Origin of the sequence: Hymenobacter telluris, from assembly GCF_017313265.1 — a bacterium.
Classification (GTDB): Bacteria; Bacteroidota; Bacteroidia; order Cytophagales; family Hymenobacteraceae; genus Hymenobacter; species Hymenobacter telluris.
Genome location: NZ_JAFLQZ010000021.1, coordinates 1 through 84,640, shown reverse-complemented (window position 1 = coordinate 84,640; position 84,640 = coordinate 1). Strand labels below are relative to the sequence as shown.

Sequence of the window (84,640 nt, the reverse complement as noted above, 5' to 3'; positions counted from 1 at the left end):
TTGCTGTTGTCGGCGTCGACGCGGCTAATCATGAGCTCGATGCCGTCGCCAGTCAGGCGCAGGCCCAACTCGGGCACCGCCCTGGCCAGCGTGCTGCTGGCCAGGGCCGGCCGGATGAACAGGGCGAGCAACTCCTCGTTCTCGGCCGTCACGGTGCGGGTGCGCACCTGCTCGCGCAACTCCTGCAGGAAGTCGTAGCCCAGCTGCGGCTCCAGCACGAACAACTCCTGCCGGCTGATCAGCGGCTTGAGGGCCTCAAATACCGGCCACGAGGCGCCGATGTTCTCGAACCGGCTGAACTCGTCGGCTGAGGTGAGCAGCTGGCGGCGGTGGTGCTGGCCGGCGCCGGTGGCCCACTGCTGCAGGGGCCCGGCCTCGGCATCCGGGTGGTGCTCCTCAAGCCAGCGCAGCAGCACGACCATATCCGAATAACCCTTGCGTAGCAGCGTCTTGCTCAGGCTGCTAATCTGCCACTGGAACGCCGTTTTGTGCGAGGTGGTACCGGCCATGATGTGGATGCCAGTGTTGCTGATGCTGATCTGCAACTCGTCCAGGCAGCCGCCCACGCTCAGCCGGGCCAGCGGCGCCTGCACCCGGCGTAGCAGCTCACCGGCCGGCGTGTCGTCGGCGGCCGTCAGCCCCCCGGCGTACTGCTCGTCCAGCCAGTGCAGCAGTTCGGCCCCGAGCACGGGCAGCAGCAGCGCGCCGCGCAGGCGCTCTTCTTCCCGGTACACGGCCTCGGGCACGTCGTTGACGTCGATAGTCACGTAGCGGCGCAGTTCGTCGGGGGTTCTAAGCAGGGTCTGCAGCATCGTTCTGACCGCCCGCGGCGGTGTTTTTGTTGGCGTTGGACAAGTCGGCCGTTTGCGACAACGGGTTGAGGAAGCGGAATTCGAGGTCGGCCGGCCAGCCGTTGTAGTCGCGCACCAGATACAGGGGCTCGAGAATCAAATCCTGGTGGAAGCGGTGGGTGCTGATGAAGTTGTTGAAGGCCACGCGCTTGTCGGAGCCGCTGCCGGCGCCCATGCCCTTGCCGGGGCTGATGCCCACCAGCGTCGGGTCCACCGAGAGGGCGGTGTAGATGTGGCTGCTGGCTTCCTGTGAGTCCTCGATGTGCAGGCCCGACTTAAGTTTGTCGTCGATGGCCGTCACGTTGAAGGCCTTGATTTGCTCGCCGGTGCGCGGGTCGGTAATGGTCAGCGACATGATGGACTTGCCGGCGCCCTGGGTGCCGGTCATCGTGGCCTCGAAGGCGGCCAGCTCGTCGGCAATAAGCTGCCGGCGCACCTCGGTGAGCTTGGTATCCCAGTCCGGATACTTCCACTTCCAGTAGCCCTCGTGCGTCTCAATCAGGTACTTGACGCTGATTTGATTTTTGAACAGGGCGGCCTTGAACTCGGGAATGGCTTGCGCCACCTCCAGCCAGCCCGAGCGGCGGATGCTGTTCCACGAGGCTAGCTGGTAGAGCGACTTGCCGGGCGAGGGCAAGGCCAGCGGGTAGATGTGCTTGAAGCCCCGCGTATCGGCCCGGAGCGCCTCCACCGGGTCGTAGTAGGGGTCGAGCACCGGCACGCTGGTCGTGTACTCGTCGCCGGGCTTGGCGTCGGGCCAGTTCGCGGAAATGTGGCACCAGTCCGGTACCGGCTGGCTGGCCCTAGGCACCGAATAGCGGCAGAAGGCCGTGTCCTGGGTGGTGAGGGTGGTAATCTTGCTCTTGTTGAGGCTCTGAATCAGTTCCGGGTAGCTCTGCGCAAACCAGAACAGGTTTTGCAGGCCCTCAAACGCGTACCGCTTGATGTTGCTGCGCCGGAAAAAGGCCTCCACGTCGGGCAATCTTTCGCGCTGAAACTGCTCGTTGCCGTCTTGGTCGTAGCCCGTGACGCGCCCGTACACCGGCCCGCCGCCGTACACGGCGCGGGTTTTCCAGTCCAGCACCGAAGGGATGATGGTGCTCTTTTCGGCCTGGGCAATGACCTGCTGCGGGAAGTCGTTGTTGGGCCCCCACAGGGCCACGTCGCCGGTTTCGCCCTTGAGTACCGGCGAGCTGGGCGCGGCGCCATCTTTAGTGGCTGCGCTGCCGCCACTGGCGCCCGCGGCCGCCATGGCGCCGCCGAGGCTGAACACCGAGCCATTCAGATAGGCCACGTTGCCGGCCGAGTTGAATAGAATCTTTTTCATTAGATGATGACTTTGCGGCCGGCCACGGCCACGAGCAGGTAGATGTGCACCTTGACCAGGTTGCCGGTGGTGGTGTCCACCAGGTTGCGGGTAGCGTTGGCGAAATGAGCGGGCGACTTGGTCAGGCGGGCGGGCGTTTTCTCCCCGGTCGGCAGCGGCGCTAACTTCTCAGCGGCCTGGCGCTTGCCTGAGCCGAGCCGGGCGGCCTTCAGTTCGCGGAACTCGCCGCCCGTGTGGCGGCGCCGGTCGCAGGTGACGAAGCGCACCGACACCGGGGCGCCGCCTTCCAGCAGAGCCAGCGCATCTTTTAAGCGAATAGGGGCGGGGGTTTCCATGCCGCAAAACTGCCGCGCATAGCTACCCGCAAAAAGGACACAAAACTGCCCGCACGGCCCCCAAATGGCACAAAAAGCCAATCTCACTGCGTTTTGCCCTCCCGCGCTGCAAACCGCGTTTTTTGGCTGTCTGAGGGTTTCACAGTCTCACCCGTCTAGCTGTGTGCCCCGGCTTGCACTGTCGCCGGCCGGCAGCTGCCGGGGGCTGCCTCGGTGATATCTGTGGGGCGGGTGGGCGGGGGACGTGTCGATAAAAGGACTCGGAATCAACACGTCGACGCGACGTGTCGACGACGTGTACACTTGAAACTACCGCGGGCTGCCTCGGTGGTCTTATGTAATCGTTATGTGATTGAATGCAATAAAAAGCCCCAATGCATGCTGCATTGGGGCTTTGCTTATGTAATCGTTATGTAACCGACATCAATGTCGGTCAGTGGGTCAGTATGGTGACAGCGTCATGTCACTACAATGTCACTACACGACAATTAGTTGACTGAAGTCGGGCTGGGTCATCACCACGTCGGTACCCATGTAGAGCATGTGCAGGTCCACGGTATCGGTGAAGTGGGTGGCGTGCTCCTGGGGGAAGCTCTCGTTGTGCTCACTATTCTTGATCTTACTGATGTTGCCCTTGGTGTCCTGTCCCACCGGGGCCAGCAGCATGGCCTGCACCACATCCTTGGTGTTGACCTTGTTGAAGCGCATCTTCCACTGCCGCGGGTCCTTCTCGGCCAGGATCTCCTGCCCTACAACGTAACGGGTCGGGTGCCCTGGTACACGCCCCAGGTTGGCCTTGGTCACGCGCCAGCCCCGACTCTGGAGCACCTTGATGAAGGTCTCATTTAGGGTCCAGGGGCTGTTGGGGTTGCGGTTGTTGCCCCACTCGGCATCCTCCAGGAAGATGAGTTCCTTGCGCAGATGGTGCTGATAGTAATCACAGAACGCGTTAGCCAGGTCACTGACCAGCTTGGGATGCTTGACGTACATGCCCTTCAGCATCCGATACTCGCGCACGTCGGCGTGCTTCTGGCCCAGCGTGAGCACCGATATCTTGCCGCCCCAGTCCACGGCCCCGACCAGGGGCAAGTGGCTACGGCAGTCGCTATCCATGCGGCTGTCGGGGTTATCGTGTAGGGCCGTCAGCTTCTTGACGTTATACTCCAGCCCCAGCACAAAATCGTCATTATCGGCCGCGACGACGTGGCGGGCCTGATTGAGCTGCGGGTAAAACCCGCCCTCTACCGTCGTGGGCCGCCGATTCATCATCTCCACCATAAAGGTGAAGTCGGTCATGAAGCGGCGCTGGTCAATCAGGTACTGCAGGCCCAGGTTCTGGATATTGTCAAACGCGTTAGCCTCCGAGTAGAACGTGCCCTTATTAGCCGAGGATGGATAATAGCGAATCTCCAGCATCAGCTTGACCACTTCCTCCCGCCAGATGTGCAGGCGCTCCTCGTCGGTTTCGGCGTCGATGAAGCGCACCTGGGCCGCAATCAGCGCGTTTTGCCGCTCGGTGAGGTCAATCCCACTGTTTTCGTAGTATTTCGACTTCTCCAGCAGCCAGCGGCCCTGGTCGCCCCAGGGCATACTGGAAAACAGGAACACGCCGTGGTGCTTGGGGTTTTTGCCGAAATACTGGCCGTTGCCGCGGTTGGTGGCCGATAAGTCGGCATCGAGCTTCTCCTTGTTGAAGAGCAAGGCCTCGTCGCCGATAAAGCCGTCCACGTTCAGGCCACGGCTTGCCGAACCACCCGCATCGAGCGACACCAGGTGAAACCCGGTGCCGTTCTTGAAAATGATGAAGTGGTCATACTTGAGCGGGCCCTGGATGGGGCGCTCGAACAGTTTAGACGGTGGCGGGGTGCGGCCGACGTAGAAGTCGCGGTTCAACTTGTAGCCCAGCGCCTCCAGGCCCGCAATCGTCGAGGGCAGCGTGCGGGTGAGCACCTGCTTATAGGTCGAGCCGACAATGACCCAGCAGCTGCGGGGCATCGTCTTCACGATTTCGTGAATATCCCAGGAGATGACCGTGGACTTGCCCGTGCCGCGGCCCCAGATGCTGACGCCCTCCTTCTTGCCCTTGGCCGTGATGTAGCGCAGCTGCGGCTGGTTGAACTTGAGCTTGATCTGATCAACTATTACCACTGCCCGCGCCCTCCTCGCGCCGCTCCAGCAGCATGGCCTGCATCTGGTCACCGCCAAACACGCTCTGCTGCACGGCCTCCTGGATTAACTCGTAATCGGCGTCCTGCACGTCGTTGAGGTTGCTCAAATCAATGGTGCGCGGCTTGCGGCCCTCCACCGTCAGGTTGATGACGTAGGAGGTGTTGCCCGAGCCGACGCCCGCTTCTTCCTCGCCCGAATCGGCCCGCATGAGGCCGGCGATGTTGGCCTCGAACTTCATCGCGGCCAGCGCCTTGCCCAGGTCCGGTGGGCGCTGGGTGAGGGCCAGTTGCAGAATCTTGCGGGCAAACTCCAGCAGGATGGCTTTGCGGCCTTCCTTGCGCACTTTTTTCAAGTCGCCCATCAGGTTCTGGGCATCGGCCAGGCGTCGGTAGCACGTCGCGCGACTGATACCAAACTGCTTGGCCAGCAACGGCCAGGCCTGGTCGAAGGTGTGGTAGTTGCTCAGCAGGGCGTAGGCCGACTCCAGCTGCTGGTTGAACAGCTGGTCGGCGTCCGATAGCCCCTTCACGCCTGGGCCTTCGCCGTTGGCCTCCGCGATGCTGGCCGCGTAGATGCGCTCGACGGCCGTGGACTTGTGCAGCACCACGTCCGAGGCGCCGGGCAGGTCTTTAGGCTGCAGCTGCGTGGACATACGCGTCGAGTTGCGCTTCGGTAAGTTCCTCGCCGTTGCGGGTGATGGTGAAGCGGCGCTGGTTGTCGCGCATGAACTTGATGTAGCGCCGCACGTCCACATCGACATAAGCTGGATCCAGCTCTACCACATGCGCCTCCCGATCCAGCTTCTCGCAGGCAATGAGCAGCGACCCAGAGCCGCTGAAGCCATCGAACACCACGTCGCCGGGCTTGCTGGAGCACTCCAATTGGTATTCGAGAATATCCAGCGGCTTCATGGTCGGGTGCTCGGCATTGCGCTGGGGGCGGTCAAATTTGAGCACGGTGCTTTGGCTGCGGTCGGAATACCACTTGTGGGCCGCACCTTCCTTCCAGCCGTACAAAATGGGCTCATGCTGCCAGTGAAAGTCCTGGCGGCCCATCACGAACTGCTGCTTCACCCACACCAAACATTGGGAAAGTTTAAGTCCAGCATCCTGAAGTGCTACGCGAAAATTGGCACCCTCACTATCAGCATGGAACACGTAGATGGGCGCGCCCGGCTTCATGAAGGTGAAGCAGTTAGTGTAGTAGTCGTAGAGAAACTGCCGAAACGAAGCATCGTCCATGCTGTCGTTTTGGATCTTGAGGGCATCCTTGGTTTTGCCCTGGTAGTTGACGTTGTAGGGCGGGTCGGTATTCACCAGGTCGATGAGCTTGCCGGCCAGGGCGGTGGCCACGACGTCGGAATCCGTGGACGAGCCGCACACGAGCACGTGCTGCAGGCCGCGGGCATCGCTGCTCAACTCGTACACGTCGCCCAGCACCGAAATGGGCGTGGCAGGCGGCGCCGGGTCGAATTCCTCTTCTTCAGCCGGCTGTAACGGCAGGGCCGACAACTCGGCCAGCGTATCGAGCATGGGCGCGTCCAGGATGCTGCCCAGATCGAGGTGGGCGAAGTTTTCGAGCAGGCTCTCATAGTCCCAGGTGCCGGCACCGACGTTGCTGGTGACGTTGTATTCGTCGAGTTCATCCTTGGTGAGCTGCCGGTTGGGCACGCGCACGTCGATGAGTTCCTCGCCGCGGCCCAGATCCACGAGCACAGCCAGGCGCTGGTGGCCGGCCAGCACGACGTTATCGAGGTTGATGGCCGGAATTTCGGCCAAGTTGAACTTCTGGATACTACGCGTCAGGCGGGCCCGGCCCTCCTCGGTCAGCGTGCGGGGGTTGTAGCTCAGGGGCACCAGTTCGCGCACTTGGCGCTGTTGGGTGGTCCAGGATAAGGGCAGTAATTTTTCAGACACGGGGTACAGGCGTTAATTTTTCTCGGATTAAATGGATATCGGCCTCCAGGCCCGGTAGCTCCGCAGCCCGCTCCGGGCGACGGCGCACCTTGGCGCGCAGGCTGATGAGGTTGTCGAGGCGGCGGCGCAACTCGCCGGCCTCCTCCACGTCGGCCAGGGCCAGTGGGCCGGGCAGGCGGCCGTGCGTGAGCACGTGGGCCTCGGCCGAGAGCAGCTGCACCACCTGGTCGGTGAGCAGGCAGATGCGCAGGGCCATCTTGCCCCGGTCTTTCTGGCTGAGGCGTGGGGCCGACAACTGCGCATGCAGCAAGCTCCGCTCGTCACGGCAGGCCTTCAGCTGCTCACGCAGGGGCAGCAGCAAGGGCGAGGCCGTGTGGGTTGGCACCAGAGCAGCGGGAGGGGTTGGCACTGTTTCCTGCACAATAGCCGTTTCCAAGGCTATAGCCGGCATTGCGGTTGGTACTATGGTTAGCGCCTTCAGCTCACGCGCCAGCACTTGGCGGCTGTAGCTGGTCTCACCCAGGGCAAACAACTGCTGGTACACGTCGCTGCCCCCTAACTGCTTGTGCAGGGCCACGCCAGCCGCGAAAGAAGTCGGCAGGCTCATGCGGGCTTGATTAGGGTTTTCATGCCCCAAAACTGCCAAGGCCTACCTCGGTGAAAAAGGACGCAAAAAAGGCCCGAACCACTCGGGTTCGGGCCTTTTTCTCCTGGTTCACCAGTTCTACTCTTCGGTTGTTTTCTGCGCGGCTGGGGCCCAGCGCTTGCGCTTGGCCACCAGGTAGGTGAACTTCGGATCCTGCACCAGCACATCGGCCTCCTCAAGCGTAAGCGTGCGAAGGTCAATGGTGCGGCCCAGGCGCTGGATCTCGATACGCGTGGGGGTTATAGTGGCCCGGTATTTCTCTGCCACTTCGGGCCGCAGCCGGTGCATTTCCTGCTTGGCCATGGTTAGGCGGCAGGTTTTTCTAGCACGTCGCCCTCGTAGAGCTTGATGCCGATGGCGTAGCACTCGCCCTTGAGGGTGATGCCGCGGCGGCCACCCGAGAGCTTGCCCGAGCCGTACGACACGGCCAGCTCTACCGGCAGGCCCTGTGCGCCCACCTGGATGTATTTGCCATCGGCATCGGGCACGAGCATGATGCCGTCCACGTTCTTGACGATGTTGGCCATCTCCAGAGCCTCGGCCTTGTTGCCGGGGTGAAAGCCGTCGAACGTGAGTTTCTGGCCGCGGCCGTCCCGCTCGCCTACCACTTCGCCCTTCAGCTCATTCGAGTCGAGGGTGATATAGAAGCGCAGGAAGCCTTTGCCGGGCTTGAACGCGTGATTATCAGCAATAACAGCTGAAGCACCCGCAGCACCCGTACCGTCGTACTTGGGGGCCTTGGCAATGGTGGTGAACCAGGATGTTGGCGCCCACAGGATGTAGCCAAGCAGGCCGGGCGTATTGTCGGCACCTTCCAGGCCACCGAGGTGAGTTAAACTCGACAAATCCATTGGATAGGGTCGTTATAGAGTGACTAGATTGATTGACTACTGGAGGCTTAAGCCTGCGCTTCGGCGGAGGCTTCTTCCTTGGTGATGAGTTGCAGCACGCCGCTTTCCGACTCCACCAAATACTTGATGACGTCCGCTTGCTCCTTCAACTCGGTGCCCTTAATGGTCACCCCTTTGTAGTCGAACTGCTTGGCCAGCACGCGGTAGTGCTTACTGTCGTGGGTCACCACCGGGCGGCCTTCCGCGGCGCCGGCTTCAGCGGCCTGCAGCTGCTCGGCCTGGCCGACGATGATGGTGTCTTTGGCAGCAATTTCAGCCTCCAGACGGGCTATTTTCTGCTCGGGGGTTTCGTTTGCTGGCGCCGCAGTGGCGGCAGGCGTGGGGGTAGTGGCGGGCGTGGTAGCCGCGTTTTGCTTAGCCATGGCTAGTAAATCTTGCTATTGAAATGGAGGAGGTAAGCGAAACCCGCTCCGGTCTTCGGAGCGGGTTGGCTTGTTACAGGCTAGACTAGACCAAGTCTTTGTCGTTGGTAAACACGGCCTCGGGCAGCAGGAAGCCCACGCCTTTCCAGAAGTCGGTGTAGAGCTTCACCTTGCGGTCCACGTTCTCGATCTGGAACTGGGTCATGTTCTGGCTCTTCTTGGCCAGGCGCTTGGCGTTGGCTGGGGGAGTCATCCAGATCTTCTCCGAGTTGCCCATCGACGGCAGGCCCACCACTTGCTGCTTGGCGTGCTGGATCGGAATAGCCGTCAGCGTGCCCCCCGTCAGGTCGGGCGTAATCGGGGCCTCAATGGCCTGCGTGTGCAACGAGTACTTCTTGGCGCGGCCGATGGCATAGCGCAGGGCGAAGTCCTCGTTCATGGCTAGGTTCATGAACACACTGCGATAACGCTTGTTGGTGGCGTACACGAAAGCCTCCACGTACTCGCAGAAGGCCACCGGGTCGGTCGGGATGGCGCCCAACACTTGCGGGGTGATGCGGCCGGCCGAGGTGTGGTCGTTCAGGATCTTGCGGATACCATCCATGGCGGTACCAGCAGGACCAGCCACGTCTTTCGTTGGCTCTACACGCACGCCCATGTAGATTTCGTTCAGTTCGTAATCCTCCTCCACTTGCGGGATGAGGTGCACTTCCATGAACCAACGCACGAAGGGCCACTCAGTGCGCTTGAGGCTGGCGTCGGCCAGGAAGCCCAACCAGGTGGCTTCCAGGTCGTCGGGAGTTTCCTCCACGTCGGCCTTCATTTTGAACTGCTTGATGGTGATGGGCGTGGCCGTGAAGGCGCCCTTCGGGGTCCAGCCTTTCTGGAAGGGCTGCAAAATGGTGCCCAGCACCGTCTTAGCGGCTTGGTACACGGTGTCGTCCGTCACCAGGGACGAGAACAACTGCTCGGTTACGCCGCGGCGGAACAACAACTGCACCAGGCGCGTGGCGTTCTGGCCGTTGTTGAGGTAATAGGCACCGAACTCAGCAATGATGGCTGCGATAGTCATCGGATGGGGATATAAAAAAATGGAAAAATGAAGGCTATAGAGGCGCCGGGCGCCGCGGCGGCCTAGTTGAAAAGCGGGTTGTTGTCGAGGGCCTTGTTGTGCGGCAAGTCGGCCAGGATCTGGGCCGTCGACTTAGTGTCGCCCTCTTCCTCCACGTCGTTTTTCTCGGCCGACTTGCGGGCGAACGTGGGGGTGGCACCGGAGAGGTTGCCCAGGCGCGTGGCTTCCGCCTCCGCGTCCTCTGCGCGCTTAGTGGCGGCCTCTAAGTCCTTGGTGAGCTGCTCGTTGCTGGCTTTAGAGTCCGAGGCCTCCTGGCGTACCGTGGCCAACTCGTCGGTGGCGGTTTTGGTGGCCGCCTTGGCGTCGGTGGCTTCTTTTTCGGCGGCATCAACGCGGGCTCCCTTGGCCTCCAGATCGGTGAAGGCGGCCTCGGTGATGAGTTTGGCGCCGGTGATGTTGGCAGCCTCCAGCTCGGTGTTAGCGGCGGCGGCTTCCTCAGCCGACACGGTTTGTTTGGCAACGAGGGCCACCATGGCGGCGCCCAGCGTCAGCGTTTTCTTGTTGAAAAGCGACATGGTATTGGTAGAATTAGAGGATGTGGTGGCGTTTTTAGCAGCACTGCCGCCAGAAGTGGCAGCTTCTTCGGCCAGCTGCTGGGCCAGGGCCACGGCGTCCTCGAAGGAGCCCATCTGGTCGGCCAGGCCGTTGCTCACGTTGGCCTCCCCGATGTAGACCATGCCCGAGAGTAGCTCTTTCTCCTGCTGGGCATCGAGCTTGCCGGCGCGGTTTTCGCGCACCGTGCTCAGGAATACCTCGTTCAGCGGGTCGAGCAGCTGCGCCCGGATCGGCTTGTAGTTGCCCTTCTGGGCCTCGGAGAAGGCCGCATTCTTGTTGGTGGAGGCCGTGGCGTTGATGACGTGGTCCTCGATGCCGAGCCGGGCGTTGGCCTTGCTGTAGTCGCGGAAGCTGACCATGGTACCGATGCTGCCAATCATGGCTGTGCGGCCGTTCACAACGATGGCATTGGCGCCCGAGCCGGCCCAATAGCCGGCCGAGCACATCTGCGTGGCGTGGCTCACAAACGGCTTCTGAGTACCGGCGATGATGCCGGCGAAGCTCTCCAGGCCCATGGTTGAGCCACCGGGCGTGTTAAATCGGCCCACGTGGGCGATAATGTTCTCGTGGGCGTCGGCCTCCCGGATGAGCTGGCCGAGCGAGGCCGTGCCCAAACTCCAGCACGTGTCGGCCTCCATCATCACGCCCTCGATGGTGTACACGGCAATGGAGCCCGCCGGCACCTCGTCCAGGCCCTCGTAGCTGAGCACGCCGGATTCGGCGAACGGCGTGATGGCCAGGAACGACTTGGTCGGTGGGGCCACCTCTAGTTCCACGCCAGCGGCCATCCAGTCGGCGGCCCGGAACTTGCCCTCGCGCATCTGCTCGGCCAGGGGCAGGTAGTTTTGAATGGCACTGGCTTCCAGCAGGAAGTAGCCATTGAGCACCGCAAAGAGTAAGGCGTTGACGCGCATCAGTTCTGGTAAGAAGTGATGCAAAGCTGCCGGCGCCGCGGCCCGGCAAAAAGGACAAAAAAAACCCCCTCCTTGGGTAAGGAGGGGGGGGCTGCTTGCTTCAGTGCTAGTAGTTACAGGGTGTTCCAAATAGCATCTGCTATAGCCTGCATATCTACGTCATTCGGATGCGAGGCCACCGCGCTGCTCTGGAATTGACCGACCGCAGTATTCTGAACCCTATCGGTTTAGGCATTGCGGAAGGCAAAACTATCCATGACCACATATTCTGGCGTGTCGTCTCGTTTCTGAATAATCAGGTCATAATCCCCGACGGCTAAGACATCTGTGATGAACGTCGGGCGGTCCAATGAGGCGGCTAACATCGGGCCATTCTGCGAAAACTCGAATAGGTACTTGACGACTCCCGATTGCAGAAAATCTATCCGCGTCCACCCCAAGCCGGTGTTTTGGTTGGCGAAGACATGCAGCCGCTGGGGGCTGGTAATGCGCACCTTTTTCGTTGCCCACTGCCCAAACAGGTTAGAGAAGTGCACATATCCGTTGAGGGCATCCGGGTCGGCGGTACGCGACCAGGCCGGGGCGTTGCCGTTGGCCAGATGGTCGAGGCTATCGTGGTTGAATTCCAGCGGCGCGACAAACCCGGCAAAGGAAGTGAGGGTGAAGCCCGCTTTGCTGGCCGTACCGTTGTCAGTGGTGACATACACTGTGGCAGTGGCCGGCGTTCCGACGGGCACCTTTACCCGTATTTCAATATCCGATAGCACGGACACTTCAGGGGCCGCTACGCTGTTGAAGCGCACGGTCGAATTGGCCTTGAAGTTGGTGCCGAGCAAGGTAATGTAGGAACCGATGCCACCACTACCAGGGCTAAGCGTGGTCAGCGTGGGCGCTAGTCCTGCCTTCAGGGCGTTATAGATGCGCGGGCCGCGTAGCAGCGTTTCATCCTGGGTGAAGTGCGTGCCATCGAAAATGAAGTCTGGGTTAGGACGCACCAGGATAGCCCGGTTATCACCCAGCACGTACTTGATCTGCTCCCCGGCTATGACAGTATCCTGGGGCCGCACTTTCAGTTCGACTACTTTGATCGGTGTCTGCGGCGCGAAAAGCTGCTGCTCCGCCTTGCCCCAACTCGTGCGGTAATCAGCAAGGAAATTCAGGTTGCCATCGTTGGAGTCCTGCTCACCAATCTCTGAGAAAGCGACTCGGATGGTGTACGTGCAGTCATTGGCCGCTGCCCAGGTCTTATAGCCGTTCCACTGCTCCAGCAGCTGGTCGAACAGGCCCCCCGCTTTGTTCCAGTTGAACAGGTTAGCGCCGTCGGAGTTGGCAACGCCCTCCACAAAAATCTTGATGATGTGTAGTTCCTTGCCTTCATTGGCTGGGTCCGCCAGCCAGGCAGGCACAAACGACATATCGGGGCCGAACGCAACCAAGGGGTAGCGCGCATCCCCGCCCATCAGCGCCCGCGTCAGTGCCTGATTGTGCCCACTGTTGTAGGGCACCAGGGCACCGCTGGGGTGGTAGTAAATGCCGACCCGCTCGTTCTGTGCCGTCAGATTAGCCGGCAATCCCACCGACTCGGAAGCCCCGCTGCCGTTGCTTTGGTTGAACACCAGCGCGTACACATCCGCGACGCGTGCGCCACCCGACGCAACAGGGGTTACCGTCACCGGATTCGAGGGCGCCCCCGTACCCGCACTGTTAGTAGCCGCCACCGTCAGTTCGTAGGCGGTATTGTTGGCCAGCCCGGATACAATAGCCGTCAGGTTGCCCGTGGTGCCAAACACCGAGTACGTGGTGGCACCAACGGGCCGGTAGCGCACCGTATAGCTGGTAATGGCCGCGCCATTGCTGGCTGGCACCACCCAGGTAAGCGTAACTGCGCCCGACCCTGCTTGCCCGGTAGGGGTGGCCACTTGCGCCGGGGCCGTGACCGGGCTGCCCGCCGTGGCCACGACGTGGCGCGAGGTGGAAATCTTGACGGTGCCCGCAGCATCCGTCACCGTATCGACCAGGTCGTACTCGCCGGCCGGCACGCTCTGCCACACGCCGCTGTACTGCGCCCCTACGGCCGCGCCGATGCCTACTACCACGCCGGTGCCACCGTTGGTGGCACTCACCTCGTGCGAGTAGGGCGCCACGCCGCCACTGGCCGCGGCCGAGAAGCTCAGGTTCTGGCCAGCCGTGACGGTGTTGCCACCAGGCAGCGTAAAAGCCACGGCCAACGGCGTGGGGGTGGGCGGCGTCACCACCGAGCCCATGGTGAAGGGCTGCGAGTACGCCGGCAGACTCTGCACCCGGTTCTGCTCCGGATTCGCTACCACGTACACCTCCACCTGGCCGGCCACGTTGCCCACGCTGATCAGCCCATCCGAGGAGACCAGCAGGCCGGTCTGTCCGTTGAAGTTGTAGCGCAGGTCGACGTAGGAGTAGTTGGGGTGGTAGACGCCCACGGTGTTGGCTACGTCGTCGAAGTTGGTCAGGCGCGGCGCGCTGGGCTGCACCTGGGGCGTGAGGGTAACGCTGGTAAAGACCGGCGAATAGGCCTTGTCGCTCTGCAAGCGGCCACCCGCGGCGCGCACGTAGCCCACGAGCTGGCCGGCAATATTGCCGGGCCGGATGACGCCGTCCGCCGGCACCTTCAGGCCCGTGCCGGCGCCGTTGGGCAAATCGTAGCGCAGGTCGACGGAGGAGTACTGCGGGTGCGAGAGCACGACCGTGTTGGCCGCATCGTCGAACAGACTGAACTCCGGCGCCTCCGGGGCGGCCACCACTTGCTTGGCCGTGAGCAGCTGCAGCACGAAGGCGTTCAGGGGCGCCTGGGCGCTGAACTCGGGATGCTTGCCGTACTGGTTTTCGAAGATGTGCTCGAACACCGCCCGCGGATCATCCGCGCCGAAGGTGTCGGCAATATCCTGGGCAAACTCGCGCAGGGCCGCCTCGTCAATAAGGAATAAATCGTTGTCTCGGAAGCGCAGGCGCCACTTCTCAACGAAGGCACTGTCAGTCATGGGATTGAACTTTTCACCGTGAAAAGCCCAAAGCTGACCTGCCCGTCTCCCTGCTAAAAGGACGAAAAAGGCCCACTCCAAGGGAGCAGGCCTGTTCGTCCACCGGTTTTCTTACCTCAGGAAATATAGTAGTTGAGCTTGAAGCCGGCGCGCAGCACCACGCTCTTGCCGGCCGGCACGATGGCCAGCAGGCGCCCGTCGTGGGTGCGCAGCTCCACGGTGCCCCCGGCGCCGGGCGTCAGGTCCAGGGCGCCTTCCAGCCCGCGGCCACTCACCGACCAGGTGCCAAGGTAGGGCCGGGCGCGGCGCACGGTCTCGCCCAGCAGCTGCCAGTCGTAGTTGTTGCGGGCGGTTTGGCTGCCGGCCGAGTAGGTGTCGGTCCAGGTCAGCGGCTCGGTGGGCGTGCCCACCAGCTGCACCTGCCCGTTCAGGTCGCGGTACAACGCCACGAAGCGCCCGCCCGCCATCGTCTCGATGCCGGCGGCCAGCGCCGCGGTGTGGCGGGCCAGTACGCCCTTGAGCTTCTGGGCAAACAAGTCGCCGTGGCGGCCCATCGGCTTGGGGGGCTGGTCGTAGCTCAAGGTGCCGCGGGTGCTCACCAGCTGGTACCACACCGCGCCCGGTGCCAGGTCGAGTTTACTGATGGTGAGCTCGCCCACGTGGGGCCAGGAGTTGAAGTTGCTTACGGGGGTGTACCACACCGCCTCCAGACCACCCAGGTTGTCGAGGGCTTCTTCGCGCTGCAGGTTGCGCAACCCGTACGGGTCGTAGCCGGCGACTGCTACTTGCTCGTTTCCAGTGGCCATTGCTTATACCTCTTCTTTCTTAAGTTGCTGACGCAGAGCGCGTATCTCGCTGTAGCGGGACAAATCAGCCGTTTTTTGGGACAAATCAGCTGATTTACGAGACAAATCAGCCGTTTTTTGGGACATTTTACCTACCGATTTAGGACCCTTTTTTTTCAGCACTGCTAGGTCCACATTGCGCTGGACGGCCTTGCGCAAGGTCTCGTACTGGATGTCTTCCTCGCGCAAATCGTAGCCGGCCATAAAATCGGTGATGACCTGCTTGATGGTGGTGCGTCGGTTCACAAATTGCCGCACCCAGGTGTACAGCTCTTCCTTGAGCCACTCGTCGCAGTAGTCGTTGAACTGGAAGATGGTGTAGTCGGTGAGTTCGGTCAACCCGTACTGGTGCACCGGGAAGTTGCGCAGGTCCAGCGCCAGCGCGCTGGTGCAGTCCTCACGGGAGCCGGCGTGGTGCAATTTGCCTTTCACCTGCCGGCGCATCAAATGAAACAGCATGCGGCCGAAGCGGCCACTGTTGCTGAGCACGTAGGCCTCAGTACCCAGGTGGACGTTTAAGTACTTCCGAACGTGCGGCTTAACGGGGAAATCAATGGTTTTCAGCATGCGGCCTGACGATGGAATAACGTGCCCATAACTCCGTCATGCTCCCGCGCCACGAGCGGCGCAGGCACTAGGTAAAGTTGCTTCATAGAATCGCGGAAAAAGGATAGTGTTCGCCCTGGCAATATCCACAATTTGCAACTTTGCTGCAAATGTTCAATTATGGCGAAACGCGCTTAAATCTGTGTTTTTCTCTGATTCTGCCCTTGGTTTTACACCTTTCGGCGGCGGGCTGCTAACTTTCCCGCTATCTGAGTTCAGTGTAATCGCGCTGGGCTAGTTCCTGCAGCGCGGCCGGCAGCACGGCAAGAGTGGTGCTGCGGGCCGTGAGCTAGTGGCGGCTCAGGTAGAAGGCCAGGGCCGGCGCCGTCCGGATGCAGGGGTTCACTTGGCGGCCGTCCTCGATGAGAGCCCAGCCTTCCTGCTCGCTCAGGTGCTCGAGCAGCAGGGGCCCGGCCGAAGCCGGGCCTTTAGGTTGCGGTGGGCGCGCGCCCAGGGGGCGGGGCGCTGCCATCAGTGGCTGAATAATTCGAGTTTCAGCGCCTCGATTTCAATTTCACTAATGGACTCTGGCCCATCCAGCAGCACGTGGAACACCTGCTGCGCGTGGTAGCTCTCGAACTTGCGCAGGGCCAAGCTCTGCTGTAGCGCATCCGGGCAGGGGATATCCATCTCCACCTGGGTGTCGACGTTATTGCGAAAAACGTGCGTGGTGATGCGCAGCACGGGTATTTTGATATCATTCTTGCAACTCTTGCACATGCAGGGCAGGCTGCCGGTTGCAGCCGTCACAAGTATCTGATGATTCATCACGTCGAATAGGCGGGCAAATGGGAGCATGCGGAAGGCGTTTAGTATAGTTGGAAATGGGTGGTTAGATTGTGAGCCTTCTTATTCACCTTTCCCAGGATGGAATAAAGAGGGTATTTTAGTGCATCCGGGGCTGTTAGCTCGTCTGCCACGAACAGCGCATTGAGTTGCAGGAGTTCATCCATTTCAAGGCGCCATTTACGGCCCTTCAGCCGGCGGTCTTTGGTGCGGGGCCACGGGCCTGCGAGCAGCCGGGTGAGGCGCTCGAGCACGCGCTGGGTCGGGCGGATGCTCATCACTTCGGGCAGGTGGAGCGGCCGGAAGCTACTGGCCCACACCAGGTGCTGGTGATAGATCCGGATGGAGTGGCAGAGTGCATTCGCTTCGTCCTGGTGCAGCTCTACCAGCTGGTCGTGCCGGCGCAAGTCCATCTTACTTGGTCCACTGGTGGTTTTCCTTGCGGCAGTACTCGCCGCCCAGCTCCCGGTCGTAGATGATGCAGCGGGCTACCTTCACGCCCAGCTTATCTACTAGCTTCTTCAGGCCGCGGACGCCGTACTCCTTGGGGCTCTCGACGGCGTACCGGCCGCTGGTGTCGAAGCTGAAAAAGTCCATGTACTCCGCGCCGGTGGGGCTGGCCCAATACACGCGGGCTTTGGTGAGGGATTTGCCGGCCAGCGGGGAGTGGCTGCCCTGCGGTGGAAGTGGGGTAGTAATCATGCGGGAATAGAAAAGGGGGAAGGGGATTAGCTGAATAAAGCGTTGACTTTCAAGAGGAATTTGCGGACTGCGTCTTTACCGCCGAGCCGCTGGATGTTCTTCTCGTGCTGGCGGAAGAGGGCCAGCAGCGTGGTATTTTCGATGTAGGCGGGCACCTTCTTGCGCCGGCCGACGAACTTGGGGGCTTCGCCGCGGTCGAGCAGGCGCCGCAGCTTCAGCTCGCCGTAGGCCTTGCCGATGGCCACGTTGATGCGTTCCTGGTCTTTGGCCTTCAGGTCATTGCGCAGCCAGTCGTAGGTACCGCGGAAGCCCTTGACGTTTTCCCAGTCGAAATAGCCGCGGCCGGGTATCATTTCCGCCCAGGGCAGCGGCGCCCAGGCTTTCTCGCCCCGCAGCTGCTTGCCCACAAAGTGCTCCTGCACCAGCTCGATGCGTCGTAGTACCCCCGCGTGGAAGGTTTCCCACTCCCCGAAATCAGCCGGGAATCCGCCATATACCCCAGTCCAGATGGCCCGCTTGGCGAGGCGTTCCTGCTCAGGTGAGAACCGCTGATTGGTATAAATCAGGGCTTTGGCGTACTGCCACGTTTGCTCGACGAAGGCCGCGTTGTAGGCCGTTCGGGCGGCCGTGGCGGCATCCTGGGCCGGGGAGGTGTCTGGGGCGGCCGGCGCCGCGCCGCGCCCCCCCGGTGCCCTTTTCGACGCCTGGCCGGCGTCGGCCCCTTCCGGGTTGTCGCCCTCCGTTTCCTGAGAGGGGTTTCCTGAAAAACCGTCTGCGTGGTATTTATCCACATCGCCGATTGGTTCTTTCTTAAGCAGAACATCAGTTTCAAGAACCTCAGTATGCGGAAATTTATTACCATTTGGGGATAAGGGCCGGGCGGCTGGTTGCGTGAGAGAATCCACCGTGGTATGTATTTCCACCGCGTTTTGGGCCGTTTCCCAGACAAAGGCGGGGTTTATCCACAGCTCAAAACTGGCGTTGCTGCCGTGGCCCTTTTTGCGGGTAATCAGGCCCACCTTTTCCAGCTGCTTGAGGTGGGTGCGCATGGTGCGCTCGGTCAGGGTGCGCTTCTCGTTCAGCTCCTTGGCGTTGACCAGGATGCTGGGCATCTGCACGCCGGTATCCGTCACGAGCACGCCGTAGAGCAGCCCGGAGTTGAGCAGGCGCTGCACCACCTTGCGGGCGCGCTTGATCAAAAATTCGCCGGTCCACTTGGCCCCGTCGCTGACCAGGCGCTGGCCCCGGCGGCTGATGACCTTCTGGGTGCCGTCGGCCATCTGGCGGATGTGGGTACTACGTGGGGTACACTGCCACAAAGAATCGACGCGCAGGTGCCAGCGCAGCAGCGACGTGTCGACGGTCAGCAGCACGGGCGCGGTGGTCGGGGACGGGGTAGACATAGAACGAGAATCAGAGTATAGTAATTTGCCAATATCAATTGGCATCTAAAAAAGACGGTGGGCTGCCAGGCGGGCGGGTGTTCCCGGCCTGGGCCACCGTCGATGCTGGGCAGAGTTGCCGCACCTCCGCTCCCCGTCCGATGCCGCCATCGGGCCACCCACCTGCCGCGATTCCCGGCGCGTAGGAGGGGGGCTGCTCTATCCATCGAGCAACGGGGAGTATAGTTAGTAGCGTATCGCCTGCTCACGAGGGCTTGAGGACCGGACCAGCTTGTGTGTTCACAAGCGGTCCGGCAGCGCCCGAACGGGGGAATGGCAGGCAGACAGGGGGCGGGGAGCGGCCGGGCAGCATGGCTAGCGCGTCGGGGGGCTACTTGGCGCGGGGCCGGCGGGCGCCGTGAGCAGGTGCTCGATGCAGGCGAGGCGCTGCTCGTACCGCTCGCGCATGTGGTGCAGCGTGGCCAGGTCCTGGAGGTAGTCGTGCGGCAAGTGGGGGGCGTCTTCCACCAGGCGAATGTTCTCGTTCAGGCTGGTGAGCATGGGCTGCAGGGCGGCCCGCTCCGCGCGCAGCTGCTGCCTGGTGGGGCGCTGGAGGTCGGGGGCGGGCAGCTCGGCGTAGGGATGCACCAGCACGGGGCGGTGCAGCCGGGCGCTGGTTTCGCGGGCAAAGGCGTGCAGCTGCGAATCGGGCGCGGCGGCGGTGTAGAAGTGAATCGGCGACTCCATCAGGCAGCGGCGGCAACGCGGGTGGGCAACAGCGCCAGCTGCTCGGCCAGGGCGGCCACGTGCAGCTTGCGCAGGGTCAGGCAGCGGCTGAGCTCGTCCTGCATGATGTCGCGGGCATCCGCGCGGCCCGGCAGCTGGAGCCGGTTTTCCAGCAGCGTGATCTGCTGCCCGTAGTGGTGCAGGGCCAGGGAATGATCGGCCGGCGTGAGGGCCGTGAATTCGTCGATGGTAACGTGACTGATCGGGTGCATAAACAAGAAGGGATAAGGGGAGGAGAGTAGGCAGTAGGTAGGCGCGGGGCTAGGAGGCCACGCGCAGGGGCGGCACAGACCGCAGATCGGCAATGGTGAAGCCCAGGCCCTGGCCGTAGGCAAGCAGGGCGGCGCGGGGCACGCGCAGGTAGCCGGGCGAAAACTCCACGGCCAGCAGCTTGATGATGCGGCCCTTTTGGTCGGGCTTGCCCTCGGTGACCCACTTCTTGACCGTGCGCACGCTCACCCGGGTGGCCTGGGCCACTTCTTCCAGGGGCAGGTACTCCTCGGGCGGGGTGGGGGCCGGCAGGGCGGGGCGCAGTTGCTCGAGCAGGCGCAGGGCCAGGGCTTCCAAATCGCCCTTGGTGGCTAGGTGGTTGGCATCGACGGACATGGCGGAACGCAAGAAAAAGTGAGAACTAGGGGAAGGGAAGTGGCAACCCTGCCGGGTAACTCGACCGTATGCAGGGGCTCACCTATGTCCCCACATGGAAAATCTATACCCTCGCCTGCAGCAACTGCGGGCGGAACTAGAAGAGAGTGCCACCTCCCCGGAAAACGGCCTCTCCGTGCTCTATGCCATCCGGCGCGAACTGCTGCGGCACTACCACAACCTGCCGTTTGGCCAGCTTCAGCAGTGCCCGTTCGACCTGCGGGAGCTGTTTTACCGCAACCAGCAGGGGCTGCAACAGCCGCTGTCTTTTCCCTCGCCCAGCTTCCGGGCGCAGTACGTCGGCATCGAGCAGGCCCTCGACGTGCTGGAGCAAGTACTCGGCTGTAACAGGGAGCCGGGGCAGCGGCGGCAGCTTTCAGTCGCATAAGGCAGGCGGGGTCGGGGTAGCAGTGGCCGCGGCCAGCAGGTAGGCGGCGCGGGCCTGGGCCAGGCGGTGGTTGCCGAGCAGCAGCAGGCGCACTTCGCGCAGGCGGCGCACCTGGGTGCTGGCAAAGCACACCGTAGGGGCCTGCGTGCCCGGCCAGAGCGCGCCCATGTTGCAGGCGGCCCAGGCCAGCGGGCCGGCGGCCGGGTGGTGGTGGGCGTACTGGAAGCTGAACTGCTCGCCGGTCAGGCCAGTCCAGGAGCCGGTAACGAGCGTGAGGCTGGCCGTGGCCTGCTCCCAGACCGTGAAACCAAGCTGCCGCAGCAGCGTGGCCACCTGCGAACCTAAGTCGCGGGGGCCGGGCAAACGGGGCGTATCCATTGTTTAGGCAGCTTTTGGTAAGAGCACGCCGAACTCGCGGCGGCAGTCGGTGAGGTCGATTTCGCGGATACCGGCCGGCAGCTCCGCCACCAGCAGCACTTCCTGGGCGGTACTGCCCTCCTGCTGGGCCGTGCGCAGGGCCGGGGGCATGGTGCCGCTGACGTACACGGTTAGGTGGCCCTGCTGGTAGCAGTAGCCCAGAATGGGCTGGGGCGTGGGCACCAAAGCGGCCCCGGCGGGCAGGGCCTGCACGCGCAGGCGCTTGCCAGTGCGGGCGTCGGTGAGCGAGAGGGGCGGGAAAAACAGCTGTTTACTCATGGCGGCAGCTAGTTGGTCCCGTTGATGAAAGCCCGCACCTTATCCGGCGTGTTCAGGCCGCCGCTCAAGGCCTCGAGGGCGTAGAGCAGGTGCACGGTGCCGGGCTTGATGGCCGGGTGTTTGCTCAGGTCCGAAAGAAAGGAAGCGCCGGCGCTGGCTAAATCGCCGGCGTCCACATAGGCCAGGGCGCGGTCTTTGGCCCATTGCAGGTGCTCGGCGCGGCTCATGGGCTCAGGCATAGGACGAGGGCGTTACGGCGTGGGCACTGGGTTCCAGGCTCCCGCTCACCTGGAGCTGCCCGCTCAGGCGCTGGCGGCGCTTTTCCTCAAAGGAGAGCACCAATGGGGTTTCCTCGCAGAAGTGCGGGTGCGTGAGGTTGATTTCCTGGCAGCGGCGCCGTAGCTCCGATAAGGAGGTGAGCATGACCAGCGCCGGGGGCAGCAGCGTAGTGGTAAGGGCGGCCAAATCGCGCAAACTGGGCCGGCGCGGCGCCTGCTCGGGCAGGCAGGGCGTGGTGTCGAGGTTCATTTCCGGGAAAAATGAAGGGGTGAAAGGATGGAATTAGAGGCCGAGCGCCAGGGGCGCGCCGACCGGGGCCGGGGCAGCCGGCAAAAGGTCTTCGGGAATCGAGTAGTTGGGCAGGCCGTAGCCGATGAGCGCCACCAGGTGCTCCAGGTTCATCACCCGGGCGATGCGCACGTTGGCCAGCATGGAGGTGGGGGCCGGATAGCCGGCGCGCACGGCGGTATCGACGGCGCTGGTGGGCAGGTCTTCGATGACGAAAGACAGCAACCGCAGGAATTTCTGACGCTCAGTCATGGCTGTGTTTGGCACAATTCACCGGGCAATTGCTTTCTTGCAACTGCTGGGTACTGTACACCCCACAAACATACGCAAACACCTTACAATTGAAAGCTTACGATTGTAAGTTTTAGACTAAAAAGATTACAAAGTGCAGCAACACCCTATAAATCAGCGGATAAGTTTTCTGCTACAATCCTTCAAATTAAGCGCTCGGGCATTTAGCGAAGCCATTGGAGAGAAGCCTACTATCACGCAGAACTACGTTGGCACTCGCAACTCAATGCCAGGGGCTGATTATATAGAGAAGGTATTGAAGCATTTTGAAAGCATCAACCCTGCCTGGTTTCTTACAGGTGCAGGGGAACCCTTTATTGGCGATGCTCAAGCCAGCCCAGTGACAATCAGCTCCAAGAAAAATAAAGGAGGTGTACAGGCTAATAACATTGGTCAGAACACCATCAATAACATCAGCCTAGAAGATTGTAAACGCAGCTTGGAAAGCTCTCAACAGGAAATCGAGCAACTCAAAGCGCAGTTAGCCAGCAAGGATGCGCTGCTAGGTGCCAAGGACGACTTGATTGCCGCTAAGGAGGAAATGCTGTCGTTGCTGCGGGCCGGGCATAACCGGCCGAATTGATATGGCCGTTACAATTCCTGCCAATGACCATCGAGCCGTCTGGTGGTTTCTTGCCAGTATGGTCATCCCTTTCCTCGCCCCGCTGCTCTTTCCTGAGCCGCAACATCCTATCCACTTCACATCTGACTTTATAAATATTGGGGGGCTTATTTATTTCCTTCTACTAAGCTTCATGTGCTGGGCTGTATGGCATGGGCGCTTATGGGCCAAAATGCTGCTGATTCCTGCATTAGTGTTCGGGATTATCTTTCCTCTTAATCCGCTGTTGCAGCATAAATCCATAGAAATTACCCCTCGGACAGCATTGATCTATATGGCAGCATTGGCTCGACTAATCGCACTGTTCATCCTCACCCGCGACCTACTCACCCGCCGCAGCTCAGCCGCTCCCGAGGCCGGCGTTGCGGAGGGTGGGGCGTAATCTGTTATAGTCAACTTAATATTGCAGCAACTATGCATGTGAATGATGTATTTACCCCAGGATCTTTACCCAGTGTCACTTATTATGAACGTTCCAGTCTCGCCTTGGAACAGAAATTATCGAATGCATTAACTACCCCAGGGTTCATTAGTGTAATTAGTGGTCCATCTAAGTGCGGAAAAACAGTACTCTGCGAAAAAGTAATTGGGGTGGAAAATATGTTACTCATCACAGGTGCTGGCATTACAACCATCGATGTTTTTTGGAGTAAGCTCCGGCAAGAACTATCTACTGAGCGCTCATCTTCTAGCGCAGTTGCAACAACTCTAGGAGGCACTATAACGGGCACAGTTACAGCCACTGGCAGTATTCCTCTTTTAGCAAAGGCAAGCGGATCTGTAGCAGCAAATACCACCGCTACTCGCCAACAAACGTTAAATAGAATATTCGACGATAGGAATTCAAAGGCTTTATTTAAGTTGTTGAGGGATGAGAATTTAACTCTTGTGGTTGATGATTTTCATTATGCAGATGCAGCTTTACAAAAAATATTAGCACAAGAATTTAAGGAAGCTGCTAGAGAAGGAACCCGCATTGTATTAGTTTCGGTGCCACACAGAGCAGATCAAGCTATCCGAGCTAATAGAGACCTTCGAGGCCGGCTACGCTTACTCAATATCACTTATTGGAGTGAGCAGGAATTAATAGAAATACCTAAAAGAGGATTTCGACAACTAGGAATCATACTTGATGAAGCCACGCTTAGTTTTCTAGTTAAAGAAAGCTTATCCTCTCCCCAATTAATGCAGACTTTGTGTCTTGACTTATGTTATAATAATGGATATTTCGGGGAGCAGATACCACCTATTAGGAAATCACTCAGAGCTGAGGAGTTAAAGGAACTGCTTGTAAGCTCTTCTTCTAATACAGACTGTTCAACAGCATATACAATCCTGAAAACAGGGCCAAAGCCTAGAGGTTCTCAGCGAAATACATACATGTACTCTGGTGGACAAACTGGTGATATTTATGCTATAGTATTGGCAGCTATAGCTAGTGGTGAAGCAGCGCTGGCTTTTTCTTATGAAGATTTGAAGGGGCGAATAGAATCACTAATTGATGCTGGATACTCAGAGCCACGTGGTAGCGATATAACTAGTACATTAATACAGATGGATACTTCTATCAGAACCAGAGCAGAAGAGGATAGGGTGATTGAATATGATAAGGAGAAGGAAACTTTAAATATTCTTGACCCTTACTTTCTCTATTATCTACGATGGGCAACGAAATAGCCTATGTTCCTTTCTAATCAAGATTCATTAACCTAGTCGATGTTATACTTTCCCTTTCTCCGAGTCAAAAAAGGCGAAATTAATGCACTAAGCACCTTAAAACCCAAATCTAAATACTCAGTCAGACCTATTCTTCAAATAGCTCCGCCTGATTTAGATGAGAATGGAAAAAAGGTAAAACCTTCTGCTGAATACATTACTAAAATAGCAAATACGCTTCAAGCTGTCTTAAATCCCTCTAGCAACCTAGCTTGCTTTTTAGATCCTAAGCCTTCAGGTATTTCTTCTTCGTTACTCAGGAATCTACTTTTTTCCATTACAACAAATGGAGGAAAGTTTTATCCAGTGTACAGCTTGACAGGGTCTGAGGATTACGTTAAATTATATAACTCACTATTAGGGGAAGGAAAACCCTATATTCTACGTATCCCTATTAATGAACTTACGGGAAAAGCCTTACAAAAAATAAAAGATGCAATAAATGCTTATGAGCTTAAGGCTACTAACGCTTTCATATTGTTAGATGCAGGCGATATTAGTTCGCCTACAACTGCATTAGGTATATACGAAGTAGCTATTCAGGGATATATGCATCAACTAAGTAGTTTGCACCCAGCAGGTCTTATCCTGTCGTCTACCTCGCTACCTAGCATTATGCCAGAGTCTGAAAAGTGGGTGCCGGTTCAGTTTTCAAGAAAAGAGTTAGAGTTCTTCTCTAACGTAAAAGACGGAATTGAGGAAACTATTCATTTTGGGGACTATGCTACAGGAACAGTTTCTATAGAGCCTAGTCCTAGTCGCATCGGAGTGCCTAAAGTTCGCTACACATTTCCTGCATATTACGAGGTGACAAGAGGGCAAAAAGTTGGTCCCTCACCTTTCACGATGAGCGAACAATTTCATAGACTGAGTATGATTTTGGCCAGGAATGCTGATTTCAGCGGTCAAGATTTTAGCTGGGGAGATGAGTTCATTTATAATGCTAGCCAGCCGGGCTCGCAACCGCGTGGTAATGCTACAACTTGGGTTGCCGTTAATACATCTCATCACTTAGAACTTGTCGTTTCTATGCTTCCCTCCATGCGGTACGCGCCTTGAGTATAGTGCGTACATGATGAGAAACCTGGTCTATAGGTAAATTTTCAGCGATACGCTCCCAAAGTTCCCAGCGACGCAAACGGCTCAATCCCTTACTAAGGCCTAATTCAACAAGTAACGATTTGGCTTCCTCATGCCAGAGCAAACTAGCAATCATATACGCTGTCCTGTTGGGATTTTGGGAAGACTCTCGAATTGTTACTAGTTCCCACTTGCCATCCAGGTTTTTAGTAACCATCAAGCCGATGTATTCCGGCAGATACTCTTCTAGCTTCCCTAAATGCTTCGGACCGCAGACTACAGTAATACGATCGAAAATTTGATTATATACTTCCAGTTGTCCTGGCAAACGGTTCAGTGTATCTCTGTCACTCTTAATCTCATAACCAACTAACTCACCGTTAATAACGCCAATATCTATACGTGCTGCGTGTGCTGAGAGCCCCATCTCCTCTACCACACACGAAATGCCGTCGTTCTTGTAACGTCGGAGATATGTTTCGTGCAAGTAGCTACGGATGTCTCTATCTAGCATTGCGGAAATACTTCAACAACAACTTCTTAATTTACAAATTTTCAAGCTATTTTTCTGCAAGCTACCTTGTTTCAGCGGTATGTACAGTACGTACATACGCTGGTCATGACTAAAAAACTTAGCTATAGCTGGTTAGTTTTCGAATACTACACATTCCTTCTCTATTACTTCCACCACTCCGATAACGCCATGTTCCACCTAGCCTTGGGCGGCTGGGTGCTGGCGTGGCGGCTACCGCTGGGGTAGAGCAGGTTTGCAGCGTTAATCCTTCTCCCTGTATGGCCGAGTACCACGTAACCGCCGACGACACCCGCTGCTTCCGCCTGCGTGAAGGCGCCCGCCTCGTGGGGCAGCTCACCTACCCGAGCTGGTTCTCCTTTGAGGCCACGCTCACGCTCGCCACCGAGCCCACGCCGTTTGCCGTCCAGCCCAAAGGCTTCTGGGGTACCACCATCGAGCTGCGCCAGCACGACACCACGCTGCTGCGCTTCAAGATGGGCTGGAACGGCAACATCATCCTGCAGAGCACCTTCCCCGGCCACGCGCCGCAGGATTTCGTGTTCCGCCAGAAAGGCCTCTTCAAAAGCCACTACCTGCTCACCGATGCGGAAGGGCAGGAACTGCTCGTGGTGCAGCCCGATTTTAAGTGGAGCAAGTTCACCTATGAATTCGCCCTCACCTCCACCGCGGCCCTGGAAACGCACCCTTCTAAAGACGTGCTGCTGCTGCTGGCCGTGCACTGCGCCAACTACTACATTACCATGATGTCGGCCGCGGCCTAGGTGCCGTGCCTCGTTCACTCGTTTTACTCCTACCCCTTATGCGCCCTGCCTATCTGCTCCTGCCGCTTGCGCTCTACTTCGGTGCGGCCCTGCCCGCCGCCCAGGCCCAGCAGTCACCCGCCGCCGCGCCCGCCAAACCGATGTACGGGTCGGCGCGCATTTGGGTGCTGCTCTCGTACTGCCAGCTCTCCTTATCGGATGGCGTGAACCCAGCCGGCCCGTTTGACTACGTGCGCGAAAACGGCAAACCGCGCCGCTTCGCCGACCAGGCCGCCGCCTTGAACTACCTCTACGCCCTGGGCTGGGACGTGCAGCCCCAGGGCTTTGAAGAAAGCCGCTTCTACTACCTGCTCAAGCGCCGCACGCCGTAGTACCTCCAGTTGCCGCTGCGCCGGGCCGGCCGCGTGGTGCGATTATTGCGCGAGAAGAACTCAATCCTATTACCTCCTCTATTCCTTCAGTATGAACCGATTACTACCCACTCTGTTGCTTACTGCTGCCGGCTTACTAGGCAGTTCCTATCACGCCACTGCCCAAGCCCCGACGAAACTCTGGGACAAGACGCTGGGCGGCTCAATTACCGACCGCTCGCAGGCCATCCAGCCCACCAGCGACGGGGGGTATATTGTCGGCGGCTATTCCAATTCGCCCCTGAGCGGCGACAAGAGCCAGGGCGGGCGCGGGGACTTCGACTACTGGGTGCTCAAGCTCGATGCCAGCGGCAGCAAGCAGTGGGACAAGACCTTCGGCGGCATCAATGCCGACAACCTGCGCACCGTACTGCAAACCGCTGATGGCGGCTACCTGCTGGGCGGCACGTCCAGCTCCCCCATCGGCGGCGACAAAACCGAATCGCCGCAGAGCAGTGACTACTGGCTCGTCAAGCTCGATGCCAGTGGCACCAAAGTTTGGGACCGCACCTACGGCGGCTCGGCAGTAGACGAGTTAACCACGCTGCAGCCCACCAGCGACGGCGGCTTCCTGCTAGGAGGCTATTCCAACTCGCCCATCAGCGGGGCGAAAACGCAGGCCAATCTGGGCAGCAACGACTACTGGGTGGTCAAAATCGACGCCACCGGCACCAAGCTCTGGGATAAGACCTTTGGCGGCTCTTCCGCTGACTACTTGTATAGCCTGCAGCAAACCACCGACGGCGGGTACGTGCTCGGCGGGTATTCCAGTTCGCCCATCAGCGGCGACAAAACCCAGGCCAGCTGGGGCAACAATGATTACTGGGTGCTCAAACTCGATGCCAGCGGCACCAAGCAGTGGGACCGCACCGTAGGAAGCTTCGATAGCGACGTACTCTACAAAGTAGCCCAAACCACGGATGGGGGCTACATTCTAGGGGGACACTCTAATTCCGGGCTGTTTGGCGACAAGACGCAGAACAGCCAGGGGGGCGTCGACTACTGGGTGGTCAAACTCAACGCCAGCGGCACCGTCCTCTGGGACAAAACGCTGGGCGGCTGGGGCTCTGAATTTTTTGCTGATGTGCAGCAAACCAGCGACGGCGGCTTTCTGATCGGCGGTGTGTCCGACTCCAACGCCACGGGCGATAAAACGCGCGTCAGCCAGGGCGACGGGGACTGCTGGCTGATTAAGCTCAGCGCCAGCGGCGTTACGCAATGGGACAAGTCGCTGGGTGGCAACCGGGTGGACGATTTGGCTATGCTCCGGCAAACCGCGGATGGGGGCTATATTCTGGCCTGTGGCACCGCGTCGGATGCCAGCAGCGACAAAACGCAGGCCAGTCAGGGCGGCCAGGATTTCTGGGTGATCAAACTGGCCGCCGACCCGCTCAGCACCAAAACTGCGACTGCTCGCCCGGCTCTCACCGCTTATCCCAACCCCACCCGTGACCAGTTCACCTTGCGCGGCCCGCTGGGCACGCCCTACCAGCTGCTCAACCAGCTCGGCCAGGTCGTGCGTGCCGGCCAGCTTTCCGCCCAGCCCCTGGACGTGCAGGCCCTGCCCGCCGGCCTCTACCTGCTGCGCGACCAGACCAGTGGCCATACCACTAAGCTTATAAAAGAGTAGCGTTTACGGTAGGTAGCGCGATGCTAGGCAGGGCGCTACTAATGCGTACTTTCTATATATTGGCAGCCGTATTCTGTTACAGCTACTCACCAACGGCTCCTTCCCGCGCCGCCATCGGGGTTGGGCACGCGCTGTCATGCCGCCTACTCCGCTTATCCTTGCGCAACTCAAGCGCCTGTTTCGGCAAGTTCGTCGCCTGCCCGTAGGCCAGTATCCCATCCCCGTCCAGCACCGGCTGCGGCACCTGCTCACGGCCACGATTGAAGCCCTGTACGAACTCTATGCCAGCTCGCTGTGTTCTCCCGACGCCTTTCGGTATCAGCTCCTGCTCAACCAGATGCACTTGGTCCAGCAGACCTTCTTGCTGACCCCTACCCTCAATTATTCGTTGCTGCTAACGGAGCCACCCCCCCGCGCAGTGGCAGCAAACCCACGAGCTGCTGCTGCGCGTGCTCGAAACCACCCTGGCCACGGCGCTGCTCGAGTAATTTATTGCTTTATCACGCGTTTATAGGATGCCTGCTTTACTTATTGCCCGCCTGCACCAGGACCGGGCGTATTTACGCCTAATTGGGGAGCGGAACCGGGTGCTTACCGAAGAGGAGCGAGTGCCCTTGCAAGCGTTTTTCACGGTGCTCGTCGAGGAGCTGCACCAGCTCTACCCCGCGCACGTGCCCGAGGGGCGGCGCTACCTCTTTTTGCAGCACCTGGCCATGCTCGACACGGAAGTGCAAACCTTCGTCACTACGCCCAACTACTTGCAGGCGGCCCTTAACCGGCACCAGCTCGTGCAGGTGGCCCTGGCGGCCCTCAATTTCACCCTGGCCTTGTATCCGTCCCTGACCTGAGCACCCGGCTGGGCGCGGCGGCTTCCTCCTAGTAACTTCGTGAAAGAGTAAACTCGGCGGGCAGGTGCTAGTTTTACGGCATGGACATCACGCGTCAATTGCGCCGCAGCGCCTTGAACAAGCGCGGCTTGGCTCCCATTCAGATGACTATCTGCTGGGCCGGCCACCGCCTGCGCATTGGCAGCGGCGAAGTGGTGCGCCCCGAGCACTGGGACGAGGAAAACCACAAGGTAAAAGCCGTTAAAGGTTCCTACTACCACCAGATCAACCCCAAGCTGGCCGCCATCGAGCAGGCCGCCGAGGAGGCCCTGTATGCGGCCGAGCAGGCGGGGGTGCTGCTCAGCGAGGCCGCGCTGCGCGCCGCGCTGGAGCCGGCACTCAAGCCCGGCAAAACGCTCAACCCCTCGGTGGTGCCCGCTACGGCCGGGGAGGGGGCGGCCCCGCGCACGTTTTTGCAGCTCATGGACGCGTGGGTGCAGGAGTCGGCCCGTAAGCTGCACCCGACCACCTACCGCCCGATGGCCAAAACCACGCTCGACGGGCTCAAGGCCACCCGGCAGCGCTTTGCGCTCTTCAGCCAGGCCAAGCAGGTGCCACTCACGCTCGAGGGCATGGACAACGCGTTTTACTACGCGTTCCGCGAGTACGTCATGGACGAGCTGGGCCAGGAGGCCAACACCTTCGGCAAGCACATCACTCGCCTGCGCACCTTCCTGGCCTGGTGCGAAGACCAGGACTTGCCCGTCAACCGCCGCTACCGCAAGTTCACCGCCCCCAAAGTCTACGTGGGCGTGGATGCGCTGACCGAGCAGGAGCTGCGCCGCATTCAAAAGCTGGACTTCCACTCCGAGCAAGTGCAGCAGCAGTTGCTGGAGCTGCACCGCGCCACCCATTCCAAGGCCAACGCGCCCGAGATGCATAATTACCAGGCCTGGGCGGCGCACGTGGCGCTGGCCCGCGACAAGTTCTTGGAGTGCTGCTACACCGGCCTGCGCATCAGCGACGCCGAGAAGCTGGGCTGGCAGCACGTCAAGGGCCAGATGATTCACATCAAAGCCGGCAAGACCGGCGGCGAGTGCTACATTCCCTTCTACGACGACAACCTATTCCGCCTGGTGGAGCTGGCCACCGCCTACGAGCACCGCGCCCCGGACGGGCTGCTGCTGCCGACGTGTTACCGGGTCAACGAGTTTTTAAAGATTGTCGCGCAGCTCGCCGGCATCACCCGCCTGACGCTCAGCAGCAAGGTGGGCCGCAAAACCTTCGTTACGCTCAAGCTCTACCAGGGCGTGCCCACCCGCATGGTCATGCAGGCCACCGGCCACACCACCGAGGCCAGCTTCAACCGCTACGTGGGCGTGGACACCATCAAGCTGCTGCAGGAGTTCATGCGCCGCTCCTCGAACGCGGCCTAAAAGTGTGCGGCAGATTTATGTGGCAGATTTCAGGTAATTCCCTTCCAGTCGTTGGCAGTGCTTACCGCGCAACCCGCGTTTTTGCCTACCTTACGGCGCTTTTAGTGGAAAGCGCTGGAAACGAAAAACACGTTTTTAGTCCTAGCGTGACCACTAAAAAGCCCCATCGTGCTGCGCCGAGGGGCTTTTTTCTTTTGTGATGTTTGGTGCGTGATGAGCAGCGGGTTTGGGAGCCGAGAAATCTTGGTATGCTCTTCTGTTGCGCTGGCCTTGCCAAAGTTTCTGTAGGTCCTGCGCTTTAATAGCCTTGCTATCGTAGCTCTGCTTCCTGATAGTGTGCAGTTGCGGCCGGGTACCTTACGGTGGCTTGGCAAGAGGCCATCGGTTTTGGTGTTGCAACCATTTACGTAATGCTACTTAATCTACTCTATTAGCCTCCAGTTCTATGCCGACCGAATTACATGATGCCCTTGGGCGGGTATACCTTATACTCGATTACGACGCCGAAAATCAGTGGGTTTCCTCCACGTGGGTAGGTGACCAGAGCTATGCCAGCGTGCTCACTGGCTGCAATGCAGGGCTTCTCTTGTTGCAGGAAAAGGCGTGTTGCTGTCTGCTCAATGATAATCGTCAAATCAGTGGTTTTTGGAGTGAAGACGCGGTGGAATGGATAGTAGCGAATTGGGTGCCGCGCGCCGTGCAAGCAGGCTTAACGCATATGGCCACCGTTGTGCAGCCTGGGTCGTTGGCAGCCGTTTATGCCGAGGCCGTGCAGTTAGGTGCGGTTAGCAACCTCCATAACCGGCACTTCTTTTTCCTGGCATCAGCTCAAGAGTGGCTGCGGGAAGCACAGAAAGGAGCCACAGAATAGCTTTTTACACAGACCAGAAGCAGAAGTAGAACAGCGTGCTGGCTGGGAAATAAAAAAAGGTCCTCATCAGCATAATGAGGACCTTTTTTTATGATGTTCTATGCAACAAAGCCGCAACGACTATACGACCGTGTTCTACCAGTTACTATCGCGCTTAGTAGAAGGAACGGCGGCTTCTCTAACTGCTTGCGCGGGTTTTCTGCTTTTGGTTGAAGTCTTCTTGCGCGAAGTTTTTACAGCTGAGCGTTTTTTCGCTGGAGCGAGCTTGGGCTTGGCGGGGGGAGCAACTGAGAGAAGGGTTGGGGCAGAGCCGTACTTCTGTTGAGCGGCATTTAACTCCCCGGTAAGGAATAGGTCAAATTCCACCCGCCGGTTACGAATTCGCCCGGCTTCGGTGGCATTATCAGCAAGAGGATGGCTTGAGCCGTAACCGCGCAGTTCCACGCGGGTATCGGCGCTGCCTTTGCTAAGCAGGTAGCGCCGGGCGGCAGCGGCCCGTTCCTGTGAAAGCCGTAGGTTATATGCTGCTGATCCTTGGCTATCAGTGTGGCCGGCAATACTAAGCGAGTAATTAGGGTATTGCGTCAGGATTTGGGCAATAGTATCCAGCGTGGCATAGGAGGAGGGTAGTAGCGTGGCTTGGTTGCGCTCAAAGCCAATAAATAAGGTAGCCTGCCGTAACCGCTGACGGTCTCGCGCCTTGATTTCGGGGCAGCCGTGGTTGGTAGCTGGTCCTGCGTCGTTAGGGCAACGGTCGGTGGCGTTGGGGGTACCGTCGCCGTCAGTATCCGTAGCAGTTGCTGTGGTTTGGGCAGAGTCGGGGTTGGCCTGGGTGGTAGCAGTTGCCACCGAGCACCCGTTGGCATCAACAGCTGCGCCAGCAGGTGTATCCAAGCAATTATCGTTGGCGTCTGTTACTCCGTCGTTGTCGGTATCAGGGCAGCCGTGCAGTTCAGGTTTGCCGGGTGTATCAGGGCAAACGTCATCTACATCATCTATACCATCTTTATCGGTATCAGGGCAGCCCCGCATTTCGGCGGTTCCTGGGTCATTGGGGCATTGATCCTGATAGTTCGGCACGCCGTCATGGTCATCGTCTAGGGGGCAGCCATGGGCATCTACTTCAATGTCGGCAGGGGTTTTAGGACACTGATCCAGCCGGTCGGGTACACCATCCTCGTCAATATCTCGGGCTTGGCCCATATTAAACGTCAGGCCCACAGTATGCTGCAAAAAACGGTCGGCCCACCGAGGGTTGTTGAGCGCCGGCACCCCATCCAGGTTGGCATGTAAAGGCAAATGCTGGCTGCTTTGCACAAAAAAGCTAACCCCTCGGCCCAAACGAAGACTAATGCCAGCTCCGCCCATTACATCTATATAGCCTTTATCTTCGTCGATACGGTTGCCATCTGTCAGCCCCACCCGGCTGGCGTACGTCCAGCCCCCACCGGCTAGCAGATAGGGCTGCACGCGAGCTTCCTCCTTGAGCGCCCAGCCATTGTTGAGCTTGAATTTCAAGCCGAGAGTGCTGTTGAGCAGCGTGGTATTGAAATAAGAAGCAGCACTGCGTTGGCCTGTTAGCTGCCCATAAAAGAATTGAGTGTTTAGATCCAGCCCCCGAAACAGATATAGATTAACGGCTACGCCTGGGGCGTATTGACTGCTATTGAATTTCCAATAATCTGAGCCGAAGTCGCCTTGGTATTGTAGGGTGCTTGCGTTGATGCCAATGCTGGTGCGCCGCTCCCTTGTCTGGGCGGAAGCTGTTGGTAGCTTAGCGGCCAGGGCTGCCAGCAACAGTAAAGCAGATAATTGGAAACGGGAAAGGAAGTGCATCATGGAAGGGAAGTATGCGCAGACTATAAAAGCCATTTACTCCAACTGAAATGAATTTGCCCGGTAACCGCCCGTGGAGTAGCAGCTTTCCGGGGAGAGTACTTCATGCTGCTGCCTGCAATGCTGGTGCTTCTTGATCTAAAAGGAAAAACAAAAAGAAGAATAGTTCAAACAGCATCGTGGCAAACGAGCTAACAGGGGAACAACTTCGAATTTACTGCAATTCCGCACGCGCAAGAGCAGCATTTCGACCAACAGCTTTACTTAGTGGGTAAAGAAGCACATGTGCGGGCTGGCTGCCCCGCGCCGAAATCCAGAAACAGCCTATCAACCTAGGCTAGTTGCACCAACTCTCTATTCGGAGCGGTCCGCAACTATTCTGTGTTACTGGTTAGTACAGGGCAGGCAGTGATTGTACTGGGGGGAGTACACACAATTGGTATAAAGCCACTGCGTATTCTGCTAATTCCACTACTGCTATTGCTGTGGCGGTCAAATAAATATTTGATAGAAGGAAGCTCCTGTGTAGGTGACTTCGAGTATAGTTGAACTATCGGGTGTAGTTTATCTGAAACCAGGTTTTTTGCTCAGAATTAGGGATATACCGTAGTAAGCACTGTAGTCTCAGCGACGAGCGTATGCCCTATCGGGCTCTTGCGCCACTGCATATACGCGTAGCAGGGCTTATGATGGGTCTTGAATAGGCAAACGCCGCGCTAAGGTTTGGAATCAATCCGCAAACCAATTGCTGCCAATAGCAAACCAGCAAGGTGGTTCAATATATGAATACCTGAAGCTGCACCAAGTAGACAAATGGGGTGTGCCGTAATGCCAAAAGCGGCCCCTCCAATTGCTTGGAAAGGCCGCTTTTACGACTAATTCAGCACTTCTAGTGCCTACGGGTACCCAGAGCCGGAGTCGAACCGGCACACCTTGCGGTATTGGTGTTTGAGACCAACGCGTCTACCGGTTCCGCCATCTGGGCTTCACTCATTCCTGCTGATCAGGAACGGGCTGCAAACTTAGTTAGACTTTCGCGAATGCGCAACAGGTACCGCTTTTTTAGGTAATACGTTTGTATTTGGTGTAGTGCTTGGGGACGCGCTTCAACGGGGAGACCCGGGTAACCAGCCAGCACTGGTTCGATGCCCGCATCTAGTGTGTCAGCCAGTGCGTTAACCTCGGATTCCACCTGTGCAGCTACCTCCGGATTCGGGTCGAATTCTAGCTCCATTATTTGTTCGTTTAGCTCCATTACCTCCATTAAAAAATCTGGTGGCATCGACTGTTTTCCTTCTTCCAAGAGTCCGTGGCGGCTTAAAATGTAGGCCATGCGGAGGTCGGCGTCGGAAAGAGTGCGGTAGGCGTTGGTGTTAAGCGTCGATAGGCGTAAGACCTCCTGCTGCCGCTCGGCGCTTTCCGTAGCGTGAAAGTCGGGGTGATATTCGCGACTTAGGGCATAATAGCGGCGTTTCAAAGCCGCGTCATCAAGCTGAAAGGCTTCGGGCAGGTCGTAGAACTCGAAATAATTGGTTTCCATAGCTAGCAATACCGGTTTCACCACTTAAGGTTAACAAGCTGGAGTGATATTGGTGCGTTGATGCTGCTGGTGCCTGCTGAATTACAGTGACTCTAAAGGGCTGCTAACGGAACTTGCTGCACCGAAAACGCCTGCGCAGGGGCCGCAAACAGCCCCTTGGTTGCTGGCCACACTTGGCCAAATAGTGCAGAGCGACGGTAGGCGTTCAATGCATCCGCTGAATCCCAATGGCTGTGAGTGCAATACACATTGGGTTGGTCGGCATCCTGCCACAGCTCAAGAAACTGGCACCCTGGCATCTGTCGGATCTGCTCCTGAGAATTGCGGAAAATTTCCAAGAAGGCTGGTACTGCTTCCGGTAAAAACGTCATCCGCACGATTCGGATTAGCATAACAGGGAGGGGGATATGGTTACTTTGCTCTTACAAATAAAGCGCAGCGCTTGGGAGTTCTTAATTTAACTGATATGTCTGTTTAACATAATATTAAAACAAATGCTGAAAATGCCTTCACTGCGCCGTGGCTAGGATTTTACTTGGCGGGCCGTGTAACTTTCTGAAGCTACGGGCGCAACTGGCACTCCTTCGTTTGGGAAACGTAAGTCTACCTGCGAGTCGAAGTGGAGGCCCAGCAACTCCGATGCATTGCCTTGGTTGATGCCGATGCAAAGCTGGTCTTGGCTGTTGAAAATGCAGACGGCTTCGCCGGGGTCGGCGGCTTGAAAGTGCGCCGCAATTTCACGTACTGTTTCGCGGGCGAAATGCACGGTGTAGGGGCGGTTGCGGCCAATGACCTCCACTGCCTGCCGCGTGATGTTGGTAATCAGGTTGCCGTAGTGGTCGACGTGCACCACGTGGCCGGTGATGCGGTTATCCTGGAGGCGCACTTGGCGGTTGAGCAGTTGAAAGAACTGCGTGACAGTGGGGCCAAGGTCGGTGAGGTGGCCGCCTTGCGCTAGATGTACTGCCGCAGGAGCCAGCAGGTCGCGGGTGGGGGAGGAGGTGAGGGTACTGGCCGCGCCCAAGCTAACCAGCTCCTCCGGCTGGCCGTCGCAGAGCAAGGCAAGCAGGCCATTATCGGCGCTTACGAAATAATGACCCTGAAAGCTGGCCGCGTGCCAGGCGGCGCGAGGGCCACCCAAATCATTGACGCCAACCAGGTGTACGGTGCCCGCCGGAAAGTCACGAAATACCGCATTTAGAACGTGAACGGCGTGCGCGATGTTGAAGGGTTCAACAGCGTGCGAAATGTCGAGAACCGGCACGGAAGGCGCTAATTGTAGAATCCGCGCCTTCACCGCCGCCACGTAATGGTCGCGGTAGCCGAAGTCAGACAGAAACGTAATCAACCCCATTGCCGGAAATCCTGAGTTCTTCGTACTATTGTTTTGGTGCCCTTCAAGGGCGGCAAAAATAGGCTATTTGCCCGAACCGATATGCTTCGGGTGGCTTCATTTCACTCAACTCCCTAGTCCTTACCACCCCTTAATTTGGTAGAGAAAGTCATCACGCTCGAAAACGTGTCCCTGATTGATTTCCTGGGGCCCGATAACCAGAACATCCGCCAGCTAGCGGCGGCTTTTCCAGGTAGCAAAATTATTTCCCGCGGCAACGAGATTAAAATACAGGGCCAAACGCCCGTCATCAGCCGTATCAACGACATCCTGTCGGCCTTGCTGGAGCACTATCACCAGTACGGACAAATCACCGACAAAACAGTAAGCCAGTACCTTTCCTCGGCCGATGAAGACCAGCAGGACCGTTTGTTGGAAGCCTCGCCCGATGTCATTCTGTTTGGGGCCAAGGGCGGCGTTATCAAAGCCAAAACGGCCAACCAGCAACGCCTCGTTGATGCCGTAATGCGCCACGATTTGGTGTTTGCGCTGGGGCCTGCTGGCACCGGCAAAACCTACATTTCGGTGGCGCTGGCGGTACGGGCCCTCAAAAACAAGGAGGTTAAGAAGATCATTATTTCGCGCCCCGTGGTGGAAGCCGGTGAAAGCCTGGGTTTCCTGCCCGGTGACTTGAAAGACAAGATCGACCCGTATCTGCGGCCCATTTATGATGCGCTGGAGGACATGCTGCCGCCCGAGAAGTTCAAGTTCTACATGGAGAACAAGACCATCGAAATTGCGCCGCTGGCCTACATGCGCGGCCGCACGCTCAACAACGCTTTTGTGTTGCTCGATGAGGCTCAGAACACTACACCTTCGCAGCTGAAGATGTTTCTGACTCGCATGGGGCCAACGGCTAAAGTGATGGTGAACGGCGACCGAAGCCAGATTGACTTGCCTACCAAGCAGAAATCGGGGCTGATTCAGGCGTTGGATATTCTGAAGGACGTGAACGGCATTGGGTTCGTGGAAATGAGCTCCGAAGATGTGGTGCGGCACCGGTTGGTGAAGTCGATTGTGATGGCCTACGACAAGTACGACGTAGCCGCGCAGCACGAACAAGCCAACTCCATCAACCGGCCCATTCGGGAGGCGCAACCCTACCGTCGGCCAAACAACCCCGGTTCTGCCGCTTCCGACCCCGGCCGGCACCCCGATGCCCGTCGCGAAGACGATGGCACCCAGGAACTGCCCGTGAACCAGGAGCAACAGCTCTAACTTCAGGCCGGAATCAACGTAACAGCATCAACTATTCTCGAAAAGCTGCTTCTCTAGGGAAGCAGCTTTTTTCGTTTTGTTTCTACTTTCGCCGACCAACCAGTGGTGAAACTTTTCCGCAGAACTCGATTAACCCGCTTAAATCAGTGCATTATGGAAGCTCAACGCATTACGGCCCCACACGACCTGGAAGCAGCCTTTGCCATCCGGCACAACGTGTTTGTGGAAGGGCAGAATGTGCCCGCAGAAGCCGAACATGACGCCTACGATGCCGATGGCGCTACGCATTACTTGGCCCGGACCGCCGATGGGACGCCCTGCGGAGCGGCCCGCTGGCGCAAAACCGACGGCGGTGTGAAGCTGGAGCGTTTTGCAGTGCTAACCGAATATCGTAACCAGCAGGCCGGCGCGGCGCTTCTCAAGCAAGTACTCGAAGACGTAGATGCCACCTGGCCCGGCGCAGTAGTGTACCTGAATGCGCAACTACCGGCTGTGCGTTTCTATGAAAGGCACGGCTTTGAGAAGGTCGGTGAGATGTTCGAGGAGTGCGACATTCAGCACTACAAAATGGTGCGGCGCACAAGCAATTAGCAGCAGTACCCAGCAAAAAGCCAGAGCCCTTTCGTGCGTTACGGAAGGGCTTTTTTGTGCCTTCACTGCTTGGTGTAGTACAACGTGGCTGGCTTTTGATATATTACCTAATCCGTTACGTGGCTATCCGGTTCGGAAGCAAGATTATCATATACTAAGTGCTACTTCTGTTATGAAGAATACCATTACCTGGGCCTCTTATGCCTTTGTGCGCCTGACGTTGGCGTTGATGGCCGGTATCCTGACTTACCTGTATTTCGGAGAGATGCTGCCGCCTCTGGCAGGAGGGGTAGTAGGAGCAGTGTTGCTGTTTGGGGCGGCGCAGTGGTGGGCCGGTCGGCAACGGCGCCCCGAAGCCACGGACCTGGCTGGTATGCTGGCGGTGCTGGCGGTATACGTGGCCGGGGCCGCGCTAACGCAGCAAGCCACCGAATCCAGAGCTGCAAATCACCTGTATCGGTTTGGAGGTGAAATCGAGTTTTATCGCGCTGTGGTGGACGATTATACGGTGGTACGGCCCGCCACCTATGCTACCACGGTGCGCGTGTCGGCAGTGCGGGTGGCAGGGCAGTGGCAAGCGGCGGTGGGCGGTATTCGGGTGTCCATTCCGCGCGACGCGGGCGTGATGGCGCCAGTTTACGGCAACGTGTGGCTGGTACGCGGGGCGCCTGCACCCAGCAAAGCGCCGCTCAACCCCGGCGAGTTCGACTACCGCCGCTACCTGGAGTACCACCAGGTGTATCATCAACAGTTCATTCACCCCGACCAATACCGCGCTATAGCCACCGCGCCGCCTAGCTACCTGCGGGCCGTGGCCATGCGCACCGCCCGAGTGCTTGATGGCGTATTCCGGCAATACGTGCACAATAAGCGCGAATACGCCTTGGCCTCGGCCCTGGTACTGGGCATCAAAGACGACGTGGATCAGCAAACCAAGCAAGCCTACGCCAACACCGGTACCACGCACATCATGGCCGTATCGGGGTTGCAGGTGGGCTTGCTGTTTGGGGCCGTAACGTGGCTGCTCAGTCGGATTCCGGGGCGGCGCGGGGCCACGTTTCGGCTGGTGTCGGCGCTGCTGGGGCTAGCTGGCATCTGGAGCTATGCGTTCCTGACGGGCCTGTCGGCCTCGGTACTACGGGCGGCCGTGATGTTCACGTTCATTATTGTGGCACGCGCCAGCGGCCGGCAAACCAATATGTTCAACACGCTGGCCGTAGCGGCTTTCTGTTTGCTTTGCTACGACCCCTATCTGCTCTGCGACGTTGGCTTTCAGCTGTCTTTTCTGGCGGTTATCAGCATCGTGTATTTGCAGCCGCGTATTGTGGCCTGGCTGGATGTGCGCGGCTATTTCCTGAACAAGCAACGGCCCTGGCAATCCAAACAATTACAGTGGCTTTGGCAGAAAACCAGTTGGCTGCTGGATAACATCTGGCAGGCTACGGCGCTGTCGTTGGCGGCGCAGGTGGCTACGTTTCCGCTGGGGCTCTACTATTTCCATCAGTTCCCGCTGAGCTTCTTGCTCTCCAACCTGGTGGCGGTGCCTATTTCCTCTATGGCCGTGTACGTAGGGCTGGGGCTGCTTCTGCTGAAAGGCGTTGTGGCCTTCATCGGCTTATTTTCAACCGGCTTAGCGAGTGTGCTCGACTTCCTGCCGAAAATAGTAGGGGTGGTGTTTGAACAAATGATTTGGCTGTTCAATCAGTACATCTTCTGGATTGGGAACTTCATGCCGGGCGCCCTCATTTCCGGCATCCACGTTACGGCTCCGCAGGCCTGGCTGATTTTCGCCATTATTCTAGTGTTGCTGGCGTTTGTGGCGCGGCGGCATCTGGCGTGGCTAGGCATGGCGTGTGTGCTGATGGGCTTGTTTGCGGGCAGCAGCATGTGGGCCGCCCGCCGCCTCGCACCCGATGAGCAACTGATTTTCTACAGTATTCCGCGCCGTTCGGTGGTGGGGTTCTGGCAGGGCGCGGCCGCCCACATTGTTACCGTTGATTCGTTGCCGCTCACCGAAACCGAACGTACTTACCGCATTGTGCCGGGCATCATTCAGCGCGAAGCCCGGCAGGTAAGCTACCACGCCGGCTGGCGCGGTAGCCAAGTGCCCGTGCACCGCCCCGACAGCAGTGGGCTGGTGCTAGCGGTGTGGCGTGGGGTGCGGGTGGCTTTCGTGTCGGGGCGGCTGGATGGCGCACGGCAGCCCTGCCCGGTGGATGTGGTGGTGCTGCGCCGCAACGCCCGCGTCTGGCCCGAAACGTTGGAAGCCGTATTCGGGCGGCAGCCCACAATTATTTTCGATTCTTCGTGTAAATCTTGGTACGTTGCTTCACTGCAACCAAAGCTGCAAGTAGCTGGCTGGCAGACGCATGACCTCACGCAGCAAGGGGCATACACCCGGCAGCCGGTAGCGGCTCCGGCCGGAAACTAGCGCCCTACGAAACCGCCGCGCCTGCTTACTCGCTATATAGTTTTTATAGCGCATCATTTTTGCTAGGTTTGGTTGGTACCGACCTTATTTCGCGTCGCTCGGCCGTTTGGCGTTGCCAGACCAGCTTCCCGTCGTTTACCTCGTTGCTTTTAACCAGGAAACCTATGGACAACATGCCCACCCAAGAGCTGGAAGCCCTACGCTTCATTCGCTACGAGGCGCAAGACGCCATCGGCTATATCACGCTCAACCGCCCCGAGAAGCGCAATGCCCTCAGTGCCGATATGGTAACGGAACTGAAGCAGGCTTTCGAATTTGCGGAAGACGACGAAGCGTGCAAGGTAATTGTGCTGCGGGCCGAGGGCGGAGCCTTCTGTGCCGGTGCCGACCTGGCCTATATTCAGGAGCTGCAAGGCTTCGGCTACACCGATAATCTGGCCGATTCTACGCACCTGATGCAGCTCTTTCATCAGATTTACACCCTCAAAAAAGTGGTGATTGCGCAGGTGCAAGGCCATGCCCTGGCTGGCGGCTGCGGCCTGGCGGCCCTCTGCGACTTTGCTTTTGCTGTTCCCGAAGCAAAATTCGGCTTCACGGAAGTGAAAATTGGGTTTCTGCCGGCCATCGTGAGCGTGTTTCTGATTCGTAAAATCGGGGAGGCGCGCACCAAGCAGTTGCTGCTAACCGGTGACATCATTTCGGCGCAAAAGGCCCTGGACATACATTTGGTGAACGAAGTAGTACCTGCCGAAACGCTGGCTGCGCACGTGTATGCTTTTGCGCGGCGGCTGTGCGTCGAGAATTCCGCGCAGAGCATGGAAGTAACCAAGGAAATGCTGGCCCGCCTGCCCGAAATGCCTTTGGAGGACAGCCTCCGGTACGCGGCGCAGCTAAATGCCGAAGCCCGCGGTACGCTGGATTGCCGCCGGGGCATTGCCGCGTTCCTGGCGAAAGAAAAAATCAGCTGGGAAAACTAAGGCGCAGCTTGTTTTGTAAAAGATACTGCGGCGAGCATGCGCTGGCATATCACCAAACATCTGCTCTATACGCTGGTTAGGCTTTTACTATGACGACGACGGCAGCCGTAGCCACTACCGCGGCTACTTTTCTGGGGATGGAATTTATTGCGTGGTTCATGCACAAATTTGTGCTGCATGGCCCGCTGTGGTTTTTGCACCGCTCACACCACGTGCGACACCCGCACCACTTCGAGCGCAACGACTTCTTTTTCCTGTTCTACGGCTCCTTGTCGATGCTGCTCATTATGTATGGCGCCGAAACCAAAGACTTTCGGTTTTGGATGGGAATAGGCATTGCCACCTATGGTAGTGTGTACTTCTTCGTGCACGATGTGCTGATTCACGGGCGGCTGCGGTTCTGGCGGAAGTCGCGCAGCACGTATTTGCGGGCGTTGAACATGGCCCACAAGATGCACCACAAAGCCACCACTCGCGACAATTCCGAGGAATTTGGGCTGTTGTGGGTGTCGCCGCGCTACTTCACGCTGGCTATGCGCAAGCCGGCACCTACGCGCATTTTGCGGCAACCTACTGCCCGTGCAGAGCGCTCAGTGGAAAAGAATAGCTAGCCGTGGGACATTTTTCAATTAGTGATTTAGAGCAGCTTTCGGGCATTAAGGCGCATACCATTCGTATTTGGGAGCAGCGCTACGGCATTCTGCGGCCAGTGCGCACCGCCACCAACATCCGAACGTATTGCGACAGTGACCTGCGGCGCCTGCTAAACGTGGCCACGCTGTGCAGTCGTGGCTACCGGATTTCCAAAATAGCGCAGCTCACCGAGCAGGAGATATGCCAAGCGGTTATTTCTTGCCACGAAGACACCAACAACTACTGCCAACGGGTAAATGGCTTGCTGGCGTCTATGCTGGCCATGGACGAGCCCCAACTCAACGACATCCTCAACCAGAGCATTTATCAGCTAGGCTTTGAAGCTGCCATGCTCCATGTGATATACCCGTTTCTGCAGCGCATAGGGGTGATGTGGCAGGCGGGTACCGTTAATCCGGCGCAGGAGCACTTGGTTACCAACTTGATACGCCAGAAAATGATGGCCGCCATTGATGCGCTATGCCCCGTGCAGCCCTGTGCCGCTCACCGCTGGGTGCTGTTTCTGCCGGAAGGCGAAATGCACGAGTTGGCGCTGCTGTTCATGAGTTACGCCCTGCGTTTCCGGGGGCACCATGTGCTGTACTTAGGACAGAACTTGCCAATTGCCGAGCTAAAGGCTGTATGCGAATCCTATCAGCCCTATGCCCTGTGCACCGTGCTGACGGCTGTGCCGGAGCGCGACCGGGTGCAAGATTTTGTTGATCAGCTAGCCGACCTATGCCCGAGCAAAGAGGTAAATTTATACGGGCCGCTAGCTCACGTGGAAGGCTTGCAACTGCCCGCCAACGCAATGCGCTACCGGCTGATGACCGATTTTTTAAAAAAAATTGATCAGCTAGAACACGCTCAAGCGCCCGCGTAACAAAAAAATAACCCGGATATACTGGGTTAAACAGCTTGCGTTTTACCCGGTAAAATGCGGGTTTTGTCGGGAGCTAAGCTAGGTTTGTCGAGCATTTTGGCGGGAGGTGAAGAGATAGTGAAACACAATTAGAACAGAATCTTGTACGAGGTTTTTCTGGCTGATTATCAGGTGCTTCGTACTTTAACATGTGCTCGGTAAGAGGGTAGGCAGCAGGCGGAAAAATACTTGCTTCGGCGTTGCCCGACTTTCAAATTGCCTCGTATATTTGTTTAACCTTTTGCCACGAAAAGCTAAACAGTATGACCTCTTTGGAATTCACCTCTCAAGTACAGAAGATTTCCTACTCTCTAAAGCCCGTGGCCATGAACCTGACCCGCGACGCTGATGATGCGAAGGATCTAGTGCAAGAGACGTTGCTGAAAGCGTTGCTGAATAAAGACAAGTTCAAAGCTGGTACCAACCTGAAAGCCTGGTTGTATACCATCATGCGCAACACGTTTATCAACAACTACAATAAGATAACGAAGCGCAACAGCAACATTGACAGCACGGAATACTTCCAGTATTTCAACACCGACGAAAACTACATTACGCACAACGGAGCCACCTCCGACTTCGTAGTAACGGATATCAACCAGGCCATTGCCGGTCTGTCGGCCGACTACCGGACGCCGTTCATGATGTACTACATTGGGTATAAGTATCTGGAAATTGCGGAGAAGCTGCAAATCCCGATTGGCACCGTCAAAAACCGCATCCACATTGCCCGCAAGGAGCTGAAAGATGCGCTGAAGACATACGCCCCCGGCGAGTAGGGAATAGGGAGAGAGTATACCCCGCCCCGGGCGTATCACGGGCCGCGAACGACGCTGATTTGGCGCTGTTCGCGGCCCGGTTTGTTTATAGCCACTCAAGATGCGCTGTCCGCTGATTTCACGAATTCAGCGCCTTTGCGGAAACCTCTGCCGAGCTTGGCGGTATGCATAAGGGGCATCAGATGGTGCGGGCTGCTTGTTGGACGTAAAATTCCATCTTTGCACCTGTTCGCCACCGTGAAACCGGCCCTCAACCTGCGTAATCTGTGATTTGTGAGTAGCAACGTACTAGTTATTGGCTCTGGTTTCGCGGGTTTGGCCGCCGCTACTTCTTTGGCTCAGCGCGGTTACCGCGTTACCGTTCTGGAAAAAAATGAAGGCCCCGGTGGCCGGGCGCGGGTGTTTCAGGCTGAGGGCTTCACCTTCGATATGGGCCCAAGCTGGTACTGGATGCCCGACATCTTCGAGCAGTACTTCGCCCGCTTCGGCAAGAAAGTGGCTGATTACTACGAGTTGGTCCGGCTCGACCCTTCCTACCAGGTGATTTTTAAGGGCGCTGAAGCCGTGGATATTCCGGCCGCCATGAGTGAGCTGCGCGCGTTGTTCGAGCGGTACGAGTCCGGCAGCGGTGCCCGCCTCGACGAGTTTCTGCGGCAGGCCGCTTATAAGTACAAAGTCGGCATCGGTAAGTTCGTGCACATGCCCGGCCGCTCTTTGCTGGAATTTGCCGACCCGCGGCTGGTAGTAGACGCCGTGCGGCTGGACTTGCTGCAAAGCATGCACAAGCACGTGCGCAAATTCTTCAAAGACTCGAGGCTGCTGGAACTGGTGGAATTCCCGATTCTCTTCCTGGGTGCCACCTCCGAAAACACGCCGGCCCTGTACTCGCTCATGAACTACGCCGATCTGGCGCTGGGCACCTGGTACCCCCTGGGCGGCATGCACCAGATTGTGGAAGGCATGGTGAAGCTGGCCCAGGAGCAAGGTGTGACGCTGGAATACAACCAGGAAGTGCAGCAGATAGTAGTGGAAAACGGCCGCACCACCGGCGTGCAAACCGCCGCCGGTTTCCGCCCCGCCGACGTGGTAGTGGCCGGCGCCGACTACCACCACGCCGAGCAGCACCTGTTGGCCCCCGAGTGGCGCACCTACGACGAAGCGTATTGGGATAAGCGTACCATGGCGCCGTCGTCGTTGCTGTTTTATCTGGGCGTAAATAAAAAGTTAGATAAGCTCCGGCACCACAACCTGTTCTTTGACGAGGACTTCGCCTTGCACGCCGAGGAAATCTATGAGCAGCCGAAATGGCCCAGCCGCCCGTTGTTCTATGCCTGTGTGCCCAGCATCACCGACTCTACAGTGGCCCCGGCCGGCTCCGAAAACCTGTTTCTGCTGATACCGGTAGCGCCCAACCTGCCCGACCCCGAAGCAACCCGGGAGCATTACTACCACCTTATCATGGACCGGTTGGAGCGGCACTGCGGCCACAGCATCCGCGACGCGGTGGTGTACAAGCGCAGCTACGCCCACCAGGATTTCCAGCAGGATTACCACAGCTACAAGGGCAACGCCTATGGTTTGGCCAATACGCTGCGCCAAACGGCTATTCTCAAGCCGTCGTTGAAAAGCAAGAAGGTTGGTAATTTGTACTTTACAGGCCAGCTAACGGTGCCGGGCCCTGGAGTGCCGCCCTCGCTCATATCGGGCCAGGTAGTGGCCAAAGAAGTGGAGAAGGAGTTTCCAGTTAAAAATTAAGAAGTAAAAGTTAAAAATTGCACGTATTGAGAGTTGCTGTGAAAATTGGCTGGTCAAGAAAAAACACCGCGCATCAAGAGCAGCCAATTCTTAGTTTTTAATTCTCAATTTTTAATTGACACAAAGTGGACCACGTTGCTTTATTCACCGAAACCAGCCGCGCGTGCAGCAAGCTCATCACGCAGCGGTACAGCACGTCGTTTACGCTGGGTATTCGTACGCTCGATGCGCGGTTTCACTTGCCGGTGTACGCCGTGTATGGCTTCGTGCGCTGGGCCGATGAAATAGTAGACACCTTCCACGACCACAACAAAGCCGCGCTGTTCGCCGATTTCAAGCGGCAGACGGATGAGGCACTGGCCATTGGCCTGAGCTTAAACCCGGTGCTACACGCGTTTCAGGACGTGGTGCGGGCCTATGGCATCGACCGGGAATTCATTGATGCCTTTCTGTACAGTATGGAAATGGACCTCGACGACCGGAGCTACAACCAGTCGTTGTACGAGAAATACATTTACGGCTCGGCCGAAGTGGTGGGGCTAATGTGCTTGCGCATCTTCTGTGAAGGTAACGACGCCATGTTTCAGCAACTGCGGGAGCCGGCGCGGCGGCTGGGCTCAGCGTTTCAGAAAGTGAATTTCCTGCGCGACATTCGCTCCGACTACGACGACCGGGGCCGGGTCTACTTCCCTGGTGTAAGCTACGAGCGGTTCGACGACACGGTGAAACGCGAGATAGAAGCCGATATCCGCGCCGATTTTGATGCCGCTTACGTCGGCATTATGCAGCTGCCACGTTCGGCCAAGCTGGGAGTGTATTTGGCGTATGTGTATTATCTCAAGCTGTTTCATAAGATCAGGCAGCTGCCTGCGGCACGGATTTTGGGTGAGCGTGTGCGCGTACCCGATAACACCAAGCTGCTTTTGCTGATGGGTTCGTACTTTCGTTACCGCCTGCGGGCTATTTGAATCGTTGGCTCGCCTTATGCAGCGTAAGGGCAAGCCGATGTATTCGCTCACGAATTCCTTGCCTAGTGAAGCTGTATCTCCGTCGTTATGTAGTTGCTTTTGCTTGCGTAGCGGGCTTTTCAGAGTTAAAAATTACGCCGGTTCCAGCGCGGCCCTTTTTAATTCTTACTTCTCAATTCATAATTGACAAAATGCCCTATTCTGTTTCCAACCTGCGCCGCCAGTATCAGGAGGCCGCCGCCAGCAAAGAAGCCGGCGAAAAGTTCTACCAACTGATGGCTGCTTACCGCGACCAGGATGCCGTAGTGCTGGCCTATAAAGCTGCCGCCGAAGCCATCCGGGCCCGCGACGCCTCCATGTTCAACAAGCTGACCTACGTGCAGAACGCCGCTAAGCAGTTCGATCAGGCCGTGAAACTCGATTCCGACAACGCGGAAATCCGGTTTCTGCGGTTGAGTGTGGAAAGCAACCTGCCTTCGTTTCTAGGACTAAGCCAGCACGTTGACGAGGACCGGCAGTTTCTGCTGAACACGCTGCTTCAGCACCCCAAGTCGGGCATGGATGCCCAGTCGTTTGGGTTGGTACGCAGCTTTATGGTAGACAGGGGGCACGTGTCGGAGGCCGATGCCCAGAAGCTCACTCGGTTGTAGTACCAGTTTGGTTACTTGCATTGAAAAAGCTCCTGCTCGGGAGCTTTTTCGTTTTATTGATCATGTTTTCCAATGAGAATCTGCGGTACGGTTGGGGTTTTATTACTGAGCATGCAGGCGGCAGCGGCTCAAAACAGCACCCTAACCGGCCGGGTGATAGATGAACGCAACCGCCCAGTGCCGTATGCCAGCGTGGGTATAAAGGATAGCCAGCAGGGCACCGCCACCAACGAAGTAGGCGAGTTCAGCTTGCGCGTAGCCTCGTTGCCGCAGCAGCTGGAGGTGCTTTGCATCGGGTACGGCGCCACTACGTTGCTCGTTTCCAGCCTCGCCCAGCCGCTCACCATCCGGCTGCCCACCAGCGCCGTGGCCTTGCCCGAAGTACGGGTGCGCAACCCCGAGGCCGAAGCGCGGGAACTAGTGCAACGGGCTTCAGCCAAGCTGCTGCGGCACGCCGCCGAAACCTTCTACGGCAAAGCCTTCTACCGCCAGAAAACCCGCAACAACGGCACGTACTGCGAGTTTTTCGATGCCTTCTACGATGTCAAGTTCAACAACCGCCAGATTGAAGGCTGGGACTTAGGTGAGAGCCGCTATGCGGTGCAGCCCGGCGGCTTCACGTTCACCAATTTTTCGGCTTTGATTCGGGTGGTGCTGCCTACCTTCAGCCGGCAACCCAAGCGTGAAAAGCTGCTAGTTCCGCTTGGCCCGAAGGCTCTAGCGCAGTTCGACTTCACGCTCAAGGAAATTCAAACCAGCCAGGGGCGGGAACTGGCTGTTATTCAGTTCGAGCCCAAACCCGATGTGCGACAAGCTGCGCCGAGCGGCCTGCTGTACATCGACCGACAAACGGCTGCCCTTTTTCGCCGGGAAATGACGTTTTCGGCGGGTCAGCTGCTGAGCTTGAACGGCGTGCCTGATATGCAGATTGAAGCCGACGAGTTTCGAGTGGTGTCGGATTATTTGCCGCTTTCCGATTCGCTCACCCGCTTGGCCAGCACCCGGGCTCAGTGCCACCTAGTAATGCGGCAGGCTAGCGGCAAACTAGACAGCACGCACGTGGCCGCCAATTTCTTTTTCTATCAGTACACGCCCCGGCTACCGGGCCACGCTTACGCCGATGTGCCCCGCAAAAGCAAGGATTTGCAGCAGGTAATGGCCCGGCCTTACAACCCGGCTTTCTGGCTCGATAATGCGGTATTGAAAGATAGTCCGCTCGATGAAAAGCTGATTCGGGACCTGGAAGGGCAGCGCGTATTTCGGCGAATGTGAGTTGAACAGGCGTTGAAATATCAGAATTTGTCGTTAACTCTTTACTTTATGTTGTCAGCTGAACAACAACCTCGCAACCTTCCGACCCTATCTGCGGTTATTCTTGCGTTATGCCGCACCACCTGAGCGTCCGTATAGACCCCAATTCCGGCTTTTGCTTCGGCGTGATTTATGCCATTCAGATGGCCGAAGACCTACTCGATGAGCAAGGCTATTTATATTGCCTCGGCGACATTGTGCACAACGATGAAGAAGTGCAGCGGCTGGAGAAGCGCGGTCTGCGCATCATCGGCTACGAGCAATTCGAGCAGCTGCGCAACGAAGCCGTACTGATTCGGGCGCACGGAGAGCCGCCGAGCACCTATCAAATGGCGCTGGAAAACAACCTGACGCTGATTGATGCCTCGTGCCCGGTGGTACTGAAGCTGCAAAACCGCATCAAAACCAGCTACGACAAGCAGGAGAAAATATTCATCTACGGCAAGCACGGCCACGCCGAGGTGCGTGGGCTGCTAGGCCAGACCAGCGGCAACGCCGTGGTGTTTGAAAGCCTGGATGAGCTGTTGCGCCACGAGTTGCCGCCCAACATCACGCTCTACAGCCAGACCACCAAAAGCACCGATTCGTTTTACCGCATCAAAGGCGAATTGGAAGAGCGGGGCTACCAGATCAATGCCAACGACACCATCTGCCGGCAGGTAAGCAACCGCGACAAAGACCTGCGCCGCTTTGCCGGACAGTACGACCAAGTGGTATTCGTGTCGGGCACAAAAAGCTCCAATGGCAAGGTGCTCTACCAGGTCTGTAAGGACACGAATCCGGCCACGCACTTCATTTCCAAAGTAGAGGAAATCTGTGCCACTTGGTTTCAACCAGGGCAATCGGTGGGAATCTGCGGCGCCACCAGTACGCCTATGTGGCTGATGGAGCAGGTGCGTGATGCGTTGCTGGCGCTATAAAGCCCCTAAACGTAGACCATTGCCCCCTGAAGCCTGATTTTCGTAGCTACACCTTATGACGCCTGCCACTCAGTCACTCAGTTATTCCGTTTCTCCTAAGCGGGTGAAGCCTGCGCCGCTGGGGTCCAAGGGGGTGGTGGTGGCAGTGGTGATTATGGGCGCATGGGCTGGGCTGCTGACATTTCTGCTGGCCTGGTATCAGCCCGATTGGGCCACGCCCTGGCCGTATCTGCTGGTGTTGCTGCAAACGCACCTCTATACGGGCTTGTTCATTACGGCTCATGATGCCATGCACGGGGTAGTGAGTGCCAACAAAAACCTGAATAATTTTCTGGGTACCCTGGCGGCGGGGCTGTTTGCCTATAACTGGTTTCCACGGATGCTGCCCAAGCATCATCAGCACCACCGCCACGTAGCCACCGACGACGACCCCGATTTTCATGACGGCCACCACGCCGGGTTTCTGCCGTGGTTTGCCCGCTTCGCCTGGAACTACGTGACGGTGTGGCAAGTGCTGCTAATGGCGGCCACCTATAATGTGCTAAAGCTGTACTTCCCGCAAGGCAATGTTATTGCGTTCTGGATGGTGCCGGCAGTGCTGGCTACGTTGCAGCTGTTCTTTTTCGGAACCTACCTGCCGCACCGCGGTGAGCACGCCCCCGACAACGTGCATAAGTCGCGTAGCCAATTGCGCCACCACGTGTGGGCTTTTGTGAGTTGCTACTTCTTCGGTTACCACTACGAGCACCACGACCAGCCGTATTTGCCCTGGTGGCGCCTCTGGCAAACCAAATGAGCATCCTGCGAGATACGAAATACAAGAACCCGGAGCCTAAATCTCCGGGTTCTTGTATTTCGTATCTTTGTATTTATGAAGTAACAAGTGCTGAAGAAAAGTACGGGGGCCGGAAGAAAAGCACTTCCTATTGTTAAAATAAGGGTGTTCTATATAGAATTTCACACTCGTTTCGTTTTATAATTTTTTCAGCCTGGTCTCTTTGTGAAATACAGAGAGAAAGGCTTTCGTAGATAGAGGCATGCAGGATTTGCTACTACATAAGCTGCGTTGGAGATGCCACTTGGTGGCATGCTTCCTGCTGCTGCATAGTGTGGTAGTAAAGGCTCAATCTTCGGCTACCACTACGCCAAGCTCGCAGCTTATAGCGCAACTGCTGCTGCACAGCGAGCAGCAACTTCCTTTGAATCCGGCGGCGGCGTTGGCAGAAGGGAAACGGGCCTTACAAATAGCTACTGACACCAAGCGCCCCACCGACGTAGCTGCTGCGCACATGGCCATTGGTGCCGCCCTGGAGGCTCAGCGCCAATACGAAGAAGCCTTGCGTCATTTTCGGCAAGCCAGCCAGATGTACCGCACCACCGGCAACCAGATGGCGCGGACCCTGGCTTTGCGCCACATCGGGCATGCTCAGTACGTGGAAGGCGACACGGGCCAGGCCCACAACACCGCTCTGCAAGCACTACAGCTAGCGCAGAAGCTGAATAATCCCACCGAAATAGCGCAAAGCTATGCGCAGCTCGGTACCATGTACGGGCAGCAAGGACTGTGGGCAAGGGCTCTGGCTAGCCACGAGCGGGCCTATTCGGAGTGGCAGCAGGCCGCTAACCCCAATGGCCAAGCCGCCGCCCTCAACGACATTGGCCTGACGCATTTTCAACTGCGCCATTTCAGCCGGTCGTTGTACTACCTGAACCGGGCCCTTACCGAAGCCCGCCAGCTTTCCGACAGCACCCGGATTGGCGAAGCATTGGCCAGCACTGGCCGGGTGTACGACGCGCTGGGTAATTACGAAGTAGCTCAGGGTTTCTACGGGCAGGCGCTCAGCCAGTTGCCCCGCGCTACCTCGCCCGCCCGGCGCGCCGAAGGGCTGCGGGCACTGGCCGTTGCCTATGATTCGATAGGCAACCAGCCCGCGGCCATTGACGCGTTGCGCCGAGCGTTGCCCTTGGCCCGGCAGGGAGGTTCGGCGGTCCAGCTCAGTGGCTTGTATCAGCTTCTGACTTCTATTTACCGCCGCACTGGCGACTACCAGAGCGCGCTACGGTCCCAAACTCAGTACACCAACTTACAGGACAGCGCTTTTGTGGAACAGCGGACGGCGCAGGTAGCCGAACTGCAAACCCGCTACGAAACCGAGAAAAAGGAGCGCGAAATTCAGTTGCTTACCAAAGACCGGCAGCTGCAGCAGGTGCGGCTGCAACGGCAGCTCTTGGTACGCAACGTGCTGGCAGTGGGCGCGTTGGTGCTCTTGATGGTGGTGTTTGCCTTGTACCGAGGCCGGCGCCGGCAACTCCACAACAACCAAGTGCTGCAACAAAAAAACCAAGCTATTGAGCAGCAAAAAGAAGAGCTGGGGCGCCTCAACCGCACCAAAGACACGCTGTTCTCTATCATCTCACACGACCTGCGTAGCCCGCTTAGCTCGCTGTACTCGCTGTTTTCTTTGATGAATATGGGTACGCTGCCTCCCGAGCGGCTAGCTACCCATTCGCAGCGCCTCACGCGCACCCTCGACGTAACGCTACGCCTGCTTGATAATCTGCTGAACTGGTCGGCGGCGCAGATGCAAGGCGACAAGGTGCGCCCCGAAAAAGTCCGGCTCCAACCCATCGTTGAAGAGGCCACGGGCTTGCTGGCCGGGGATGCCGAACGCAAGGCTATTGCCTTGTTCAGTGATATTCCTGCGCTGAGCACGGTGCGCGCCGATTTAGACATGCTCCGCCTGGTTGTGCGTAACCTGCTCGGCAACGCCATTAAGTTCACGCCCTCGAACGGCCAGGTACGAATCAGCGCCCGTCAATTAGAAGGGCAGGGGCTCTGGGAAATTGCTGTGGAAGACAACGGCGTGGGCATTGCCGCTGACGACCTACCAAAAATCTTCGGCGAAACCGGCCTCCACAGCACTTTAGGCACCGCGCTGGAAAAAGGCGCCGGCCTCGGCTTGCGGCTTTGCAAAGAATTTGTGGAGCGCAACGGTGGCAGCATCACCTGTGAAAGTGAGCTTGGTAGAGGCACTACACTCCGTTTCACCTTGCCTATGGCAGCGCCGGAAATCCGCCCGCTAGCCCCGGCCGAGTCAGCTACGGCTGTTGCCGTCTGATAAGGGTACGGTTCACAATCCGCTCGGTAACCCGTTCCCGGTAGGTTTGGCCCAGCGGCAGCGCATAGCCGCCCACCCGCACTTCCAAGTTGCTCACCGATTCTATCAGTTGCACATTGATTAGGTAGGAGCGGTGCGTGCGTACAAACAGGTCTTTTGGTAGCTGCTCCTCCAGGTTTTTCAGGTTCACCAGTGTCAAATGCGTCCGGCCGTCGGCGGTATTTATTTTGGTGAAATCCTTGAGGGCCTCAATGTAGAGCACATCGCGGTAGTGCAGGCGCACAAAATGCGAATCGGTGCGGATGAAAAATGAACCCAGGTCTGATGCCGCATTCTGAACTGCGCCGGCCTCCTTGGGGTGCAATCGGATAAGGTTGGATATTTTGTTGACTGACTTCAGAAACCGGTCGAGCGTGATGGGTTTCAGCAGAAAGTCAATCACATCCAGATTGAACGCCTCCATAGCGTACTGGGAGTGCGCCGTCATGAGCACCACCAAGGGCGGCTGTTGCAGGGCCCGCACCAAATCGAGGCCGCTGAGGTGCGGCATGGTTACATCGGAAAACAGAACTTGTATCTCGTTGTCAAGCAGATACTTGTGAGCATCCAGCGGATCAGAGAAGGTTGCTTTGATATCAAGCACGTCCGTCATGGCCGCGTAAGCTTGCAACAAATCCAGCACTAGCGGATCATCATCAAGGAGTATGCAGGTAATCTTCATGCGTAGAATAGAGCAATATGGGTAGGGCAGAGGCAGTGAATATAGACAGGCCGAGGCAGAAAATTTTGATTTTCTGCCCTGGTCCACCACATGGAGCGAGGCGTAGACTCTTAGAAACGGTATCTGCTCACTGCTAGCATCTGCTTCGGTAGATAGCCAGGGCAGTGCCTGCATTGAGCACGAAGATACTGCTAGGCGTCAGGTGGGCATAAACAAAAACAGCCTCTTCACGCGGAAAAGGCTGTTTTACATAGGCTGTTGTGGCTGTCAGTTGTTTACTCACCGCCAGTGTGTACGGCGTTGGTTTTCTTGCAGCACTCGGGCAAACGGCTATACGCACGGGCATCGGCTGGCTGGGCGTCGGCGTCGTAGCCGGTTTTTTGCACGGCGGCACGCAAGGCATCGGGCGAAGTCTTGTCGGGGCGGTACGTAACGGTCAGCACCTGAGTGGGCACATCGAGTACGGCAGCTTGTACGCCCTTTTCATAAGCCAACGACTTCTCGAGGCGGGCCTTACACATGTCGCACACCGCCGACGTTTTCAGCTTCACTTGCTCGGTGCCAGCTGCTTTGTCTTTCGATTTAGCCACGGTTTGGGCCTGGGTGGCCTGCACAGTTACTACAGCAAACAAGGTCAGCAAGAAGGTTTTGACGAGTTTCATAATGGAATGGTTGAGCGCCGAAGCACTACTGGAAAACAAGTTGAAATCAAGAGACGAAAATTGTGCCGCTTTCAGTTGTTCAGCTTAAAATTCACTACTCCAACGAAAGCGGCGGTGCATTGCGTTCCGCAGCAGGAATTGGTTACTCGATGCGGAAGCGCAGCCCGGCATAGGTCAGGCGACCATAGGTGGGCCCATATACCATAGCAGCATCAAAGTTCGGGCTAAACGGCGCGGCGGCACTCTGGATGGGGTTGTCCTGGCGGTAGTTGGTCAGGTTCTCCACCCCCACATACACCTCAAACCGCTTGAAAGCGCGCGTCACCTGGGTGTTGAGCAAGGCAAAGCGTGGCGAATACGGCAGCGCCATTTCGTTGGTGCCGTGCTGATGGCCCATCTCGCCGGGGTGCGGCGCCAGCGGCCGTTGGCCATAGGCCTGCACCGTCAGGTCGGCACGCCACTTATCGAAAGCGGTGGCGTAGCCCACGTTGAAAAACACGCGGTGCGGCACCGTCATGGGCCGGCGCAGCAGCTGGCCGTCGTAGGTGCTTTTCACGTCCAGGTACTTGTAGGCTACTTTGGCGGTCAGGCCTTTCACCGGCTCGGTTTGCAGCTCCGCCTGAAAGCTGCGCGAGAAAGACCGGCCACCGGGTTCCAGATTGCCAATCAGCAGCAAACTCGGGGCGGTGTACATATCGGCTACCATCTGGTTTTGAAACGCAGTGTGGTAGTAGTCCGCTACAAACGTAGCGGTGCGGCCGGCCAGCTGGAAGTACTGCGTGATGCTGCCGCCCACGTTCCAGGCTTTTTCGGGCCGCAGGTTGGGCGCAATTACAAATTCGCGGGCACTCAGCAACGAGCCAATATTGTCGGCAATGGGGTTGGCCACCCGGAAGCCGGTACCCGCCGCCAACCGTAGCACCGAGTTTTTGGTGGCGTCGTACTTCAGATTGAAGCGGGGCGTAAGCTGCCAGCCGTACAGGTTGTGCCGGTCGAGGCGCAGGCCGCCCACCAGAATCAGGTTGCGTGAGTTTTGGTAGGTATATTCGGCAAATGCGCCGGGCACGTTTTCGAGGCGGTTGCGGTGCTCCCGGGCGTAGCGGGCGGCGGGCGTTTCGTTGGCGTACGTGAAGCCGTTGCTGAACAGCTCCTGGTAGTTGTCGTAGAGGTAGCTTAGGCCAGTGCGGTAGGTGTGGGCCGTGGTGCCCAGCACGCTCTGAAACAGCAAGGTGGCCTGTGCCGTGCGCTGGGTGCCATCATAGCGCCGCGGCTCGAACGGGGCCGGCTTATAGGAATACGAGGAAGTGAAATCGTGGTGGGTACCGCTCAGTAGCAGCCCCAAACTCTGGTAAGGCCGGCCGGGCCAGGTGTACGACGTTTTGGCGAAGCCCGTGTACCGGTCGGTGCGGTTGGTGAAGCCGTAGTTGCGGGTGTAGGCATCCGTTTCGTTGGCGCGGAAACTGGTCTGGCCGCCCTCCCGCGTTTCACGCAACGCACCCAACCCAATTTCACTCACTATGCCCTTGCCCGACAGGTACTTCCACTTATTGAACACGTTGTACTGCGTGGCCAGTGGCAGGTCCATAAACCCGTCTTTGTTGCGGTCAACGCGGCGGCCCAGGTGGTCGGAGTGCAGCAGCAGCGCCGTGGACACTTTCTTGCCAACCGGCGCGGATACGTTCAGGTTCAGGTCGAATTTGCCAAGGTCGTTGCCGTAAGCGTTGAACAGCAGCCGCTCGGTTTTGTCGGGCTCTTTGAGGCGCACGTTCACCTGCCCGGCAATGCTTTCGTAGCCGTTCACCACCGAGCCCATGCCTTTGATGATGTCGATGCTCTCAATCCAGGTGCCCGACAAATAATTGAGGCGGTACGGGGTGGACAACCCCCGCAACGCCGGCAGGTTGTCGATGGTCAGCAGCGAATAGGCGCCATCCAGTCCCAGCAGTTGAATCTGCTTGGCCCCCGATACGGCATCGGTGGTAGAAACCTCCACGGCGGCGTTGGTTTCGAAGCTTTCGGCCAGGTTGCAGCACGCCGATTTGGTTAGGTCGCGGCTGGTAATGACCTGGCTGTTGGTGGGGGTGAGCGACGAGTAGGAAGGGGCCCGGCCTTCCACTTTTACCTCGCCCAGCTCAGCGCCAGCCCGCAATGCTACTCGCACGTATGGGGTGCCGGTGGTGGCTACGGCAATGGTATCGGCCTTATAGCCGAGGGCATTGATAACCAGGCGGCTGGCTTCGGCGCGAGCGGGCCGGGGCAGCGCAAACGTGCCGGCATTATCGGTGGTGGCGGCATCGGTGGTACCCAGCCAGCGCACCACGGCGCCCGGTAGCGGCTTGGCCGCCGCGGCGTCGGTTACCTGGCCCCGAACCGGCGCCAATAAATCAGCGGAAGACTGGGCACTGGCGGCAACCGAAGCACTCAGCCCAAGACCAAGTGCCGCGACCCAACGCGGCCCGAAAAAAGAAGACATAGTGATGGTAAGTTAGCATTCATTCCAAAGAAAATAAGCTAATGCCTATATAGCACAGCTTTTCTTGCCAGCCTGCTAGGCTAGTGGAAACGAATGCTAAATCACTAGCACTCCGATAAATGTAAGAAGCGTCCGGCCCGCTCGTAAAGGCGGCGAGCTGTCGGCGGCATGCCAGGCCTCAGCTTGCGCAATCAACAGAACGGGCGGGAGTGTGGGCCACGAGAAAGTTGGCTCGCACACCGCCACGAAGGGTGTAGGCAGGAGTTTCGCCCACGTTAGCTCCGGGGTAGGAGCGTCCAGCTTGTGCAGGTGCGCGCTAAACTCGCAGCACGCACCTTTCAGCTTGGCATGCCTGGAAGGGGTATGCTGTTCCGAGGCTGGCTTGGGCGCTGGGCAGCGGTGCTGGGGCGTAGTGAAAACCACCGAAGCCGTCCGGCTGCCACTCTCCCGGCACACGTGCTGCTGCACCGTCATGCCCACCGAGGCGGTGAGCACAAGCAGAGCCAGCCACACGCTGAACAACCGATGAGAGAGAGGACGCTTCACAGTCACAAAGATACAAACCACGAACTTAACCGGAAGGTGCGGAATCCGGCCGCTGCAAGTACACGATTCCGCACACTGCGCAAGGTTGGGAGGAGTACAACAACAAATCCTGTAGGGTATTAATCATAGAAATTATAAGACTGCCATTTTGGCAAGCAAGCAAGTAGTAAGCGGTTTGCAAAGGCAATATGAGAGCGGAGTGCTTAAAATATAGGCTCTATTGCTTGGAAACGACCTTTCGTGGAAGTGGTAGAAAATGGTAAATCGTGGTTGCCTTTTCTGAGGCATTACGTACTTTTGCTAGCATCCCTCCCTACTGCCTTTCCCCAACCCATGAACCTGCTCTCCGGCGAATATGAATGCAAGCTGGACCCGAAAGGGAGGCTGGTGCTGCCGGCCAAGGTGAAAGGCAACCTGCCGGAAGCCTCCGGCAACCAGTTGGTATTGGTGCGCGGATTCGAGCCTTGCCTGGTACTGTACCCCCGCGAATCGTGGCGCATCATTCACGACAAGGTGATGGCGCTGGATGAGTTCAACGAGGAATACCGGCAGTTTCAGCGCAACTTCTTCCGGGGCATGACTGAAGTAGAGCTGGACACCATTGGGCGGTTTATGCTGCCCCGCACCATGGTGCGCTACTCCGGCATCGAGAAGGAGGCCATCATTGTGGGGCTGGGCAACCGATGCGAAATATGGGACCCCACGCGTTACGACGAGTACCTAATCAAGGACCAGCAGAGCTTCTCGAAGCTGGCCCAGAAATTCCTTACCACCGAAACTGGCCCAAGCGGCCCTTTGGCCGCATGAGCAACCCCACCGACTACCTCAACGATACCGCCTACCACCGCCCGGTGATGCTGCGCGAGTGCCTGGAGGCCTTGCAGCTTCAGCCCGGCGGCCGCTACGTGGACGTAACCTTCGGGGGTGGCGGCCACTCGGCCCGCATTCTGGAGCACCTCACCACCGGCCACCTCTACAGCTTCGACCAGGATGCGGATGCCGAGCGCGAAGCCGCCAAGCTGGCCCGCCCGCAGTTCACCTTCATTCGGGCCAATTTCCGCGACCTGCACGCCGAGTTGCAGGCGGCCGGCGCCTTGCCCGTTGATGGCCTGCTGGCCGATTTGGGCGTGTCGTCGCACCAGTTTGATACCCCGGAGCGTGGCTTCAGCACCCGCTTCGATGGGCCGCTGGATATGCGCATGAACGCCGAGGATGGTGCTACGGCGGCCGATATTATCAACGAATACCCGGAAGCGGATTTGCACCGCATTTTTGGGATGTACGGCGAGGTGACCAACGCCCGCACGCTGGCCCAAACGGTGGCCTCGGCGCGGCGTGGCCAAACCATCAGCACCATTGCCGAGCTGAAAAAGGCCATTGCCAGCTGTACGCCACGCGGCAAGGAAAACAAATATCTGGCGCAGGTATTTCAGGCGTTGCGCATCGAAGCCAACGACGAAATGAAGGTCTTACAAGATATGTTGTCGGATACGGCCAAGGTACTAAGGCCCGGTGGCCGGCTGGTGGTGATGAGCTACCACTCCCTGGAAGACCGGCTGGTGAAGAACTTTATGGCCAAGGGTAAATTCTTCGGCGAAGCCGATAAAGACCTGTTCGGCAATACCAACCAGCCCTTCGACGTACTAACCCGCAAGCCGGTGGAAGCTTCCGCCGACGAAGTGGCTACCAACAGCCGCGCCCGAAGTGCGAAGCTGCGCATCGCAATTAAGAATTAAGTCATGGCTACCAATACAATAAAACCCGTAGCAAAGCAGCCCCGCACCAATGCGCCCCGCGCCGTGGTGCCGGAGTTTGTGGGGGCCCCAGAGCCAGTAGCGCCACCCGCGCCCCGGCTGGAGCCCGCGCCGCGTCCCAAGCCGGAACAGAAGGCCTCACAGGCTGCACCACAGCCAGCAGCCCCGCGTAGTTCCTGGAGCGTATTCACGCTGCTCGATCGGGTTACGCGCATGGATGGCCTGTTTCGGGAGGGGTTGCCGGTGCGGTACCTGCCGCACGTGCTGTTCGTGATGTTCCTGATTCTGCTCTACATCGGCAACACGCACTATGCCACCCGCATGAACCGCGCGATTCAGAAGCTGAAGCTGGAAAATGAGGACTTGCGCGCCGACTACACCACGTTGAAATCCGACTACATGGAGGCCAGCAAGCAAAGCGAAGTGGCCCGCAAGGTGGCCGCCTACGGTTTGGTGGAAAGCTCCTCGCCGCCCTTCCGCATCGAAGTGCCCTCGGGCCGCCTCGATGAAGCTTCTCTGGACCTAGTGCCCATCCTGACAGCCGACTCGTTGGCTGCCCGCGCCCTGCGTGACTCGCTCCGGCACGCCGTGCCCGTTGCGCCTATCGACTCGATGAACATTGAAGTAGGAGCGCCGCCCGTGCCTATCGGTACCGATGCCACTGGCGAGCCTGCTGCTGAACACTCCACCGCTACGCCTCGTCGCAATGAAAGGAAGCGTTAAAAAATCCATTGTCACGCGGGTGCGGTTGGCGTTTCTGGGCGTCTGCCTGTTCTCGGCGGCTATTGTCTGGAAGATATCCAACATCCAGTTCAAAGAAGGAGAGAAGTGGCGTGCGCTAGAACAGGAGCGCCGCGTGGTGTACCAGCCGGTATTTGCCACCCGCGGCTCTATTGTGGCCGATGATGGCAAGAGCATCATGGCGACTTCGCTGCCCTTTTTCCGGGTGGCCTGGGACCCAAGCGTAGTGGATAAACAGCTATTTACCAGCAAAGTGGACTCGCTGGCTGGGCTGCTCTCACGCTTTTTCAGCGACCGAAGTAAGCAGGAATACAAGCGCAAGCTCCAGAATGCGTACAACTCACATGCACGGTACCTGCGGCTAAACTCGCGGCAGATCAACTTCCAGGAAAAGAAAGAGCTAGCCGCTTGGCCGATTTTCCGGGCCGGCAAAAACAAGGGCGGAGTCATCTTCGAGAAAGTGGACAAGCGTTTCCGGCCATTTGGCGGGCTGGCGCAACGCACCATTGGCTTCGTGAATGAAGACAAGAACGGCGCAGGACTAGAATTCACCTTCAACCGCCACCTAGCCGGCAAAGACGGCGAGGCCCTGTTCGAGCGGCTGCCCGGCGGCAACAAACCCATCTACGATGGCACCGAAATCAAGCCAATTGATGGCTATGATGTCCAAACCACGCTCGACATCAACCTGCAGGACGTTGCCGAAAACGCCCTTTACAAGTCGTTGGTAGACAACAATGCCCAATACGGCTGCGTGATTCTGATGGAAGTGCAAACCGGCGCCATCAAGGCCGTGGCTAACCTGGGCAAAGTAGATGAGGGCATCTACCGCGAAGATTACAACTACGCCATTGCCGACCAGGGCCGTACCGAGCCGGGCTCCACCTTCAAGCTGGCCTCGATGATGGCCATTCTGGAGGACAACCCCGAAATGACGCTCGACGACATGGTGGATACCGGCCCCGGCCGCAAATACATTGGCGGCGCCGTGAAAACCGACTCGCACGGCTACGGCAAAATCACCGTGAAGCAGGTGTTCGAGAAGTCCAGCAACATTGGCGTAGCTATGCTCGTGGACGCGCAGTTCAGCAAGAACCCCAGCAAGTACACCGATTATCTGAAGCGGTTTGGCTTGCACAAGCCGCTGGGCTTCCAGATGGCCGGCGAGGCGCGGCCCTACGTGAAAGACCCCCAGGACCGGTCGTGGAGCCGTACTTCGCTCACTACCATGAGCATCGGGTATGAACTGAAGCTGGCGCCGCTGCAAACCCTGGCCTTCTACAATGCCGTGGCCAATGGCGGCGTGAAAATGCAGCCCATGATTGTCAAGGAAATCAAGCAGGTGGATAAGGTGCTGGAGCACTTCGAGCCCGTGGTGCTCAACCCCAAAATCTGTTCCGACGAAACCCTGGCCAAGGTGAAAGCCATGATGGAAGGCGTGGTAACGGAAGGTACCGCCCGCAGCATCCGCTCCCCCGACTTCAGCATTGCCGGCAAAACCGGTACCGCCTGGAAGTTCAAGAACGGCGCCTACACCCGCACCTATTCCACCAGCTTCTGCGGTTACTTCCCCGCCGACAAGCCCAAGTATTCGTGCATTGTGGTGGTCGATTCGCCCAAGAAAGGCCGCATCTACGGCGCCGACGTGGCCGCACCCGTATTCCGCGAAGTGGCCGACAAAGCCATGGCGCGTGATGCTGCCAGCCAGCGCCCGGTGCTGGCCCGTACCACGTTCAACCGCGTGAAAACGCCGGTAGTGCAAGCTGGTATGCAGGATGAGTTGCGGCTGGTATTCGAGAAGATTGGGGTGCGGAACGAAACCGTTGCGCCCGATGAAGACTGGGTACGGGTGCCCGTTACCACTGCCAATGACACCGCTGCACTGGCGCTTCAGCCGCTGGCCGTGCGCCCTGGCCGCGTGCCCGATGTGCACGGCTTAACGTTGCGCGACGCGCTGTTTCTGCTGGAAAACCGAGGGCTGCGGGTTCGCGCGCTGGGTACGGGCCGCGTGAAAGCGCAGTCGGTGGCGGCGGGGGCGGCCGTGCGGCGCGGTACGGTAGTGACTTTGGCGCTGGAACCCATTGGGCAGCGCAGCACCGTGGCCCCAATGCCGCTGGTCGCGCCGGCTCCCAGCCAGCTGGTTGAAAACAAGCTGCTGACGCCGGTTGACACCGACCTGGAGGCTAAGACCCGCGAGCTGGCGGCCAAAGCCAAAATCAGAATGGCCGCTGCTAAGGGCACGAATGCTTCAACGCAGCCTAAGAAAGCCGCCAAGAAACCCGAGCCGCGCAAACCGGAAAGCAAACCCGCAACTCCTGCCAAACCCAAGCCTGCGGACGCTAAACCCACCAAAAGACCAACCCAGATAACGCAGCAAACAACGAACGGTAAGCCCAAAAAAGCCTAACGCACAACTCTGCGCCTTCTGCGGAAACTTCAGCGCCCTTTGCGGGCCAAAACCAACTGAACAGCCTTGTCAACCGATAAAGAAATAACGCTCCCCCTGTTTGCCTTGCTGGCCGATGTTACGGTAACATCCCAGCACGGCCCCACCGACGTGCCCGTGCAGGCCCTCACGCTCGACTCGCGGCAGGCGGCGCCCGGCTTCGTGTTTTTTGCCTTGCGCGGCGCGGCTACCGATGGCCACTTGTTCGTGCCGAAAGCGGTGGAGCAGGGCGCATCGGTGATTATCTGCGAAGACCTGCCGGCCGAGTTGCAGTCCGGTACGGCTTACGTGCAGGTACCCGATTCGGGGGAGGCTATGGCCCACATGGCGGCGGCGTTTTACGGGCATCCGTCAAGGAACTTGCAACTCATTGGCGTGACGGGTACCAACGGCAAAACCACCTGCGCCACGCTGCTGCACAAGCTGCTGCGGGAGTTGGGCTACCACACCGGCCTGCTGAGCACGGTGCAAAATCAGATTGACGAGCAAGTAATTCCGGCCACCCACACCACGCCCGACGCCATCCGGCTGAACGAGCTGCTGGCCCGCATGGTGGAAGCCGGTTGCACCCACGCCTGCATGGAAGTCAGCAGCCACGCCGTGGTGCAGCACCGCGTAACGGCGTTGCGCTTCGTGGGCGGCATCTTCACCAACCTCACCCACGACCACCTCGACTACCACGGCACGTTCGATAATTATCTGAAAGCCAAAAAGGGCTTCTTCGACAGGCTGCCGAAGTCGGCCTTTGCTCTCACCAACGCCGACGACAAGCGCGGTATCGTGATGCTGCAAAACACCGCCGCCCGCCGCGAAACTTACTCGTTGCGAAGCGCGGCTACCTTCCGGGGCAAGCTGCTCGAAAATGCGGTGCACGGCCTGCATCTGGAAGTGGATGGGCAAGAAGTGCAGTTCCGGCTGATTGGGGTGTTCAATGCCTACAACCTGCTGGCTGTGTATGGCGCGGCCGTGTTGCTAGGCGAGGAGCCGCAGGAAGTCCTTACGATTCTGTCGGGGCTGCTGTCAGCGCCGGGCCGCTTCGAGCCGGTGTTGTCGGCGCATACCCACGTCACGGGCATCATCGACTATGCCCACACGCCCGACGCGCTGGAAAACGTACTCAATACCATTGCCGATATTCGCCAGCCCAGCCAGCAGGTGATTACGGTGGTGGGCTGCGGCGGTAACCGCGACGGGGGCAAGCGGCCCATCATGGCCAACCTCGCCTGCCAGGGGTCCGACCAGGTGGTGCTAACTTCCGATAACCCCCGCTTCGAAGACCCGTTGGAAATTCTCCGCCAGATGCAGGCCGGCGTGAAAGCCCAGGACCTGCCCCGAGTGGAAACCATACCCGACCGGCGCGAAGCCATCCGGCGGGCGGTGGAGCTGGCCGGCCCCAACGACATTGTGCTGGTAGCTGGCAAGGGCCACGAAACCTACCAGGAAGTGCAAGGTGTTCGGGCTGAGTTTGATGATAAGCAAGTGCTCCGGGAGATGTTCGAGCTACTGGAAAAATGACCATCGTACACCAAAATCTGCAAAAACACAACGCTTGCTGAGCCTTAAAAAACTGGAACCTTTGCAGCTTGCTTGATTTCCTGACTGCAACCTGCTGACCTCGCGCCATGCTCTATTACCTCTTCAACTACCTCTATAAAGTACATCACGTACCCGGCACCGGGGTGTTTCAGTACACCACGTTCCGGGCTGCGCTGGCGGTAGTTACCTCGCTCATTATTGCCCAGTTCTTTGGCAAACCCTTAATTCGGGTGTTGCAACGGGCCCAGATTGGCGAAACGGTGCGCGACCTGGGGTTGCAGGGACAGCTGGAGAAAAAGGGCACCCCCACCATGGGCGGCCTGATTATTCTGCTGGCCATTCTGGTGCCTACGCTGCTCTTCGCCAAGCTCGACAATATCTACATCGTGCTCATGCTGCTGAGCACCGTGTGGCTGGGGCTGATTGGCTTTGTGGATGATTATATTAAAGTAGTAAAGAAGGACAAAGAGGGCCTGGCGGGCCGGTTCAAGATTCTGGGCCAGGTGGGCCTGGGCCTCACGGTGGGCTGGGTGCTGTTCTTCTCCAACGAGGTGACCGTGCGCCAGTACCTGCTGCCCAACGGCCAGCTTTCGGCCGTAGACGCCAGCGGCGTATATCAGGATGTGAAGCTGATGATTACCACGGTGCCGTTCCTGAAAAACAACGAGCTGAACTACGGTGACCTGTTTGCCACGGCCGGCGACTTTTTCAACGAGTACTACGCCTTCTTCTACATCCCCATCGTCATCCTCATCATCACGGCCGTCAGCAACGGCGCCAACCTCACCGACGGCCTCGACGGGCTGGCGGCCGGTACTTCGGCCATCATCGGGACTACGCTGGCGGTGTTCTGCTTCGTAAGTGGTAATGCGCTGCTGGCCGACTACCTCGATATTATGTTCATTCCGAACGCCGGGGAATTGGTTATCTTCTGTACCGCGTTTGTGGGGGCCTGCGTGGGGTTCCTGTGGTACAATTCGTTTCCGGCGCAGGTGTTTATGGGCGACACGGGTTCGTTGGCCATTGGCGGCATCATTGCCGTGCTGGCGCTCATTGTGCGCAAAGAGCTGCTGATTCCGGTGCTGTGCGGCGTGTTTCTGGTGGAAAGCTTATCGGTGATGCTGCAGGTGAGCTACTTCAAGTACACCCGCAAAAAATACGGCGAAGGCAAGCGCCTGCTGCGCATGTCGCCGCTGCACCACCACTACCAGAAGCTCGGCTACCACGAGTCGAAAATCGTGTCGCGCTTCTGGATTGTGGCCATCATGCTGGCCGTGTTGACGCTGGTTACTTTGAAATTGAGATAGATGAATAACGCAGGCGTTGGTTCCCGCAGAGGGCGCAGAAGGATGCGCAGAGGACGCTGAACGTTCTGCGACTTCTGCGTATCCTTCTGCGCCCTCTGCGGGCTAAAACTTACCTGAACAACCATGCATACCGTCGTATTAGGAGCTGCTGAAAGTGGAGTAGGGGCCGCGCTGCTGGCGCAGGCGAAAGGTCACTCCGTGTTCGTATCGGATAAGAGCCCGATTCAGGAGCGGTACAAGCAGAAGCTGACGCAGGCCGGTATTCGCTTCGAGGAAAACCAGCACACGCTGGAAGAAGTGCTGAAGGCCGACGAGGTTATCAAAAGCCCCGGCATTCCGGAAAAAGCGCCCGTTATCCAGGCGCTGCGCGAGAAAGGCACGCCGGTTGTATCGGAAATCGAGTTTGCGGGCCGTTATACCAAGGCTAAGTGCCTCTGCATTACGGGTACCAACGGCAAAACCACCACCACGCTGCTCACTTACCATCTGCTGAAGTCGGCCGGCTACAATGTGGGCTTGGCCGGAAATGTGGGCTACAGCCTGGCCGAGCAACTGATTGAGGATAAGTTCGATTACTACGTGGTAGAGCTGAGCAGCTTCCAGCTCGACGATACCTACGAGTTTCAGCCCTGGGTATCGGTATTGCTCAACATCACCCCCGACCACCTCGACCGGTACGGCTACTCGATGCAGAACTACGCCCTGGCCAAGCTGCGCATCATGCGCAACCAGGACAGCTCGGGCTGGTTTGTGTTCAATGCCGACGACGAGAACATCCAGCGTTACTTCCAGTCGGCGCTGCGGCCCGTTAGCCAGCTGCCGTTCAGCTTGCACCACCGCCCCGACTATCATTTGGCGGCGTACTATACCAGTGAAGACTGCCTCTGCACCAATCTGAGACCTGGGATTAGCCAAGATGGGGAAGAGGTAAACATCAGCGCCTCGCCGCTCATTGGGCAGCACAACCGCCAGAACACCTTGGCGGCCGTGCTGTGCGCTCGGGTGGCCGGCCTTTCCACCGAGCAGATTGAAACCGGCCTGAGCACCTTCCGCAACGCCGACCACCGCCTGCAACCCGTGGGCGAAATCAACGGCGTCCGGTTCATCAACGACTCGAAAGCCACCAACGTGGAAGCCGCCTGGTACGCCCTCGACGGCATCCGGCAGCCCATTGTGTGGATTGCCGGCGGCACCGACAAAGGCAATGACTACACCACGCTGATACCCTTGGCGCAGGAGCGGGCCAAGTCGTTGATTTGCCTCGGCGTTGACAACGAAAAGCTGAAAACGAGCTTCGGTAGTGTGGTGCCGCACTTGGAGGAAACGCAGAGCGTGGAAACCGCCGTGCGCCGCGCCCTGGAGCTGGCCGAACCCGGCGACGTAGTACTTCTCTCGCCGGCCTGCGCCTCCTTCGACTTGTTTAGAAACTACGAAGACCGAGGCTGCCAATTTATTGCGGCCGTGGAGAAACTGATGGAAGAAACCGAGCTGCAAGGCTCCTGAGGTTTCGCTAGTACTTGAAAATCACCCTTCCACCCTCTCACTAGTTCCCAGATGAACGTTATCAAAAACTGGCTGCGGCAGAACCTGAAAGGTGACCCAGTGCTGTGGGGCATCGTGATTCTGTTCTCGCTCATTAGTATTGCCGTAGTGTATTCGGCTACGGGTACGCTGGCTTATAAGCAGAAAGCTGGTAACACCGAGTACTTTTTGCTCAAGCACACCGGCCTGATCTTCGTGGGGCTGGCCTTCATGTGGCTCGCTCACCGCATCGATTACCGCTACTATTCGCGGCTGTCGTTGTACGCGCTGCTGGTGTCGGTGCCGTTGCTGCTGTTCACTTTCTTCATGGGGTCGAACATCAACGAGGCCTCGCGCTGGCTGACCATTCCGGTTATCAACCAAACCTTCCAGCCTTCCGACTTAGCCAAGCTGGCCCTCATTGCGCACGTAGCCTCCATGCTCAGCCGCCGCCAGCAGCACGTGCAGGACTTCAAAACCACGCTGCTGCCCGTAATGCTGTGGGTGGGCTTGATTTGCGGCATTATCATTTTGAGTAACGCCTCCACGGCATTGCTGCTGTTCGGTACTTGCTTGCTGCTGATGTTTATTGGCCGCGTACCGCTCAAGCAGATGGCCGTTATGGTGGCCATTGGCGCCGTAGTGGGAGGCGTGGGTTTGGCAACGGGGCAGCGCATGAAAACGGTAATATCCCGTATCGAAAACTTCACGGATAAGAGCAAGCCGGTGCCGTTTCAGCTGGAACACAGCTACATAGCCATTGCTACGGGCGGCGTCACGGGCAAGGGCCCCGGCAACAGCACCGAGCGTAACATCCTGCCGCACCCGTATTCCGACTTTATTTTTGCCATCATCATCGAGGAGTATGGCCTGGCGGGAGGGGCCTTCGTGCTGTTCCTTTACCTGGCCTTTCTGTATCGAGGGCTGCTGACAGTAGTGAATAGTTACGGCGCTTTTGGGGGGTTGCTGGCGGCCGGCCTCACGTTCAGTCTGGTGCTGCAAGCCATGGTGAATATGGGCGTAGCCGTGGGGCTGGGGCCAATTACCGGTCTGCCGTTGCCGCTGCTAAGCATGGGTGGTACTTCGCTCATCTTCACCGGTATCAGCATCGGTATCATCTTGGCCGTAAGCCGCGGCGAACGGGAAATCCGCCCAATGGTGGGGGAACCCGCCGACACGGCCCGTATTCCCAAAGTATCAGCCTACGCCTAGGTCGTTTTTTGTTGTCTCGGGCCGAGTGAAACCGAAGCCAACAACGAAAAACCAACAACGAAAAACGAAATGAAAATCATCATCAGCGGCGGCGGTACGGGTGGGCACATTTTCCCGGCGGTGGCAATTGCCAACGAGCTGCGCCGCCAGCAGCCGGATGCGGAAATCCTGTTTGTGGGCGCCAACGGCCGCATGGAAATGACGCGTGTACCCGAAGCCGGCTACCAAATAGTGGGCCTCGACATTACCGGGTTACAGCGCAGCCTGACGCCGCAGAACCTGCTGTTCCCGATTCGGGTGATGCGGGCGGTACGCAAGGCCGGCAAGCTGATTGAGAAGTTTCGGCCCGATGCGGTGGTGGGAGTAGGGGGGTACGCGTCGGCGCCCGTGTTGCTGGCGGCTACTTCGCGCGGTATTCCCAGCCTCATTCAGGAGCAGAATTCCTACGCGGGCTTAGTGAATAAGCTGCTGAGCCGCCGCGTCGATAAAATTTGTGTGGCGTACGAGGGCATGGAGAAATTCTTTCCTTCGGAAAAGCTGGTGCTTACCGGCAACCCCGTCCGTACCGAAATTGCCAGCGGCAGCCGCGCGGAAGCCTTCCAATTCTTCGGCTTGAACCCTGATAAGCCTGTGCTGCTGGTTATTGGGGGCAGCCTGGGGGCCCGCACGCTCAACCAAGCTACAGCCGCTGCCTTGTCACGCCTGAAGGCTGCTGGGGTACAGTTGCTCTGGCAAACAGGCAAGCTCTACTCCCCCGAAGCCGCTCAGCAAGCCGCGCCCTTCGCCTCTGACAACCTGAAAGCCTTGGAGTTCATCCAGCGCATGGATTTAGCGTATGCTGCTGCCGATGTGGTAGTAAGCCGGGCCGGGGCGCTGTCGGTGTCGGAGCTGTGCCTCACGGGCAAGCCTAGCATTTTGGTGCCCTCGCCCAACGTAGCCGAAGACCACCAAACCAAGAATGCCATGGCGCTGGTAAGCAAAGATGCCGCGCTGTTCGTGTCGGATGCCGAGGCCCCGGCCAAGCTCTATGACACCGCCTTGGCGCTGCTCCAGAACTCCGCGCAGCAGCAGCAGCTAACCACCAACGTGCAGCAATTGGCACGCCCGGCCGCCACCACCACCATCGTTGACGAACTCCTGAAATTAGTGCGCAGTGCATAGGTTCATAGCCCGCCGAACGTCCAATTCTTAATTTTTAATTCTTAATTTTTAATTGAAACAGTTCGTCTACTTCCTTGGTATCGGAGGCATTGGAATGTCGGCGCTGGCGCGCTGGTTTCAAGCCAACGGGCACACCGTGTCGGGCTACGACAAAACCAGCACGCCCCTGACCGAGGCGCTGGCCGCGGAAGGCATTGCCGTGCACTACGACGACGCCGTGACCAGCATTCCGGCGGCCGTGCGCGAAAACCGCGACCAAACGCTGGTGGTACTCACGCCCGCCATTCCGAAAGATCATCAGGAGTGGGCGTGGCTGCGCGAAAACGGGTACGATATCCGCAAGCGGAGCCAGGTACTGGGCGTACTCACCCAAGGCCACCGCACGATTGCCGTAGCCGGTACCCACGGCAAGACAACCACCAGCAGTATGGTAGCGCACCTGCTCCACCACGCAGGCGTGCCCTGTGCGGCCTTTTTAGGCGGTATTTCCGTGAACCTGGGCTCGAATCTGCTGTTGCCGCCGAAGGAAATTAAAAATGAAAAACTAAGAAGTAAGAATTCTGCGGCATATTCCAGCAGAGCGGAGCCAACAACCAGCAACCAAGAACCAACAACTAGTTCGGTGCCGATTGTAGTGGAAGCCGACGAATACGACCGGAGCTTCCTGACGCTGCATCCCACCGTGGCCATCGTCACGAGCACCGACGCCGACCACCTCGACATCTACGGCAACAAAGAAGCCTTGGTAGAGTCGTTTCGGCAGTTTGTGGGCCAGATCCAGCCCGGTGGTACGCTCATCATCAACCACACCGCCGATGCCAGCGTGGCGGCCGCTGTGCCGGCTGGGGTGCGGGTTATCCGCTACGGCCTCACCGCCGAGCAGGGCCCCGACTTGTTTGCTACCGACATTACGGCGCAAGGCCACCAGTTTCATTTCAACCTGCACGGCCCCCAGGGTATCGTGGCTGACCTGCAACTGGCCGTACCGGGCTACCACAACGTGGAAAACATGCTGGCTGCGGCCTGCGTGGCGCAGCTTGAAGCAGTGGCCCCCGAGCAGCTGCAAGCGGCCGTAGCAGCCTACCAAGGCGTGAAACGCCGCTTCGAGTTTATCGTGACGGCTGGCACCACCGAGCAGCCCAAAGTATATGTGGATGATTACGCCCACCATCCACGCGAAATCGAAGCCTTTTTGCGTTCTGTGCGGGCGCTATATCCAAACCAATACCTGCGGGTGGTATTTCAGCCGCACTTGTTCACCCGTACCCGCGACTTTGCCCCCGGATTTGCTGAGAGCCTGAGTGTTGCCGATGAGGTGGTGCTGATGGATATTTATCCGGCGCGGGAATTGCCGCTGCCCGGCGTAACCTCGGAATTGATTTTGTCCCAAATAACGGCCCCGAAAAAGTCGTTGCAGAGCCGGGCAGAAATCCTGGCAAATGCCGCTGCTGTTTCCAGCTACGACATCTTGGCTACCGTAGGAGCTGGGGATATCGATAAGTTAGTACCTGATTTAAGGAATATTTTAGATATTCACTGGCATGAAGCTTAAGCGTAAAATTCATAACGTGGTATTTGCTACCGGCACCTTGCTGCTGCTGGGGGGCTTGGCCGTGTTTGCCGGGGTGAAACAAGCTAACCGCCCCGTGGGACAGGTAATTGTTACCATCAACAATGAATTCAACAATTACTTCATCAGTGAGCAGGAAGTAACCAACCTACTCACGCGCGGTGGCGAACGGCGCCTGGAAGGTACCCCTCCCGACGAGCTGGACCTGCCCGCGCTGGAAGCCCGCCTGAAAGCTCACTCGTTTGTGAAAGACGCCCAAGTTTACCGCGACCTGTCGGGTAATATTCACGCGGAGGTGCGCCAGAATCGTCCCATAGCCCGCCTAACCCACTCGGATACCCGCCTCGACAGCTACCTGGATGCCGACGGCCACAAGCTGCCGCTGTCGTCATTGTTTACGGCGCGGGTAGTGCCCGTGGCCCGGCAGGGAGGCATCCCGCTTGCTGCGTCCTTTTTTCAAGACTCCACCGGCCAACGTTACCTCGAACTATTGCGTTACATCGACGAAAAGCCTTTCTGGCGTGCCCAAATTGCCGAGGTGTTTATTGGCAGTAATGGCAAGGTTTCGTTCACGCAGCAGGTAGGCGACCAACGCGTGGAATTTGGCTTTCCGGAGAATATTTCGGAAAAATTCGCGAAACTGATGGTATTTTACCGTCAAATACCGCCGGCCCTCGGCTGGAATACGTACCACCGCGTCAACGTGGAGTTCAAAGACCAAATCATTTGTGAGTAGATTTTTCTGCTCCTGAGGCCTGAAAAGCCTATTTTTGCCCGTTAACACCGCACTTAACTGCTAGTTCCCCGCCAGCTTTACCCGACCCTTCCCCATGCAACACGATAAGATTGTCGTCGGCCTCGACATAGGAACCACCAAAATCTGTGCCCTTGTGGGCCGCAAAAACGAGTTTGGCAAACTCGAAATACTGGGCATGGGCAAGGCTGTGTCGGAAGGCGTAGTGCGTGGCATTGTGTCCAACATCGACAAAACCGTTGATGCCATCAAGCGTGCCATTCGGCAGGCCGAAGAAATGTCGGGCATCAACATTGGCGTGGTGAACGTGGGTATTGCCGGGCAGCACATCAAGAGCCTGCAACACAACGGCAGCATCACCCGCGCCTCCGCCGACAATGAAATCACGCAGGAAGACGTGGAGCGCCTCACCGGCGACATGTACCGCCTCGTGACCCCGCCCGGCTCCCAGATCATTCACGTAATGCCCCAAGACTACAAGGTGGATTACGAGGAAGGCATCATGGACCCTGTGGGCATGTCGGGCGTGCGGTTGGAGGGCAACTTCCACATCATTACGGCGCAGAGCACCGCCATCAACAACATCAACAAGTGTGTTACGAAGGCCGGCCTGGAAATCGATAATCTGATTCTGGAGCCGCTGTCGTCGTCGATGTCGGTGCTGTCGGATGAGGAGAAAGAAGCAGGAGTGGCGCTGATTGACATTGGGGGCGGCACTACCGACTTAGCCATTTTCAAAGACGGTATCATCCGCCACGCGGCGGTGCTGCCATTCGGGGGCAACATCGTGACGTCCGACATCAAGCTGGGCTGCCAGGTGATGCAAAACCAGGCCGAGCAACTGAAGGTGAAGTTCGGGAAGGCCATTGCTGAGGAAGCTTCCGACTACGAAATCGTGAGCATCCCTGGCCTGCGCGACCGGGCACCCAAGGAAATTTCCCTCAAAAACCTGGCCTACATTATTGAGGCCCGAATGGAGGAAATCATCGAGCTGGTGTACGCCGAAATCCAGCGCACCGGCCACGCCGACAAGCTGGCTGCCGGTATCGTGCTGACGGGTGGCGGCTCGCAACTCCAGAATCTGGTGCAGCTCACCGAGTATGTAACCGGCCTCGACACGCGCATTGGCTACCCCAATGAGCACTTGGGCAAGAGCAAGATTGAAGCGGTGAAGTCGCCGATGTATGCTACTACGGTAGGATTGGTACTGTCGGGGTACCGCTCACTGGACGAGCGCCTGAACCGGGGGTACGAGCAGGAGCAGCAGTATCAGGCGCCGCCTACGCCCTACTATCAGGCTCCAACGCCGCCTCCGGCGCCGGTGCCAACTCCGGTTGCCAAGCCTGTGGCACAGAAGCCAGCTGAACCTAAAGAGCCTAAAAAGCCTTCTGGAGCTGGTAAGTTTTTCCAAGACATCATCAGCCGCACTAAAGGCCTGCTGATTGATGATTTTGACGACACCAAATATTAATGTCAATTGAAGATTGAGAATTAAAAATTAAAAAATAGGTTGATAAGTGGTTGATGGCTACGGTTCACTGAATATTTAATTCTCAATTTTTAATTTTTAATTGACTTCTCTCATGGATTATAAATTCGACATCCCGGCGCAATCCAAGTCCATCATCAAGGTGATTGGCGTGGGTGGGGGCGGCTCCAATGCCGTAAACCACATGTTTGGCCAGGGCATTAAGGACGTGGAATTCGTCATTTGCAATACCGACAAGCAGGCGTTGGCATCTTCTACGGTACCCAACCGCCTGCAAATCGGGATGGACCTGACCGAAGGCCTTGGAGCTGGCGCCAACCCCGAACGGGGTAAGCAAGCGGCTATTGAGAGCCGGGAGCAAATTCGGGAACTGCTTAGCAATGGCACCAAAATGGTGTTCATTACGGCCGGCATGGGCGGCGGCACCGGTACCGGTGCCGCGCCGGTTATTGCCAAAGTAGCCAAAGAGCTAGGCATCCTCACGGTGGGCATCGTAACGGCGCCGTTCATGTTCGAGGGTAAAAAGAAACGCCAGCAAGCCGAGCACGGCATCAAAGAACTCAGCGAAAACTGCGACACCGTACTGGTAATTCTCAACGACAAGCTCCGCGAGATTTACGGCAACCTGCCCATTCGCTCGGCTTTTGCTAAGGCCGATAACGTGTTGAGTACGGCCGCCAAGTCCATTGCCGAAATCATCACGGTAACGGCTGATGTGAACGTGGACTTCGAAGACGTGAAAACGGTGATGAAGGACAGCGGCGCCGCCGTAATGGGTAGCAGCATTACGGAAGGAGAGAACCGTGCCAAGCGGGCGGCGGAAGAGGCCCTGGCTTCGCCGCTGCTCAACAACACCGATATTCACGGAGCGCAGCGCATCCTGCTCAGCATCATGTCCGGCGACCAGGCCGAGCTGGAAATGGATGAGCTGACGGAAATTACCGAGTGCATTCAGGACAAAGCCGGGCAGAACGCCGAGGTTATCTTCGGCCACGGTATCGACTCTACGCTGGGTCAGAGCATCCGCGTGACGGTTATTGCTACGGGTTTCGCTCGTGAGGCGCACACCATTACGGTTACGCCTTTTAGCAGCAGCCGGGAGTTGGAGCAGGAAGCAACCCAGCCCGATCCGCAGATCAATATTTTTGATAAGGACCGGCAGGAGGCTACTAATGCTCCTGTAGTGCCTTCTTTCACGAGTACGCCACCACCGCCGCCTGCCCCTGAGCCGCAGCCGGTGAAGTTCGACCTGGAGACCTCGCCTTACACTGGGCCAGTGCCACCAGTGGCCGCCCCGTCTACGCCGGCACCCGACCCCGTGGTGTATCACGCGCCGCAGCCCGCTACTCCGTTGCCCGGCCGCCCCGCACTCGATACTCGGGCCGAAGAGCGCCGCCGTCGTTTGCAGGAGTTGAGCAATGGTTTGTCGAATGAAGCCATCAAGGACCAGTTGGAAACGCCGGCTTACTTGCGGCGGCAGGTGAAGCTGGAAAATGTTACGCCCTCATCGGAGCGCAACATCAGCCGCTTCAACCTCTCCGACGACAATGAACTGCTAGGGGACAACCGTTTCCTGCACGACAACGTGGATTAGCAAGCTAATCAAGCACCAACAAAAAAGCCCTTCAGACTATCTGAAGGGCTTTTTTGTTGAATTCAACTAATGATAACGCAAAGAATCTGGCGGGGGAGAAACAGAATCGGAGAGGAGTAGGCCGTGGGGAACGGCCGGCTCCCGGTCGGGGCTCAGTTGGCGCGTAGACGACATGGAGGAGCAAGCCGTGAGGGAAGCCGCTAGTACTAACAGGAAAACCCACGTTGAGAAAGGACGCATAAAGCCGCAAAGAATGGAGCCAATAACTGGGTCGGCAAGTATGCTGAACAGTATTAGAAAGGGTTTGAGAAACGCGGGTCTTTGATGAAAGTGGAATCGGTGAGCGTACGCAGGAACGCAACAAGCTGCCGCTTTTCAGTGGCCGTAAGTTTTATTAGGCCCAGGCTGCCGTTGATGGTGGGGTTGCTCACCAGCAAAATAGGGTCGGCCGTGTTAATGTCGATATGCTCGTTGTAATGGTCTACTACTTCTTCTAAAGTCTGGAAGCGGCCATCGTGCATGTAAGGAGCCGTAAGCGCAATGTTGCGCAACGTCGGTACCCGAAACTTACCACGGTCGGCGGCAACTCTCGTAACTCCAAAGCGGCCTAAATCAGCAGATAGGGCCAAACCGTTGTTGAAATACTGCGTGGTTCCGCCCGGGGTGGTGAAATTGGTAGAGGTAAACAAGTAGTTGTTGCCACTGTGGCAATGGTCGCAGGAGCCACCGCGCGCATTCGAGTTGCCACTCTCGCCTGGGTGATTAAAGAAAAGAATCTTGCCTTTCTGCTCGTCCAGAGTTAGGGCAGGGCCGCCGGGAACCAGCGACTTTTCATAGCGCGAGTTCGAGGAAATAAGCGTCCGCTCGAATTGGGCTAATGCTTTCAGTACGTTATCCTCGGTGATAGTGGAAGACCCAAAAGCCGCCGCAAATAGTGGAGGGTATAAGCTGGTTTGTTGAAGTTTGCTTACCCCATCAGTCAGCCGCTGATGCATTTCAATAGGGTTTTCCAACGGTACACGAGCCTGGGTTTCAAGGCTGGTGGCGGCGCCATCCCAGTTCAGGTTAGGCTCCCACAGCAGATTCACCAACGACATGGCGTTGCGCTGGTGGGCAATGCCATCAACGCCAATGGCTTTCACCCGGCCATCAGTGAAGGCTTTGCTTTGCTGATGGCAACTCCCGCACGACATCGTGTTGTTGCTGGAAAGCTTTACTTCATAGAACAGCTTGCGGCCTAGCTCTACCCCTTCCACCGTCATTGGGTTGTTGGTGGGCAGAATTACAGCCTGTGGAAGCTGCGTTGGTAACACCAAGTTGTATGGCGTAGCGGCAGGAGCAGCTGGTTGCGGCGTCTTTTTCTCGCAGCTAGCTATTGTTAGCATGATCAGCGCCGAAACCAGCAACTTGGCATTTCTACGGGTATTGCTTGCAAGCATAAGGAAAGCAGTAAAAGCGTAGGTTCTAAGATACTGATTCATTGGAACAACAATCACTCCACAATATTCAGTTCTATCTTTCTTACATCCAATGGTAAACTTTCTGCTTATCGTTCTGCTTTACTTCAGCAAGTAGCGGCTTTGTTTGAAGCTATAGCCCACAGCTATTACCAAGCGCCCGGCGCTGGCAGGGTGGTCGGTGGTAGCGGTGTACACCGGAAACTGCACGCTGGTATTCAACGACAAGTTTTTGTAGTAGATATCTAGGCCCGGTCCTAGCAGGGCGTTGTCCATGGCGTGCTCCCCGGTCAGCCTGCCCTCGAACTGTTCGCCCTTGGTTTTCTCGTAGAAAAACTGTGCTGATGGGTATAGCTGCCAGTTTTGGTTGAGAGGAAGCCGGTAAAACAGGTTTGTAAATGCCGTGACTCCGGGAGCCAGGCTTTCCTCGAATCTGTTGGCCGCGCCGCGTCGGTAGCTGCCGTTTACGCTCAGCCCTAACCCTTGGTAACTGCCAATATAATTGGCGTATACAAATCCATCGGTGGTGCCGGTGCCAGGTTGGTTGAGCACCGGATAGCGCCGTCCGGGAGCTTCACCCCGCCGAAAGTCGCCGGTAGGCAGCTTAAGCCCACCGCCCACAATCAGTCGGCTTTGCACCCCCGCCGTTTCAATGGCCCGAATCAGATGATAGCCTGCAAACACCGTCACGTCGCCTAGGCCGCTTAGGTTGAGTTGCCGGCCATTGATCTGGGAGGTGTTCATTACGTAGGGTACGAAGGCATTTAACTCCAAGCGTTTCGCCAGAAAATACTTGCCGCGCAACTCCATTACCCGAAAGGCCTCGAAGTCGGTAGGGTCGCCTTTGTGTGAGTGAGAATACCCAGGACTATCGCCGTTGGCAGTAGCTGGGAAGAAGGGTTTGGCCCCCGCTGGAAAGAAGCTGGCTTGCTGGTTGTACTGCTGATAGCCGTTGAAAATACGGTAACGGTGCATCAAGGAAACGCCGCTTTGGTTGTCGTAGGGCGTAATGCCCATGAAACAGCCGCAAATGTCGCATGCGCGGCCAGGTACTATACCAAGCCATACTAAGCCTATCAGTAAAGCTAGTTTTCTCATGAAAGTCGATTAAAAAGAAAGGGCACAGCTAGTAAGCCCGCCTATTTGAGCGGCTACCAAACAGCACTAGCGCCGCCGTTACGCCCAGGGCGGCTACTGTTCGGCTAGCTGTGGGTTGCGCAAAAATTGCTCGTCGGTGAGCGTGTGCAGAAAAGCCAGCAAATCCTGGCGCTCCTGAGGATTCAGCGCAATTCCCGGCTCCAGGCCAGAGCGCCGCAACTGTGGATCAAGCGTGGCCGACTCCACCATGCCGTGGTCGTAATGGTCGAGCACGGCTTCCAGGGTTGTGAAGCGGCCGTCGTGCATGTAGGGGCCGGTGAGGGCCACATTGCGTAAGCTCGGAACCTTAAAGCGCCCAACGTCGCGCAGGCCGCCGGTGATATGCGCCCGGCCCGAGTCCAGCGGAAACCGGCGGTCCAGTCCGTTGTTGCGGAACGATTCGTCGGTAAACAACTCGCCTGCGTGGCAGCTACCGCATTTCTGGCGCAGTACTGTTAGCCCACGCAGTTCGCTGGTCGTGAGCGTACCACCCGATTCCTGGCGGGCGTACTTATCGTAGCGGGAATTGCTGGAGGTGAGAGCCGCCGTGAACTGCGCCAAGGCCCGCAGAAACTGATACGAATTGATGGGGCCATTGCCGCCAAATACCTGCTTGAAGCGGCGCTGGTAACTGGCATCGGCATTGAGCTTACGCAGCACATTGTCCAGCGTCTCGTCCATTTCCAACGGGTTGGTAATGGGGGCCAACGGCATCGTTTCGATGTTGCTAGGCCCACCATCCCAAAAGAAGTTCGGTTTCCAGCGCAGATTTTGTAGTGCGGGGGTGTTGCGAGTGCCAAGCCGGTCGTTTACTCCGTGGCTTAACTGATGCCCCGCGTGGGCGAAAGCCACGAATTGCTGATGGCAACTGCCACACGACACCTCGCCCGTACGGGAAAGACGAGGATCGTAAAACAGGGAGCGGCCCAACTCGAAGGCGGCACGGGTAGGCGGATTTTTTTCAGCCCCATACACTGGCTCAGGGAAGTTGCCGGGCACCACAGTGCCCGGCACGTCCTCTGTTGCTACCACATCGGCGTCCGGCTTACACCCCGAAACCACCAATCCCAGCAGGATGGGTAGCATCCAGGAAAGCAGATAAGAAAGCCGCGCTTTCATAAGCGAGGCCTACCTAATTACCGTGGATGTGGTCGAGGGTGAACATACCCGCCGCTTGGTTATTAGCAACTTTCACGGCGTCCGGTCCTCCCATTATGTTATTGCTGGCCGCGAAGCGGATGGTATTAGGACCCGTAAACATTTTCAACACGTCGGCTTTGAAATGCACTTCAGGCGTCCGGCCTTCTCGCACCTGAATCATGTTGTTGTTCATGGCCGGCGACACCGTTCGGATGGTGTTATTCGGCGACTTGAAGCCTCCAATGTGGAAGATAATACCACCATTGAGATTAGAGGACTGGGGGGAGCGGCCTTCGAGCTTCGTGTAGATATAGCCACTGTTCCAAGTCCAGAACATGTCGCCAGGTGACAGGGCACCGGTTTGAGCCCCCGAAACATTGCGTACACTATCAACCCCAACGGTAAACGTAATGCCGCTGTAGTCCCCGATGGGAACATTAGGAATCGAGAACTTCCGTGAGCTTTCTATTCCTTGATCAATCAGATAGTAGCTATCTGGCTGCACGAATTCGGTGCCATCAGCTCGCTTGAGCTTGATGTTGGAAATATAATAGCGCAGCGTAGTGATGGTGAACTGGTCGCCAGCCGCTGTCGTGTATGGTGTAGTACTGTTGAGCTGTATAGCAGTGCTACCGGCTACATTTTCAAACTCCATATCAATTGCACCCAAGCTAGGGCTGTCATCGTCATCACAGGAGGTAACGGCTGCTGATAAGGTAAGGAGCGAAAGAAAGAGGGTGGTATACTTTAGAAACTTCATGTTCTCGGTTTTCAAATGAATAACTCAACTGCGCGCGCAACCGCACGCGCCGGCTAGGCGCGGAACTACCGCCACCTGCCAGTGCAGCCTCGCCATACAGTAGCGAAGCAGCCTGAAGCTAAATTTGAAAAACGGGAGGACGAAAAACGCTGTGCTCTGCTGTAAAAGCGTAGTGCGTTGGCAACGGCCGCGCAAAGCGCAAAGCAGTAGGCGTAATGCTAGCAGGAGTTTGCAAGTAAAACGTAACCGGCACTACTACGTCATATTTCACTTTGGCAAAGCCGGCTGCGGGTACCTTGCTTTCCGAGTCGGAAGCTTTGCGCAGTTGCTTTGCTAGGTGGCACTTGCCGTTGCAGTGCAAGGCCGGCTTATCCTTGTTCACGCAGAACAGTTCCGTGATACGCTCCTTGTGTACCTGGTAGTCGAGCACCACCAGCTCCCGACTGAACGTCTGGAGCAGGAGTAACCCAACCAAGAAGAAGGACAGAAAGCGCGCCACGGTGAGTGAAGAGAGGTGCCTATTGCAAATATAGGCTGCCCATCCTGAAAAGATTCAACTCAAGCTGCATTATGTACTTTTGACTGCCAGTGCATGCACACGCAGTTGCTAGAACACAAGAAGTTGCTGGGCCTGCTCTTGTAGCAATTGTTGATAGAGTGGGTGCGTTAGTTCGCCCGCTTCGCTTAAGTGTTTATCAATGAAAGGCAGCCGCACCCGCGCTGGCATTACGGTAGTACCTAGGTACATCAATACATCAGAAAGATGACTGAGAGCCAACAGGCCGCCTTGTCCGCCTGAGGAAAGCCCAATCAGGGCTGCTTTTTTACCACGGATGCCGCCAGGGTAGGGCAGCCCATCAATAAATGTTTTAAGGACGCCCGGATACGAGCAATTATACTCTGGCACTACCAGCACCAGCTTATCGGCGGCAGCAGCTAAGGCAGCTAAAGTGTTGAATTCACTGTCCTGACCAGTGTTATGATAGAGGGCCGATACACTGACGGTTGCTGGTAACAGGGCCAAATCGAGCAATTGACACTCGGCACCCTGAGCGCGCAGCAGGTCTATATACAAATCAGCAATGCGCCGGGCGCGCGAATTGATACGGTTGGTACCAACAATGACGGTTATCATACTCAAGTAGGGTAGGTCAGAACGGGATATTTACAGCATCCAGCCGATTAACAAACAAAAAAGCGAAACGGCAGGCCGTTTCGCTTTTTTAAGCTTTCAACTAGCTGAAAAATTAAGCCAAGTTGTTGGAAGTGGCTTTGGCCGTCAGGAATTCGCGGTTCAGGATGGCAATGTTTTCCAAGGAGATGCCAACTGGGCATTCTGCAGCGCAGGAGCCAATGTTGGTACAGGCTCCGAAGCCTTCTTTGTCCATTTGCGCCACCATGTTTTCCACGCGGGTTTTGCGCTCTACATTGCCCTGCGGCAGCAAAGCCAATTGGCTTACTTTGGCACTTACAAACAGCATGGCTGATGCATTTTTGCACGAAGCCACGCAGGCACCGCAGCCAATGCAGGTGGCAGCTTCAAAAGCGCGGTCAGCAATTTCCTTAGGCACAGGAATTTCGTTGCCGTCAGGAGCACCACCGGTATTTACGCTCACATAGCCACCAGCCTGGATAATCCGGTCGAAGGCTGAACGGTCTACACTTAGGTCCTTATTGACTGGGAAGGCATTGGCGCGCCAAGGTTCGATGGTAATAGTATCGCCATCAGAAAACTTGCGCATATGGAGCTGGCAGGTAGTAGTGCCCGCCTCAGGTCCGTGGGCTCGGCCATTGATGAACAGGTTGCACGAGCCGCAAATGCCCTCGCGGCAGTCGTGGTCAAACGCAACGGGTTCGTCGCCCTTGCGGAGCAGATCTTCATTGAGAACGTCAAGCATCTCCAGAAACGACATATCAGGAGAGATGTCGCGCACTTGGTAGTCTACTATCTGGCCGGTCGTGTTGCGGTTTTTCTGCCGCCACACTTTCAGCGTAAGGTTCATTGGTTTGGCGTTAGGGTTACTTCCGGCCATTGTATTTGCTGAATTATGAATTATGAATTAAAAATTATGAATTGAAATCATGGATGCTGAGTGTGAGCTATGTGGGGCTGCCGTGCTTAGAATCCATGCTTTCTAATTCATAATTCAGTTTTACTTGTAGCTGCGCTGCGTGAGCTTTACGTTTTCAAACGTCAATTCCTCTTTGTTCAGAATCTCGGGCTGATCTTCGCCGTTGAATTGCCAAGCTGCTACGTAAGCATAGTTTTCGTCGTCGCGCAAAGCTTCACCTTCCGGTGTCTGATACTCCTCGCGGAAGTGGCCACCGCAGCTTTCGTTGCGGTTGTAGGCATCATCAATCATCAATTCTCCCAACTCCAAGAAGTCGGCCACACGGCCGGCCTTCTCAAGAGCTTGGTTCATCTCGGTTTCAGTGCCGGTTAGCTTCAAATCACTCCAGAACTCGCGACGAAGCTTCTGAATTTCGGCCTTAGCGTGCCGCAAACCTTCGGCGTTGCGAGCCATACCGCAGTACTCCCACATGATGTGCCCGAGGTGCTTATGGAAGTCGTCGGGGGTGCGGGTACCGTTGATGCTCATTAGCTTGTTGATCCGAGCCCGTACCTGAGCCTCAGCCTCAGCAAAAGCTGGGTGCTGAGTGGTAACCGGAGTGGGAGGCGTTTGGGCTAATTGGTCACCAATAGTATAGGGCAGCACGAAATAACCATCGGCCAAGCCCTGCATCAGAGCGGAGGCCCCGAGGCGGTTAGCGCCGTGGTCGGAGAAGTTACACTCACCAGTAGCGTACAAGCCAGGTACCGTAGTTTGCAGGTTATAATCAACCCACAAGCCTCCCATGGTATAGTGTACCGCTGGGTAGATGCGCATTGGCTGCTTGTACGGGTCTTCGCCAGTGATTTTCTCGTACATGGCGAATAGGTTGCCATACTTCTGGCTCACTGCATCGGCGCCGGTACGCTTGATGATTTCGGCAAAGTCCAGGTAAACTGCCAAGCCTGATGAGCCTACGCCGCGGCCTTCGTCGCACATCTGCTTGGCATTGCGCGAAGCCACGTCGCGTGGTACTAGGTTACCGAAAGCAGGGTACTTGCGCTCCAGGAAGTAGTCACGGTCGTCTTCAGAAATATCACTGACCTTCACTTCGCCTTTGCGCAGGCGCTCGGCCATTTCCACCGTCTTCGGCACCCACACGCGGCCATCGTTACGCAACGACTCCGACATCAGCGTCAGCTTCGATTGATAATCACCGGATACGGGAATGCAAGTAGGGTGAATCTGGGTGAAGCAAGGGTTGGCGAAGTAAGCTCCTTTCTTGTGTGCCCGCCAAGCAGCGGTAGCATTGCAATATTTGGCGTTGGTGCTCAAATAGAACACATTGCCGTAGCCGCCGGTAGCCAGCACTACAGCATGCGCCGCGTGTTGCTCGATTTCGCCGTTGATGAGGTTGCGAGTGATAATGCCACGGGCTTTGCCATCAACAATTACCAAGTCCAGCATTTCGGACCGAGTGTACATTTTCACCTTACCGTAAGCAATCTGGCGCGACAGGGCCGAATAGGCACCCAACAGCAGCTGCTGTCCGGTTTGGCCGCGGGCATAGAACGTACGGCTTACCTGAGCGCCCCCGAACGAACGGTTAGCCAACAGCCCTCCGTATTCACGAGCGAAAGGTACGCCCTGGGCTACGCACTGGTCGATGATATTTACTGATACCTGCGCCAAGCGGTACACGTTGGCTTCGCGGGCACGGTAGTCACCCCCTTTAATCGTATCGTAGAATAAACGGAACACGGAGTCACCGTCATTCTGGTAGTTTTTGGCGGCATTGATACCACCTTGCGCGGCAATCGAGTGCGCCCGACGCGGCGAATCGTGGTACGTGAAGGCCTTTACGTTGTAGCCTAGCTCTGCCAGCGAAGCTGCTGCTGCACCTCCCGCCAAGCCAGTACCTACCACAATAATGTCGTATTTACGCTTGTTGGCAGGGTTAACCAGTTTTACGTTGAACTTATGCTTCTCCCACTTTTCGGTTAGTGGGCCTTCGGGAATTTTAGAATCCTGAAACATCAGCTGGGCAGATTAGGACTTGAAGATGAAGAAGTAAAGTGGCATAGCAGCGAATCCAGCACACACAATGATGGAGAAGCCATAGCCAACCGCCTTAATAACCGGCGTGTACTTGCGGTGGTTCAGACCAAGAGTCTGAAATCCGCTGGCAAAGCCGTGGAGCAAATGGTAGCACAGCGCCACCTGCGCCAGAACGTAGAGGGCCACATACCACCAGGTTTGGAAAGAAGTCATTACCACCGCATACAAGTTCTTGTTGTTCTGCGAGTCGAAAGGCAGGGGCTCGTAGTGGTAGCGGTAGTAGAAGTTGTAGAGATGCACAATCAGAAACACCAGAATCACGGAACCCAGTACGCCCATGTTTCTTGATTTCCAGTCGCTGTTCTGCCCGATGTGGTCAACCACATATTTTTGATTGCCCCGCGCCGATTGGTTGCGCCGCGTTAAAACAAGCGCCTCGTAAATGTGGAAACCAAAGCCAGCTACCAGAATAATTTCAGCTACCCGAATCATCGGGTTGGTACTCATGAAGTGCGAATAGGTGTTGAATGCTAAGCCCCCGTCACCTTTGAACAATTGTAAGTTGCCAATCAAGTGCACGACAAGGAAAGAGCAAAGAAAAAGACCAGTAATGGCCATTATAATCTTGCGGCCAATGCTACTGGACAGCGTGTTGTTAATCCAACTCATAGAAGCGCGAATGGGAGTTTAATGGGTCATTTGACGCAGCCAAAGGTACATGCCGGTCTACTAGGAAACAATCCAAATAAAGTTGGGGGTTCTGTCGTTGATTCTCATGAATCAATCTTCCGGCTACACCGTTAGAGATACACTAGATTCTCTTCATGATGCTAACCCGCGGGCTTGATTATTGTTAGCTTGATATCGGGTTTTGCTGGCTGCTCCTAATCTCTCCTTCTTTTCGCTGCTCGTATGTTGCGTTCATTACTTCTTCCTTTGGTCCGGCGGGGGCCATTATTATTGTTTTTGGTGGGGCTATTAAGCCTAACATTCCAAGCCCAGGCCACTCACCTGCGGGCCGGTGACATTCAGTCGAGAGTTGATGAAAACAACCCTCGGCGGGTGTACTTCCGGATGATATTGTATGCCCGTGACCCAGCCACCTGCGGGGGCTGCCCTGGTCAGGACCAAGTCAATATCTACTTCGGGGATGGCACCTGTACGGTAGAAGGCATCGACGCCAACGTATTGTACGCTCCTGATATCCGGCGCTACACCTACGATTTCGAGCACACCTATAATGCCAATGGGCGGTATCTGGTAAGCTTTATTGGGGAGAACCGCAATCAGGCTGTGCGCAACATGATTGACCCCGCCAACCAGTCGTTTTATATTGCTACCAGTATCGTCATCGACCCTGGCCAAGGCGTAAACCGCTCGCCCATTCTGACCCGGCCGGCCGTTGACAATGCCGCCGTTGCAGAAGTATTCCAGCACAACCCTGGCGCCTACGACCCCGACGGTGACTCGTTGGTGTTTGTGCTGGCTCCTAGCCGGCAGGCCGGCACAATTGGAGGAGTTGTAAACTGCACTCCGGCTCCGGCTCCGGTGCCTGGGTACCGTCTTCCAAATAATTTAGCATCTGGCACAAATGGTACGCAAGTGCCTTTTTCTGGGCCGCCGGTCGGCATTCCGGGTAATCCATCCATATTCGAGATAAACCGGCGTACGGGCCAGATTGTGTGGAACTCGCCGGGACAGGTGGGCGAGTACAATTTTGCCTTTGTGGTGCGCTCGTACCGGCGCACGGCGTTTGGCTACCGGCTCAACGACTCGGTGATTCGCGACATGCA

At 57.5% G+C, this 84,640-nt stretch carries 86 protein-coding genes, 1 tRNA gene and 1 pseudogene; 40 read left to right on the top strand and 48 right to left on the bottom strand.

What is annotated here, in order from left to right:
* From J0X19_RS22120 to J0X19_RS22010, 23 genes are all read right to left on the bottom strand, one after another.
* The coding region (locus J0X19_RS22120) for a DUF6712 family protein (RefSeq protein WP_206986595.1) at positions 1-812 on the bottom strand (812 nt) is incomplete at its 3' end.
* A complete protein-coding gene (locus J0X19_RS22115; protein WP_206986594.1) occupies positions 793-2,178 on the bottom strand; it encodes a hypothetical protein in 1,386 nt (461 codons plus the stop codon). The genes J0X19_RS22115 and J0X19_RS22120, both read right to left, overlap by 20 nt.
* Positions 2,178-2,513 (bottom strand): hypothetical protein, encoded by a 336-nt coding sequence (locus tag J0X19_RS22110; RefSeq protein ID WP_206986593.1) that lies wholly within the window; start codon positions 2,511-2,513, stop codon positions 2,178-2,180. Before J0X19_RS22110 ends, J0X19_RS22115 begins: the two co-directional genes overlap by 1 nt.
* A 477-nt stretch (positions 2,514-2,990) precedes the next feature.
* Positions 2,991-4,661, bottom strand: coding sequence for a hypothetical protein (locus J0X19_RS22105; protein ID WP_206986592.1), 1,671 nt, complete (start codon positions 4,659-4,661; stop codon positions 2,991-2,993).
* A complete protein-coding gene (locus tag J0X19_RS22100; protein ID WP_206986591.1) occupies positions 4,648-5,334 on the bottom strand; it encodes a hypothetical protein in 687 nt (228 codons plus the stop codon). The genes J0X19_RS22105 and J0X19_RS22100 overlap by 14 nt, the downstream gene beginning before the upstream one ends.
* Positions 5,312-6,598 carry a DNA modification methylase gene (locus tag J0X19_RS22095; protein ID WP_206986590.1) on the bottom strand — a complete coding sequence of 429 codons (1,287 nt, stop codon included), beginning with the start codon at positions 6,596-6,598 and terminating at the stop codon, positions 5,312-5,314. Before J0X19_RS22095 ends, J0X19_RS22100 begins: the two co-directional genes overlap by 23 nt.
* Complete coding sequence (locus tag J0X19_RS22090) at positions 6,591-7,205, bottom strand: hypothetical protein (RefSeq protein WP_206986589.1); 615 nt, start codon at positions 7,203-7,205, stop codon at positions 6,591-6,593. The genes J0X19_RS22095 and J0X19_RS22090 overlap by 8 nt, the downstream gene beginning before the upstream one ends.
* Before the next feature lie 117 nt (positions 7,206-7,322).
* Complete coding sequence (locus J0X19_RS22085) at positions 7,323-7,547, bottom strand: hypothetical protein (RefSeq protein ID WP_206986588.1); 225 nt, start codon at positions 7,545-7,547, stop codon at positions 7,323-7,325.
* A 2-nt stretch (positions 7,548-7,549) separates the two neighbouring features.
* Positions 7,550-8,089, bottom strand: coding sequence for a hypothetical protein (locus J0X19_RS22080; RefSeq protein ID WP_206986587.1), 540 nt, complete (start codon positions 8,087-8,089; stop codon positions 7,550-7,552).
* Between the two features lie 53 nt (positions 8,090-8,142).
* Positions 8,143-8,517 (bottom strand): SH2 domain-containing protein, encoded by a 375-nt coding sequence (locus J0X19_RS22075; RefSeq protein ID WP_206986586.1) that lies wholly within the window; start codon positions 8,515-8,517, stop codon positions 8,143-8,145.
* Between the two features lie 85 nt (positions 8,518-8,602).
* On the bottom strand, positions 8,603-9,589 hold the full coding sequence (locus J0X19_RS22070) for a hypothetical protein (RefSeq protein ID WP_206986585.1): 987 nt from the start codon (positions 9,587-9,589) through the stop codon (positions 8,603-8,605).
* A gap of 62 nt (positions 9,590-9,651) precedes the next feature.
* Entirely contained in the window at positions 9,652-11,142 is a 1,491-nt protein-coding gene (locus J0X19_RS25055) for a S49 family peptidase (protein WP_206986584.1), read from the bottom strand.
* Positions 11,143-11,345: 203 nt separating this feature from the next.
* Entirely contained in the window at positions 11,346-14,132 is a 2,787-nt protein-coding gene (locus tag J0X19_RS22060) for a fibronectin type III domain-containing protein (protein WP_206986583.1), read from the bottom strand.
* A 116-nt stretch (positions 14,133-14,248) separates the two neighbouring features.
* Positions 14,249-14,938 carry a hypothetical protein gene (locus J0X19_RS22055; protein WP_206986582.1) on the bottom strand — a complete coding sequence of 230 codons (690 nt, stop codon included), beginning with the start codon at positions 14,936-14,938 and terminating at the stop codon, positions 14,249-14,251.
* 3 nt (positions 14,939-14,941) lie between these two features.
* Complete coding sequence (locus J0X19_RS22050; RefSeq protein WP_206986581.1) at positions 14,942-15,544, bottom strand: hypothetical protein; 603 nt, start codon at positions 15,542-15,544, stop codon at positions 14,942-14,944.
* A gap of 328 nt (positions 15,545-15,872) precedes the next feature.
* A complete protein-coding gene (locus J0X19_RS22045; protein WP_206986580.1) occupies positions 15,873-16,055 on the bottom strand; it encodes a hypothetical protein in 183 nt (60 codons plus the stop codon).
* Positions 16,055-16,381 (bottom strand): hypothetical protein, encoded by a 327-nt coding sequence (locus tag J0X19_RS22040; protein ID WP_206986579.1) that lies wholly within the window; start codon positions 16,379-16,381, stop codon positions 16,055-16,057. The genes J0X19_RS22045 and J0X19_RS22040 overlap by 1 nt, the downstream gene beginning before the upstream one ends.
* Before the next feature lie 11 nt (positions 16,382-16,392).
* On the bottom strand, positions 16,393-16,782 hold the full coding sequence (locus tag J0X19_RS22035; protein WP_206986578.1) for a hypothetical protein: 390 nt from the start codon (positions 16,780-16,782) through the stop codon (positions 16,393-16,395).
* Position 16,783: 1 nt separating this feature from the next.
* On the bottom strand, positions 16,784-17,071 hold the full coding sequence (locus J0X19_RS22030; protein ID WP_206986577.1) for a hypothetical protein: 288 nt from the start codon (positions 17,069-17,071) through the stop codon (positions 16,784-16,786).
* Between the two features lie 26 nt (positions 17,072-17,097).
* Positions 17,098-18,474, bottom strand: coding sequence for a hypothetical protein (locus tag J0X19_RS22025; RefSeq protein ID WP_206986576.1), 1,377 nt, complete (start codon positions 18,472-18,474; stop codon positions 17,098-17,100).
* A 354-nt stretch (positions 18,475-18,828) separates the two neighbouring features.
* Positions 18,829-19,200, bottom strand: a complete 372-nt coding sequence (locus J0X19_RS22020; protein ID WP_206986575.1) for a hypothetical protein — start codon at positions 19,198-19,200, stop codon at positions 18,829-18,831.
* Complete coding sequence (locus J0X19_RS22015) at positions 19,200-19,451, bottom strand: hypothetical protein (RefSeq protein ID WP_206986574.1); 252 nt, start codon at positions 19,449-19,451, stop codon at positions 19,200-19,202. The genes J0X19_RS22020 and J0X19_RS22015 overlap by 1 nt, the downstream gene beginning before the upstream one ends.
* 49 nt (positions 19,452-19,500) lie before the next feature.
* Positions 19,501-19,845 (bottom strand): helix-turn-helix transcriptional regulator, encoded by a 345-nt coding sequence (locus J0X19_RS22010; protein ID WP_206986573.1) that lies wholly within the window; start codon positions 19,843-19,845, stop codon positions 19,501-19,503.
* A 94-nt stretch (positions 19,846-19,939) separates the two neighbouring features.
* Here J0X19_RS22010 and J0X19_RS22005 point away from each other — a divergent pair, with 94 nt between their 5' ends.
* Positions 19,940-20,272 carry a hypothetical protein gene (locus J0X19_RS22005; RefSeq protein ID WP_206986572.1) on the top strand — a complete coding sequence of 111 codons (333 nt, stop codon included), beginning with the start codon at positions 19,940-19,942 and terminating at the stop codon, positions 20,270-20,272.
* On the opposite strand, the gene J0X19_RS22000 is transcribed toward J0X19_RS22005, so the two are convergent.
* The 5 genes from J0X19_RS22000 to J0X19_RS21980 are packed head-to-tail and all read right to left on the bottom strand — an operon-like array spanning position 20,261 to position 21,787.
* Positions 20,261-20,650 (bottom strand): hypothetical protein, encoded by a 390-nt coding sequence (locus J0X19_RS22000; RefSeq protein ID WP_206986571.1) that lies wholly within the window; start codon positions 20,648-20,650, stop codon positions 20,261-20,263. The two genes, J0X19_RS22005 and J0X19_RS22000, sit on opposite strands and share 12 nt — an antisense overlap.
* Before the next feature lie 3 nt (positions 20,651-20,653).
* Positions 20,654-20,968, bottom strand: coding sequence for a hypothetical protein (locus tag J0X19_RS21995; RefSeq protein ID WP_206986570.1), 315 nt, complete (start codon positions 20,966-20,968; stop codon positions 20,654-20,656).
* Between the two features lie 8 nt (positions 20,969-20,976).
* Positions 20,977-21,207, bottom strand: a complete 231-nt coding sequence (locus J0X19_RS21990) for a hypothetical protein (protein WP_206986569.1) — start codon at positions 21,205-21,207, stop codon at positions 20,977-20,979.
* The gene (locus tag J0X19_RS21985; protein ID WP_206986568.1) at positions 21,200-21,496 is read right to left on the bottom strand and encodes a hypothetical protein; all 297 of its coding nucleotides are present in this window, start codon (positions 21,494-21,496) and stop codon (positions 21,200-21,202) included. The genes J0X19_RS21990 and J0X19_RS21985 overlap by 8 nt, the downstream gene beginning before the upstream one ends.
* 33 nt (positions 21,497-21,529) lie before the next feature.
* The gene (locus tag J0X19_RS21980; RefSeq protein ID WP_206986567.1) at positions 21,530-21,787 is read right to left on the bottom strand and encodes a hypothetical protein; all 258 of its coding nucleotides are present in this window, start codon (positions 21,785-21,787) and stop codon (positions 21,530-21,532) included.
* Positions 21,788-21,920: 133 nt separating this feature from the next.
* Here J0X19_RS21980 and J0X19_RS21975 point away from each other — a divergent pair, with 133 nt between their 5' ends.
* From J0X19_RS21975 to J0X19_RS21960, 4 genes are all read left to right on the top strand, one after another.
* Positions 21,921-22,409 (top strand): hypothetical protein, encoded by a 489-nt coding sequence (locus tag J0X19_RS21975; protein ID WP_206986566.1) that lies wholly within the window; start codon positions 21,921-21,923, stop codon positions 22,407-22,409.
* Position 22,410: 1 nt separating this feature from the next.
* Positions 22,411-22,830: a hypothetical protein gene (locus tag J0X19_RS21970; RefSeq protein WP_206986565.1), complete on the top strand. Its 420-nt coding sequence runs from the start codon at positions 22,411-22,413 to the stop codon at positions 22,828-22,830.
* A 104-nt stretch (positions 22,831-22,934) separates the two neighbouring features.
* A complete protein-coding gene (locus J0X19_RS21965; protein WP_206986564.1) occupies positions 22,935-24,125 on the top strand; it encodes a hypothetical protein in 1,191 nt (396 codons plus the stop codon).
* A 39-nt stretch (positions 24,126-24,164) separates the two neighbouring features.
* On the top strand, positions 24,165-25,223 hold the full coding sequence (locus J0X19_RS21960) for a beta family protein (RefSeq protein WP_206986563.1): 1,059 nt from the start codon (positions 24,165-24,167) through the stop codon (positions 25,221-25,223).
* On the opposite strand, the gene J0X19_RS21955 is transcribed toward J0X19_RS21960, so the two are convergent.
* Positions 25,192-25,731 (bottom strand): sce7726 family protein, encoded by a 540-nt coding sequence (locus tag J0X19_RS21955; protein ID WP_206986562.1) that lies wholly within the window; start codon positions 25,729-25,731, stop codon positions 25,192-25,194. The genes J0X19_RS21960 and J0X19_RS21955 overlap by 32 nt on opposite strands.
* Before the next feature lie 305 nt (positions 25,732-26,036).
* Here J0X19_RS21955 and J0X19_RS21950 point away from each other — a divergent pair, with 305 nt between their 5' ends.
* The 7 genes from J0X19_RS21950 (at position 26,037) to J0X19_RS21920 (ending at position 31,714) form a co-directional block, all read left to right on the top strand.
* Complete coding sequence (locus J0X19_RS21950; protein WP_206986561.1) at positions 26,037-26,540, top strand: hypothetical protein; 504 nt, start codon at positions 26,037-26,039, stop codon at positions 26,538-26,540.
* Between the two features lie 38 nt (positions 26,541-26,578).
* Positions 26,579-26,911: a hypothetical protein gene (locus tag J0X19_RS21945; RefSeq protein ID WP_206986560.1), complete on the top strand. Its 333-nt coding sequence runs from the start codon at positions 26,579-26,581 to the stop codon at positions 26,909-26,911.
* A gap of 91 nt (positions 26,912-27,002) precedes the next feature.
* The gene (locus J0X19_RS21940; protein ID WP_206986559.1) at positions 27,003-28,580 is read left to right on the top strand and encodes a T9SS type A sorting domain-containing protein; all 1,578 of its coding nucleotides are present in this window, start codon (positions 27,003-27,005) and stop codon (positions 28,578-28,580) included.
* A gap of 136 nt (positions 28,581-28,716) precedes the next feature.
* Positions 28,717-29,094 carry a hypothetical protein gene (locus tag J0X19_RS21935; RefSeq protein WP_206986558.1) on the top strand — a complete coding sequence of 126 codons (378 nt, stop codon included), beginning with the start codon at positions 28,717-28,719 and terminating at the stop codon, positions 29,092-29,094.
* 1 nt (position 29,095) lies between these two features.
* A complete protein-coding gene (locus tag J0X19_RS21930; RefSeq protein WP_206986557.1) occupies positions 29,096-29,428 on the top strand; it encodes a hypothetical protein in 333 nt (110 codons plus the stop codon).
* 80 nt (positions 29,429-29,508) lie between these two features.
* Complete coding sequence (locus tag J0X19_RS21925; RefSeq protein ID WP_206986556.1) at positions 29,509-30,843, top strand: tyrosine-type recombinase/integrase; 1,335 nt, start codon at positions 29,509-29,511, stop codon at positions 30,841-30,843.
* 445 nt (positions 30,844-31,288) lie between these two features.
* Entirely contained in the window at positions 31,289-31,714 is a 426-nt protein-coding gene (locus J0X19_RS21920; RefSeq protein WP_206986555.1) for a hypothetical protein, read from the top strand.
* 135 nt (positions 31,715-31,849) lie between these two features.
* Here the strand turns inward: J0X19_RS21920 and J0X19_RS21915 are convergent, their stop codons facing one another.
* The 5 genes from J0X19_RS21915 to J0X19_RS21895 all read right to left on the bottom strand — a co-directional run bounded on the left by J0X19_RS21915 (position 31,850) and on the right by J0X19_RS21895 (position 36,444).
* Positions 31,850-33,553, bottom strand: coding sequence for an OmpA family protein (locus J0X19_RS21915; RefSeq protein WP_206986554.1), 1,704 nt, complete (start codon positions 33,551-33,553; stop codon positions 31,850-31,852).
* 900 nt (positions 33,554-34,453) lie between these two features.
* A tRNA-Leu gene (locus tag J0X19_RS21910) sits at positions 34,454-34,535 on the bottom strand.
* An 18-nt stretch (positions 34,536-34,553) separates the two neighbouring features.
* A complete protein-coding gene (hscB, locus tag J0X19_RS21905) occupies positions 34,554-35,090 on the bottom strand; it encodes a Fe-S protein assembly co-chaperone HscB (RefSeq protein ID WP_206986553.1) in 537 nt (178 codons plus the stop codon).
* A gap of 92 nt (positions 35,091-35,182) precedes the next feature.
* The gene (locus J0X19_RS21900; RefSeq protein WP_206986552.1) at positions 35,183-35,482 is read right to left on the bottom strand and encodes a putative quinol monooxygenase; all 300 of its coding nucleotides are present in this window, start codon (positions 35,480-35,482) and stop codon (positions 35,183-35,185) included.
* A 131-nt stretch (positions 35,483-35,613) separates the two neighbouring features.
* A complete protein-coding gene (locus J0X19_RS21895; protein WP_206986551.1) occupies positions 35,614-36,444 on the bottom strand; it encodes an SAM hydrolase/SAM-dependent halogenase family protein in 831 nt (276 codons plus the stop codon).
* 135 nt (positions 36,445-36,579) lie between these two features.
* Between J0X19_RS21895 and J0X19_RS21890 the strand changes: the two genes are divergently transcribed.
* From J0X19_RS21890 to J0X19_RS21825, 14 genes are all read left to right on the top strand, one after another.
* Positions 36,580-37,701 (top strand): PhoH family protein, encoded by a 1,122-nt coding sequence (locus tag J0X19_RS21890; protein ID WP_206986550.1) that lies wholly within the window; start codon positions 36,580-36,582, stop codon positions 37,699-37,701.
* Between the two features lie 153 nt (positions 37,702-37,854).
* The gene (locus J0X19_RS21885) at positions 37,855-38,292 is read left to right on the top strand and encodes a GNAT family N-acetyltransferase (RefSeq protein WP_206986549.1); all 438 of its coding nucleotides are present in this window, start codon (positions 37,855-37,857) and stop codon (positions 38,290-38,292) included.
* Positions 38,293-38,464: 172 nt separating this feature from the next.
* Complete coding sequence (locus tag J0X19_RS21880; protein ID WP_206986548.1) at positions 38,465-40,723, top strand: ComEC/Rec2 family competence protein; 2,259 nt, start codon at positions 38,465-38,467, stop codon at positions 40,721-40,723.
* Positions 40,724-40,887: 164 nt separating this feature from the next.
* A complete protein-coding gene (locus J0X19_RS21875; protein WP_206986547.1) occupies positions 40,888-41,700 on the top strand; it encodes an enoyl-CoA hydratase/isomerase family protein in 813 nt (270 codons plus the stop codon).
* A gap of 89 nt (positions 41,701-41,789) precedes the next feature.
* The gene (locus J0X19_RS21870; protein WP_206986546.1) at positions 41,790-42,311 is read left to right on the top strand and encodes a sterol desaturase family protein; all 522 of its coding nucleotides are present in this window, start codon (positions 41,790-41,792) and stop codon (positions 42,309-42,311) included.
* A 2-nt stretch (positions 42,312-42,313) separates the two neighbouring features.
* Positions 42,314-43,216, top strand: a complete 903-nt coding sequence (locus J0X19_RS21865) for a MerR family transcriptional regulator (protein WP_206986545.1) — start codon at positions 42,314-42,316, stop codon at positions 43,214-43,216.
* A 302-nt stretch (positions 43,217-43,518) separates the two neighbouring features.
* Positions 43,519-44,034 (top strand): sigma-70 family RNA polymerase sigma factor, encoded by a 516-nt coding sequence (locus tag J0X19_RS21860; protein WP_022823815.1) that lies wholly within the window; start codon positions 43,519-43,521, stop codon positions 44,032-44,034.
* 273 nt (positions 44,035-44,307) lie between these two features.
* Positions 44,308-45,789 carry a phytoene desaturase family protein gene (locus tag J0X19_RS21855; RefSeq protein ID WP_206986544.1) on the top strand — a complete coding sequence of 494 codons (1,482 nt, stop codon included), beginning with the start codon at positions 44,308-44,310 and terminating at the stop codon, positions 45,787-45,789.
* 125 nt (positions 45,790-45,914) lie between these two features.
* Positions 45,915-46,757, top strand: a complete 843-nt coding sequence (locus J0X19_RS21850) for a phytoene/squalene synthase family protein (RefSeq protein WP_206986543.1) — start codon at positions 45,915-45,917, stop codon at positions 46,755-46,757.
* 191 nt (positions 46,758-46,948) lie between these two features.
* The gene (locus J0X19_RS21845) at positions 46,949-47,407 is read left to right on the top strand and encodes a hypothetical protein (RefSeq protein WP_206986542.1); all 459 of its coding nucleotides are present in this window, start codon (positions 46,949-46,951) and stop codon (positions 47,405-47,407) included.
* Positions 47,408-47,479: 72 nt separating this feature from the next.
* A complete protein-coding gene (locus tag J0X19_RS21840; protein ID WP_206986541.1) occupies positions 47,480-48,679 on the top strand; it encodes a carboxypeptidase-like regulatory domain-containing protein in 1,200 nt (399 codons plus the stop codon).
* A gap of 110 nt (positions 48,680-48,789) precedes the next feature.
* Positions 48,790-49,638: a 4-hydroxy-3-methylbut-2-enyl diphosphate reductase gene (locus J0X19_RS21835; protein WP_206986540.1), complete on the top strand. Its 849-nt coding sequence runs from the start codon at positions 48,790-48,792 to the stop codon at positions 49,636-49,638.
* Positions 49,639-49,693: 55 nt separating this feature from the next.
* On the top strand, positions 49,694-50,434 hold the full coding sequence (locus J0X19_RS21830; RefSeq protein ID WP_206986539.1) for a fatty acid desaturase: 741 nt from the start codon (positions 49,694-49,696) through the stop codon (positions 50,432-50,434).
* Positions 50,435-50,747: 313 nt separating this feature from the next.
* Positions 50,748-52,757: an ATP-binding protein gene (locus J0X19_RS21825; RefSeq protein ID WP_206986538.1), complete on the top strand. Its 2,010-nt coding sequence runs from the start codon at positions 50,748-50,750 to the stop codon at positions 52,755-52,757.
* Here the strand turns inward: J0X19_RS21825 and J0X19_RS21820 are convergent.
* The 4 genes from J0X19_RS21820 to J0X19_RS21805 form a co-directional block, all read right to left on the bottom strand.
* Positions 52,738-53,478 (bottom strand): LytR/AlgR family response regulator transcription factor, encoded by a 741-nt coding sequence (locus J0X19_RS21820; protein WP_206986537.1) that lies wholly within the window; start codon positions 53,476-53,478, stop codon positions 52,738-52,740. The two genes, J0X19_RS21825 and J0X19_RS21820, sit on opposite strands and share 20 nt — an antisense overlap.
* A gap of 275 nt (positions 53,479-53,753) precedes the next feature.
* Positions 53,754-54,140: a heavy-metal-associated domain-containing protein gene (locus J0X19_RS21815; protein WP_206986536.1), complete on the bottom strand. Its 387-nt coding sequence runs from the start codon at positions 54,138-54,140 to the stop codon at positions 53,754-53,756.
* 142 nt (positions 54,141-54,282) lie between these two features.
* Complete coding sequence (locus tag J0X19_RS21810) at positions 54,283-56,613, bottom strand: TonB-dependent receptor (protein ID WP_206986535.1); 2,331 nt, start codon at positions 56,611-56,613, stop codon at positions 54,283-54,285.
* A gap of 96 nt (positions 56,614-56,709) precedes the next feature.
* A complete protein-coding gene (locus J0X19_RS21805) occupies positions 56,710-57,159 on the bottom strand; it encodes an HYC_CC_PP family protein (RefSeq protein ID WP_206986534.1) in 450 nt (149 codons plus the stop codon).
* A gap of 333 nt (positions 57,160-57,492) precedes the next feature.
* Between J0X19_RS21805 and mraZ the strand changes: the two genes are divergently transcribed.
* The 13 genes from mraZ (at position 57,493) to ftsZ (ending at position 74,244) form a co-directional block, all read left to right on the top strand.
* Entirely contained in the window at positions 57,493-57,966 is a 474-nt protein-coding gene (gene mraZ / locus J0X19_RS21800) for a division/cell wall cluster transcriptional repressor MraZ (protein WP_206986533.1), read from the top strand.
* Positions 57,963-58,895 (top strand): 16S rRNA (cytosine(1402)-N(4))-methyltransferase RsmH, encoded by a 933-nt coding sequence (gene rsmH / locus J0X19_RS21795; protein WP_206986532.1) that lies wholly within the window; start codon positions 57,963-57,965, stop codon positions 58,893-58,895. The genes mraZ and rsmH overlap by 4 nt, the downstream gene beginning before the upstream one ends.
* A 3-nt stretch (positions 58,896-58,898) precedes the next feature.
* Positions 58,899-59,636, top strand: a complete 738-nt coding sequence (locus tag J0X19_RS24875; protein ID WP_219167858.1) for an FtsL-like putative cell division protein — start codon at positions 58,899-58,901, stop codon at positions 59,634-59,636.
* Positions 59,620-62,061, top strand: coding sequence for a penicillin-binding transpeptidase domain-containing protein (locus J0X19_RS21785; protein WP_206986531.1), 2,442 nt, complete (start codon positions 59,620-59,622; stop codon positions 62,059-62,061). Before J0X19_RS24875 ends, J0X19_RS21785 begins: the two co-directional genes overlap by 17 nt.
* A gap of 66 nt (positions 62,062-62,127) precedes the next feature.
* Positions 62,128-63,615, top strand: coding sequence for a UDP-N-acetylmuramoyl-L-alanyl-D-glutamate--2,6-diaminopimelate ligase (locus J0X19_RS21780; RefSeq protein ID WP_394369130.1), 1,488 nt, complete (start codon positions 62,128-62,130; stop codon positions 63,613-63,615).
* A 107-nt stretch (positions 63,616-63,722) separates the two neighbouring features.
* Positions 63,723-64,943, top strand: coding sequence for a phospho-N-acetylmuramoyl-pentapeptide-transferase (gene mraY / locus J0X19_RS21775; RefSeq protein ID WP_206986530.1), 1,221 nt, complete (start codon positions 63,723-63,725; stop codon positions 64,941-64,943).
* 123 nt (positions 64,944-65,066) lie between these two features.
* Positions 65,067-66,446 (top strand): UDP-N-acetylmuramoyl-L-alanine--D-glutamate ligase, encoded by a 1,380-nt coding sequence (gene murD / locus J0X19_RS21770; protein ID WP_206986529.1) that lies wholly within the window; start codon positions 65,067-65,069, stop codon positions 66,444-66,446.
* Between the two features lie 51 nt (positions 66,447-66,497).
* Entirely contained in the window at positions 66,498-67,676 is a 1,179-nt protein-coding gene (locus J0X19_RS21765; protein WP_206986528.1) for an FtsW/RodA/SpoVE family cell cycle protein, read from the top strand.
* Positions 67,677-67,745: 69 nt separating this feature from the next.
* Complete coding sequence (gene murG, locus J0X19_RS21760; RefSeq protein ID WP_206986527.1) at positions 67,746-68,837, top strand: undecaprenyldiphospho-muramoylpentapeptide beta-N-acetylglucosaminyltransferase; 1,092 nt, start codon at positions 67,746-67,748, stop codon at positions 68,835-68,837.
* A 94-nt stretch (positions 68,838-68,931) separates the two neighbouring features.
* Positions 68,932-70,389, top strand: a complete 1,458-nt coding sequence (locus J0X19_RS21755) for a UDP-N-acetylmuramate--L-alanine ligase (protein WP_242583167.1) — start codon at positions 68,932-68,934, stop codon at positions 70,387-70,389.
* On the top strand, positions 70,379-71,143 hold the full coding sequence (locus J0X19_RS21750; RefSeq protein WP_206986525.1) for a cell division protein FtsQ/DivIB: 765 nt from the start codon (positions 70,379-70,381) through the stop codon (positions 71,141-71,143). Before J0X19_RS21755 ends, J0X19_RS21750 begins: the two co-directional genes overlap by 11 nt.
* Positions 71,144-71,237: 94 nt before the next feature.
* Positions 71,238-72,632 carry a cell division protein FtsA gene (ftsA, locus tag J0X19_RS21745; protein ID WP_206986524.1) on the top strand — a complete coding sequence of 465 codons (1,395 nt, stop codon included), beginning with the start codon at positions 71,238-71,240 and terminating at the stop codon, positions 72,630-72,632.
* A gap of 112 nt (positions 72,633-72,744) precedes the next feature.
* Positions 72,745-74,244, top strand: coding sequence for a cell division protein FtsZ (ftsZ, locus tag J0X19_RS21740; RefSeq protein WP_206986523.1), 1,500 nt, complete (start codon positions 72,745-72,747; stop codon positions 74,242-74,244).
* A 66-nt stretch (positions 74,245-74,310) separates the two neighbouring features.
* On the opposite strand, the gene J0X19_RS21735 is transcribed toward ftsZ, so the two are convergent.
* The 10 genes from J0X19_RS21735 to J0X19_RS21690 form a co-directional block, all read right to left on the bottom strand.
* Complete coding sequence (locus J0X19_RS21735; protein ID WP_206986522.1) at positions 74,311-74,484, bottom strand: hypothetical protein; 174 nt, start codon at positions 74,482-74,484, stop codon at positions 74,311-74,313.
* Positions 74,485-74,537: 53 nt separating this feature from the next.
* Positions 74,538-75,629 (bottom strand): cytochrome-c peroxidase, encoded by a 1,092-nt coding sequence (locus J0X19_RS21730; protein ID WP_206986521.1) that lies wholly within the window; start codon positions 75,627-75,629, stop codon positions 74,538-74,540.
* 174 nt (positions 75,630-75,803) lie between these two features.
* Positions 75,804-76,718, bottom strand: a complete 915-nt coding sequence (locus J0X19_RS21725) for a hypothetical protein (RefSeq protein WP_206986520.1) — start codon at positions 76,716-76,718, stop codon at positions 75,804-75,806.
* A gap of 174 nt (positions 76,719-76,892) precedes the next feature.
* Positions 76,893-77,957 carry a cytochrome-c peroxidase gene (locus J0X19_RS21720; protein ID WP_242583163.1) on the bottom strand — a complete coding sequence of 355 codons (1,065 nt, stop codon included), beginning with the start codon at positions 77,955-77,957 and terminating at the stop codon, positions 76,893-76,895.
* A 13-nt stretch (positions 77,958-77,970) separates the two neighbouring features.
* The gene (locus tag J0X19_RS21715; RefSeq protein WP_206986519.1) at positions 77,971-78,633 is read right to left on the bottom strand and encodes an MbnP family protein; all 663 of its coding nucleotides are present in this window, start codon (positions 78,631-78,633) and stop codon (positions 77,971-77,973) included.
* 223 nt (positions 78,634-78,856) lie between these two features.
* The gene (locus J0X19_RS21710) at positions 78,857-79,237 is read right to left on the bottom strand and encodes a hypothetical protein (RefSeq protein WP_206986518.1); all 381 of its coding nucleotides are present in this window, start codon (positions 79,235-79,237) and stop codon (positions 78,857-78,859) included.
* Between the two features lie 108 nt (positions 79,238-79,345).
* Positions 79,346-79,873 (bottom strand): NADPH-dependent FMN reductase, encoded by a 528-nt coding sequence (locus tag J0X19_RS21705; protein ID WP_206986517.1) that lies wholly within the window; start codon positions 79,871-79,873, stop codon positions 79,346-79,348.
* 112 nt (positions 79,874-79,985) lie between these two features.
* Complete coding sequence (locus tag J0X19_RS21700) at positions 79,986-80,741, bottom strand: succinate dehydrogenase/fumarate reductase iron-sulfur subunit (protein WP_206986516.1); 756 nt, start codon at positions 80,739-80,741, stop codon at positions 79,986-79,988.
* A 150-nt stretch (positions 80,742-80,891) separates the two neighbouring features.
* The gene (locus J0X19_RS21695; protein ID WP_206986515.1) at positions 80,892-82,826 is read right to left on the bottom strand and encodes a fumarate reductase/succinate dehydrogenase flavoprotein subunit; all 1,935 of its coding nucleotides are present in this window, start codon (positions 82,824-82,826) and stop codon (positions 80,892-80,894) included.
* A 12-nt stretch (positions 82,827-82,838) separates the two neighbouring features.
* Positions 82,839-83,516, bottom strand: a complete 678-nt coding sequence (locus J0X19_RS21690) for a succinate dehydrogenase cytochrome b subunit (protein WP_206986514.1) — start codon at positions 83,514-83,516, stop codon at positions 82,839-82,841.
* 243 nt (positions 83,517-83,759) lie between these two features.
* On the opposite strand from J0X19_RS21690, the pseudogene J0X19_RS21685 reads away from it, so the two are divergent.
* Positions 83,760-84,640: pseudogene (locus J0X19_RS21685) on the top strand (hypothetical protein); the annotation flags it as partial.

Coding starts and splice junctions, on each gene's coding strand:
- J0X19_RS22115 (WP_206986594.1), bottom strand. CDS start 2,178: ATGAAAAAGATTCTATTCAACTCGGCCGGCAACGTGGCCTATCTGAAT.
- J0X19_RS22110 (WP_206986593.1), bottom strand. CDS start 2,513: ATGGAAACCCCCGCCCCTATTCGCTTAAAAGATGCGCTGGCTCTGCTG.
- J0X19_RS22100 (WP_206986591.1), bottom strand. CDS start 5,334: ATGTCCACGCAGCTGCAGCCTAAAGACCTGCCCGGCGCCTCGGACGTG.
- J0X19_RS22090 (WP_206986589.1), bottom strand. CDS start 7,205: ATGAGCCTGCCGACTTCTTTCGCGGCTGGCGTGGCCCTGCACAAGCAG.
- J0X19_RS22085 (WP_206986588.1), bottom strand. CDS start 7,547: ATGGCCAAGCAGGAAATGCACCGGCTGCGGCCCGAAGTGGCAGAGAAA.
- J0X19_RS22075 (WP_206986586.1), bottom strand. CDS start 8,517: ATGGCTAAGCAAAACGCGGCTACCACGCCCGCCACTACCCCCACGCCT.
- J0X19_RS22070 (WP_206986585.1), bottom strand. CDS start 9,589: ATGACTATCGCAGCCATCATTGCTGAGTTCGGTGCCTATTACCTCAAC.
- J0X19_RS22060 (WP_206986583.1), bottom strand. CDS start 14,132: ATGACTGACAGTGCCTTCGTTGAGAAGTGGCGCCTGCGCTTCCGAGAC.
- J0X19_RS22055 (WP_206986582.1), bottom strand. CDS start 14,938: ATGGCCACTGGAAACGAGCAAGTAGCAGTCGCCGGCTACGACCCGTAC.
- J0X19_RS22050 (WP_206986581.1), bottom strand. CDS start 15,544: ATGCTGAAAACCATTGATTTCCCCGTTAAGCCGCACGTTCGGAAGTAC.
- J0X19_RS22045 (WP_206986580.1), bottom strand. CDS start 16,055: ATGGCAGCGCCCCGCCCCCTGGGCGCGCGCCCACCGCAACCTAAAGGC.
- J0X19_RS22040 (WP_206986579.1), bottom strand. CDS start 16,381: ATGCTCCCATTTGCCCGCCTATTCGACGTGATGAATCATCAGATACTT.
- J0X19_RS22035 (WP_206986578.1), bottom strand. CDS start 16,782: ATGGACTTGCGCCGGCACGACCAGCTGGTAGAGCTGCACCAGGACGAA.
- J0X19_RS22030 (WP_206986577.1), bottom strand. CDS start 17,071: ATGATTACTACCCCACTTCCACCGCAGGGCAGCCACTCCCCGCTGGCC.
- J0X19_RS22025 (WP_206986576.1), bottom strand. CDS start 18,474: ATGTCTACCCCGTCCCCGACCACCGCGCCCGTGCTGCTGACCGTCGAC.
- J0X19_RS22020 (WP_206986575.1), bottom strand. CDS start 19,200: ATGGAGTCGCCGATTCACTTCTACACCGCCGCCGCGCCCGATTCGCAG.
- J0X19_RS22015 (WP_206986574.1), bottom strand. CDS start 19,451: ATGCACCCGATCAGTCACGTTACCATCGACGAATTCACGGCCCTCACG.
- J0X19_RS22010 (WP_206986573.1), bottom strand. CDS start 19,845: ATGTCCGTCGATGCCAACCACCTAGCCACCAAGGGCGATTTGGAAGCC.
- J0X19_RS22005 (WP_206986572.1), top strand. CDS start 19,940: ATGGAAAATCTATACCCTCGCCTGCAGCAACTGCGGGCGGAACTAGAA.
- J0X19_RS22000 (WP_206986571.1), bottom strand. CDS start 20,650: ATGGATACGCCCCGTTTGCCCGGCCCCCGCGACTTAGGTTCGCAGGTG.
- J0X19_RS21995 (WP_206986570.1), bottom strand. CDS start 20,968: ATGAGTAAACAGCTGTTTTTCCCGCCCCTCTCGCTCACCGACGCCCGC.
- J0X19_RS21990 (WP_206986569.1), bottom strand. CDS start 21,207: ATGCCTGAGCCCATGAGCCGCGCCGAGCACCTGCAATGGGCCAAAGAC.
- J0X19_RS21985 (WP_206986568.1), bottom strand. CDS start 21,496: ATGAACCTCGACACCACGCCCTGCCTGCCCGAGCAGGCGCCGCGCCGG.
- J0X19_RS21980 (WP_206986567.1), bottom strand. CDS start 21,787: ATGACTGAGCGTCAGAAATTCCTGCGGTTGCTGTCTTTCGTCATCGAA.
- J0X19_RS21970 (WP_206986565.1), top strand. CDS start 22,411: ATGGCCGTTACAATTCCTGCCAATGACCATCGAGCCGTCTGGTGGTTT.
- J0X19_RS21960 (WP_206986563.1), top strand. CDS start 24,165: ATGTTATACTTTCCCTTTCTCCGAGTCAAAAAAGGCGAAATTAATGCA.
- J0X19_RS21950 (WP_206986561.1), top strand. CDS start 26,037: ATGGCCGAGTACCACGTAACCGCCGACGACACCCGCTGCTTCCGCCTG.
- J0X19_RS21945 (WP_206986560.1), top strand. CDS start 26,579: ATGCGCCCTGCCTATCTGCTCCTGCCGCTTGCGCTCTACTTCGGTGCG.
- J0X19_RS21940 (WP_206986559.1), top strand. CDS start 27,003: ATGAACCGATTACTACCCACTCTGTTGCTTACTGCTGCCGGCTTACTA.
- J0X19_RS21935 (WP_206986558.1), top strand. CDS start 28,717: ATGCCGCCTACTCCGCTTATCCTTGCGCAACTCAAGCGCCTGTTTCGG.
- J0X19_RS21930 (WP_206986557.1), top strand. CDS start 29,096: ATGCCTGCTTTACTTATTGCCCGCCTGCACCAGGACCGGGCGTATTTA.
- J0X19_RS21925 (WP_206986556.1), top strand. CDS start 29,509: ATGGACATCACGCGTCAATTGCGCCGCAGCGCCTTGAACAAGCGCGGC.
- J0X19_RS21920 (WP_206986555.1), top strand. CDS start 31,289: ATGCCGACCGAATTACATGATGCCCTTGGGCGGGTATACCTTATACTC.
- J0X19_RS21915 (WP_206986554.1), bottom strand. CDS start 33,553: ATGATGCACTTCCTTTCCCGTTTCCAATTATCTGCTTTACTGTTGCTG.
- hscB (WP_206986553.1), bottom strand. CDS start 35,090: ATGGAAACCAATTATTTCGAGTTCTACGACCTGCCCGAAGCCTTTCAG.
- J0X19_RS21900 (WP_206986552.1), bottom strand. CDS start 35,482: ATGCTAATCCGAATCGTGCGGATGACGTTTTTACCGGAAGCAGTACCA.
- J0X19_RS21895 (WP_206986551.1), bottom strand. CDS start 36,444: ATGGGGTTGATTACGTTTCTGTCTGACTTCGGCTACCGCGACCATTAC.
- J0X19_RS21885 (WP_206986549.1), top strand. CDS start 37,855: ATGGAAGCTCAACGCATTACGGCCCCACACGACCTGGAAGCAGCCTTT.
- J0X19_RS21880 (WP_206986548.1), top strand. CDS start 38,465: ATGAAGAATACCATTACCTGGGCCTCTTATGCCTTTGTGCGCCTGACG.
- J0X19_RS21875 (WP_206986547.1), top strand. CDS start 40,888: ATGGACAACATGCCCACCCAAGAGCTGGAAGCCCTACGCTTCATTCGC.
- J0X19_RS21870 (WP_206986546.1), top strand. CDS start 41,790: ATGACGACGACGGCAGCCGTAGCCACTACCGCGGCTACTTTTCTGGGG.
- J0X19_RS21860 (WP_022823815.1), top strand. CDS start 43,519: ATGACCTCTTTGGAATTCACCTCTCAAGTACAGAAGATTTCCTACTCT.
- J0X19_RS21845 (WP_206986542.1), top strand. CDS start 46,949: ATGCCCTATTCTGTTTCCAACCTGCGCCGCCAGTATCAGGAGGCCGCC.
- J0X19_RS21840 (WP_206986541.1), top strand. CDS start 47,480: ATGAGAATCTGCGGTACGGTTGGGGTTTTATTACTGAGCATGCAGGCG.
- J0X19_RS21835 (WP_206986540.1), top strand. CDS start 48,790: ATGCCGCACCACCTGAGCGTCCGTATAGACCCCAATTCCGGCTTTTGC.
- J0X19_RS21830 (WP_206986539.1), top strand. CDS start 49,694: ATGACGCCTGCCACTCAGTCACTCAGTTATTCCGTTTCTCCTAAGCGG.
- J0X19_RS21820 (WP_206986537.1), bottom strand. CDS start 53,478: ATGAAGATTACCTGCATACTCCTTGATGATGATCCGCTAGTGCTGGAT.
- J0X19_RS21815 (WP_206986536.1), bottom strand. CDS start 54,140: ATGAAACTCGTCAAAACCTTCTTGCTGACCTTGTTTGCTGTAGTAACT.
- J0X19_RS21810 (WP_206986535.1), bottom strand. CDS start 56,613: ATGTCTTCTTTTTTCGGGCCGCGTTGGGTCGCGGCACTTGGTCTTGGG.
- mraZ (WP_206986533.1), top strand. CDS start 57,493: ATGAACCTGCTCTCCGGCGAATATGAATGCAAGCTGGACCCGAAAGGG.
- rsmH (WP_206986532.1), top strand. CDS start 57,963: ATGAGCAACCCCACCGACTACCTCAACGATACCGCCTACCACCGCCCG.
- J0X19_RS24875 (WP_219167858.1), top strand. CDS start 58,899: ATGGCTACCAATACAATAAAACCCGTAGCAAAGCAGCCCCGCACCAAT.
- J0X19_RS21785 (WP_206986531.1), top strand. CDS start 59,620: ATGAAAGGAAGCGTTAAAAAATCCATTGTCACGCGGGTGCGGTTGGCG.
- mraY (WP_206986530.1), top strand. CDS start 63,723: ATGCTCTATTACCTCTTCAACTACCTCTATAAAGTACATCACGTACCC.
- murD (WP_206986529.1), top strand. CDS start 65,067: ATGCATACCGTCGTATTAGGAGCTGCTGAAAGTGGAGTAGGGGCCGCG.
- J0X19_RS21765 (WP_206986528.1), top strand. CDS start 66,498: ATGAACGTTATCAAAAACTGGCTGCGGCAGAACCTGAAAGGTGACCCA.
- murG (WP_206986527.1), top strand. CDS start 67,746: ATGAAAATCATCATCAGCGGCGGCGGTACGGGTGGGCACATTTTCCCG.
- J0X19_RS21755 (WP_242583167.1), top strand. CDS start 68,932: ATGTCGGCGCTGGCGCGCTGGTTTCAAGCCAACGGGCACACCGTGTCG.
- J0X19_RS21750 (WP_206986525.1), top strand. CDS start 70,379: ATGAAGCTTAAGCGTAAAATTCATAACGTGGTATTTGCTACCGGCACC.
- ftsA (WP_206986524.1), top strand. CDS start 71,238: ATGCAACACGATAAGATTGTCGTCGGCCTCGACATAGGAACCACCAAA.
- ftsZ (WP_206986523.1), top strand. CDS start 72,745: ATGGATTATAAATTCGACATCCCGGCGCAATCCAAGTCCATCATCAAG.
- J0X19_RS21735 (WP_206986522.1), bottom strand. CDS start 74,484: ATGCGTCCTTTCTCAACGTGGGTTTTCCTGTTAGTACTAGCGGCTTCC.
- J0X19_RS21730 (WP_206986521.1), bottom strand. CDS start 75,629: ATGCTAACAATAGCTAGCTGCGAGAAAAAGACGCCGCAACCAGCTGCT.
- J0X19_RS21725 (WP_206986520.1), bottom strand. CDS start 76,718: ATGGGCATTACGCCCTACGACAACCAAAGCGGCGTTTCCTTGATGCAC.
- J0X19_RS21720 (WP_242583163.1), bottom strand. CDS start 77,957: ATGAAAGCGCGGCTTTCTTATCTGCTTTCCTGGATGCTACCCATCCTG.
- J0X19_RS21715 (WP_206986519.1), bottom strand. CDS start 78,633: ATGGAGTTTGAAAATGTAGCCGGTAGCACTGCTATACAGCTCAACAGT.
- J0X19_RS21705 (WP_206986517.1), bottom strand. CDS start 79,873: ATGATAACCGTCATTGTTGGTACCAACCGTATCAATTCGCGCGCCCGG.
- J0X19_RS21700 (WP_206986516.1), bottom strand. CDS start 80,741: ATGAACCTTACGCTGAAAGTGTGGCGGCAGAAAAACCGCAACACGACC.
- J0X19_RS21695 (WP_206986515.1), bottom strand. CDS start 82,826: ATGTTTCAGGATTCTAAAATTCCCGAAGGCCCACTAACCGAAAAGTGG.
- J0X19_RS21690 (WP_206986514.1), bottom strand. CDS start 83,516: ATGAGTTGGATTAACAACACGCTGTCCAGTAGCATTGGCCGCAAGATT.